General features: G+C 63.5%; 98 protein-coding genes, 2 tRNA genes and 10 pseudogenes (1 of these 110 cut by a window edge). 46 read left to right on the top strand and 64 right to left on the bottom strand.

Annotated elements, in window-relative coordinates:
- The 4 genes in view from PVE35_RS16560 to rbsD are tightly spaced (at most 11 nt apart) and all read left to right on the top strand, a layout consistent with a single transcriptional unit that may run on beyond the window.
- Window positions 1–904 carry the 3' portion of an ABC transporter permease gene (locus PVE35_RS16560; protein ID WP_277372418.1) on the top strand. 77 nt of this gene lie to the left of the window's left edge, so the window shows 904 of its 981 coding nt (coding positions 78–981); the start codon falls outside the window, past its left edge; the stop codon is at window positions 902–904.
- A gap of 6 nt (window positions 905–910) precedes the next feature.
- The gene (locus PVE35_RS16555) at window positions 911–1927 is read left to right on the top strand and encodes a LacI family DNA-binding transcriptional regulator (RefSeq protein WP_277372417.1); all 1017 of its coding nucleotides are present in this window, start codon (window positions 911–913) and stop codon (window positions 1925–1927) included.
- 11 nt (window positions 1928–1938) lie between these two features.
- A complete protein-coding gene (rbsK, locus tag PVE35_RS16550) occupies window positions 1939–2847 on the top strand; it encodes a ribokinase (protein WP_277372416.1) in 909 nt (302 codons plus the stop codon).
- A complete protein-coding gene (gene rbsD, locus PVE35_RS16545) occupies window positions 2844–3248 on the top strand; it encodes a D-ribose pyranase (protein WP_277372415.1) in 405 nt (134 codons plus the stop codon). The genes rbsK and rbsD overlap by 4 nt, the downstream gene beginning before the upstream one ends.
- Window positions 3249–3291: 43 nt before the next feature.
- Here the strand turns inward: rbsD and PVE35_RS16540 are convergent, their stop codons facing one another.
- Both PVE35_RS16540 and PVE35_RS16535 read right to left on the bottom strand, forming a co-directional pair.
- Window positions 3292–3846, bottom strand: coding sequence for an RNA 2'-phosphotransferase (locus tag PVE35_RS16540; protein WP_277372414.1), 555 nt, complete (start codon window positions 3844–3846; stop codon window positions 3292–3294).
- Between the two features lie 45 nt (window positions 3847–3891).
- Window positions 3892–4533 (bottom strand): TetR/AcrR family transcriptional regulator, encoded by a 642-nt coding sequence (locus PVE35_RS16535; protein WP_268178193.1) that lies wholly within the window; start codon window positions 4531–4533, stop codon window positions 3892–3894.
- 486 nt (window positions 4534–5019) lie between these two features.
- On the opposite strand from PVE35_RS16535, the gene moaA reads away from it, so the two are divergent.
- Window positions 5020–6015 (top strand): GTP 3',8-cyclase MoaA, encoded by a 996-nt coding sequence (moaA, locus tag PVE35_RS16530; RefSeq protein ID WP_277372413.1) that lies wholly within the window; start codon window positions 5020–5022, stop codon window positions 6013–6015.
- Between the two features lie 286 nt (window positions 6016–6301).
- On the opposite strand, the gene PVE35_RS16525 is transcribed toward moaA, so the two are convergent.
- From PVE35_RS16525 to PVE35_RS16485, 9 genes are all read right to left on the bottom strand, one after another.
- A complete protein-coding gene (locus PVE35_RS16525; protein ID WP_277372412.1) occupies window positions 6302–7666 on the bottom strand; it encodes an NCS1 family transporter in 1365 nt (454 codons plus the stop codon).
- A gap of 257 nt (window positions 7667–7923) precedes the next feature.
- Window positions 7924–8658 (bottom strand): aspartate/glutamate racemase family protein, encoded by a 735-nt coding sequence (locus PVE35_RS16520; protein ID WP_277372411.1) that lies wholly within the window; start codon window positions 8656–8658, stop codon window positions 7924–7926.
- Window positions 8659–8698: 40 nt separating this feature from the next.
- Complete coding sequence (locus PVE35_RS16515; protein WP_277372410.1) at window positions 8699–10165, bottom strand: NCS1 family nucleobase:cation symporter-1; 1467 nt, start codon at window positions 10163–10165, stop codon at window positions 8699–8701.
- A 484-nt stretch (window positions 10166–10649) separates the two neighbouring features.
- Window positions 10650–12290 (bottom strand): BatD family protein, encoded by a 1641-nt coding sequence (locus tag PVE35_RS16510; RefSeq protein ID WP_268178188.1) that lies wholly within the window; start codon window positions 12288–12290, stop codon window positions 10650–10652.
- Window positions 12287–14050: a VWA domain-containing protein gene (locus PVE35_RS16505; protein WP_277372409.1), complete on the bottom strand. Its 1764-nt coding sequence runs from the start codon at window positions 14048–14050 to the stop codon at window positions 12287–12289. The genes PVE35_RS16510 and PVE35_RS16505 overlap by 4 nt, the downstream gene beginning before the upstream one ends.
- Window positions 14047–15054 (bottom strand): VWA domain-containing protein, encoded by a 1008-nt coding sequence (locus PVE35_RS16500; protein ID WP_277372408.1) that lies wholly within the window; start codon window positions 15052–15054, stop codon window positions 14047–14049. The genes PVE35_RS16505 and PVE35_RS16500 overlap by 4 nt, the downstream gene beginning before the upstream one ends.
- The gene (locus tag PVE35_RS16495) at window positions 15047–15541 is read right to left on the bottom strand and encodes a DUF4381 domain-containing protein (RefSeq protein ID WP_277372407.1); all 495 of its coding nucleotides are present in this window, start codon (window positions 15539–15541) and stop codon (window positions 15047–15049) included. Before PVE35_RS16495 ends, PVE35_RS16500 begins: the two co-directional genes overlap by 8 nt.
- Entirely contained in the window at window positions 15538–16485 is a 948-nt protein-coding gene (locus PVE35_RS16490) for a DUF58 domain-containing protein (protein ID WP_277372406.1), read from the bottom strand. Before PVE35_RS16490 ends, PVE35_RS16495 begins: the two co-directional genes overlap by 4 nt.
- A 121-nt stretch (window positions 16486–16606) precedes the next feature.
- Window positions 16607–17566: a MoxR family ATPase gene (locus PVE35_RS16485; RefSeq protein WP_268178183.1), complete on the bottom strand. Its 960-nt coding sequence runs from the start codon at window positions 17564–17566 to the stop codon at window positions 16607–16609.
- 465 nt (window positions 17567–18031) lie between these two features.
- On the opposite strand from PVE35_RS16485, the gene PVE35_RS16480 reads away from it, so the two are divergent.
- The 3 genes from PVE35_RS16480 to PVE35_RS16470 all read left to right on the top strand — a co-directional run bounded on the left by PVE35_RS16480 (window position 18032) and on the right by PVE35_RS16470 (window position 24941).
- Window positions 18032–22873 (top strand): NAD-glutamate dehydrogenase, encoded by a 4842-nt coding sequence (locus tag PVE35_RS16480; protein WP_277372405.1) that lies wholly within the window; start codon window positions 18032–18034, stop codon window positions 22871–22873.
- 209 nt (window positions 22874–23082) lie between these two features.
- Window positions 23083–24201, top strand: coding sequence for a DNA (cytosine-5-)-methyltransferase (gene dcm, locus PVE35_RS16475; protein WP_268178180.1), 1119 nt, complete (start codon window positions 23083–23085; stop codon window positions 24199–24201).
- A complete protein-coding gene (locus PVE35_RS16470) occupies window positions 24198–24941 on the top strand; it encodes a hypothetical protein (protein WP_268178179.1) in 744 nt (247 codons plus the stop codon). The genes dcm and PVE35_RS16470 overlap by 4 nt, the downstream gene beginning before the upstream one ends.
- 55 nt (window positions 24942–24996) lie before the next feature.
- Here PVE35_RS16470 and PVE35_RS16465 read toward each other — a convergent pair whose 3' ends face one another.
- Genes PVE35_RS16465 through puuE form a run of 4 tightly spaced genes read right to left on the bottom strand, consistent with a single transcriptional unit; the run spans window position 24997 to window position 28305 of the window.
- The gene (locus tag PVE35_RS16465) at window positions 24997–26265 is read right to left on the bottom strand and encodes a urate hydroxylase PuuD (RefSeq protein ID WP_277372404.1); all 1269 of its coding nucleotides are present in this window, start codon (window positions 26263–26265) and stop codon (window positions 24997–24999) included.
- A 46-nt stretch (window positions 26266–26311) separates the two neighbouring features.
- The gene (locus PVE35_RS16460) at window positions 26312–26815 is read right to left on the bottom strand and encodes an ureidoglycolate lyase (protein WP_268178177.1); all 504 of its coding nucleotides are present in this window, start codon (window positions 26813–26815) and stop codon (window positions 26312–26314) included.
- A 36-nt stretch (window positions 26816–26851) separates the two neighbouring features.
- On the bottom strand, window positions 26852–27367 hold the full coding sequence (uraD, locus tag PVE35_RS16455) for a 2-oxo-4-hydroxy-4-carboxy-5-ureidoimidazoline decarboxylase (RefSeq protein WP_277372403.1): 516 nt from the start codon (window positions 27365–27367) through the stop codon (window positions 26852–26854).
- An 11-nt stretch (window positions 27368–27378) separates the two neighbouring features.
- The gene (gene puuE / locus PVE35_RS16450) at window positions 27379–28305 is read right to left on the bottom strand and encodes an allantoinase PuuE (RefSeq protein ID WP_277372402.1); all 927 of its coding nucleotides are present in this window, start codon (window positions 28303–28305) and stop codon (window positions 27379–27381) included.
- 484 nt (window positions 28306–28789) lie between these two features.
- On the opposite strand from puuE, the gene uraH reads away from it, so the two are divergent.
- Window positions 28790–29143: a hydroxyisourate hydrolase gene (gene uraH, locus PVE35_RS16445; RefSeq protein WP_277372401.1), complete on the top strand. Its 354-nt coding sequence runs from the start codon at window positions 28790–28792 to the stop codon at window positions 29141–29143.
- Between the two features lie 85 nt (window positions 29144–29228).
- Here the strand turns inward: uraH and PVE35_RS16440 are convergent, their stop codons facing one another.
- The gene (locus PVE35_RS16440) at window positions 29229–30578 is read right to left on the bottom strand and encodes an NCS2 family permease (protein WP_268178173.1); all 1350 of its coding nucleotides are present in this window, start codon (window positions 30576–30578) and stop codon (window positions 29229–29231) included.
- A gap of 401 nt (window positions 30579–30979) precedes the next feature.
- Here PVE35_RS16440 and PVE35_RS16435 point away from each other — a divergent pair, with 401 nt between their 5' ends.
- Window positions 30980–31729 (top strand): GntR family transcriptional regulator, encoded by a 750-nt coding sequence (locus tag PVE35_RS16435; protein WP_277372400.1) that lies wholly within the window; start codon window positions 30980–30982, stop codon window positions 31727–31729.
- A gap of 977 nt (window positions 31730–32706) precedes the next feature.
- Here the strand turns inward: PVE35_RS16435 and PVE35_RS16430 are convergent.
- From PVE35_RS16430 to PVE35_RS16420, 3 genes are read right to left on the bottom strand one after another with little or no spacing between them, the layout of a single operon-like run.
- Window positions 32707–33204 (bottom strand): methylated-DNA--[protein]-cysteine S-methyltransferase, encoded by a 498-nt coding sequence (locus PVE35_RS16430; protein ID WP_277372399.1) that lies wholly within the window; start codon window positions 33202–33204, stop codon window positions 32707–32709.
- Between the two features lie 4 nt (window positions 33205–33208).
- A complete protein-coding gene (locus tag PVE35_RS16425) occupies window positions 33209–34087 on the bottom strand; it encodes a DNA-3-methyladenine glycosylase (RefSeq protein ID WP_277372398.1) in 879 nt (292 codons plus the stop codon).
- A 56-nt stretch (window positions 34088–34143) separates the two neighbouring features.
- Window positions 34144–35160 carry an AraC family transcriptional regulator gene (locus PVE35_RS16420; protein ID WP_277372397.1) on the bottom strand — a complete coding sequence of 339 codons (1017 nt, stop codon included), beginning with the start codon at window positions 35158–35160 and terminating at the stop codon, window positions 34144–34146.
- A 103-nt stretch (window positions 35161–35263) separates the two neighbouring features.
- Between PVE35_RS16420 and PVE35_RS16415 the strand changes: the two genes are divergently transcribed.
- From PVE35_RS16415 to PVE35_RS16390, 6 genes are all read left to right on the top strand, one after another.
- Window positions 35264–36730 (top strand): NAD(P)/FAD-dependent oxidoreductase, encoded by a 1467-nt coding sequence (locus PVE35_RS16415; RefSeq protein WP_277372396.1) that lies wholly within the window; start codon window positions 35264–35266, stop codon window positions 36728–36730.
- The gene (locus tag PVE35_RS16410) at window positions 36714–37643 is read left to right on the top strand and encodes an alpha/beta hydrolase (protein ID WP_277372395.1); all 930 of its coding nucleotides are present in this window, start codon (window positions 36714–36716) and stop codon (window positions 37641–37643) included. Before PVE35_RS16415 ends, PVE35_RS16410 begins: the two co-directional genes overlap by 17 nt.
- On the top strand, window positions 37643–38404 hold the full coding sequence (locus tag PVE35_RS16405; protein WP_277372394.1) for an SDR family oxidoreductase: 762 nt from the start codon (window positions 37643–37645) through the stop codon (window positions 38402–38404). The genes PVE35_RS16410 and PVE35_RS16405 overlap by 1 nt, the downstream gene beginning before the upstream one ends.
- 224 nt (window positions 38405–38628) lie before the next feature.
- The gene (locus tag PVE35_RS16400) at window positions 38629–38991 is read left to right on the top strand and encodes a ribonuclease E inhibitor RraB (RefSeq protein ID WP_268178165.1); all 363 of its coding nucleotides are present in this window, start codon (window positions 38629–38631) and stop codon (window positions 38989–38991) included.
- Between the two features lie 74 nt (window positions 38992–39065).
- Window positions 39066–39773, top strand: a complete 708-nt coding sequence (locus PVE35_RS16395) for a type 1 glutamine amidotransferase (RefSeq protein WP_277372393.1) — start codon at window positions 39066–39068, stop codon at window positions 39771–39773.
- 118 nt (window positions 39774–39891) lie between these two features.
- Window positions 39892–41079, top strand: a complete 1188-nt coding sequence (locus PVE35_RS16390; RefSeq protein WP_268178163.1) for an N-acetylmuramoyl-L-alanine amidase — start codon at window positions 39892–39894, stop codon at window positions 41077–41079.
- Between the two features lie 4 nt (window positions 41080–41083).
- Here PVE35_RS16390 and PVE35_RS16385 read toward each other — a convergent pair whose 3' ends face one another.
- From PVE35_RS16385 to PVE35_RS16370, 4 genes are all read right to left on the bottom strand, one after another.
- Window positions 41084–41620 carry a DinB family protein gene (locus PVE35_RS16385; protein ID WP_277372392.1) on the bottom strand — a complete coding sequence of 179 codons (537 nt, stop codon included), beginning with the start codon at window positions 41618–41620 and terminating at the stop codon, window positions 41084–41086.
- Between the two features lie 73 nt (window positions 41621–41693).
- The gene (locus PVE35_RS16380) at window positions 41694–42056 is read right to left on the bottom strand and encodes a VOC family protein (protein WP_277372391.1); all 363 of its coding nucleotides are present in this window, start codon (window positions 42054–42056) and stop codon (window positions 41694–41696) included.
- 118 nt (window positions 42057–42174) lie between these two features.
- Window positions 42175–42251: transfer RNA gene (locus PVE35_RS16375), tRNA-Met, on the bottom strand.
- 115 nt (window positions 42252–42366) lie between these two features.
- Window positions 42367–42443 (bottom strand) — tRNA-Met (locus tag PVE35_RS16370).
- A gap of 144 nt (window positions 42444–42587) precedes the next feature.
- Here PVE35_RS16370 and dinB point away from each other — a divergent pair.
- A complete protein-coding gene (gene dinB, locus PVE35_RS16365) occupies window positions 42588–43640 on the top strand; it encodes a DNA polymerase IV (RefSeq protein WP_268178160.1) in 1053 nt (350 codons plus the stop codon).
- A gap of 1002 nt (window positions 43641–44642) precedes the next feature.
- Here the strand turns inward: dinB and PVE35_RS16360 are convergent.
- The gene (locus PVE35_RS16360) at window positions 44643–47090 is read right to left on the bottom strand and encodes an acyl-CoA dehydrogenase (protein ID WP_277372390.1); all 2448 of its coding nucleotides are present in this window, start codon (window positions 47088–47090) and stop codon (window positions 44643–44645) included.
- Window positions 47091–47395: 305 nt separating this feature from the next.
- Here PVE35_RS16360 and PVE35_RS16355 point away from each other — a divergent pair, with 305 nt between their 5' ends.
- The 5 genes from PVE35_RS16355 (at window position 47396) to queF (ending at window position 54444) form a co-directional block, all read left to right on the top strand.
- Window positions 47396–48328, top strand: coding sequence for an ABC transporter ATP-binding protein (locus PVE35_RS16355; protein WP_268178158.1), 933 nt, complete (start codon window positions 47396–47398; stop codon window positions 48326–48328).
- Entirely contained in the window at window positions 48325–49119 is a 795-nt protein-coding gene (locus PVE35_RS16350; protein ID WP_268178157.1) for an ABC transporter permease, read from the top strand. The genes PVE35_RS16355 and PVE35_RS16350 overlap by 4 nt, the downstream gene beginning before the upstream one ends.
- A 263-nt stretch (window positions 49120–49382) precedes the next feature.
- Window positions 49383–50405, top strand: a complete 1023-nt coding sequence (locus PVE35_RS16345; protein ID WP_330221390.1) for an efflux RND transporter periplasmic adaptor subunit — start codon at window positions 49383–49385, stop codon at window positions 50403–50405.
- Complete coding sequence (locus PVE35_RS16340; RefSeq protein ID WP_268178154.1) at window positions 50402–53455, top strand: efflux RND transporter permease subunit; 3054 nt, start codon at window positions 50402–50404, stop codon at window positions 53453–53455. The genes PVE35_RS16345 and PVE35_RS16340 overlap by 4 nt, the downstream gene beginning before the upstream one ends.
- Before the next feature lie 158 nt (window positions 53456–53613).
- Window positions 53614–54444, top strand: a complete 831-nt coding sequence (gene queF, locus PVE35_RS16335; protein WP_277372389.1) for an NADPH-dependent 7-cyano-7-deazaguanine reductase QueF — start codon at window positions 53614–53616, stop codon at window positions 54442–54444.
- 39 nt (window positions 54445–54483) lie between these two features.
- Here queF and PVE35_RS16330 read toward each other — a convergent pair whose 3' ends face one another.
- The 3 genes from PVE35_RS16330 to PVE35_RS16320 form a co-directional block, all read right to left on the bottom strand.
- A complete protein-coding gene (locus PVE35_RS16330) occupies window positions 54484–54750 on the bottom strand; it encodes a DUF4404 family protein (protein ID WP_106736019.1) in 267 nt (88 codons plus the stop codon).
- A 116-nt stretch (window positions 54751–54866) separates the two neighbouring features.
- The gene (locus tag PVE35_RS16325; RefSeq protein ID WP_277372388.1) at window positions 54867–55586 is read right to left on the bottom strand and encodes an HAD family phosphatase; all 720 of its coding nucleotides are present in this window, start codon (window positions 55584–55586) and stop codon (window positions 54867–54869) included.
- 62 nt (window positions 55587–55648) lie between these two features.
- Window positions 55649–56059, bottom strand: coding sequence for a thioesterase family protein (locus tag PVE35_RS16320; RefSeq protein WP_268178150.1), 411 nt, complete (start codon window positions 56057–56059; stop codon window positions 55649–55651).
- Window positions 56060–56203: 144 nt separating this feature from the next.
- On the opposite strand from PVE35_RS16320, the gene PVE35_RS16315 reads away from it, so the two are divergent.
- Window positions 56204–56860 carry a VacJ family lipoprotein gene (locus tag PVE35_RS16315; RefSeq protein WP_268184341.1) on the top strand — a complete coding sequence of 219 codons (657 nt, stop codon included), beginning with the start codon at window positions 56204–56206 and terminating at the stop codon, window positions 56858–56860.
- A gap of 55 nt (window positions 56861–56915) precedes the next feature.
- Here PVE35_RS16315 and PVE35_RS16310 read toward each other — a convergent pair whose 3' ends face one another.
- On the bottom strand, window positions 56916–57215 hold the full coding sequence (locus PVE35_RS16310) for a PilZ domain-containing protein (RefSeq protein ID WP_268178149.1): 300 nt from the start codon (window positions 57213–57215) through the stop codon (window positions 56916–56918).
- Between the two features lie 212 nt (window positions 57216–57427).
- Between PVE35_RS16310 and rssB the strand changes: the two genes are divergently transcribed.
- Both rssB and rssC read left to right on the top strand, forming a co-directional pair.
- Window positions 57428–58612 carry a two-component system response regulator RssB gene (rssB, locus tag PVE35_RS16305; RefSeq protein ID WP_268178148.1) on the top strand — a complete coding sequence of 395 codons (1185 nt, stop codon included), beginning with the start codon at window positions 57428–57430 and terminating at the stop codon, window positions 58610–58612.
- Window positions 58613–58620: 8 nt separating this feature from the next.
- The gene (rssC, locus tag PVE35_RS16300; protein WP_268184339.1) at window positions 58621–59103 is read left to right on the top strand and encodes an anti-sigma factor antagonist RssC; all 483 of its coding nucleotides are present in this window, start codon (window positions 58621–58623) and stop codon (window positions 59101–59103) included.
- 119 nt (window positions 59104–59222) lie between these two features.
- Here the strand turns inward: rssC and tal are convergent, their stop codons facing one another.
- On the bottom strand, window positions 59223–60149 hold the full coding sequence (gene tal, locus PVE35_RS16295; RefSeq protein ID WP_277372387.1) for a transaldolase: 927 nt from the start codon (window positions 60147–60149) through the stop codon (window positions 59223–59225).
- Window positions 60150–60342: 193 nt separating this feature from the next.
- Here tal and PVE35_RS16290 point away from each other — a divergent pair, with 193 nt between their 5' ends.
- On the top strand, window positions 60343–60666 hold the full coding sequence (locus tag PVE35_RS16290; RefSeq protein ID WP_268178146.1) for a transcriptional repressor: 324 nt from the start codon (window positions 60343–60345) through the stop codon (window positions 60664–60666).
- Here PVE35_RS16290 and dusA read toward each other — a convergent pair.
- Window positions 60636–61646, bottom strand: coding sequence for a tRNA dihydrouridine(20/20a) synthase DusA (gene dusA, locus PVE35_RS16285; RefSeq protein WP_277372386.1), 1011 nt, complete (start codon window positions 61644–61646; stop codon window positions 60636–60638). The two genes, PVE35_RS16290 and dusA, sit on opposite strands and share 31 nt — an antisense overlap.
- A 109-nt stretch (window positions 61647–61755) precedes the next feature.
- On the opposite strand from dusA, the gene PVE35_RS16280 reads away from it, so the two are divergent.
- Window positions 61756–62937 (top strand): tyrosine-type recombinase/integrase, encoded by a 1182-nt coding sequence (locus PVE35_RS16280; RefSeq protein ID WP_239077279.1) that lies wholly within the window; start codon window positions 61756–61758, stop codon window positions 62935–62937.
- On the opposite strand, the gene PVE35_RS16275 is transcribed toward PVE35_RS16280, so the two are convergent.
- The 17 genes from PVE35_RS16275 to PVE35_RS16195 form a co-directional block, all read right to left on the bottom strand.
- Complete coding sequence (locus PVE35_RS16275; protein ID WP_074915953.1) at window positions 62907–63182, bottom strand: pyocin activator PrtN family protein; 276 nt, start codon at window positions 63180–63182, stop codon at window positions 62907–62909. The genes PVE35_RS16280 and PVE35_RS16275 overlap by 31 nt on opposite strands.
- Before the next feature lie 156 nt (window positions 63183–63338).
- Window positions 63339–63698: a histone-like nucleoid-structuring protein, MvaT/MvaU family gene (locus PVE35_RS16270; protein ID WP_074915951.1), complete on the bottom strand. Its 360-nt coding sequence runs from the start codon at window positions 63696–63698 to the stop codon at window positions 63339–63341.
- A gap of 96 nt (window positions 63699–63794) precedes the next feature.
- Entirely contained in the window at window positions 63795–65096 is a 1302-nt protein-coding gene (locus PVE35_RS16265) for a HipA domain-containing protein (RefSeq protein ID WP_074915948.1), read from the bottom strand.
- Window positions 65097–65105: 9 nt separating this feature from the next.
- Window positions 65106–65399, bottom strand: a complete 294-nt coding sequence (locus PVE35_RS16260; protein WP_083431604.1) for a helix-turn-helix domain-containing protein — start codon at window positions 65397–65399, stop codon at window positions 65106–65108.
- Between the two features lie 171 nt (window positions 65400–65570).
- On the bottom strand, window positions 65571–65825 hold the full coding sequence (locus PVE35_RS16255; RefSeq protein WP_074915944.1) for a DUF2274 domain-containing protein: 255 nt from the start codon (window positions 65823–65825) through the stop codon (window positions 65571–65573).
- Window positions 65822–67084, bottom strand: a complete 1263-nt coding sequence (locus tag PVE35_RS16250; RefSeq protein ID WP_277372385.1) for a TrbI/VirB10 family protein — start codon at window positions 67082–67084, stop codon at window positions 65822–65824. Before PVE35_RS16250 ends, PVE35_RS16255 begins: the two co-directional genes overlap by 4 nt.
- A 2-nt stretch (window positions 67085–67086) precedes the next feature.
- The gene (gene trbG / locus PVE35_RS16245; RefSeq protein WP_277372384.1) at window positions 67087–68073 is read right to left on the bottom strand and encodes a P-type conjugative transfer protein TrbG; all 987 of its coding nucleotides are present in this window, start codon (window positions 68071–68073) and stop codon (window positions 67087–67089) included.
- Window positions 68070–68777 (bottom strand): conjugal transfer protein TrbF, encoded by a 708-nt coding sequence (trbF, locus tag PVE35_RS16240; RefSeq protein WP_277372383.1) that lies wholly within the window; start codon window positions 68775–68777, stop codon window positions 68070–68072. The genes trbG and trbF overlap by 4 nt, the downstream gene beginning before the upstream one ends.
- A gap of 12 nt (window positions 68778–68789) precedes the next feature.
- The gene (gene trbL / locus PVE35_RS16235; protein WP_277372382.1) at window positions 68790–69965 is read right to left on the bottom strand and encodes a P-type conjugative transfer protein TrbL; all 1176 of its coding nucleotides are present in this window, start codon (window positions 69963–69965) and stop codon (window positions 68790–68792) included.
- The gene (locus tag PVE35_RS16230; RefSeq protein WP_074915935.1) at window positions 69962–70147 is read right to left on the bottom strand and encodes a hypothetical protein; all 186 of its coding nucleotides are present in this window, start codon (window positions 70145–70147) and stop codon (window positions 69962–69964) included. Before PVE35_RS16230 ends, trbL begins: the two co-directional genes overlap by 4 nt.
- A gap of 12 nt (window positions 70148–70159) precedes the next feature.
- Complete coding sequence (trbJ, locus tag PVE35_RS16225; protein ID WP_074915933.1) at window positions 70160–70894, bottom strand: P-type conjugative transfer protein TrbJ; 735 nt, start codon at window positions 70892–70894, stop codon at window positions 70160–70162.
- Window positions 70891–73320 (bottom strand): conjugal transfer protein TrbE, encoded by a 2430-nt coding sequence (trbE, locus tag PVE35_RS16220; RefSeq protein WP_100549547.1) that lies wholly within the window; start codon window positions 73318–73320, stop codon window positions 70891–70893. Before trbE ends, trbJ begins: the two co-directional genes overlap by 4 nt.
- Window positions 73321–73330: 10 nt before the next feature.
- Entirely contained in the window at window positions 73331–73603 is a 273-nt protein-coding gene (locus PVE35_RS16215) for a VirB3 family type IV secretion system protein (RefSeq protein WP_013791229.1), read from the bottom strand.
- Window positions 73600–73887, bottom strand: a complete 288-nt coding sequence (locus PVE35_RS16210; protein ID WP_266208602.1) for a TrbC/VirB2 family protein — start codon at window positions 73885–73887, stop codon at window positions 73600–73602. The genes PVE35_RS16215 and PVE35_RS16210 overlap by 4 nt, the downstream gene beginning before the upstream one ends.
- A 25-nt stretch (window positions 73888–73912) precedes the next feature.
- A complete protein-coding gene (trbB, locus tag PVE35_RS16205) occupies window positions 73913–74881 on the bottom strand; it encodes a P-type conjugative transfer ATPase TrbB (RefSeq protein WP_277374900.1) in 969 nt (322 codons plus the stop codon).
- A gap of 59 nt (window positions 74882–74940) precedes the next feature.
- Window positions 74941–75375 (bottom strand): CopG family transcriptional regulator, encoded by a 435-nt coding sequence (locus tag PVE35_RS16200; RefSeq protein ID WP_277372381.1) that lies wholly within the window; start codon window positions 75373–75375, stop codon window positions 74941–74943.
- Window positions 75372–77363 (bottom strand): conjugal transfer protein TraG, encoded by a 1992-nt coding sequence (locus tag PVE35_RS16195; protein WP_277372380.1) that lies wholly within the window; start codon window positions 77361–77363, stop codon window positions 75372–75374. The genes PVE35_RS16200 and PVE35_RS16195 overlap by 4 nt, the downstream gene beginning before the upstream one ends.
- 356 nt (window positions 77364–77719) lie before the next feature.
- Here PVE35_RS16195 and znuA point away from each other — a divergent pair, with 356 nt between their 5' ends.
- On the top strand, window positions 77720–78691 hold the full coding sequence (gene znuA, locus PVE35_RS16190; RefSeq protein ID WP_277372379.1) for a zinc ABC transporter substrate-binding protein ZnuA: 972 nt from the start codon (window positions 77720–77722) through the stop codon (window positions 78689–78691).
- A gap of 52 nt (window positions 78692–78743) precedes the next feature.
- Here the strand turns inward: znuA and PVE35_RS16185 are convergent, their stop codons facing one another.
- The 3 genes from PVE35_RS16185 to PVE35_RS16175 are packed head-to-tail and all read right to left on the bottom strand — an operon-like array spanning window position 78744 to window position 80544.
- The gene (locus PVE35_RS16185) at window positions 78744–79409 is read right to left on the bottom strand and encodes a hypothetical protein (RefSeq protein ID WP_003116624.1); all 666 of its coding nucleotides are present in this window, start codon (window positions 79407–79409) and stop codon (window positions 78744–78746) included.
- A gap of 11 nt (window positions 79410–79420) precedes the next feature.
- Window positions 79421–80146 (bottom strand): HupE/UreJ family protein, encoded by a 726-nt coding sequence (locus PVE35_RS16180; protein WP_003119946.1) that lies wholly within the window; start codon window positions 80144–80146, stop codon window positions 79421–79423.
- 56 nt (window positions 80147–80202) lie between these two features.
- A complete protein-coding gene (locus PVE35_RS16175) occupies window positions 80203–80544 on the bottom strand; it encodes a hypothetical protein (protein WP_124209411.1) in 342 nt (113 codons plus the stop codon).
- 101 nt (window positions 80545–80645) lie between these two features.
- On the opposite strand from PVE35_RS16175, the gene PVE35_RS16170 reads away from it, so the two are divergent.
- The 4 genes from PVE35_RS16170 to PVE35_RS16155 are packed head-to-tail and all read left to right on the top strand — an operon-like array spanning window position 80646 to window position 83198.
- A complete protein-coding gene (locus PVE35_RS16170; protein ID WP_003116626.1) occupies window positions 80646–80933 on the top strand; it encodes a metal-sensing transcriptional repressor in 288 nt (95 codons plus the stop codon).
- A 9-nt stretch (window positions 80934–80942) separates the two neighbouring features.
- Entirely contained in the window at window positions 80943–82061 is a 1119-nt protein-coding gene (locus tag PVE35_RS16165; RefSeq protein WP_003116627.1) for a nickel/cobalt efflux protein RcnA, read from the top strand.
- Between the two features lies 1 nt (window position 82062).
- Window positions 82063–82503: a YqaA family protein gene (locus PVE35_RS16160; RefSeq protein WP_003116628.1), complete on the top strand. Its 441-nt coding sequence runs from the start codon at window positions 82063–82065 to the stop codon at window positions 82501–82503.
- Entirely contained in the window at window positions 82500–83198 is a 699-nt protein-coding gene (locus PVE35_RS16155; RefSeq protein WP_014596907.1) for a TraX family protein, read from the top strand. The genes PVE35_RS16160 and PVE35_RS16155 overlap by 4 nt, the downstream gene beginning before the upstream one ends.
- 129 nt (window positions 83199–83327) lie before the next feature.
- Here PVE35_RS16155 and PVE35_RS16150 read toward each other — a convergent pair whose 3' ends face one another.
- The 3 genes and pseudogenes from PVE35_RS16150 to PVE35_RS16140 form a co-directional block, all read right to left on the bottom strand.
- Window positions 83328–84686: a DUF4041 domain-containing protein gene (locus tag PVE35_RS16150; protein WP_003119948.1), complete on the bottom strand. Its 1359-nt coding sequence runs from the start codon at window positions 84684–84686 to the stop codon at window positions 83328–83330.
- A 157-nt stretch (window positions 84687–84843) separates the two neighbouring features.
- Window positions 84844–85008 (bottom strand): annotated as a pseudogene (locus PVE35_RS16145) (transposase domain-containing protein); the annotation flags it as partial.
- A complete protein-coding gene (locus PVE35_RS16140) occupies window positions 84965–85228 on the bottom strand; it encodes a transposase (protein ID WP_001446199.1) in 264 nt (87 codons plus the stop codon). The gene PVE35_RS16140 and the pseudogene PVE35_RS16145, both read right to left, overlap by 44 nt.
- A gap of 14 nt (window positions 85229–85242) precedes the next feature.
- Here PVE35_RS16140 and PVE35_RS16135 point away from each other — a divergent pair, with 14 nt between their 5' ends.
- From PVE35_RS16135 to PVE35_RS16070, 13 genes and pseudogenes are all read left to right on the top strand, one after another.
- The gene (locus PVE35_RS16135) at window positions 85243–85506 is read left to right on the top strand and encodes a hypothetical protein (protein WP_003116633.1); all 264 of its coding nucleotides are present in this window, start codon (window positions 85243–85245) and stop codon (window positions 85504–85506) included.
- 223 nt (window positions 85507–85729) lie between these two features.
- Window positions 85730–86010, top strand: a pseudogene (locus PVE35_RS16130) (helix-turn-helix domain-containing protein).
- Between the two features lie 34 nt (window positions 86011–86044).
- Window positions 86045–86614, top strand: coding sequence for a small heat shock protein sHSP20 (gene hsp20 / locus PVE35_RS16125; RefSeq protein ID WP_003116634.1), 570 nt, complete (start codon window positions 86045–86047; stop codon window positions 86612–86614).
- A gap of 105 nt (window positions 86615–86719) precedes the next feature.
- Window positions 86720–89569, top strand: coding sequence for a heat shock survival AAA family ATPase ClpK (gene clpK, locus PVE35_RS16120; RefSeq protein ID WP_128689436.1), 2850 nt, complete (start codon window positions 86720–86722; stop codon window positions 89567–89569).
- Between the two features lie 17 nt (window positions 89570–89586).
- On the top strand, window positions 89587–91017 hold the full coding sequence (gene cls, locus PVE35_RS16115) for a cardiolipin synthase (RefSeq protein ID WP_003116636.1): 1431 nt from the start codon (window positions 89587–89589) through the stop codon (window positions 91015–91017).
- A 27-nt stretch (window positions 91018–91044) separates the two neighbouring features.
- Window positions 91045–92925 carry an ATP-dependent zinc metalloprotease FtsH gene (gene ftsH / locus PVE35_RS16110; protein ID WP_277372378.1) on the top strand — a complete coding sequence of 627 codons (1881 nt, stop codon included), beginning with the start codon at window positions 91045–91047 and terminating at the stop codon, window positions 92923–92925.
- Window positions 92906–93361, top strand: coding sequence for a thioredoxin TrxC (gene trxC, locus PVE35_RS16105; RefSeq protein WP_128689432.1), 456 nt, complete (start codon window positions 92906–92908; stop codon window positions 93359–93361). The genes ftsH and trxC overlap by 20 nt, the downstream gene beginning before the upstream one ends.
- Window positions 93362–93367: 6 nt before the next feature.
- Window positions 93368–94986: pseudogene (locus PVE35_RS16100) on the top strand (cation:proton antiporter).
- Complete coding sequence (locus tag PVE35_RS16095) at window positions 94983–95786, top strand: GGDEF domain-containing protein (protein WP_014596895.1); 804 nt, start codon at window positions 94983–94985, stop codon at window positions 95784–95786. Before PVE35_RS16100 ends, PVE35_RS16095 begins: the two are co-directional and overlap by 4 nt.
- 235 nt (window positions 95787–96021) lie before the next feature.
- Window positions 96022–96510 carry a phosphate-starvation-inducible PsiE family protein gene (locus tag PVE35_RS16085; RefSeq protein WP_004152114.1) on the top strand — a complete coding sequence of 163 codons (489 nt, stop codon included), beginning with the start codon at window positions 96022–96024 and terminating at the stop codon, window positions 96508–96510.
- Window positions 96497–97459 carry a zinc metalloprotease HtpX gene (locus tag PVE35_RS16080; RefSeq protein WP_003116644.1) on the top strand — a complete coding sequence of 321 codons (963 nt, stop codon included), beginning with the start codon at window positions 96497–96499 and terminating at the stop codon, window positions 97457–97459. Before PVE35_RS16085 ends, PVE35_RS16080 begins: the two co-directional genes overlap by 14 nt.
- Window positions 97460–97478: 19 nt before the next feature.
- Complete coding sequence (locus tag PVE35_RS16075; RefSeq protein WP_003116645.1) at window positions 97479–98630, top strand: trypsin-like peptidase domain-containing protein; 1152 nt, start codon at window positions 97479–97481, stop codon at window positions 98628–98630.
- Window positions 98631–99263: 633 nt separating this feature from the next.
- Complete coding sequence (locus PVE35_RS16070) at window positions 99264–100133, top strand: LysR family transcriptional regulator (protein ID WP_003116646.1); 870 nt, start codon at window positions 99264–99266, stop codon at window positions 100131–100133.
- A gap of 386 nt (window positions 100134–100519) precedes the next feature.
- Here the strand turns inward: PVE35_RS16070 and PVE35_RS16065 are convergent, their stop codons facing one another.
- The 10 genes and pseudogenes from PVE35_RS16065 to hemA form a co-directional block, all read right to left on the bottom strand.
- Window positions 100520–100828, bottom strand: coding sequence for a transcriptional regulator (locus PVE35_RS16065; RefSeq protein ID WP_277372377.1), 309 nt, complete (start codon window positions 100826–100828; stop codon window positions 100520–100522).
- Between the two features lie 191 nt (window positions 100829–101019).
- On the bottom strand, window positions 101020–101775 hold the full coding sequence (gene istB / locus PVE35_RS16060; protein WP_230927319.1) for an IS21-like element ISPpu7 family helper ATPase IstB: 756 nt from the start codon (window positions 101773–101775) through the stop codon (window positions 101020–101022).
- Window positions 101776–101792: 17 nt separating this feature from the next.
- Window positions 101793–103306, bottom strand: a pseudogene (istA, locus tag PVE35_RS16055) (IS21-like element IS1491 family transposase).
- A 159-nt stretch (window positions 103307–103465) separates the two neighbouring features.
- A pseudogene (locus PVE35_RS16050) lies at window positions 103466–103794 on the bottom strand (toxin).
- A gap of 158 nt (window positions 103795–103952) precedes the next feature.
- On the bottom strand, window positions 103953–104879 hold the full coding sequence (locus PVE35_RS16045) for a LysR family transcriptional regulator (RefSeq protein ID WP_277372376.1): 927 nt from the start codon (window positions 104877–104879) through the stop codon (window positions 103953–103955).
- Window positions 104880–104892: 13 nt separating this feature from the next.
- Complete coding sequence (locus PVE35_RS16040; protein ID WP_277372375.1) at window positions 104893–106092, bottom strand: MFS transporter; 1200 nt, start codon at window positions 106090–106092, stop codon at window positions 104893–104895.
- Between the two features lie 85 nt (window positions 106093–106177).
- Window positions 106178–108032, bottom strand: a pseudogene (gene asnB / locus PVE35_RS16035) (asparagine synthase (glutamine-hydrolyzing)).
- Window positions 108033–108054: 22 nt separating this feature from the next.
- Window positions 108055–109124: pseudogene (locus tag PVE35_RS25470) on the bottom strand (Gfo/Idh/MocA family oxidoreductase).
- Window positions 109121–109625 (bottom strand): annotated as a pseudogene (locus PVE35_RS16020) (GNAT family N-acetyltransferase). Before PVE35_RS16020 ends, PVE35_RS25470 begins: the two co-directional pseudogenes overlap by 4 nt.
- A gap of 1 nt (window position 109626) precedes the next feature.
- Window positions 109627–110858: pseudogene (hemA, locus tag PVE35_RS16010) on the bottom strand (5-aminolevulinate synthase).
- Between the two features lie 156 nt (window positions 110859–111014).
- On the opposite strand from hemA, the pseudogene PVE35_RS16005 reads away from it, so the two are divergent.
- Window positions 111015–111868 (top strand): annotated as a pseudogene (locus PVE35_RS16005) (helix-turn-helix transcriptional regulator).
- Window positions 111869–111885: 17 nt separating this feature from the next.
- Here PVE35_RS16005 and PVE35_RS16000 read toward each other — a convergent pair.
- Entirely contained in the window at window positions 111886–113835 is a 1950-nt protein-coding gene (locus tag PVE35_RS16000; protein WP_277372371.1) for a relaxase/mobilization nuclease and DUF3363 domain-containing protein, read from the bottom strand.
- Window positions 113836–113868: the final 33 nt, after the last annotated feature.

The following is a 113868-nucleotide window of genomic DNA, read 5'->3' as shown; positions in this document are numbered from 1 at the left end:
CGCGTTGCTGGCGATGATCGTGCTGTTCTCGACCCTGAGCAGCCACTTTCTCTCTTACGCCACCTTCACCACCCTGGCCAACCAGATTCCCGACCTGATGGTGCTGGCGGTGGGTATGACCCTGGTGCTGATCATCGGCGGCATCGACCTGTCGGTGGGCTCGGTGCTGGCCCTGGCGGCAGCCGTGGTCAGCGTCGCCACCCTTGGCCTCGGCTGGGGCATCCTGCCCGCCGCGCTGCTGGGCATGACCTGCGCGGCATTGGCCGGCAGCGTGACCGGCATCATTACCGTGGCCTGGGGCATTCCCTCGTTCATCGTCTCCCTCGGCGTACTGGAGATGGCCCGTGGTGTGGCCTATCAGCTTACCGACTCGCGCACCGCCTATATCGGCGATGCCTATGCCTGGTTGTCGACGCCGTTCGCTGCCGGCATCTCGCCGTCGTTCGTCATCGCCTTGCTGGTGATCGCGGCCGCGCACCTGCTGCTGACGCGCACCGTGTTCGGCCGTTACCTGGTGGCCATCGGCACCAACGAAGAGGCCGTACGCCTGGCCGGCATCAACCCCAAACCCTACAAGATTTCCGTATTCGCCCTGATGGGCCTGCTCGCCGGCCTGGCTGCGCTATTTCAGATTTCCCGTCTGGAAGCGGCTGACCCGAACGCCGGTTCTGGCCTGGAATTGCAAGTGATCGCCGCCGTGGTGATCGGCGGCACCAGCCTGATGGGCGGCCGTGGCTCGGTGATCAGCACCTTCTTCGGCGTGCTGATCATTTCCGTGCTGGCCGCCGGCCTGGCGCAGATCGGCGCCAGCGAGCCGACCAAGCGCATCATCACCGGGGCAGTGATCGTGGTGGCGGTGATCCTCGACACCTATCGCAGCTACCGCGCCAAGCGTCGGGCCTGAGCGCGCATGGCCACCATCAAGGACGTCGCCGCACTGGCCGGTATTTCCTTCACCACGGTGTCCCACGTGGTCAACGGCACCCGCCCGGTGAGCGATCAGGTGCGGCGCAAGGTGGAGGCGGCCATCGCCGAACTGGGCTACGTGCCCAGCGGCGTGGCGCGCTCGCTGCGCGTGCGCGCCACCGGCACCATCGGTCTGCTGGTGCCCAACGCCAGCAACCCCTATTTCGCCGAGCTGGCGCGGGGCATCGAAGACCACGCCGAGCGCAACGGTTACAGCGTGATCCTGTGCAACTCCGACGATGACGGCGACAAGCAACTGCGTTACCTGCGGGTGCTGCTGGAGCGACGTATCGACGGGCTGATCGTCGCCACCGTGGCCAGCGACCCGGCCTTCGTCCAGGCGCTGGCGGCGGTAAAGGTGCCGCTGATGCTGGTCGACCGTTCCCTGGACGGGGTGCAGGCCGATCGCGTGCAGGTCGACCATGAACTCGGCGGTTACCTGGCGACCCGGCATCTGCTGGAACTGGGGCACCGGCGTATCGCCTGCATCGGCGGGCCCGCCAGTACCCAGGTGGTGCAGTTGCGCGCGGCCGGTTACCGACGCGCCCTGAACGAGGCGGACATCGAGGCGTTGCCGGTGGTGGACTGCGCCTTCACCAGCCCGGGTGGGCACGCCGCTGCGCAGGCGCTGCTGAACAGCGCCGATGCACCCACGGCGATCTTCGCCGGCAACGACATGATCGCCCTCGGCGTGCTGCGCGCCGCTGCCGAACGTGAGGTGAGGGTGCCGCAGCAGCTCTCGCTGGTGGGCTTCGACGATATCGAGGTCAGCCGTTACCTGCATCCGGCGCTGACCACCGTTGGCCAGCGCATCGGCCAACTTGGCGAGCAGGCCGCCGAGCGGTTGCTGGCGCGGGTGCGCGAGCCTGGGCTGCCGGCCGAACAGCATGTGGTCGAACCGACCCTGATCGTCCGCGAGTCCAGCGCTGAACATTATTCCAGTGGGCGCAAGGCGCCCTGAGGCAGAGGCAGATGCAAGGCAAAGTGCTGGTGGTCGGCAGCTTGAACATGGATCTGATCGTGCGGGCGCCACGCCTGCCGCGTGGCGGCGAGACCCTGGCCGGGCACGATTTCTCCACCGCCGCTGGCGGCAAGGGGGCCAACCAGGCCGTGGCCGCCGCGCGGCTTGGCGCGCAGGTGGCGATGATCGGTTGCGTCGGGGCTGACGCATACGGGCAGCAACTGCGCAGCGGGCTGATCGAAGAGGGTATCGATTGCGCGGGCGTCGAAACGGTTGATGGCGTACCCACGGGTATCGCCTCGATTCTGGTGGATGATGCCGGGCAGAACGCCATCGTCATCGTCGCCGGTGGCAATGGCGCGCTGACGCCTGCGCATCTGGAGGCCCAGCAGCACTTGCTGGCCGCAGCGCAGGTATTGATCGTGCAACTGGAGGTGCCGGATGCCTGCGTCGAGGCCGCCATGCGCATGGGCCGCGAGGCCGGCTGTACGGTCATCCTCAACCCGGCGCCCGTGGCCGGGCCGTTGCCGGCGCACTGGTACGCCATGGCCGATTACCTGATCCCCAATGAAAGCGAGGCCGCCGCCCTGACCGGCATGCCGGTGGATTCGCCGCAGTCGGCGCAGCTTGCCGCGCATAGCCTGTTGCAGGCCGGCGCTTGCCGCGTGCTGATCACCCTTGGCGCGCAGGGCGTGCTTTATGCCGATGCCGAGCAACAGAGGCATTTCACCGTGACGCCGGTGCAGGCCGTGGACACCACGGCAGCCGGCGACACCTTCGTCGGCGGTTTCGCCGCTGCCCTGGCGGCCGGCCAACCGCTGTCGGCGGCCATCGCTCTGGGCCAGCAAGCCGCAGCCCTGGCGGTGACCCGGCCAGGTGCCCAGCCTTCGATCCCTTATCGTCACGAGTTGCCCGCATGAAGAAGACCCCGCTGCTCAACGCCGAACTCTCCGCCGCCATCGCCCGTCTCGGCCATGGCGATGTCATCGTCATCGGCGACGCCGGTATGCCGGTGCCGCCCGGCACGCCCTGCATCGACCTGGCGCTGACCGCCGGCGTGCCGGATTTCGTCACCACCCTGAAGGTGCTGCTCAGCGAAATGCAGGTGCAGGGCCATCTGCTGGCCCGCGAAACTCTGGAGGTGGCGCCACCAGCGCTGGCGGAGATCGAGGCGTTGACGGCAGATGGCGAGCTGGGCGAGCGGCAACTGCTCAGCCACGACGAACTCAAGGCGGCCTGCCGCACGGCGCGCGTGCAGATCCGCACGGGTGAGTGCCAGCCCTACAGCAATATCGCCCTGATCGCTGGCGTGACTTTCTGAAGCCTTTGGGGGATTGAGCGGGGCAGCGGCCCGAAGCCTGTGTTTACAGGGTTTCTTCTGCGATGAAATCCGTGGGCACATGGCTGGTCAGCCACACCCCGTTCTCTGCCTGATAGAAGCAGAAGCCCTGCGCATGCATGCGTTGCGCCGCAACCTTCAGCACCACAGGTTTTCCATAACGCTGGCCGACCGCAACGGCGGTGGGGATGTCTTGCGACAGGTGGACATGGTGGCGCGAGCCTGGGATCAGGCCCTGTTGTCGAATCGATTGGAGAAAGCGGGTTGCCGTGCCGTGGTAGAGAAACTCCGGTGGCGTCCTTTCGACGTGTTGCAGGCTCACGCTGCTGGTTGAGTGGCCCTGGACTGCACGGATGCGCAGGCCATCGGCGGAAATGCTGAAGCGCTTCTTGTCGCTGCTGTCGACCACCGCCTGGATCAGGGCCTTGTCCAGGGCTCGCCCAGCGTTGGCTGCCCCGCTTATCAGCGACTCGAGATCGGCCCAACCTTCGCTGTCGAGTCGCAGGCCGATGGCTTGTGGCTCATGCCTGAGCACGTAGCTGAGAAACTTGCTGGTTTCGTTGAGTCGTTTGCTATCCATACGCTTTGTCATCTCCAGGGTGAGACGGGGCTGCTCGTCAGGCCATCAATCGCCGCTTACCCGCTCGCTGGACGCCGGCGCAGGTGCGACCTCGCAGCCCTTGAGCACCAGGCGGATGATGGTCTGCGCGGCGGCTTCGTAATCGGCATCGTCGAGCTTGGCCTTGCCGGTGACCACGGAAATCTGCCAGTCGAAATCGGCGTAGGTCTGGGTAGCCGCCCAGATGCTGAACAGCAGGTGGTGCGGATCCACACTGGCCATCAGGCCCTGGTCGATCCAGCGCTGGATGCAGGCGATGTTGTGGCTGGCCTGGGCGTTGAGCTGTTCGGTCTGCTGAGGCGACAGGTGCGGTGCGCCATGCATGATCTCGCTGGCGAATACCTTGGAGGCATGCGGCAGTTCGCGGGAAATGCGGATCTTCGAGCGGATGTAGGCGGTGAGCACTTCGCCAGGCTGGCCCGGCTGGTTGAACGGGGCCGAGGCGGCGAGCAGGGGCTCGACGATGCTTTCCAGCACCTCGCGGTAGAGGTTTTCCTTGGACTTGAAGTAGTAGTAGACGTTGGGCTTGGGCAGCCCGGCCTTGGCGGCGATGTCGCTGGTCTTGGCGGCGGCGAAGCCCTTGTCGGCGAATTCCTCGCTGGCGGCGCGCAGGATCAGCTCTTTGTTACGCTCGCGAATGCTGGTCATAAAACCCTTGATTTCCCTGGCCACCGAAGGGCACCTCTAAAAACTACCTGCTGCCATCGCGGCGTTAAAAACAGGCTCGTGCGCGAGTCCGAGCTAGGCGCCCCCATCAGAATGCTCATTTACAACACGTAAACCCGAATGCGGGCCCAGTGCTTTCTTCGCCTGTTTTTGCGGGGCCGCCCTCGGTATTGCGCTGACTGCCTCGGCTCGGGCTTCCTGCTTCGCTCTACCTCCTGCATGCAGTCGTCGTCTACGTTTTTAGAGGCGCCCCGAAGGGTGGTCGGGCATGGTAGCACTGGCCTTTGCGCGGCCTCAAGGCGAGGGGGCGTGCGGCTGCTTAGGCCGCATTCGGTCAACCGCCGCAGAGGCTTTGCGTTTTCCTCGAGATGCCGTTTCGGCTATGGCCGAGTGCCGTTGCCGGCTCGCCACGATGGGGCGATAGCCTCTAAACTCTGCTTTCTACCTCGCATTCTCTGGAGTCCGGCTTTGTCCAGCACCCAGCTCGTCGACCCCTTCGGTCGCCGCATCACCTATCTGCGTCTGTCGGTGACCGACCGTTGCGATTTTCGCTGCACCTACTGCATGAGCGAGGACATGGTCTTCGCGCCGCGCGCGCAGATCCTCACCCTGGAGGAGCTGTACACGGTGGCCGACGCCTTCATCGGCCTGGGGGTGAAGCGCATCCGCATCACCGGGGGCGAGCCGCTGGTGCGCAAGAACCTGCTCAGCCTGCTGCAACGCCTGGGGCAACGCGAGGAGCTGGAAGACCTGGCCATCACCAGCAATGGTTCGCAGCTCTGCGAGTTGGCGCCGCAGTTGCGTGCGGCCGGGGTCAAGCGCCTGAACATCAGCCTGGATTCGCTGCAACGCGAGCGCTTCGCCGCCTTCACTCGGCGTGACCGCCTGCCACAGGTGCTGGCGGGCATCGAGGCGGCGCGTGCGGCAGGCTTCGCGCGGATCAAGCTCAACTGCGTGGTGCAGCTTGGGCGCAACGACGACGAAGTGCAGGACATGGTCGAGTTCGCCATGGCCCGTGGCCTGGATATCAGCTTCATCGAGGAGATGCCGCTGGGCAGCGTGGTCAGCCATAGCCGCGAGCAGACCTTCTGCAGCAGCGACGAGGTGCGCCAGCGTATCGAACAGCGCCATGCCCTGGTGCGCAGCAGCGCCAGCACCGGCGGGCCGTCGCGCTATTGGCAGGTGGCGGGCAGCGATACGCGCATCGGTTTCATCTCGCCGCACAGCCACAACTTCTGTGGCGACTGCAATCGCGTGCGGGTCACCGCCGAAGGCAAGCTGGTGCTCTGCCTGGGGCATGACGATGCGCTGGACCTCAAGCGCCTGCTGCGCAGCCATCCGGGCGACAGCGAGCGCCTGCGCCAGGCCTTGGTCGATGCCTTGCGCCTCAAGCCGCAGCAGCACCACTTCGCCAGCGACGAGCAGGTGCAGGTGGTGCGCTTCATGAGCGTCACCGGCGGCTAAGGGGCACCTCTAAAAACTACCTACGTTGCCATCGCGGCGTTAAAAACAGGCTCGTGCGCGAGTCCGAGCTAGGCGCCCCCATCAGAATGCTCATTTACAACACGTAAACCCGAATGCGGGCCCAGTGCTTTCTTCGCCTGTTTTTGCGGGGCCGCCATCGGTATTGCGCTGCCTGCCTCGGCTCGGGCTTCCTGCTTCGCTCTACCTCCTGCATCCATGCAGTCGTCGCCTAAGTTTTTAGAGGTGCCCTGAGGCGCCGGGTCGCCAGACCCGGCGCAGGCCTGCTTCAGCTACGGAAGCGAGCGCAGGCGGGCAGGTACTGCATCATCAGGTAGTAGCTCAGCCCGGCGGGCAGCAGGCTGGCGTACCAGGACACCGCCGGCAGGCTCAGGGCGACGCCGGCGCCGAGCAGCGAGGCGGCGATGGCTGCGTAGTTCACCCCGCGATAGGGGCCGTTCTCGTCGTACAGCTTGGCGATGTCCAGTTGCCGGCGGCGCAGGATGAAGTAGTCCACCACCATCACCGCGAAGATCGGGCCGAGAAACGCCGAGTAGGTCTGCACGAAGATCTGCAGGCCCGCCGAGGACTCATCCTTGACCAGCTCCCAGGGGAAGGTGGCGAAGGCGAGCAGGCCGACGATGACGGTGGCGCTGCGAAACGGCAGCTTGAACACGTCCATCAGGATGTAGGTGGGTGGCACCACGTTGTTCAGCACGTTGGTGGTCACCTGGGCGAAGGCGATGAACAGCAGGGTGATGATCAGCAGGGGCGTGTTGTCCACCGCGTTGGCGAACACCTGGATCGGGTCGTTGACCCCGGTGGCGCCGGACACCATCAGGCCGATCAGGCCCATGAACAGGGTGCAGGGCAGGATCGACATGGCGTAGAGGGTGGTCAGTAGGCCCGGGCCGCTGCCTTTCTTCAGCTCGCGGGAATAGTCGCTGACGTTGAGCATCATGGTGCTGTAGATGCCCAGAAAGAGCATGGTGGCACCCCAGAAGGGCAGGCCCCAGGTGCCCTCGATGTTCACCAGATTGACCATGATTTCGTCGCCATAGCGGTTGATCACGCTGTAGAACATGTACACCAGGGAGAACAGGATGAACACGCTACCGACATTCTCCAGCCACTTGATGCCCTGGAAGCCGAAGATCGACAGGCCGATCTGCAGGAACTGGAAGACGATGAAGTAGAACACCAGACTGTCGAAGCCGAACATGGAGGCCGACACGGTGTTGATCGCTGCGGCGCCGATCCAGCTCTGGAAGCCGTACCAGACGATGGCCGGCACCGCCCGTACCAGGCCGGGAAAGCGCGTACCGGCAAAGCCGAAGGCGCTGCGCGCCTGCACCATGAAGGGAATGCCGTACTTGTAGCCGGCGGCGCCGTTGATGGCCAGGGCGATGCCGATGATGAAGCAGCCGATGGCGATGGCCAGGGTCGCCTGCAGCAGGTTGAGGGTGCCGACGATGCTTGAGCCCATGGCGAAGGTGCCGATGGACACACAGCCGCCGAACCAGGCCAGCAGGTAGGACATCCGGCCCATGATGCGGGTCTGCTGTGGTGCCAGGGACTCCGCGCCAGCAGCCTTGCTGGCGATTGGTTGCTCAGGGTAATCGAGTGCTTGCGAGACGACGTTTTCACTGTTCATTGCAGGAGCCTCTCAGGAGGGATCAGAACGGTTTTTCTTGTAATTGTCTTGTCGTGCCCTAGCAGGCTGTTGAAACTACCTACGTTGCCATTGCTGCGTTAAAAACAGGCTCAAAATGCTCATTTACAGCTCGTAAACTCCGCTTTTTCGCCTGTTTTTGCCTTGCACTGGCTGCCTCGCCTACGTTTTCCAACGGCCTGCTAACTCGGCAGGGGCCATGCGCCTGCGGCTCGATGAGCCGAGGCTTGTATCGGGTATCAACTGCCCGAGAGGTAATCGAACTGGCCGCTGAAGGCCTTCGGCCGTGGGAAGTCCAGGTCGCCATGCTTGCTGGTGCCCAGGCCCAGGCTGACCAGCGATTCGGCCAGCTTCACCGCCGCCGTCACGCCCTCGACCACCGGCAGGCCGACGGCGTCGCTGATCTGTGCGGTCAGGTCGGCCATGCCGCCGCAACCGAGGACGATGGCGCCGATGTTGTCTTCGGCCTTGGCCCGCAGGCATTCGTCGATGATCCGTTGCAGGGCGCTGTCACCGTCGTCTTCCAGATCCAGCACCGGAATCTCGGCGGCGCGCACGCGTCGGCAGTGATGGGCAAAGCCGTAGTTCTGCAGCAGGTGCTCGGCGATGATGCCGGTACGGCCCAGGGTGGTGACGATGGAGAAGCGCGTGCTGATCAGGGTGGCCATGTGGAAGGCCGCCTCGGCAATGCCGATCACCGGGGCACGGGTCAGCTCGCGCGCGGCGAGCAGGCCGGGGTCGCCGAAACAGGCGAGGATGTACGCGTCGGTACCCTCGCGCTCGCCGATGCGCACCTCCTCGAGCACACCGACGGCACTGATGGCCTCATCGAAATGGCTTTCTATCGAGACCGGCCCGCTGACCGGGTTGCTCGCCACGATCTGCGTGCCCGGTGCGGCGATACGGCTGGCCGCCTCGCCGATCTTCTCGGTCATGCTGGCGGTGGTGTTGGGGTTGATGACGCGAATCTTCATGAGGGCTCTCGTTTCGGTGAGTGGGCGTGCGGCGCCGGTTTCAGACCGGGGCGTCGGCGTTTTTCAGGGCGCGTGCCTGGCCGTGCATCAGGCCGTAGTGCAGCAGGGCTCCGAGCAGGGCGCCGAGCAGCCAGGCATAGCCCGAGAGCTGCGCCAGTGCCGGCATCCAGACGGTGGAGACGGAGAACAGCGAGGCGGCGGCGAAGGCGATCAGCGCCTTGCGGTTCCAGCCGCCGTCGAAGTAGTAGGCGCTGTCGGCTTCGGCGCTGAATAGCTGTTGCAGGTCGAGCTTGCGCCGACGCACCAGGTAGTAGTCGGCGACGATGATGCCGTACAGCGGCGCCAGCACCGCGCCCAGGGTGTCGACGAAGGCGGCGATGCCGACATTGCTGATGAAGGCTACCCACAGCGCGCCGATGAAGAAGGCGATGGCGGCGGTGATGAAGCCGCCGGTGCGCGCGCTGATGTGGGCCGGTGCCAGGTTGGCCAGGTCGTAGGCTGGCGGGATGAAGTTGGCCACCAGGTTGATGCCCACGGTGGCGGCGAAGAAGGTCAGCGCGGCGATGATGGTCAGGGTCAGGTTGTCCACCCGCGCGACGATGTCGGTGGGGTTGGTCAGCGTCTCGCCGAACACCACCACGGTGCCGGCGGTGATCACCAGGGCGATCAGCGAGAAGAACGCCAGGCTCACCGGCAGGCCGAGGAAGTTGCCCAGGGTCATCTGTTTCTCGCTTCTGACGAAGCGGGCGAAGTCACCGTAGTTGATCACCACTGCGGCGAAGTAGGCGACCATGGTGCCGACCACGGCGAAGAACGCCGCCACCGGACCCGCCTTGTACTCACCGGTACCGGCGAAGATGTTGCCCAGTTCACTGAGCAGGCTCGGCCCGGCCTTGTACCAGATCAGCAGCATCAGCGCGATCATGACCACGTACACCAGCGGCCCGGCCCAGTTGAGGAAGCGGGTGATCCAGCTCATGCCGCAGACGAACAAGCCAACCTGGAACAGGCAGACGATCACGTAGGACAGCCAGCCGATGGCGGTCAGGCCCAGGTACATGGCAGGTGCTTCGGGTTGCAGCAGCGAGTTGAGCAGCAGCGCCACGGCGGTGGAGGCGAAATAGGTCTGCACGCCATACCAGAAGATGGCGACGATGCCACGGATCAGCGCGGGGAAGTTGGCGCCGCGCACGCCCATGCTGGCGCGGGCGAACACCGGGAAGGGAATGCCGTACTTGACGCTGGGCTTGCCGGTGAGTTGCACCAGGCCCATGACGATGAAGCCGGCGAGCACGATGCCGGCCAGCACCGTCCAGCCATTGAGCCCGTAGGAGATGAACAGGGTGGCGGCCAGGGTGTAGCCGAACAGGCTCTGAATGTCGTTGGACCAGACGTTGAAGATCTCGAACCAGCCCCAGGTGCGTTTCTCCGGGGCGAGCGGGGCGAGATCCTCATTGTGCAGCGTCGGGTCGATGTGCTGGATGCGGAACTCTTCGGCGGTGGACATGGCAGCTCCCTGATTGTTGTTGTGCCCAAGGGCGTTTAGGCCACCTCAAAAAACTACCTGCGTTGCCATCGCTGCGTTAAAAACAGGCTCAGAATGCTCATTTACAACACGTAAACTGCGCTTCTTCGCCTGTTTTTGCCTTGCGCTGCCTGCCTCGCCTACGTTTTTAGAGGTGCCCTTAGGAGGTTTGTCTGCAGTTTCCGTTCCGTTTTGTCGCTTCCGGCTGAAAAGGTTGCTGTATACAGGCGGTCGACTAACTGAAAGGATTTTTATGAGTGAATTTGTACACATAAATGCTGCGTATGAACATGTTTTGTTTGTGTTTTGTGTACAAAATGAATCTTTATTGAGCACATGAATGCCGCCGGATTGACCGGGCGGCATGGGCTAGAGGAAGGAGAATAAGGCGCTGGCTGCGCCTTTTAAGGGCGCAGAGCAGGCTTGCGCCTTGTCTTGGTGCGGTGTTTGGCCGTGAGGCTTGCCGTCAGCGTGGGTAGAGGGGTGGCAGGGCGCTGTTCTCCGGTGTTGCGCTGCTCGGCTCTTGGGCGGCGGGCAGGCTGCGGATGGCTTTCCACAGTTCCTCGCCCTGCCATTGCTGGCTGGTTTCGCTGTACAGCGCAGCATTCAAGCCATCGAGGGCGTCGGACAGCGGCACGTCGCGCGCGGCCATGTCCGCCAGGGTTTCCGGCTGCTGACGCGCCCAGGCGTCGAGGGCGTGGCGGGTGGCCTGGGCATCGCCCATCAGGCAGGCGCGCTTGAGATCGTCGAGCAGGGTACGTGGGCTCGGGCCGCTCTGCGCCGCCCGCTGGATCGCCGGCTGGCGACGCGCGTGCCACCACAGGCCGAAACCGAGCAGGGTGGTCAGGGCGAGCAGGGCGCAGGCCAGTTGCCAGGGCCACAACGGGGCACCTTCCATGCGCTGTACTTCGCTGGGAATCGGCGTGACCGGCTCGTCCACCTGCAGCGCCGGGTTTTCTGCCACCTGCAGGGTGCGCGCCGGCAGGGTGGTGCGTTCCAGGCTGTCGGTCTTGGTGTTCCACCACACCACTTGCAGGGCCGGCAGCTCGAAGCTGCCGCTGCGGCTCGGCACCAGCGCTTCGCGATCCTCGCGGCTGCCGAGCATGCCATTTTCGCTGGGCTGGTCGCTGAGCTGGGGCTGATCCGGGTAGCGGCGCAGGCCGTCGACCTGGGTGGCGGGTAGTGGCGGCAACTGGGCGCTGGACAGGCCATCTACCTTCAGGGTCAGGCTACGGGTCAGGGATTCGCCCACCTTGGCCTGCTCCGGCTGCGGATTCCAGCTTTCCGCCAGGCCCAGGGCGCGTGCCGGTAGCCAGGGCACGTCGGCCGGGTAATCGGCGGGCTTGGGGCGCACCTGCAAGGGGATGTCGGGTGACTTCACCCGCGTCACGCGCCCAGGGCGCGGGCCGAAGGGGTTGAAGTCGCTACCGCTGCGCTCGACCAGGGTGGCGCTGAATACCTGGCCGGGGATGATGAGCTGGCCGCTGCGCTGCGGGTAGATGGCATAGCGCACTTCGATCACGCCATGACGCACGCCGCCGATGTCCTTCTCGTAAGTGCGCGGCTCGCCCAGGCGCTCGACGCGGGCATCGTCGATCTGCAGGGGCGTCAGGCTGCTGTCGTCATACAGCGAGACCGAGTGGTAGATGCGCAGGGTGAGCATGGCCTGGGCCTGCACGTAGACGCTTTCCTGATCGAGGCTGGCATCGATGAACACGGGCGCCAGCTTCTCGCTCTTGCCGCTTTGCCTGGCTGGCTCGACGTGCAGGGTGATGGGCAGGCTGGCGGCGTCTTCCAGGCGGATCGGTGGAATCTCGACCTGGCCGCTACGTTTGGGTTGCAGGGTGAGAATCCAGCGCGTCGTGGTGCGTGGGGTGTCGCCGAGGGTGGTCAGACGATTGACCTGACTGCTGCCGAGAATCTCGAAGTCGGCATCCAGCGGGCTGAAGTCGGGGCGACCGAAGCGGGTGGGGTCGGTGGACTCCAGGGTCAGCACTACGGTCTCGCCTTCGCTCAGGTGCGTGCGGTCGACGCTGGCGACGAAGGCGTCGGCGTGGGCCAGGCCGCCCAGGAGCAAGAGAAAAAGCAGGCTGACGAGACGCTTCATCGGGATCGTTCCTGACGCTGTTGCTGTTCGTACCAGAATTTACGCCGCAGCAGCTCGCCCGGGTCATCGGGAATCTGCCGCAGCCATTGTTCCAGCGCCTGCCGGCGCTCCTGGTTGGTGCCCAGGTCGGCATCGCTCATGGGTGTCTGCGGGGTGGCTTGGGCATCGGCCTGGGCCTCGTTCTCGGCGCTCTGGTCGTTGCCGGGGGCGCTTTCGTTCGATTCCGGCTGGGGCTGTTCGGCGCCGGCCTTGGCGTCATCGCTGGGCTTGGCGGCGTTGTTCTCAGGTTCGCTCGGCTGAGCGGCCTGGCCCTGGCTGGCCTGCTCAGCGGCTTGCGCCTGGTCGTTGCGCGAAGGCGGCGGGTTCTGCGTCTGCCCGCTGTCGTTCTGTTCAGCCTGACGCTGGCGCAGGGCCTCTTCCACCAGGGCCTTGTTGTGCTGCGCAGCGGCCAGCTCGGGTTGCCGCTCCAGGGCCTGTTCGTAGGCATCCAGCGCGGCTTCCAGCTCACCGGCCTTGGCCAGGGCATTGCCGCGGTTGTAGTGGTCGCGGGCCTCGTCGCCCTGGGCGAAGCGCTCGGCGGCGGTGCCATATTCACCGGCTTCGTAGAGCGCCTTGCCTTGCCACTGCGGATCCTCGAAGCGTTGCGCCGCCTCGGCCGGGCGCTGCGCCTCGAGCAGGTGCTGGCCTTGTTGATCCGGGCGCAGCCAGAGGTCGTCGAAGTCGAAGGCGTAGCTGTTCTGCGCCGGCAGCATCAGCAGCAGGGGCAGCACCAGCAACCAGCCACGGCGGCCGGCGCAGGCGGCCAGCAGCAACAGCGGCAGGAGCAACCAGTAGCCCTGGTCGATGCGCGCGTCGAGCTGCGTGGGTTCATCAGCATCGCGCATCGCGGCGGGGGCATCGAGCAGGCCTAGGCGTTTCAGGTCGCCGTCGTCCAGGCGAATCTGTGCGTAGCGCCCGCCCTGCGCCTCGGCGAACTGGCGCAGGCCCCGGGCATCCAGGCGTGGGATGACGATGCCGCCGTCGCGATCCTTGAGGAAGCTGCCGTCCTCCTGAGTGACCGGCGCACCTTCGCGGGTGCCGACGCCGAGGATCAGCAAGGGTGTGGCGCGGCGTGCCAGGGCCTGGGCGATGCCGCTGCGCTCCTGTTCGTCCAGGCTGCTGGTGATCAGCAGCAGGCGGCCCTGGCCCAGTTGCGCCTGCTCCAGCAGTTGCAGGGCTCGCTCCACGGCGAGGTCGGCACGCTGCCCCGGTTCGGGCATCAGCGAAGGTTTGAGCGATTCGAGCAGGTTGCGGCTGGTGGCCAGGTCGTCGGACAGCGGCACCAGGCTGTGGGCGCTGCCGGCGTAGACGACGATGGCGGTCTGCGCGTCGCGGCGTGCTTCGAGCAGGTCGAGCAGCTTGCGTCGGGCCTGTTCCAGGCGCGTCGGCGGTGTGTCGCCGGCGAGCATGCGCGGGGTGAGTTCGAGCATCACCACCAGCGGGTCGGCCGGTTTCTGGCTGCTCTGCTGCACCTGCTGCCAACTGGGGCCGAGTAGCGCGAGTACGGCCAGCAGCCAGGCCATCGCCAGCGCCAGCAGGGGCAGGCGGTTGCTACGCTGGCCGCTGCCGCTGAGCAACACCGCATGGAAGGCCGGCGGCAGCAGTTGCTGCCAACGCCCGCTCTGCCGTTCGCGATGCCACAGGCGCCACAGCAGCCAGGCCAGCAGGGGCAGCGCCAGCAGCCACCAGGGCCGCAACCAGTCGGGCCAGAGCAGGCTCATCCTCGCCTCCGCAGGCGTTGCGGCCACTGCGGCCAGAGCGTTTGGCCGGCCAGCAGCAGGCTGCCGAGTAGAGCCAGGCTCAGTGGCCAGGCATACAGGGCCTGGGCCGGGCGGGCGAGAATGGGCTGCTGGCTGACCGGCTCGAGGCGATCGAGGGTCGCCTCGATCTGTTGCAGCTCGGCCAGGTTGCGTGCGCGGAAGTATTCGCCGCCGGTGGTGTCGGCGATGCCGCGCAGGGTCGGTTCGTCCAGATCCAGCCCGCTGCTGAAGCCGAACACGCCAAGCACGCCGCTCTGCTGCGGGTCGGCGCCGATGCCGATGGTGTAGATGTGCACGCCTTCCTCGGCGGCCAGGCGTGCCGCGGTCATCGGCTCCAGTGTGCCGCCGTTGCTGGCGCCGTCGGTGACCAGCACCAGCACGCGGCTGTCGGCTGGGCGCTGGCGCAGGCGCTTGACGGCCAGGCCAATGGCATCGCCGATGGCGGTGTTCTTGCCGGCAATGCCGATCAGCGCTTCGTCCAGCCAGGTGCGCACGGTGTGGCGGTCGAAGGTCAGCGGCGCCTGCAGGTAGGCCTGGCTGCCGAACAGGATCAGGCCGACGCGGTCACCCCGGCGGCCTTCGATGAAGTCGCCGAGCAGGCGCTTGACCAGCTCCAGGCGGCTGATGGGCTCGTCATCCCACTGCATGTCGGCGTAATCCATGGAGCCGGAGACATCCACCGCCAGCAGCAGGTCACGGCCGGTGGCCGGCAACGGCAGGGGCTCGCCGACCCATTGCGGGCGTGCCGCCGCGCACAGCAGCAACAGCCAGATGCACGCCAGCGGCACCTGCTGGCGCCAACCGGGCAGGGCAGCACGGGCGCGGCGACCGCTGAGCGCCTGCAACTCGTCGAGAAAGCCGACGCGCAGCGCCGCATCGCCGCTGTCGGCGGGCGGCAGCAGCAGGCGCAGCAGCCAGGGCAGCGGCGCGAAGGCGAAGACCCACCACCAGGCGAACTCAAACATGCTTGCGAATCCAGGTGGCGATGGCCTGCTCGAGTTCCTCGATGGCCTTGTCGCTGAGGCTGCACTGCGGCTTGTAGGCGCCTTCGACCAGGATCATCCAGCGCGTCAGCCCGGCAGCCGGGCAGCGGTTGTCGAGGAAGGCCAGCCAGGCACGGCTGCTCAGGGTGTGGCTGGCGCTGTCCGGGTAGTGCTCGCGGCACAGGCGCTTGAGCAGGGCGTTGAGCTGTTGCAGCCAGGGGCCGGCCGGCGCGCCGTCATAGGGTTTGCGCAAGGTGGCCAGCTCATCCAGGGCAGCCTGGCGCAGGGCATCGAGCGGCTGCTCGGCGGCCACCTGGCGGGGCCGGCGGCGCCAGCGGCGCAGCAGCCGCCAGAGGCCCCAGAGCAGCAGCGGCAGCAGAGCGGCCAGCAGCCACCAGCCAGGCGCCGGCGGCCACCAGGGCACCGGTGGCGGGTCGATCAGCGGCTGCAACTGATCGAGGGGATTCATGGCGCCTTCCTCGGGTGCAGGGCGCTGAGTTGCTCCTGCAACTGCGTCACCAGCTCGAACTGGGTGCTCAGTGGCAGCAGGGGCACACCGAGTTTCTGTGCCAGGCGCTGCCAGCGCGCTTCACGGGCTTGTCCCTGGCTGCGGTAAGCCTGGCGCAAGGCGTCGTTGTGGCTGTCGAGTTCGAGCCGGGCGCCGCCCTGGGTGAAGCGCAGCAGGCCGGCTGCCGGCAGGGCATGGTCGAGCGGATCGGACAGCGGCAACAGCAGAAGGTCGGTATGCCGGGCGAGCAGGGTCAGTTGCTGTTCGGCGTTGTCGTTCAGCGCGCGCTCGTCGCACAGCACGATCACCAGGCTGCCGGGGCGCAGCACCTCGCGGGCGCGGCGCAGGGCCAGGCCGAGGGTATCGCGGGTGCTGGCGGCGGCGACCTCGGCAGTCAGCGCCTGGTTGGCGCGGGCCAGCAGGTTGAGCAGTTGCAACAGGCTCTGCTTGCTGCGCCTGGGTTTGACCTCATGGTGCTCCTGATCGGCGAACACCAGGCCGCCGATGCGGTCGTTGTGATCCAGGGCGGCCCAGCCGACCAAGGCGGCGGCCTGGGCGGCGAGCACCGACTTGAAGCACTGTTCGCTGCCGAAGAACAGGCGCTGGCTCTGCTCGACGATGATGAAGATGGGCCGCTCGCGTTCTTCGTGGAACAGCTTGGTGTGCGGCTCCTGGGTGCGCGCGGTGACGCGCCAGTCGATGGTGCGCACGTCGTCGCCGGGCTGGTACACGCGCACCTGGTCGAAGTCCACACCACGCCCGCGCAGACGCGAGTGGTGCAGGCCGATCAGTGGGCTGCGCCGTGCTGGAGTGGAGAACAGCGGCACTTCATGCACCTTGTGGCGCATGTCGATCAGCTCGCCGAGGGCGATATGGATGCCGGGATGGCTGGCCTGGCTTTGCATGGCTTCAGTCCATGGCCCGGATGCAAGCCTGCGACAGCGCGCGAACCCTCCCGGATTGCATCCGGGCTACGCGGGGCTGAATGCCAGCTTGCAGCTTGTGGCTTGCAGCTTGCGGCTGCATCTAGGCCACCGCGACCACATCGAGGATGCGCTGGATCACGCGATCCTGGTCGACCCCCGAGGCTTCGGCCTCGAAGGAGAGAATGATGCGGTGGCGCAGCACGTCGAACAGCACCGCCTGGATGTCCTCGGGGCTGACGAAGTCGCGCCCGGCCAGCCAGGCGTGGGCACGCGCGCAGCGGTCGAGGGAGATGGAGCCACGGGGGCTGGCGCCGTAGGCGATCCACTCGGCCAGTTCGGCGTCGAACTTGGCCGGGGTGCGGCTGGCCATCACCAGTTGCACCAGGTACTCCTCCACGGCATCGGCCATGTACAGGCCGAGGATTTCCTTGCGTGCGGCGAAGATCGCGTGCTGGCTGACCCGGTGCTCGGGCTTGGCTTCGCCGTTGAGCGCATCGCCACGGGCCTGGGCGAGAATCTTGCGCTCCACGGCAGCATCGGGAAAGCCGATCTTCACGTGCATCAGGAAACGGTCGAGCTGGGCCTCGGGCAGCGGGTAAGTGCCTTCCTGCTCGATGGGGTTCTGCGTGGCCATCACCAGGAACAGTGGTGACAGGTCATAGGTGGAGCGGCCTACCGACACCTGGCGCTCGGCCATGGCTTCAAGCAGTGCCGATTGCACCTTGGCCGGTGCGCGGTTGATCTCGTCGGCCAGCACCAGGTTGTGGAAGATCGGCCCCTGCTGGAACACGAAACTGCCGGTTTCCGGGCGGTAGATCTCGGTACCGGTGATGTCCGCCGGGAGCAGGTCGGGGGTGAACTGGATGCGGTGGAACTCGCCCTCGATGCCTTCGGCCAGTTCCTTGATCGCCTTGGTCTTGGCCAGGCCGGGCGCACCCTCCACCAGCAGATGTCCGTCGGCGAGCAGGGCCACCAGCAGACGGTCGATCAGGCGATCCTGGCCGAGTATCTGAGTGGAGAGAAATTGGCGTAACGCGACCAGCGCTTCACGGTGTTCCATCGGCGGACTCTTAATGGCGGTAGGCGAGTGCGGTTGCCCGGCGCGGGCAGGTCGTCGACTTTAATCCATTTGCCGTGTCAGCTGCTATGTCGGGCATCACGGCGATGGCCGCAAGCCGTCGAGGTTCGACTGCAATGACGAGCGAGGGTCGGCGCTGGATGGGCAACGTCAGAACAGAACTTGCACCGTAACGGTGCGCCCTTGAAAGAAAATGTCGCAGCTCCGCAAGCCGCAGAGGGGCAAGCCTCGTTAAGCTGGCCCGCCAAGCGTGACCCATCGGTCGCCAGTTTCCGCCATGATCGTCCGGCTTCAGCCCGTGTCATCGTCGTTTCATGGGCTAACGTTGAACTAACGGGTGGATGGCACGATCAAGTCTCGCGACTGCCTCTACCAGAGACGCCACTGAAGAACCACTGGTTTTTCCGGGCGCCATCTGTCGAACCACCAGCCCAATGGAGCAAAACCATGGCGTTCTTTACGGCGGCCAGCAAAGCCGACTTCCAGCAGCAACTGCAAGCGGCCCTGGCGCAGCACGTGAGTGAGCAGGCGTTAGCACAAGTTTCCCTCTTCGCCGAACAGTTCTTCGGTATCGTCGCCCTTGATGAACTGACCCAGCGGCGCCTGTCCGATCTGGTCGGCTGCACCTTGTCGGCCTGGCGCATGCTCGAGCGCTTCGACCAGGCCAGGCCGCAGGTGCGGGCGTTCAACCCCGACTACGAGAAGCACGGCTGGCAATCGACCCATACGGCCGTGGAGATCCTCCATGGCGACATTCCGTTTCTGGTCGACTCGGTGCGCATGGAGCTCAACCGTCGCGGCTACAGCATCCATACCCTGCAGAACAGCGTGTTCAGTGTGCGCCGTGACAAGAACGGCGACCTCAAGGAAATCCTTCCCAAGGGCACCCAGGGCGACGGCGTGCTGCAGGAAGCGCTGATGTTCCTGGAGATCGACCGCTGCTCCAGCGCCAGCGAACTCAAGACGCTGGAGAGGGCCATCGACGAGGTATTCAGCGACGTGCGCCTGGCGGTCACCGACTTCCAGCCGATGAAGGCCAAGGCCCGCGAGCTGCTGGCCTGGCTCGATCGCGCCAAGCTCAAGGTGGACAAGAGCGAGCTGGAAGAGATCAAGGTGTTCCTCGGCTGGCTGCTGGACAACCATTTCACCTTCCTCGGCTACGAGGAGTTCACCGTGGCCGACAACGCCGAGGGCGGCCAACTGCAGTATGACGAGAAGTCCCTGCTGGGGCTGTCCAAGCGCCTGCGCCCGGGGCTGAGCGCCGAAGAACTGCAGATCGAGCCGGACGCGGTGGCCTACCTGCGCGAGCCGCAACTGCTGTCCTTCGCCAAGGCCGCCGTGCCCAGTCGCGTGCATCGCCCGGCCTACCCGGACTTCGTTTCCATCCGCGAGCTCGACGCCAAGGGCCGCGTGGTCAAGGAGTGCCGCTTCATGGGCCTGTACACCTCGGCGGTGTACGCCGAGAGCGTGTGGAACATCCCCTACATCCGCCGCAAGGTGGCGGTGATCAAGCAGCATTCCGGCTTCGAGAGCAGCGCGCACCTGGGCAAGGAACTGGCCCAGGTATTGGAAGTGCTGCCGCGCGATGACCTGTTCCAGACCCCGGTGGACGACCTGCTCAGCACCGCCATCGCCATCGTGCAGATCCAGGAGCGCAACAAGATCCGCGTGTTCCTGCGGCGCGACCCTTATGGCCGCTTCTGCTACTGCCTGGCCTACGTGCCGCGTGACGTGTATTCCACGGAAACCCGCGTGAAGATCCAGCAGGTGCTGATGGAGCGCCTGCAGGCGACCGACTGCGAGTTCTGGACCTTCTTCTCCGAATCGGTGCTGGCGCGGGTGCAGTTCATCCTGCGCGTCGACCCGAAGAACAAGTCGCACATCGATCCCGTGCGCCTGGAGAAGGAAGTCATCCAGGCCTGCCGTTCGTGGAAGGACGACTACGTCAGCCTGATGGTGGAAAGCCTCGGCGAAGCCCAGGGCACCAACGTGCTGGCCGAGTTCCCGGAAGGCTTCCCGGCCGGCTACCGCGAGCGCTTCGCCGCCCATTCAGCGGTGGTGGACATGCAGCACCTGCTCAGCCTGAGCGCGGAAAAGCCGCTGGTGATGAGCTTCTACCAGCCGCTGGCGCAGAACGAGCAGCAACTGCACTGCAAGCTGTATCACGCCGACACGCCGCTGCCGCTGTCTGACGTCTTGCCGATCCTGGAGAACCTGGGCCTGCGCGTGCTCGGCGAGTTCCCCTACAAGCTGCGCCGTGCCGACGGCCGCGAGTTCTGGATTCACGATTTCGCCTTCACCTATGCCGAAGGCCTGGACGTCGATATCCAGCAGCTCAACGACACCTTGCAGGATGCCTTTATCCATATCGTTGGCGGCGATGCCGAGAACGACGCCTTCAACCGCCTGGTGCTGACCGCTGCCATGCCCTGGCGCGACGTGGCGCTGCTGCGGGCCTATGCGCGCTATCTCAAACAGATTCGTCTGGGCTTCTCGCTCAGCTACATCGCCGCCACCCTGGTCAACCATGCGGATATTGCCAAGGAGCTGGTGCGCCTGTTCCGCACCCGTTTCTACCTGGCGCGCAAGCTCAGCGCCGAAGACCTGGAAGACAAGCAGCAGAAGCTCGAACAGGCCATCCTCGCCGCCCTCGACGACGTTGCCGTGCTCAACGAGGATCGCATCCTGCGGCGCTACCTGGATCTGATCAAGGCGACCCTGCGCACCAACTTCTACCAGCCGGGCGAGAACGGTCAGGGCAAGAGCTATTTCAGCTTCAAGCTCAGCCCACGGCTGATCCCGGACATCCCGCGCCCGGTGCCGAAGTTCGAGATCTTCGTCTACAGCCCGCGCGTCGAGGGCGTGCACCTGCGCTTCGGCGACGTCGCCCGTGGCGGCCTGCGCTGGTCGGATCGCGAAGAGGACTTCCGTACCGAAGTGCTCGGCCTGGTCAAGGCGCAGCAGGTGAAGAACGCGGTGATCGTGCCGATGGGCGCCAAGGGCGGCTTCGTGCCGCGCAAGGTGCCGCTCGGCGGTTCGCGTGACGAGGTGATGGCCGAGGGCATCGCCTGCTACCGCATCTTCATCAGCGGCCTGCTCGACATCACCGACAACCTCAAGGAAGGCGAGGTGGTGCCGCCGGCGGGTGTGGTGCGCCACGACGCCGACGACCCCTATCTGGTGGTGGCGGCAGACAAGGGCACCGCGACCTTCTCCGACATCGCCAACGGCATCGCCGCCGAATACGGCTTCTGGCTCGGCGACGCCTTCGCCTCCGGCGGCTCGGCCGGCTACGACCACAAGGGCATGGGCATCACCGCCAAGGGCGGCTGGGTTTCCGTGCAGCGGCACTTCCGCGAACGCGGCATCGACGTGCAGAAGGACAACGTCACCGTCATCGGCGTCGGCGACATGGCCGGCGACGTGTTCGGCAACGGCATGCTGCTGTCGGACAAGCTGCAACTGGTGGCCGCCTTCAACCACCTGCACATCTTTATCGACCCGAATCCGGATGCGGCCAAGAGCTTCGCCGAGCGCAAGCGCCTGTTCGAGCTGCCGCGCTCGAGCTGGGCCGACTACGACAGCAAGCTGATCTCCGAGGGTGGCGGCATCTTCCTGCGCAGCGCCAAGAGCATCGCCATCAGTCCGCAGATGAAGGCGCGCTTCGACATCGCCGCCGACAGGCTGGCGCCCACCGAGCTGCTCAATGCGCTGCTCAAGGCACCGGTCGACCTGCTGTGGAACGGCGGCATCGGCACCTACGTCAAGTCCAGCCAGGAGAGCCATGGCGACGTCGGCGACAAGGCCAACGACGCCCTGCGCGTGGATGGCCGCGAGCTGCGTGCCAAGGTGGTGGGCGAGGGCGGCAACCTGGGCATGACCCAGCTCGGCCGCGTCGAGTTCGGCCTGCATGGCGGTGCCAGCAACACCGACTTCATCGACAACGCCGGTGGTGTGGACTGCTCCGACCATGAAGTGAACATCAAGATCCTGCTCGGCGAGATCGTCGCCGCTGGCGACATGACCGAGAAGCAGCGCAACAAGCTGCTGGCCGAGATGACCGATGACGTCTCCGAACTGGTGCTGGCCAACAACTACAAGCAGACCCAGGCGTTGTCGCTGGCCGAGCGCCGCGCGCGCGAGCGCATCGGCGAGTACAAGCGCCTGATGAATGCTCTGGAAAGCGCCGGCAAGCTGGATCGGGCCCTGGAGTTCCTGCCTTCGGACGAGGCGCTCAACGAGCGTGTCACCAGCGGCCAGGGCCTGACCCGGCCGGAACTGTCGGTGCTGATCTCCTATAGCAAGATCGACCTCAAGGAGTCGCTGCTCAAGTCCCAGGTGCCGGACGACGACTACCTGGCGCGCGAGATGGAAACCGCCTTCCCGGCCATCCTCACCGAGAAGTTCGGCGACGCCATGCGCCGTCACCGCCTCAAGCGCGAGATCGTCAGCACGCAGATCGCCAACGATCTGGTCAACCACATGGGCATCACCTTCGTGCAGCGCCTGAAGGAGTCCACCGGCATGAGTGCGGCCAACGTCGCCGGTGCCTACGTCATCGTTCGTGACCTGTTCCGCCTGCCGCACTGGTGGGCGCAGATCGAGGCGCTGGATTACCAGGTGCCGGCCGAGCTGCAACTGCAACTGATGGACGAACTGATGCGCCTGGGCCGTCGTGCCACCCGCTGGTTCCTGCGCAGCCGGCGCAACGACCTGGACGCCGCGCGTGACGTGGCGCACTTCGCACCGCGTATCGAGGCGTTGGTAGGGCGTTTGGACGAATTGCTCGAAGGGCCGGCCCGCGAGCAATGGCTGGCGCGTTATCAGAGCTATGTCGAAGCTGGCGCGCCGGAAGAGCTGGCCCGTGTGGTCGCCGGTACCAGTCATCTGTACACGCTGTTGCCGATCATCGAGGCGGCGGACGTCACCGGAAAGGACGCCAGCGAAGTGGCTGCGGTCTACTTCGCCGTCGGCAGTGCGCTGGATCTGTCCTGGTATCTGCAGCAGATCACCAACCTGGCGGTGGAGAGCAACTGGCAGGCGCTGGCCCGTGAGGCTTTCCGCGACGATCTGGACTGGCAGCAGCGTGCCGTCACCGTGTCGGTGCTGCAGATGGCCGACGGCCCGCAGGAACTGGAAGCACGTCTGGCCCTATGGCTGGAGCAGCACCAGCGCCTGGTGGATCGCTGGAAGGCCATGCTCACCGAGCTGCGTGCCGCCACTGGCAGCGACTATGCCATGTACGCCGTGGCCAACCGTGAGCTGATGGATCTGGCGCAGAGCGCCTGATGCGAGGATCGCGAAGCTGAAACGACCAGGCCCCGCGATTGCGGGGCCTGGTCGTTTTTAATGGGGAGCGTTGCTGCGACTCAGCTTGGATGCATGCTCCGCGCTAGGCATGAGAGGGGAGAGTCCCCATAATCGCCCCCTGAAAATAGATTTCGCTGTACTGATACTGTATTTTTGAACAGTATTTGCTGGCTGTTGGTGAGGAACAGATGGGATACGAGCTTACGCAGGAACAACGAGAGCGCTACCGGGCGACCTCGATTCGCTCCCAGAAGCGCAAGCTGGCGCTGCTCGCAGACCCTAGCCAATCGCTGCCGTCGCCTATTGAGGACTGGAGACTCAATACTCTGGATTTGATGCCAGAGTGCCCGAGCCATGGTTTGACTTGCCTCTCCCTGTTCTCGGGTGGTGGCGGCTTGGATGTTGGTTTCGAGAGAGCAGGTTTCCAACATGTCGCATCCTTTGAAATTCTCGAGGTATGCGGTGAAACACTGCGCAGCAATCGTCCGGCGTGGGACATCCGCTCAGGCGTTCTCGCGGGAGACGTCTGTAACGCCTCCTTCTCTGCCTTTCGGGGGGTGGACATCGTCCACGGTGGGCCGCCTTGTCAGCCGTTTTCCGTTGCCGGTAAGCAAGCGGGCGCTGATGACCCCAGGAACATGTGGGGTGAGTTCGTTCGTTGTGTGAGGCAGACGCGACCACGTGCTTTCATCGCTGAGAACGTCGTGGGGCTGCTGGACAAGAAGTTCGAGTCATTCGTGCGCGAGACGATCCTCGATCCATTGAGCGATCAGTACGTAATCTTCAAGTTCAAGTTGGCAGCTCATGATTTCGGTGTGCCGCAGGCGCGCCGCCGGGTTTTCTTCGTCGGGTTCAGAGCAGCACGCGATGCTGTACGGTTTCACGAGCCGCAGCCGACTCACGGCGATACGGGCGAGCTGCTACCGCACAACACGGCACGGCGGAGTCTGGGTTTGCCCGATATCGGGTTCGATGTTGTCGCACCGACGCTGCGTTCTGGCTTCACCGGACCGAGAAATACCACAGGGGTGGTCAATAGCAAGGCGTCGTTGAAGGTCTGGAACGAGTTGCAGCTCTGGCCCAATGGGGTTCAGCTAACGCATGAGTTGGCCATGGCCTATCCACCTGAAAACAACCATTTTCGGCTGTGCGTGGCCGACTGCGCGTTACTGCAGGGCTTCCCCGCTGATTGGCGTTTTTCCGGTGCGGTCTATCAGGCGCTTGGGCAGATTGGCAATAGCGTGTGCCCGCCGGTCGCCTATGCCGTGGCACGGCAAGTCGCATTGGCATTGGGAGTGCTGCGGTGACGGTTCAGGATGATGAGCGCGAACGTGAGCTGTCCGCTTTGTTCGGTTTGGAGTGGGACGCTGCGCACGAACGCCATGGGGTAGATGCGCTGCTGACCGATATCCAGGTAAATGGCGTGACCTATCAGCTTGAGGTGGAGGTTAAATCCTCCACGAGTCTCGATGTCGGTACGGCGCGTGACTTCGGCATGGCGCACATTGAGCGCTGGCGGAAAATGTTTTTCGTGTTCGGTTTCTACTCCAGGGAGCGCGGCAGGCCTGAGTTGCAACGCAGCTTGTGCCTGACTCCGGTGGATATGGAGCCCTGGTTGCAGGCGAAGGAAGAGCAGATGCAGATCGACTTCCGTTTGGCTGCAAGAGTATCGAGTCATCTGCAGTTAGCGGATTTGTTTGCCGTTTGTGGAGAGCAGGCCCACTATTCCATCGAAGACGCCAAGCGTTTGCACAAGTTGCAGTACAGCGCCCAGCAATACAGTGAGGCCGCTGATCTGCTGGTGGATGGTTTGCCACGCATCTCTCAGGGCCGCATGTTGGAGATTCTCAAGCGGCGCGCGCAATACATTGCCGAGCGAGGCTCTACGATCAACAACCCGCATATCACCAAGACCTTCCTCAGGGACTTTCTTGGCACGAGTAGAGAAATTACCAGCCGAACCCAGTGCGCATCGCGCATTCGAGCGATCGCTACCGAGTTCTTGCAGACCTACCCTAATCATCCTGCGGCATTGGTGGCCGAGTGATCGACCTGTGCATTGGCTGAGTTCCGCTGACTCAGCCATACCCTGACTATGCCTTCTAGCGCGCTATATGCGCACCCTCTGCTATCCAGCGGCCGATCAGGTCACGTTCGTCCTGGGTCATCTGGGTGATGTTGCCCAGCGGCATGATCTGCGAGGCCACGGCCTGGGCCTGGATCTTCGCCGCCTGTGCCTGCATCTGCGCGGGCGTATCGAGCATGAAGCCGGCCGGTGCGGCGCTGAACATCGGGCTGCTCGGGTTGGCCGAGTGGCACACGGTGCAGCGCTCGTGGATGACCTTTTCGACCTGGGCGAAGCGGGTGCCGTCGGCCTGCGTGGCAGCGGGCCGTTCGGTGGCTGCGGTGCTTGGTGCTTGCTCGCTTGCCGTGGCGGCTTGCTCGGCCTGAGCCAGTGGCGTGGCGACGACAGCAGGTGGCTTCGGCGCAGTGACATAGGCCAGGCAGATCATGCCCAGGGCGGCGACCGGCAGCGTCCAGGCGAAGCGCTGGCTGGCATGGCGGGTGTTGAAGTAGTGACGCACCAGCACCGCCAGAACCGCGATGCCGGCGAGGATCAGCCAGTTGTAGTGGCTGCCGTAGGTGCTGGGGAAGTGGTTGCTGATCATGATGAACAGCACCGGCAGGGTGAAATAATTGTTGTGTCGCGAGCGCAGCAGGCCCTTGGCCGGCAGCAGTGGGTCGGGCGTGGTGTTGGTTTCGATGGCCTTAACCAGAGCACGCTGCGCCGGCATGATGGTGAAGAATACGTTGCCGACCATGATGGTGCCGATGATGGCGCCGACATGGATATAGGCCGCGCGGCCGCTGAACACCTGGGAGAAGCCCCAGGCTGCGGCAATGATCAGCACGAACAATACGGCACCGAGCAGGGCCGGGCGCTTGCCCAGTGGCGAGTCGCAGAGGAGGTGATAGATCAGGTAGCTGACAGCCATGGAGCCGAGGCCGATGGCGATGGCGGCGGCCGGTGCCAGATCGACACCCGGTTTGACCAGATACAGGCTGGGGTTGAGGTAGTACACCACCAGCAGCAGGGCCACACCCGAGAGCCAGGTGAAGTAGGCCTCCCATTTGAACCAGTGCAGGTTCTCCGGCATTTTCGGCGGTGCCAGCTTGTACTTTTCCAGGTGGTAGATGCCGCCGCCGTGAATGGCCCAGAGATCGCCCGCCAGCCCCTCGCGCGGGTTGCGCCGGTCGAGGTTGTTCTCCAGCCAGACGAAATAGAAGGATGCGCCGATCCAGGCGATGCCGGTGATCATGTGGATCCAGCGGATGCCCAGGTTTAGCCATTCGGTGAAATGTGCTTCCACGTTCCGTACCTCTCCCTGCAACCAGCAGAGCGGCTGCAGGCTTCTCTTATTGGTGGGGATCGAGGAGAAGAAGCTCGTCCTCGGCGAAGAAATGTTCGTCGCAGTTGTTACCCGAACCACTGCGATCAACCACCAGGAAGTCATCCCGCTTTTCGATCGTCAGCACCGGATGGTGCCAGACGCCGCGATGGTAATTGACGCCCTGCCTGCCATTGCTGAGGAAGGCACGGACGGAGCCTGATACAGGTACATCGCCAAGTGGCGCGACCACGATCAGAAAGGGGTTGCCGAGCAGCGGCATGAAGGCCTGGCTGCCCAGCGGATGGCGTTCCAGCATGCGGATGGTCAGCGGCATCTGCAGCGCCTCGGCGCGAAAGATGCTGATGATGGCCCGATCCTCCGGCTGTGCGGTCTCCACGCTGGCCAGCTTGTGATAGCGGCGGGTGGAGCCGTTGTTGATCATGAAGAAGTCGCTACCTTCGGTTTCGATCACGTCACCGAAAGGCGCGAAGGCTTCCTTGCTCAAGGGCTCGATGGTCAGGCTACGCATGGCTGTTCTACTTGTTCTCGAATGGGTGGTGCGGCATCAGAGCTGCTGCAGGCGGAACAGGGCGATCTGGTTGATCTCCGCCAGGGCGGTGGCGAACTCCTGCTCCGGGGTATTGTGAATGCGCTGCTCGAAGGCGGCGAGGATCTGGTGGCGGTTGCTGCCCTTGACCGCCTTGATGAAGGGGAAGCCGAACCGGGCCTTGTAGGCGTCGTTGAGTTCGGTGAAGCGGGCGAACTCCTCGGCGCTGCATTCGTGGATGCCGGCACCGGCCTGCTCCGAGGTGCTGGAGGCGGTCAGCTCGCCACGGATGGCGGCCTTGCCGGCCAGATCCGGGTGGGCCTTGATCAGCGCGAGCTGGGCATCGCGGCTCGCATCCAGGAGGATCGCGGCCATGCGCTGGTGCAGCGTCTCGACCTCGTCGAGCGAAGCATCCAGGCCCTGGTCATAGGCCTGCTCGGCGACCCAGGGCGAGTGTTCGTAGATATCGGCGAAGGCCTCGACGAAGGCGTCGCGGCTCAGCGAGGAGGGCGTCAGGGTCTGGAAGCGGCTCATGAACGGTTCTCTCACTCGCTCGCGCGGAAGGGATGGGTGGCATGCCAGTGGCGGGCGATATCGACGCGGCGGGCGCACCAGACCTTGTCGTGGCGCTTCACGTATTCGATGAAACGTGCCAGCGAGGCCAGGCGTGCCGGGCGCCCCAGCAGGCGGCAGTGCATGCCGATCGAGAGCATCTTCGGTGCGCCGGCCTCGCCCTCGGCATAGAGCACGTCGAAGGCGTCCTTGAGGTACTCGAAGAAGTCGTCGCCCTTGTTGAAGCCCTGCACCTGGGTGAAGCGCATGTCGTTGGTGTCCAGGGTGTAGGGGATCACCAGATGGGGCTTCTCCGCCGTGCTGGCCGGATCCCAGTAGGGCAGATCGTCGTCGTAGGTGTCGCTGTCGTAGAGGAAACCGCCTTCCTCGCGCACGATGCGCCGGGTGTTCGGGCCGAGGCGGCCGGTGTACCAGCCCAATGGGCGTTCGCCAGTGATCTCGCTGAGGATGCGGATGGCTTCGAGCATGTGCTCGCGCTCGGTGGCCTCGTCGACGTTCTGGTAGTCGATCCAGCGCAGCCCGTGGCTGCAGATCTCGTGACCGGCAGCAGCCATCTGGCGGATCACCTCGGGGTGACGCTGGGCGGCCATGGCCACGGCGAAGATGGTCAGTGGAATGTCGTGCTTGTCGAACAGGCCCAGCAGGCGCCAGACGCCAGCGCGGCTGCCGTACTCGTAGAGCGACTCCATGCACAGGTTGCGCTGGCCCTGCAGCGGCTGCGCGGCGACCATCTCGGAGAGGAAGGCCTCCGATTCCTTGTCGCCATGCAGGATGTTGCGTTCACCGCCTTCTTCGTAATTGAGCACGAAGGACAGCGCGATGCGGGCGTCGCCCGGCCAGTGCGGATGGGGAGGGGTGGCGCCGTAGCCGATCAAGTCGCGTGGGTAATCAGCGTTCACTGCAGTCTTCCTGTCTGGATTGTGGTGGTCATGGCATGAAGCTACGCAAGCGAGACCAGGTAAGGAATTGTATACAAAGTTTTTATCGCTTTGTCAGTCGGCACTGCATCATGTTCTGGCCTTTTTGAACAAGCAAGAAACTTGCCCATTTGGTCAGTTTATTTCTTCTTGAAGCGCTTGATCAGGGCCTTTCTGCCACGCCAATCTTTCTATGTGAACGAAGGGGCGCCCAGCCTTTCTTCGCGATGGGGTTTCTCAGTGGCCAAGCATGATCGCGAATACATTCTCTTCTACAGCGGAAAACCTTATCTGGTCGGCATTACTGCGGCGCTGGTGAAAAATTCATTTCAGTATTCTTGTGTACAGTTTTTCGCATGATTGTTTCGTGGTTTGCGGGGCATGCTATTCTGCGCCCGGGTTCGCTGCGTTGCTGCCAACCCCTGACAGGCCCCAGGGGCCGGTGAACTCAATCAACGAGGTGATCATGGGACGTTTGACTACCCACGTACTGGATGCCGCTCATGGCTGCCCCGGAAGTGACATCGAGGTCGAGCTGTATCGTGTCGAAGGCACTCAACTGACGCTGATCAACCGGTTCAGAACCAATCACGATGGCCGTTGCGATGCGCCGGTGCTACAGGGCGACGGCTATCGCAACGGCGTCTATCAGCTACATTTCCATGCCGGGGACTATTACCGGGCGCGCGGTGTCGCATTACCCGAGCCGGCCTTCCTCGACGTGGTGGTGTTGCGCTTCGGTATCGACGCCGGGCAGGAGCACTACCACGTACCGCTGTTGCTTTCCCCTTACAGCTACTCCACCTATCGTGGTAGCTGAGCATCTCCTTTCTGCTCCTTGCCCGCACTGGTTGCGGGCTTTTTCATGTCTCTTTGCACTGTTTCTGGCCCAAGCGCCTCGCGATTCAGAGGAAGGCGAACTTGGCGATGAAGATGGCGCAGAGCACATACAAGCTCAATGACACCTTGTCGCGCTGGCCGGTCAGCAGCTTCAGCGTAGCGTAGGTGAGAAAGCCCAGAGCGATGCCATTGGCGATGGAGAAGGTCAGCGGCATCATCACCACGGTGACGATGGCGGGAATGGTGTCGGTGTGATCCTGCCAGTCGATGTGCGCCAGGCCGCTCATCATCAGCATGGCCACGTAGATCAGCGCGCCAGCCGTGGCATAGGCCGGAATCATGCCGGCCAGTGGGGCGAAGAACATCGCGGCGAGAAACAGCAGGCCCACGGTGACGGCGGTCAGGCCGGTGCGCCCGCCTGCGGCGACACCGGAGGCGCTCTCCACGTAACTGGTCACCGGCGGGCAACCGACCACGGCACCGACCACGCTGGAGGTGCTGTCGGCTTTCAGTGCCCGTGACAGGTTCTGAATCCTGCCGTCATCGTCCACCAGGTTGGCGCGATGGGCCACGCCCATCAGCGTGCCGGCCGTGTCGAACATGTTGACGAAGAGAAAGGCGAGGATGACGCTGACCATGGCCAGGTTGCAGGCCCCGGCGATATCCATGGCCATGAAGGTCGGTGCCAGGCTCGGCGGCATCGACACCAGTCCTTGGTAGTGCACCAGGCCGAGCGCCCAGCCGAGCGCGGTGACGCCGAGCATGCTCAGCAGGATGGCGCCGAACACCTGGCGATGGCTGAGCACAGCGATCAGCAGGAAGCACACTGCGGCCAGCAGCGTCGAAGGGTCGCTGAACGAGCCCATGGTCAGCAGGGTGGCTGGGCTGTCGACCACGATACCGGCGGTCTTCAGGCCGATCAGGCCGAGGAACAGGCCGACCCCCGCACCCATGGCGAAGCGCAGGCTCATGGGGATGCTGTTGAGTAACCATTCGCGGATTCTCGACAGGCTCATGATCATGAACAGCACGCCGGAGATGAATACCGCGCCCAGCGCCACCTGCCAGCTATAGCCCATCTCGCCGACCACCGTGTAGGTGAAGAAAGCATTGAGTCCCATGCCCGGCGCCAGGCCCACCGGCCAGTTGGCGTACAACCCCATGAGAAAGCAGCCCAGCGCGGCGCCGAGGCAGGTGGCGACGAAGGCCGCCCCGTGGTCGATGCCGGCGCCGGCCATGATGTTGGGGTTGACGAAGATGATGTAGGCCATGGTGACGAAGGTGGTCAGGCCGGCGAGCAATTCGGTCTTGATGCTGGTGCGATGCTCGCTGAGCTTGAAGAAACGATCGAGCAGGCCGCTCGGTGCCTGGCCCGTCACGTGCGCAGCCTGTCGTTCTTGTTCGATGCTTTCCACAGGAGGCTCCCATTGTTTTTCTTGTATGTGGCCGAGAGGCGGCGCTGGCCGATCTGCAAGGTTGGCTGCATGCGAAGCTGAGGCAGATTCTTGATCTTTCGGTCAGGAATTGCCTGGCTGCGATTATGGGGGGGTATACAAAAAATGCAATTCATGTTTTGCCGTGGCGCTTATCGCCCTCTGCTATGGGCGGACTCGTGGTGCTGCGATCTGCGCATGGCAGTGCTGGCGATGGCATCGGTGGTGCTTTCGTCCATGGAGGAGATGGACAGATGTTGGGGTTGTATGGCTTGTGTACAATCAGAACGACATTTTCCGGGAAAAGGCCTGTCACCCCTGCCTCTTTCCCGACAGAACGCAGTAGAGTCGCGCCATCGCGCCTCTCATTCATACGAGCCAGCATGAACGATCAATTGCAGCCCCTAAAGAAGCAGCCGCGTGCGAGCAAGGGCTCCCGCAGCGGGACTCAGGACGATATCGTCTATGTGCACATCTTCGATGCCATTCTTGAGCAGCGCCTGGCGCCCGGCACCAAGCTGAGCGAAGAGGCGTTGGGGGAGATCTTCGGCGTCAGCCGCACCATCATCCGCCGCGCGCTGTCGCGCCTGGCGCATGAAGGCGTGGTGCTGTTGCGGCCCAACCGTGGTGCGGTGGTGGCCAGCCCCAGCGTCGAGGAGGCGCGACAGACCTTTTATGCGCGGCGTCTGGTGGAGCGTGCCATTACCGAGCTGGCGGTCAAACATGCCAGCGCCGAGCAACTCAACGAGCTGCGGCAGATGGTCAAGGAGGAGCGCGACAGTTTCGCCCGTGGCGACCGTGGCGCGGGCATTCGCCTGTCCGGCGAGTTCCACCTCAAGCTGGCCGAGGCGGCGGGTAATGCACCGCTGGTGAGCTTCCAGCGCAGCCTGGTGTCACAGACCTCGCTGATCATCGCCCAGTACGAGAATGGCAACCGCTCGCACTGTTCCTACGACGAGCACAACGAGCTGATCGATGCCGTCGAGGCACGCGATGTCGACAAGGCCGTGGAGCTGATGATGCACCACATGGATCATATCGACAGCAAGCTCAATCTCGACGAGGACGGTGCTTCGGACGATCTGCACGCGGTGTTCTCGCACCTGCTGCAAGCCAAGAAGAAACCTGCCTGACGCCGAACGTTCCTGGTAGGCGAATTCATTCGCGATCATGGGCAGGCGCGGAGCCCAAACGCTATCGCGCCGCACGGGGAAATCAGCCTTAACACAGGACTGGCAAGTTTGTGTGCTGATGGGTGTTCTGGACGCCGCTTCGGTGTATTCAGAAACTCCTTGTTTCGCCCCCTCGGGCGACTCACTTTTCTTTGAACTGCGCAAAGAAAAGTAAGCAAAAGAAACGCACCCCCGCCATCCGGAACTAGGCGTCCCCGTCATGCTTCGCTCGACTTCCCTCACTCCGGTATCGCTCCGGGGGCGGCGTACATGGGCCATCCCTGGCCCATTTCGCGGGGCCGCCATCGGTATCTCGTGGCATCCATGCCACTCGCCCCCTGCGCAGTGCCTACGTTCGGCCTCCTGAAGGGGGCATTTGCGCGCCTGAACGAACTGGCATTTCAGGGGCTGCGCGGCGTGTTCTGGTAGCTGTGAAGTCGCGATGTGGCCGTCGGGTTAAACCAAAACTTTCATTCGCGAAGTTTCAGCTTGCCGGCTTTCAGCCGGCATTCCGGTCAGCCCTAAGGCTGACTTCATGTGCAACCACTCCGCACTACTTCTGGGTTACCTCGGGTTCAGGCGCGTGCAGAGCCCGCCCAGGAGGGCGAACGGAATCGTCGTGGAAGAGGTTGAGCGGCATGGATGCCGCGAAAGCCACGATGGGCCAGGGATGGCCCACCGTGGCGGGCCTCTGGAGCGGCGATGGAGTGAGCGAACCCTCGCGCAGCGAGGGCCGGATGACCGGGCGGAGGGTTTTGGTTACTTTTGCCCGTCAAAAGTGACTCGCCCGGGAGGGCGAAACCAGAAACATCAGCAAAAACGCGGCAATTCGGAACAAACACCAGAAAAACACAAACTTGCCACTCCGGTGCCAATACTGATTTCCCCGAGATTCCGCGAAGAACCAATAAATAGGGGGGGGCAGGGCGATCCGCCCGTCACCACGCCAGTGATGTCTGGCTCGTCTGCAACGCGCCTTCGAGTTCCAGCAGAAGCTGCTTGCGTGGCAGGCCGCCGGCATAGCCGGTAAGGCTGCCGTCACGGCCAATCACCCGATGGCAGGGCACGATGATCGAGATGGGGTTGGCCCCGTTGGCCGTACCCACCGCGCGCACCGCCTGGGGACGACCGATGCGCTTGGCCAGCTCTGAATAACTGCAGGTGCGCCCGTAGGGCACGGCCAGCAGCGCCTGCCAGACCTGCTGCTGGAACGCCGTGCCGCGCGGCGCCAGGCGCAGCTCGAAGTGGCGCCGCTGGCCGGCGAAGTACTGGTCGAGTTGCCGGCAGGCCTCATCCAGTTGCTGCCCGGCCGGCTGCCAGTGCGGTTCGATGCGCCAGGGGCGGCTATCCAGTTCCATCAGCAGCAGTTGCAGACCGTTGTCGTCGGCGGCTAGCAGCAAGGGGCCGAGCGGGCTGTCGTGAAAGCGGTAGTGCATGCCTCTAATCTCCTGCGTAGTTGTGCCACAGATGCGCCGCCGCATAGGCCCGCCAGGGGCGCCAGGCTTCGGCACGGGCGGTCAGGCGCCGCGCATCGATGCCCGCCGTGCCCCATACGGGGGCCTTGAGCAAACCCAGGTCGCTGGCGGGAAAGGCATCGGCCTCGCCAAAGGCGCGCAGGGCGATGTACTCGGCCGTCCACGGGCCGATGCCGGGCAGTCTGCACAGGCGCTCGATCAGACTCGCGCTGCCGTCGGTGAGGTCGAGCTGCAGGCTGCCGTCGGCGACCCGCGCGGCGAAGTGCTGCAGGCACTGCACGCGCTTGCCGGGCATGCCAATGCCGGTCAGATCGGCCTCGGCTAGCGCTTGTGGGCTCGGGAACAGATGGCTGATGGCCGGTGCTCCGGGCATCTGCAAAGGCGTACCGACGCGCTGCACCAGGCGCCCGACCAGGGTCACCGCCGCCTTGACCGTCACCTGCTGGCCGACGATGGCGCGCACCGCCTGCTCGAACGGGTCGAAGGCCACCGGCAAGCGCAGGCCCGGATTGCGTTGCACCAGGGGCGCGAGCAACGCGTCGCCGCTCAGGTGTTGGGCGATGGCCTGCGGCTCGGCATCCAGGTCGAACATGCGCCGCACCCGTTGTTCCAGATGATCCAGGTGGCGAGGCGAACCGAGGCTGCAGCGCAGCTCCAGAGCATTCTGACCTGGAAGTGGAGTGACCCTCAGCCAGCCGCTGCTGCCGTCGATGGCGAAGCCGCGGGCGTAGCTGTCCGGCGTCAGCGCTTCCAGGCCAGGAACCGCACGCAAGGCGAAATGCCGCTGAAATTGCTGCCATTGCCAGGGCGGCTGGTAGGGCAGCAGGAGAGTGAAATTAGCCATGCCTGCAAAATAGCCCCGGAGCCTGTCGTTGTCAGCGCGAAGATGACTTTCAAAGTTCAGCCGTCACCACGCTGGTAGCGCCCCGGTGTGGTGCCCTTCCAGCGCTTGAAGGCGTGGATGAAGTTCGACAGCTCGCCATAGCCCAGGCGTTCGGCGATCTCCTCCAGGCTCAGGCCGCCGGCCTCGAGCATGTCTTCGGCCAGGGCTTGGCGCACCTGATCCTGCAGGGCGCGAAAGCCGATGCCTTCTTCGTTCAGACGACGACGCAGGGTACGGCTGCTCATGTGCAGGTTGGCCGCGACCCGCTCCATGTCGTCGAGCTGCCCTGGCGTGCGTAGCAGCAACTGGCGCACCTGCCCGGTCAGGCCTTCGTCCCACTTGTGGCGGGCCAGTATCGCCTGGCACTGCTGTTCACAGGCTTGTACCAGAGCCGGGTTGGCAAAGGGCAGGGGCCTGTCGAGCAGGGTGGCAGGGAACATGAGCGAGTTGTCGTCGGCTGCGAATTGCACGGCGTGGCCGAACGCCTTGGCGAAGGTCTGGGGCATTCGTGCGGCTGGCTGGCGCATGCGCACCTGTAGCAATGGCAGCTTGTCGCCCAGTAATTCACGGATCACCACCAGGGCGCCGAGCATGTCCCGTTGCACAATGAACGGCAGCAGCGCCGTCGGCGTCTGGCTATCATCGAACAGCAGGCAGGCGTCCTGGCCCTGTTCGGCCAGGCTGATATGGGTGAAGGCAAAGGTCAGGCCCAGGTAGCGCAGGCCGAGCGCGGCAGCTTCGCGCACCGTGGCGCTGCTGAGCAGGGCGTAGCCCCAGGCGCCGTAGCTGATCAGGCGGTAGCGCTCGCCGGCCAGCAGGCCGAGGTGCTCGATGTCGGGCAGGCCCTGAACGAGATTGGCGATCAGCCTCAGCTCGCAGTCGGCGTCGATCTCACCCAGCAGCGTCGGCAAGCGCGCCGGGCTGATGCCCGTACCGGCCAGGCAGGTGGGCAGATCCAGGCCGAGGTCGAGGCCTAGCTGAATCAGCAGTTGCAAGCTGGTGACGCTGCGGCGTTTGGGCCAGGAGGCAGGCATGAGGTTGTCCGAAAAGCACAATCTGCTGGCCGACTATGCCATAACCCGGCGCTGTTTGGCTCAGTAGCATGGCAAGCGTCATCAATGGGTCGGGGAGACCACAATGCATAACAACCCCCGTACATGGCGAGTGCTGATCATTGGTAGCGGTTTTGCCGGATTGGGCCTGGCCATGCAGTTGCGCAAGCAGGGCGAGGAGGATTTCCTGCTCCTGGAAAAAGCTGCCGAGGTCGGTGGCACCTGGCGGGACAACAGCTACCCGGGCGCAGCCTGCGACGTGCCGTCCTACCTGTATTCCTTTTCTTTCGAGCCCAAGCCGGACTGGTCGCGCAAGTTCGCCCCGCAGGCGGAAATCCAGGCCTATATCCTGAGCTGCGTGGAGAAGTACGACCTGCGCCGGCACATCCGCCTGAACACCGAGGTGCGCGGTGCCGAGTTCGATGAGGTACGCGGCATCTGGCGAGTGGAACTGAGCGACGGTCAATGCCTGGAGACACAGGCGCTGGTCAGTGCCTGCGGCCAGCTCAATCGCCCGGCCTACCCGCAACTGCCGGGGCTGGAGAGTTTTTGCGGTGAGGCCTTTCACTCCGCACGCTGGCGGCACGACATCGACCTGAGCGGCAAGCGTGTGGCGGTGATCGGCACCGGCGCCTCGGCTATCCAGTTCGTCCCGCAGATCCAGCCCAGGGTGGCCAGGCTGAGCCTGTTTCAGCGCTCGGCGGCTTATGTTCTGCCCAAGCCCGACCGTGCCTACCGCGCCTGGGAGATCGCCCTGATGCGCCGCTTGCCACTTCTGCAGCGCGGTGTGCGCCTGTTGCAGTATCTGCATCACGAGGCGCGGGCCCTGGCTTTCGTGCACTGGCCCTGGCTGATGAGATTGCTGCGCGGCATCTTCACCCAGCATCTAGAGCGGCAGATGCCCGATGCCGACAAGCGCGCCCGCTTGCAGCCGGATTATCCCATGGGCTGCAAGCGCATCCTGATCAGCAACGATTACTTCCCGGCACTGGCGCAGGCCAATGTGGAGATCGTCGACTCACCGATTCTCGAAGTGCGTGAACATTCGTTGGTAACGGCCGATGGCCGTGAGCATCCCTGCGATGTGCTGATCTATGGCACGGGCTTCACCGCTAGCGATTTCCTCGCACCGATGCAGATTCGCGGGCTCGGCGGGCTGGAGCTGAACCAGGCCTGGAAGGACGGCGCCGAAGCCTTCAAGGGCATCAGCGTCAGTGGCTTCCCCAACCTGTTTTTGCTTTATGGTCCGAATACCAACCTGGGGCACAACTCCATTCTCTACATGCTGGAGAGCCAGTTCGCCTACGTTCTGGGTTGCCTGCAGGCGCTACGCGAGCAAGGGCTGCGCTACCTCGACCTGAAGGCCGCGCCCCAGCGCCGCTACAACGAGGCGTTGCAGACACAGACCCAGCGCACCATCTGGGCCCAGGGGTGCCAAAGCTGGTATCAGACGGCCGCTGGCAAGCACACCAACAACTGGCCGGGCTTCACCTTCACCTATCGCCAGCAGACCCGTGCCCCGGAGCTTGCCGACTATGACTGCATCCGCTGATTTCGTCGCGCCCGTGCCTGGGCAAAAAGCCCTGCGCCTCTTGCTGCGTGGGCTGTTGCGAGTGCTGTTTCGCGGGCTGATCCGACCGCCCATGCCGGTGGCCGCCCAGCGCCTGATCCTGCGCGCGCTGACAGCCGTCACCCTGGTGCCGCGCGGGGTGCTGCGCAGCCGCGAGACATTGGCCGGAGTGCCCTGCGAATGGCACCGACCACCCGGCCAGAATGAGCGGGTGCTGCTCTATCTGCATGGCGGCGCCTTCATGATCGGCGCGCCGAATACCCATCGCGGTATCTGCGCCAGCCTGGCCAAGCGCGGTGGCTTTGCGGTGTGTGCGCTGGATTATCGCCTGGCACCGGAGCATCCCTTTCCGGCCGCTCGGGATGATGTGCTGGCGGCCTATCGCGCCTTGCTGGAGCGCGGATATCACGCCGCGCAGATTGCCTTCGCCGGCGACTCAGCCGGTGGCAATCTGTGCCTGGTCGCTTGCCTGCAGGCCCAGCAACAGGGGCTGCCCGCACCTGCGGCGCTGCTGTGTCTGTCGCCCGTTGCTGACTTGTCCGGGGCAAGCCGACACGATCCTCCTGCCGGCGACCCGCTGCTGCATCCGCGCTGGCTGGAGCAGGCGGTCGAACTCTATCGGCCGGCCCATCTGTCTGAGCGTGACCCCTCGTTATCACCGTTGTATGCCGACCTGGCCGGGCTGCCGCCATTGTTGCTGCAGGTGGGCGAAGATGAGCTGTTGCGCAATGACAGCTTGCGCCTGGCCGAGCGGGTGCGAGCGACGGGCGGTGATGTGCGTCTGGAGCGTTATCCGCAGCTCTGGCATGTATTCCAGGCCCATGTCGGGCTGTTGCAGGCGGCGGATCAGGCCATAGGCCGAGTCGTCGACTTTCTACGCGTGCGGGGGTGGTGATGAACAATATTCTGATTACCGGAGCGGCGTCCGGCATCGGGGCGGCCACGGCGCGCCTGTTTCATGCGCGCGGCTGGCAGGTCGGGCTGCTCGATGTGGATGGCGTGGCCCTGGCGAGCCTGGCCGCTGAGCTCGGTGGTGCCTGGCATCGTGCCCTGGACGTTACCGATGTGGCAGCCGCCAGCGAGGCCATTGATGCGTTCTGTGCCCTGCAGCAAGGGCGCTTGCGCCTGCTGTTCAATTGCGCGGGCATCCTGCGTACCGGGGCTTTCGAGCAGATCGCGCTGCAAGAGCACCTGCGCCTGGTGCAGATCAACGTGCAGGGGCTGCTGACCTTCACCCATCTGGCCTTTCCCTATCTCAAGGCCACGGCCGATGCCCAGGTGCTCAACATGGGCTCGGCTTCCGGCCTGTACGGCGTGCCGCTGATGGCCAGCTACTCGGCCAGCAAGTTCGCCGTGCGCGGCCTGAGCGAAGCCCTGGAACTGGAGTGGCGGGCCCATGGCATCCGCGTGGGCGACCTCATGCCGCCATTCGTCGACACGCCGATGGTGGCTAGCCAAACCCAGCGTCCGCCGATCATTCGGCGCATGGGAGTGCGCCTGCTGGCCGAGCACATTGCCGAGGCCGCCTGGCAACAGGCGCAGGTCAACCGTGTGCATCGCCCGGTCGGCTTGCAGTTTCGCCTGCTGTATGGCCTCGGGCAGATCACCCCGGCCTTCATCACCCGAGCGTTGATGGCCTGGTTGAGCCGGCCTTGAGCCGCCTGTCGTGCCCTGTGCAAGTAAACGAGCGAAGTGTCACAAAAGCGTCTAGCCTGTAGGTGTTCGCCCCGTTCTTGGGCGGTCGTCGTTGCGCTTCGGAACACGTATCAAGCTAGCTTGATTCTCGGCGCGGCACCTTGGGTTGCCGTGCCACCGTTCGATAGAAACGGTTGCAATGGGAAAGCGGTTAATCCATCCATCGCAGGAGAGGAGGTCGTTTCATGAGCACAGCCTTGCATGACGATGCCAGCACCTCGGTGCTGCGCCGGATGAAGGAGGGCGGTTTCGACTTCGCCCAATTCCACCCCATCGAGTTCTACGCCATATTCCCCGATGAGGAGCGGGCCAGAATGGCGGCGAGCAACTTTCGTGGCGAATCGCTCAATGCCCAGATCACCCCCCGCGAGGACGGTATCTGGCATTTGCAGGTAAGCAAGGTGATGTACGCCACGCAGGCCGGTATCGGTGCCTTCGAGCAGAGCCTGGAGTCCATCGTCGTACCGCTTGGCGGCATGCTCGATGGCTGGGGCGTCACCCAGGAAGTCCGCCCGACCAAGGCCGACCTACAGGCAGTAGCCAGCTAGCGATATGGCGTGGATCGGCTCTGCCGGTTCACGCCGCCTCGACTTGCCGTCTGGCATCGCGCACACTGCGCGCCATGTCAGACGTGCTCATCCTTACCCATATCGATTACTGCTCGCCCGCGCACCTGGCCGACGTGCTGCGCGCGCGGGGCATCGCCCATGACGTGCTGCGCGTCGACCTGGGCGAGCTGCAAGGCTACGACCTGCAGCGCCCCAAGGCCGTGGCAGTGATGGGCGGGCCGATGAGCGTCAACGATGCGTTGCCCTGGATTGCCGAGGAAGTGGCGGCGCTGCAGTGCCTGATCGCCCGTGACGTCCCCATCATCGGGCACTGCCTGGGTGGTCAGTTGCTTGCCCGGGCGCTGGGCGCGGCGGTTACGCGCATGCCCTACACCGAGTCGGGTTGGCAGGCCATGCAGCGCTTGCCTGGCGCCGGGCGAAGCCCCTGGCTGATGCATCTGCCGGAGCGCTTCGAGATCTTCCAATGGCATGGCGACACCTTCGCGCTTCCGCCAGGGGCCCAGCCGCTGCTGGCCAGCCACTGGTGCGCCAATCAGGCCTTCGCCTGGGGCGACAAGGTGCTGGCGCTGCAGGGCCACCCGGAGATGACCGAGGCGCTGATCGAGCAGTGGCTCGATGACTGGTCGCATCTGCTCGACCCGAGCCAGCCCAGCCAGCAGGCACCTGCCGTGATGCGCGAGCAAATCACGCAGAAAGTGAAGGCGCTGAACCAGGTGGCCGACGGCTTCTATACCCATTGGTTAAGGCTGGCCGGGCTTTAGTTAGCAGGCTGGACTTGTCGCGATCCGGTAACAAGATGTTATAAAGTAGCGCTTGCGCGGTGCGGGTGGTTCTCATCCGGTCGCCTTACTGCCTCCGCAATTCCGGCTTTGAACTCGCATGGACAGACGAAAATTTCTCCAATTGCTGGTCGCTGGCGTTGCCCTGCCAGCTTCCTTCAGCGCTCAGGCTGCCCAGTCGGTGCGCCGCGTTCGCCTCTCCCAGCAAGGCGGCAAGAGCATTCTCACGCTGGAGCTCAGTGGACCGGTCAAGGCCAACAGCTTCAGCCTGGACGCGCCGCCACGCCTGGTGATCGATTTGCACAATGCCAGGCTGGCTGCCTCGCTCGACGGCCTGTCGCTCGCCGGTACGCCGATCAATGCCATCCGTAGCGGGCTGACGCCGTCGGGTGATCTGCGCATCGTGCTGGATCTGGTCTCGGCCGAACTGCTGGCCAGCATGCCCCCCATGCAGCAGGTCGGACACGACCTGCGCCTGCAGTTGCCCGTGTCGTCAGCACTGGCCTCGGTCGCCGCCGCTGTGCCGCCTGTGCCGGGGCGGCCGAGCAATCGTGACCTGCTGATCGTGATCGACGCCGGCCATGGCGGCAAGGATCCTGGCGCCGTGGGCGCCAAGGGTGAGAAGGAAAAGATCGTCGCCCTGCAGATCGCCACCTTGCTGGCGCGACATATCGATAGGCAGAAGGGCTACAAGGCGCGCCTGACGCGCAGCAGCGACGTGTTCATCCCGCTGCGCAAGCGGGCTGAGCTGGCCCAGCGCCTGAATGCCGACCTGTTCGTCTCGGTGCATGCCGATGCCGCGCCGCGGCGCTCGGCATCCGGCGCTTCGGTGTTCGCCCTGTCCGAGCGTGGCGCCACCTCATCGATGGCGCGCTGGATCGCGCAGCGCGAGAACGAGGCCGATTTCATCGGTGGCGGTTTGCCGGCAGCGATGCAGCAGAGCGACCCAATGCTTGCCGGCGTACTGCTGGACATGTCGATGACGGCCACCATTTCCACCAGCCTGGATCTTGGCCATCAGGTGCTGCAGCACCTGGGCGCGGTGGCAGGCGTGCATCAGTCGCGGGTCGAGCAGGCCGGTTTCGCCGTGCTCAAGTCCGCTGCCGTGCCCTCGATCCTGGTGGAGACCGGTTTCATCTCCAATGCCGGTGACTGCAAGCGTCTGCACGAGGGCCGTCATCAGCGCAAGGTGGCCGAAGCCATCTTCGCCGGTGTCGAGGGCTACTTCCGCGAGCGTCCGCCAGCCGGCAGCCTGATCGCGGCCATGGTAGCCCGGCAGCAGGCCTGACGCTTCAGGGGTGGTTCGGGATCAGCGCCAGCAGATCGGTTACGCCCATGTCCACGCCTGCCTGCATGAGCAGCGTGGTGGCCTGGCCGCGATGGTGGGTCTGGTGGTTGAACAGGTGCATCAGCAGGGCGAAGAAGTTCTTGCGCGCCTCCGCGCCCTGAGTGTTGCGATAGCTCAGCGGCTGATCCAGATGCTCCTCGCGAATCTCCTGGGCCAGGGCTTCCAGGCAGGCATCCAGGCGCGTGCGTAAGTCGGCCAGTTCACGGATATCCGCAGCCAGCGGCTGGTTCAGCCGGCTGGGCCGGGGCAGGCTGTCGAGCGCTTGCAGGGCGGCGAATCCCGCCGGGTGTCCGGTGTAGCGGCCGAGCCAGATCAGGTCGGCCACTGCCAGGTGGTTGAGCGTACCCAGGATCGAACCGAAGAAGGCCCCCCGCTCGACGCTGATCTCGCTATCGGGCAGCGTCTGCGCCGCCTCGTACAGCCGAGCGTTCATCCAGGTGTTATAGGCGACCATCTGGCGCAGGTGTTCGAGGCGTTGCATGACGGCTTGCTCTCTGTGGAGGGATCATCAGCATGCCGCGCTTGCCTGGGGGCCGACAGATACAGTTAGGCGCTTATTCTGCGCACGGCTGCGACCAAACCGCGAACTCGTTGCCGCCCGGTTCGATGAAGTGGAAGCGCCGGCCGCCAGGGAAGGAAAAGATCGGCTTGACGATCTGCCCGCCGGCGGCCTCGACCTTGGCCAGGGTTGCCTGCAGATCGTCGCTGTAGAAAACGATCAGTGCGCTGCCGTTTTCCGTACGCGCGGCAACGTCGGCGCTGAAGAAGCCGCCATCCAGGCCTTCGCCATTGAAGGCAGTGTAGTCCGGGCCATAGTCGCTGAAGCGCCAGCCGAAGGCTGCTGCAAAGAAAGCCTTGGTGGCGGGCAGGTCGCGGCTGGGGTATTCGACGTAGTCGATCTTTTCGTGAGTGGGCATGCCGGGCTCCCTGGCGGATAGGGGGAGGGTCAGGCTACTGCCGGGATGCGGCCGGTGCAATGAGCGCCGACAGCGGAAACGAAAAAGGCCACTCGATCGAGTGGCCTTTTTCTGAAGGTGGTTGCGGGAGCAGGATTTGAACCTACGACCTTCGGGTTATGAGCCCGACGAGCTACCAGACTGCTCCATCCCGCGCCGGCAATTCTACGCTTGCTTAAAGCCTTGTCAATCGATTTCTTGCTTTTGATCGAAAAAACTAATTTTCGCCCAAACAAAAAGACCACTCGATCGAGTGGTCTTTTCATGAAGCTGGTTGCGGGAGCAGGATTTGAACCTACGACCTTCGGGTTATGAGCCCGACGAGCTACCAGACTGCTCCATCCCGCGTCTGTGGGGCGGCATTCTACAGTCAGCGGCGCATCTGTCAACCGTCGATTGCGATAAAAGTGTTTTCAAGTCAGATGCTTAGCCTCAAACACCTGTTAGACTTCAGTGCTCCAGGCCAGGCCGGGCAAGGCTTTCGAGGGTGTCGTGCGCAAGATTATTCACATTGACTGCGACTGCTTTTACGCCGCAATCGAGATGCGCGATGACCCGAGCCTGGCCAACCGACCGCTGGCGGTGGGAGGCTCGGCCGAGCGGCGCGGGGTGATCGCCACCTGCAACTACGAGGCGCGTGCCTATGGCGTGCGCTCGGCGATGTCGTCGCGGCATGCGCTGAAGCTGTGCCCGGACCTGCTGATCGTCAAACCGCGTTTCGAGGTGTACCGCGCGGTTTCGCGGGAGATTCACGGCATCTTTCGTCAGTTCACCGACCTGATCGAGCCGCTGTCACTGGACGAGGCCTATCTCGACGTCAGCGAATCGCCGCATTTCGCCGGTAGCGCCACGCGTATCGCTCAGGAGATTCGCCGACGTGTGGCCCAGGAGCTGCGCATCACGGTGTCCGCTGGGGTGGCGCCGAACAAGTTCCTGGCCAAGATCGCCAGTGACTGGCGCAAGCCCGATGGCCTGTTCGTGATCACTCCGGATCAGGTGGAGGATTTCGTCGCGGCCTTGCCGGTTAGCAAGCTGCATGGGGTGGGCAAGGTCACCGCGCAGAAGCTGGCGCGCCTGGGCATACGCACCTGCCTGGATCTGCGTGACTGGAACAAGCTGACCCTGGTGCGTGAGTTCGGCAGTTTCGGCGAGCGCCTGTGGAGCCTGGCACGGGGGCTGGATGAGCGCTCGGTGAAGGTGGACAGCCGCCGTCAGTCGCTGAGTGTCGAGCACACCTACGAGCAGGATCTGCCGGATCTGCAAAGCTGTCTGGACAAGTTGCCAGCGTTGCTGGAGGAGATGAACGAGCGTCTGCAGCGGCTGGATGCCAGCTACCGGCCGGACAAACCCTTTGTCAAGGTCAAGTTCCACGATTTCACCCAGACCACCCTGGAGCAGGCCGGCGCCAGCCGTGACCTGGACAGCTATCGGCAGTTGCTCAGCCTGGCCCATGCCCGCGGCGACAAGCCGGTGCGCCTGCTCGGCGTCGGCGTGCGTCTGCATGATCTGCGTGGGCGGCAGGAGCAACTGGAGTTGTTCGGTTAGCAGAGGCAGTGGGGCATCAAAGGCGTAGGCGCGAATTTATGGCTTATCGCATTTTTAGGGCAGTGCTGGTTTGATATCGGACTGGCAAGCTTGTGTGTTGGCTTGTCGGTTGTTCTTGGTCTGTTCCGAATTGCCGCGTTTTTGTTGATGTTTTTGGTTTCGCCCTCCCGGGCGAGTCACTTTTGACGGGCAAAAGTAACCAAAACCCTCCGCCCGGTCATCCGGCCCTCGCTGCGCGAGGGTCCGCTCACTCCATCGCCGCTCCAGAGGCCCGCCGCGGTGGGCCATCCCTGGCCCATCGCGGCTTTCGCGACATCCATGTCGCTCAACCTCTTCCACGGCGATTCTGTTCGCCCTCCTGGGCGGGCTCTGCACGCGCCTGAACCCTAGGTAACCCAGAATTAGCGTGGAGTGCTTGAACATGGGTCAGCCTTAGGGCTGACCGGGATGCCGGCTGCAAGCCGGCAAGCTGAAACTACACGAATGAAAGTATTGGTTTAACTCGACGACCCAATCGCGACTTCATCGCTACTAGAACACGCCGAGCAACCTATGGATTGCCCGTTCGTTCAGGCGCGTAAATGCCCCCTTCAGGAGGCCGAACGTAGGCATTGCGCAGGGGGCGAGTGGCATGGATGCCACGAGAGGCGTAATGGGCCAGGGATGGCCCATGTACGCCGACCCCGGAGCGGTGCCGGAGTGAGGGGAGTCGAGCGAAGCGAGACCCGGATGGCGGGGGTGCGTTTCTTTTGCTTACTTTTCTTTGCGCAGCTCAAAGAAAAGTGAGTCGCCCGAGGGGGCGAAACAAGAAGCTTCCGAAAACACCGAAGCGGCGTCCAGAACACCAAACCATGACAAACAAGACCATACACAAACTTGCCAGTCCGGTGTTAAGGCTGATTTCCCCGTGCGGCGCGCTAGCGTTTGGCTCCGCGCCTGCCCATGAGAATGCCTGCAGGGGATCAGCAGGGGGCAATCCATTGCGGATTGCCCCCCCAGGTTTCAACGTACCTTGCCGCGACCGAGCTTGAGCTCTTCCTTGGCGAAGTTGTCGACGTCGATCACCCGTCGACGTGCCGCTTCGGCAGCTTGCAGGCGTTGGCCCTGTTCGCCGTCGAGGAGGCCGGCGGCTACCGCCGCTTCGATGGCATCCTGGCCCGGTGCCGGTTGCAGGCTGCTGTCCTTGAGCGCCTGGTGCAGGCGTTTGCGTGCATCCTGGCTGGCCTGTACCAGGTTGATGGCATGCTGCAGCGCGCCCACGGGATCCTGCTCATCCTGCGGGCGGTAGCAGCCTTCGAGCACCGATTCCAGCGCCGGGTCGCCGGCCGGGCGGCCGATGATCTCGGCCACTTCGGCGTCCAGGGCGTCGCTGGGGCCGCGATGGCGACGGCCCAGCGGGAATACCAGCACCTTGAGCAGGCAACCGAACAGGCGGTTGGGGAAGTTGCTGAGCAACTCGGCCAGAGCGTTTTCGGCTTGGTGGAGGTTTTCCTCCATGGCCCAGCGCAGCAGCGGACGAACGGCTTCCGGATAGTCCAGGTCGTGGTAGCGCTTGAGCGCGGCCGAGCCCAGGTAGAGGTGGCTGAGCACGTCGCCAAGGCGCGCGGAGAGGCGCTCGCGGCGCTTCAGGTCGCCGCCGAGCAGCATCATGCTGCTGTCGGCGCACAGGGCGAAGGCCGCCGCCAGGCGGTTGAGGGCACGGTAGTAGGGCTGGCTGAGGTCGTCGCCAGGCACGGCACCCAGGCGACCCAGGGTCAACCCGAGGAGGAAGCTGCTGGCGGCATTGCCGACGGCGAAGCCGATATGGCCCATCAGCAACTCGTCGAACTCGGCCAGGGCCTGATCCTTGTCGTCACGGTCGGCCAGGGCCATTTCCTTGAGCACGTACGGATGGCAGCGGATCGCGCCCTGGCCGAAGATCATCAGGTTGCGCGAGAGGATGTTGGCGCCTTCGACGGTGATGAAGATGGGCGCGCCCTGCCAGGAGCGGGCCAGGTAGTTGTTCGGGCCCATGATGATGCCCTTGCCGGCGTGCACGTCCATGGCGTGGCTGATGCATTCGCGACCACGCTCGGTGAGGTGGTACTTGAGAATCGCCGACAGCACCGAGGGTTTCTCGCCCAGGTCGACGGCGTTGGCGGTGAGGATGCGCGCGCTATCCATCAGCCAGGCGTTGCCGCCGATGCGCGCCATGGCTTCCTGAATGCCCTCGAAGGCGGCCAGCGGCACGTTGAACTGTTCGCGCAACTGGGCGTACTGGCCGGTGGTGAGGCTGGTGAACTTGGCGGCGCCGGTACCGACGGCGGGCAGCGAGATGGAGCGGCCCACCGACAGGCAGTTCATCAGCATCATCCAGCCCTTGCCCAGGTACTCCTGGCCACCGATCAGGTAGTCGAGGGGGATGAACACGTCCTTGCCCCAGTTCGGCCCGTTCATGAAGGCGGCGCCCAGTGGCAGATGGCGGCGGCCGATTTCCACCCCGGGGGTATCGGTGGGAATCAGCGCCAGGCTGATGCCCAGCTCTTCCTTGTCGCCCAGCAGATGGTCGGGGTCATAGGCCTTGAAGGCCAGGCCGAGCAGGGTGGCCACCGGGCCCAGGGTGATGTAGCGCTTTTCCCAGTTCAGGCGCAGGCCGATGACTTCCTCGCCGTTCCACTGGCCCTTGCAGATGATGCCGTTGTCCGGCATGGCACCGGCGTCGGAGCCGGCCAGCGGGCCGGTGAGGCCGAAGCAGGGAATGTCTTCACCGCTGGCCAGGCGCGGCAGGTAATGCTGGCGCTGTTCATCGGTGCCGTAGTGCAGCAGCAGCTCGGCCGGGCCGAGGGAGTTGGGCACCATCACGGTGGAGGCCAGGTCACCGCAGCGGGTGGCCAGTTTCATCGCCACCTGCGAGTGGGCATAGGCGGAGAAGCCCTTGCCGCCGTATTCCTTGGGGATGATCAAGGCGAAGAAGCCGTGCTGCTTGATGTGCTCCCAGGCCTTTTCCGGCAGGTCCATCTGCTGGCCTACCTGCCAGTCGCTGACCATGGCGCAGAGCTCTTCGGTGGGGCCGTCGAGGAAGGCCTGTTCTTCTTCGGTGAGTCTGGCCTTGGGGTAGGCCAGCAGCTTGTCCCAGTCCGGCTTGCCGCTGAACAGCTCGCCATCCCACCACACCGTGCCGGCTTCGATGGCATCGCGCTCGGTGGCCGACATGGGCGGCAGCACGCGCTGAAACCATTTGAACAGGGGGCCGGTGAACCACTGCCGACGCAGATCGCCGAGCAGGATGAAGGCGGCAACGACACCGGTGACGATCCATAGCAGCAGTTGCAACCAGCCAGGCACCGGGCTGAACAGGGCCATGGCCAGCAGGTAGGCTGCCGTGATGCCGAGGGCGGGGCGGGCCGCGGTACGGCTATGGGCCAGGTAGGCGACTCCGATCAGTAGAACCAGCAACCAGATGACGGGCATGTGCATTTCTCCATGATGCGTGCGGGTGACGTCTTCGAGCATAGTCGTGAATGACGTCGGTAAGTCCAGGATGCAAGCGTTTGGGCTCAATGCAGTGACCGCCGTGTCTGGGGCGAGTTCGCCCCAACCTTTTGCCGGGTGTATCGACGCAGTCGATAATCAAGATCGGTGCACCGGTCTTTTCTCCTGCTGCTTGGATGGTTAGGGTGCATGCCAACACACGCGGGATGACATAAGCGGTTGCAAACGGACGCGCCTGCCCTCATCTATCACCATCACACCTTCGTGCGGGAAACCCTTTCTTCATGAGCTCCGCCCTGACCATTCGCCAGTTGACCAAGACCTACGGCAACGGCTTCCAGGCTTTGCATGGCATCGATCTGGACGTCGCCGAAGGTGACTTCTTTGCCTTGCTCGGCCCCAACGGCGCCGGCAAGTCCACCACCATCGGCATTCTCTCCACGCTGGTGAACAAGAGCAGCGGTACGGTGGAGGTATTCGGCCATGACCTCGACCGCGAGCCCTACGCACTCAAGCGTTGCCTGGGTGTGGTGCCGCAGGAGTTCAACTTCAACCAGTTCGAGAAGGTGTTCGACATCGTCGTCACTCAGGCTGGCTACTATGGCATTCCGCGTTCGATCGCCAAGGAACGTGCCGAGCAGTACCTGACCCAGCTCGGCCTGTGGGACAAGCGCGACGTGGCCTCGCGCGAGCTGTCCGGCGGCATGAAGCGGCGTCTGATGATCGCCCGCGCCCTGGTGCATCAGCCGCGCCTGCTGATCCTTGACGAACCCACCGCCGGGGTGGACATCGAGCTGCGCCGTTCGATGTGGGGCTTTCTCACCGAGCTGAACCGGCAGGGCATCACCATCATCCTCACCACGCACTACCTGGAGGAGGCCGAGCAGCTCTGCCGCAATATCGGCATCATCGACCACGGTCGCATCGTCGAGCTGAGCAGCATGAAGGATCTGCTGAAGAAGCTGCACGTCGAGACTTTCCTGCTCGATCTCAAGGATTCCTACAGCGAGGCGCCGAACCTGGTCGGTTATCCGGTGCGCCTGGTGGATCATCACACCCTGGAGGTGCAGGTGGAGAAGAGCCAGGGCCTTAATGCGCTGTTCCAGCAACTGGCGCAGCAGCAGGTGCAGGTGCTCAGCCTGCGCAACAAGACCAATCGCCTGGAGGAGCTGTTCGTCTCTCTGGTGGAAAAGAACCTGGCCAAGGTGGCGCAATGAATACCCAGTACCTCAATAGCGAATTCGCCGCCAACCTGGTGGCCCTGCGTACCATCGTCCATCGCGAGGTGCGGCGCTTCGTGCGCATCTGGCCACAGACCCTGCTGCCGCCGGCGATCACCATGGTGCTGTACTTCGTCATCTTCGGTAACCTGATCGGCCGGCAGATCGGCGACATGGGAGGCTTCAGCTACATGGAGTACATCGTGCCGGGGCTGATCATGATGTCGGTGATCACCAACAGCTACGGCAACGTGGTGTCGAGCTTCTTCGGCAGCAAATTCCAGCGCAACGTCGAGGAACTGCTGGTGTCACCGGTGTCGCCGCACACCATCCTCATCGGCTTCGTCATCGGCGGCGTGCTGCGCGGCCTGGCGGTAGGGGTGATCGTCACCTGCCTGTCGCTGTTCTTCACCCATCTGCAGGTGCATCACCTGGGCGTGACGGTGCTGGTGGTGCTGCTGACCGCGACCATCTTTTCCCTTGGCGGTTTCGTCAACGCGGTGTTCGCGCGCAACTTCGATGACATTTCGATCATCCCCACCTTCGTCCTGACGCCGCTGACCTACCTGGGCGGGGTGTTCTATTCCATCACCCTGTTGCCGCCGTTCTGGCAGGCGGTGTCGCTGGGCAACCCCATCCTGCACATGGTCAACGCCTTCCGCTACGGCATTCTCGGCGTGTCCGACATTCGCATCGGCGTGGCCATCGGCTTTATGCTGCTGGCCACCGTGGTGCTCTATACCCTGTGCATCCGCCTGCTGGTCAGCGGCCGGGGCATGCGCCAGTGACGTTTGCCGCTCATGTTGCTGCGGATGTATCCGCGATTTCGCGGCGCAACCGGGCTTGAACGTTCATGCGTAGCCGGATGAAATCCGGGGGATGGCTGCTGTGCTCCCCGGATTTCATCCGGGCTACGGTTGAATGCTCGCGGCTAAAGCCGCTCCTGCAATATGCGGCGGTAAGCGAAAAAACATAGCGAAATAACTTGCACGGCTGGCAGTGGCGCGGCAGCCGGTTAGACTCCGCCTCTACCGAGAAAAAGGGGCTGATCATGACCGTGCTGTTACGTGCTCTTCCATGGTTGTTGCTGGGGTTTTTCGTTTTACCAGCGAGTGCAGCCGAAGGGCCGATGGTCGAGGTCGTCCCCGTGCGGCAAATGGAGGTGCGCGACGAGCTGGTGACCTTCGGTTCGTTGCGCTCCGACGAGTCGGTGATGATCCGGCCGGAAGTGGAGGGGCGCCTGGCCACCCTGCATTTTCGCGAGGGTCAGGCGGTCAGTGCGGGTGATCTGCTGGTCAGTCTCGATGATGCCATCACCCGCGCCGAGTTCGCCCAGGCCCGCGCCAACCTCGATCTCGCCGAGAAGAATCACCAGCGCACACAGATGCTGTTCCAGCGCGGTGCCAGCAACGCCCAGGCGCTGGATGAGGCGCAGAGTCAGCTACAGGCCGCCCGTGCCAGCCTGGCCCTGGCCCAGGCGCGCCTGGACAAGACCCAGATCAAGGCCCCGCACGACGGTGTGCTCGGCCTGCGCCAGGCCAGCGTCGGCGACTACCTCAGTGCTGGGCAGAACATCGTCAATCTGGAAGTGCTCGACCCGCTCAAGGTGGACTTTCGCATCCCGCAGAAGGCCGTGGCTCAGGTGCGCCTTGGCCAGGCCGTGGAAATCACCCTCGACACCTACCCGGATGAGCGTTTTCGCGGCGAGATCTATGCCCTCAATCCGCGCCTGGACGAAGCCGGACGCAGCCAGGCGATCCGTGCCCATATCGACAATGCCGATCGGCGCCTGCGCCCCGGTCAGTTCGTGCGGGTGTCGGTCATCCTCGAGGAGCGCCCGAACGCTCTGGTGATCCCCGAGGAGGCGGTGATGCCGCAGGGCGACAAGCTGCTGGTCAATCTGCTGGTCGATGGCAAGGTCGAGCGGCGCCAGGTGCTGCTGGGCAAGCGCTTCGACGGCCTGGCGGAAGTGCGCGAAGGCCTGCAGGGCAACGAAACCGTGATCAGCGCTGGTTGGCAGCGCGTGCGTGAGGGGCTGGCCGTGCGCAGCAAGAGCGGAGAGCGCCAGCCGTGACCCTGTCGGACATCTGCATCCGCCGCCCGGTGTTCGCCACCGTTCTGTCGTTGATCGTGGTGCTGCTGGGGCTGATGGCCTACGACCGCCTCAACGTGCGTGAGTACCCCAATATCGACGTGCCCATCGTCACCGTGCAGGTCACCTATCCCGGCGCCAGCCCGGAGATCATGGAGTCGCAGGTAGCGCAGCCGGTGGAGGATGTACTCTCCGGCATCGAGGGGTTGGACTTCGTCACCTCCATCAGCCGCGCGGAGAACACTCAGATTACCGCGCAATTTCGTCTCGGCCGCAGCGCCGACGAGGCGGCCAACGACGTGCGCGATCGCCTGGGGCGGGTGCGCAGCCTGCTGCCGGACGAGGTGGACGAACCCATCGTGCAGAAGGTCGAGGCCGACGCCCAGCCGGTTATCTGGATCGCCTTCCACAGCCAGCAGCACAGTGCCATGGAGATCACCGATGTTCTGGAGCGGGTGATCAAGGATCGTCTGCAGACCATTCCCGGCGTATCCGAGGTGCAGGTGCGCGGCGCGCGCACCTTTTCCATGCGCATCTGGCTGGATCCGGAAAAGCTCGCTGCGCACAACCTCACCGTGCAGGACGTGGAGGATGCCCTGCGTCGGCAGAACGTGGAGATCCCGGCCGGGCGCATCGAGTCGCGCGAGCGTGAGTTCAGCGTGCTCTCGGAAACCGATCTGCGCACCCCGGAGCAGTTCAACGAGTTGATCCTGGATGACTCGCAAGGTTATCTGCTGCGCCTGTCCGATGTCGGCCGCGCCGAGATCGGCCCGCGTGACGAGCGTAGCGTAGTACGCTTCAACGGCCTGCCGGCGGTGACCCTGGGTCTGGTCAAGCAGGCCACGGCCAACCCGCTGGATATTTCCGACGGTCTGGCTGCCGCCTGGGATGACGTGCAGAAGCTGTTGCCCGACGGCATGCAGATGACCGTGGCCAACGACAACTCGCAGTTTATCCGCGAATCCATCGACAACGTTTTCACCACCATCTGGGAAGCGGTGGCGCTGGTCATCCTGATCATCTTCATCTTCCTGCGTTCGTTGCGCGCCACGCTGATTCCGCTGGTGACCATCCCGGTGTCGCTGATCGGCGCCTTCGCCCTGATGTCGCTGATGGGCTTTTCCATCAACACCCTGACCTTGCTGGCCATGGTGCTGGCCATCGGCCTGGTGGTGGACGATGCCATCGTCATGCTGGAGAACATCCACCGCCATATCGAGGCGGGGATGAAGCCCATGCAGGCAGCCTTCACCGGCAGCCGTGAGATCGCCTTCGCGGTGATCGCCATGACCCTGACCCTGGCTGCGGTGTTCGCCCCCATCGGCTTCATGCAGGGCACCACCGGCAAGCTGTTCACCGAATTCGCCTGGACCCTGGCCGGTTCGGTATTGGTGTCCGGCTTCGTTGCCCTGACCCTGACGCCGATGATGTGCGCGTTGCTGCTCAAATCGCACCAGCACGAGCCGCGTCATGGCCGCGTGTACAACCTGATCGAAGGTTTTCTCGATGGCCTGACCTATGGCTACAAGGGCAGCCTGCAGCGCGCCCTGCAGGCCTGGCCATTGGTGTTCGGTATATTGCTTGGCGCCTTCGTGCTCTGCGCCTGGCTGTTCGGCGGCCTGCGTTCGGAGCTGGCGCCGACCGAGGACACCGGCACTATCGTGGGTGTGTTCAACGGCCCGGACGGCGCCACCATCGACTACACCGCGCGCTATGCCCGCGAGGTGGAGGCGGCCTACGCCAGCATCCCGGAGACCAACCGCTATCTGGTGGTGGCGGGCTTCCCCACCGTGGCCCAGGGCATTTCCTTCATGAAGCTGGAGGACTGGGGGGAGCGTGCGCGCAATCAGTTCGAGATTCGCAACGAACTGCTACCCAAGCTGCAGGACATCGCCGGCATGCGTGTCACGCCGGTCAACCGTCCGCCGCTGGGGCAGAGCGCGCGCAACCAGCCGATCAACTTCGTCGTCCGTTCCTCCATGGAGTACGCCGAATTGCAGGGGTACGTCGACCAGCTCATGGAGCGCATGCGCGGCTACCCCGGGGTGGAGGGGCTGGACAGCGACCTCAAGCTCAATGCGCCGCAGTTGCAGATCGTGGTCAATCGCGAGCAGGCCGCAGCCGTGGGCACCGACGTTTCGGTGATCGGTCGCAGCCTGGAGAGCCTGTTCGGCAGCCGCCAGGTCACCCGTTTCAAGCAGAATGGTGAGCAGTACGACGTGCTGGTGCAGTTGCAGGAGCTCGACCGCAGCAACCCGCAAGACCTGAACCGCGTCTACGTACGTGATCGGGAAGGGGGCATGGTGCAGCTCTCCAACCTGATCGAAGTGCGCGAGACGGTGGCGCCACGCGAGCTCAACCACTTCAACCAGTTGCGTGCCGTGACCATCAGCGCCAACGTCGGTGCCGGCTACACCCTGGGCGAGGCGTTGACTCATCTGGAGTCGGTGGCGCGCGAGGTATTCCCGCCCGAGACGCAATATGACTACACCGGCACCTCGCGTGACTTCAAGGAATCCAGCTCGGGCATCCTGCTGATCTTCGCCCTGGCGCTGGCCTTCATCTTCCTGGTACTGGCGGCGCAGTTCGAGAGCTTCAGCGACCCGCTGATCATCCTCTTCAGCGTGCCTCTGTCGATGGCTGGCGCCTTGCTGGCGCTGAAGCTGTTCGGCGGCACCTGGAACATCTACTCGCAGATCGGCCTGGTGACCCTGATCGGCCTGATCACCAAGCACGGCATCCTGATCGTCGAGTTCGCCAATCAGCTACTGCGCGAAGGCAAGGCGCTGCGCGAGGCGCTGGTCGAAGCGTCGGTGCAGCGCCTGCGACCGATCCTGATGACCACCGGCGCCATGGTGCTGGGTTCGCTGCCGCTGGCCATCGCCACGGGAGCAGGCGCGGAAAGCCGCCAGCAGATCGGCCTGGTGATCGTCGGCGGCTTGCTGGTCGGCACCTTCTTTACCCTCTACGTGATTCCGACGCTGTACCTGCTGCTGCGCCGCTGGGCGCCGCTGCGTACGGTGGAGGTGTAAAGCCGTAGCCCGGATGCAATCCGGGATGCCGGGTGCAGCCTGCGGCCCGTCGGGTTGCTGATCGCTCCTACGAGTGGTCTGCAGGGTGCTTCGCGGGTGCGACGTAGCGGCCAACCGGCTAAACTCGGCCGGTTTTTCGCCACCCTGGATTGCGCACCATGCAGCACCCCGCCGAACACTCCCCGCTGGGCAAGTCCAGCCAGTACATCGCCGAGTACAGCCCCGAGCTGCTGTTTCCCATCGCTCGTACCACCAAGTGGGCGGAGCTGGGCCTCGATGGCGCCAACCTGCCATACCGGGGCGTGGATTACTGGAACTGCTACGAGCTGTCCTGGCTGCTGCCTTCTGGCAAGCCGGTGGTGGCCATCGGCGAGTTCGCCATCCCGGCCGACTCGCCGAACATCATCGAGTCGAAATCCTTCAAGCTCTATCTCAATTCGCTGAATCAGACGGCTTTCGCCTCCTGGGACGAGGTACGGGCCACGCTGGCGCGGGATCTCTCGGCCGTGGCCGGCAAGCCGGTGGCGGTGCGTCTGCGTTCGTTGGCGGAGGTAGCGGATGAGGGCGTGGCGAGGCTGCCGGGCCAGTGCATCGACGAGCTGGATATCAGCGTCAGCCAGTACGATCATCCGCAGCCGGAACTCTTGCGTTGCGAGGTCGGGCGCGTGGTGGAGGAGAGCCTGCACAGCCATCTGCTCAAGTCCAATTGCCCGGTCACCGGCCAGCCGGACTGGGGCAGCCTGGTGGTGCAGTATCGTGGTGCGGCGTTGGATCACGCCAGCCTGTTGGCCTACCTGGTGAGCTTCCGCCAGCATGCCGACTTTCACGAACAATGCGTGGAGCGCATCTTCCTCGATCTGCAGCGTCTGCTGCAGCCGCAGTCATTGACCGTCTACGCCCGTTACGTGCGCCGCGGCGGGCTGGACATCAACCCGTACCGCAGCACCGAGGCGATCACGCCGGAAAACGCCCGCCTGCCCCGCCAGTAGAGGCATGGCCCTTGAGGCTTGCAGCTTGAAGCTTGCCGCTCAAATTCCCATATTGGCCAGACTTTGCATGATGTTGCGCAGGGTGCCGGCGAGGGTAGGGTGGCTGGCCTCGAAACGTTCCACCGCCAGGTTGACACCGTCGACCAGGGTGGCGTCGGGGGCTGCTGCGGCTTCGCGAGCCAGTTGCACCTCGATCTCCTGGGTCAACAGATACAGCGATGCCCGCTCTTCTTCACTGAGCGGCGTGTCCTGGGCCAGGTGTTGGTGAAGGGCTTCCAATTGCTGCTGCAGATCGTTTGCTGGCATAGAGTGCTCCTTGTCCAATGGGCTTAGGCATTGACCCCAGGCGATGCTGGAAGTTTTCAACCTGCCTTTCAAGGGTAATCCAAGCGCGGTAGCTTTGCCTGATTCGGGTCAAGCCTTCAGGGCTTTTCGCCCTTGCTCCGGCGCATGCCGATATCTTCCAGGCTGGCGCCGATTTCGCCCAGGTGATCCACCACCGAATGCACGCCCAGGCGATAGAGCTGCAGGGTGGCTTCGGCGCGCAGGCGCTCCCGCTCGCTGGCCGTCAGCGCCTGCCAGTCGGCCGGGGCCTGGCCGCACAACGGGCCGCAGACGGCCAGGCCGATGGTCCAACAGCCAGCGTTGAGGCCGGCCTGCAGCAGCAACGGGTGGCTAGCGATGAGGATGCAGCCATCCAGGCGTTCGACACCCAGTTGGCTCAGGGCTTGCCAGCAACTGTCCGGCGCCGGCCAGGGTCTTGAGTGGCGCGTCAGCACGGCTCTGATGGAGGTTGGCAGGTGTTCGGCCAGCAACAGGCTGGCATCACCTGGCAGGGCATCTAGCCAGGCGCAGGGGATGCCGCTTCTATCCAGGCCTTGCAGCAGCTCTTGGCTGCCGGGGGTGAGTTGGGCATAGGTGGCAGCCACTTCGCTAAGGGCCTGCTGCAAGGCCTGCAGTTGCGCACTCGTTGGCGCCTGACCGAGCAGCTCGGCCAGAGCCAGCTCTGGCGTGCTGGTAGGGCTGGGTAGTGTGTGCTCCGGGTAGAGGCGCTGCAGCGCGGTTGGCAGGGTGCGTGCGCCGAAGTCGACCAGGCAGCCGGAAAGCTCGAACAGCAGAGCGGTAGGGGGGGAATGTGGCATGAGAGCATCCGTGACAGGGGCCAGGATCACTCTAGCCCTGCCGGATGACTGAAAGGTGACGGTCAGATGACAGCGAGCAGGGCGCGCAGATGTTCCGGCAGTGCGATGGGGCGGGCGCTTTCATGATCGACCCACACCAACTTGCAGTAGCCTTCGCCATAGAGCGTATGTGGGTCTTCCAGCGTGCTCAGGCGATGCTCGATGACCAGGCTACTGCGCCCCACCGTGCCGGCGCGCAGTTCCACCAGCACGGTAGCCGGGTGCACCACGGGTTTCAGGTAGGTGTGCTGGGTTTGCAGCACCACCGGGCCTTGCGCCGCGCCACTCATGGGGATGCAGACACGCTCGAACCAGGCGACCCGGGCTTCTTCCAGGTACTGCATGTAGAGGATGTTGTTGACGTGCCCATAGCTGTCCATGTCGCCCCAGCGCACGGGAATCGTGGCGGTGTGTAGCAGTGGCTTATCGGTCATCGCCAATCTCCGCTATGCTGCCCAATCTGGGCTTCAGGTTTTATACTGCGCGGCTTTCAGGCCGCTGGTGCGGCTACCTTTTCCTCAAGGAGAGAATCAATGCATGTGAACGGTGCTCGCTGGATGGCGCGCCTGGGCAGCCTGATGCTGCTGGTCGGTGCGCTGCTGCCTGGCATGGGTCAGGCCGCCACGGAAGAAGACCCCTGGGAGGGCTTCAATCGCGCCATGTTCCGCTTCAACGATACCCTCGACACTTACGCGCTCAAGCCCGTGGCGCAGGGGTATCAGGCCGTCACGCCGCAATTCCTCGAGGATGGGGTGCACAATGTCTTCGGCAATATCGGCGATGTCGGCAATCTGGCCAACAACCTTTTGCAGGGTAAATTGCATGACGCCGGCGTCGATACCAGCCGTCTGATCTTCAACACCACTTTCGGCCTGCTGGGTTTCTTCGATGTGGCCAGGCACATGGGCTTGGCCAAGAGCGACGAGGATTTCGGCCAGACCCTCGGCGTCTGGGGCGTCGACAGCGGCCCGTATCTGGTCATTCCCTTCCTCGGCCCGAGCACCGTGCGCGATGCGGGTGGTCGTGTACCGGATAGCTTCCTCACGCCCTATCCCTACATGGATCACGTCCCCACCCGCAACGTGACGCGTGGCGTGGAGGTGATCGATACCCGCGCCAGCCTGCTGAAGGCCGAGCGTCTGATCAGTGGCGACAAGTACACCTTCATCCGCAACGCCTACTTGCAGACGCGCGAGTTCAAGATCAAGGATGGGCAGGTCGAAGACGATTTCTGATTGCTGTGAACATGAAAAAGGCGGCTTCGAGCCGCCTTTTTCGTTGCCAGGCGTTTCAGCTCATCGAGATGATGGCCAGGCCCAGGGATTGCCGGCCGTCACCCAGGTCGCTGACGCGCACCACTTCGGCCTCGGCATCCAGGCCTGCCAGTTCGTTGTGGTCGGATGGGATGTGCACACGCACCTTGCTGCCCATGGTGAGCTGCACTTCGGCCTCGATTTGCATGCCGGTACTCGACAGATCCAGGCACATTGCCGGTGTTTCACCGCCAGCATGGTGCAGCGTAACCGGTGTTTCCAGCCGCATGCGGATGAAGTCGCGCTTCTCGCTGTACGCTCGATCGTTCTGACTCATGGACGCTGCCCTCTGCTTGTGTTTTGTCCTACCGGCCCTTATAACCCCCGCCGATTTACCCTGTAAAGCCACCGAACGACGACCGGCACCGGCTTGAATCGCCCGGCGGATGGGAGTACCGTCTGCCCCTTGAAATTGCCCTGGCACCCCTTTCGCGGCGCTGCGCCTTGGCTGCAATCCTATTGCTCCGGCGCAGTTTGCCTGGATGACCCATGCACAAAACCAGTGCCACTTTGCTGATCATCGACGACGACGATGTCGTGCGTGCAAGCCTCGCGGCCTATCTCGAAGACAGTGGTTTCGAGGTATTGCAGGCCAACAACGGCCTGCAAGGGCTGGAGGTGTTTCAGCAGGCCAAGCCCGATCTGATGATCTGCGACCTGCGCATGCCGCAGGTCGACGGCCTTGAACTCATTCGCCGAATCAACGCCATGGGCGTCGAGGTACCGGTCATCGTGGTGTCCGGTGCTGGCGTGATGAGCGATGCGGTGGAGGCGCTACGCCTCGGTGCCGCCGATTACCTGATCAAGCCCCTGGAAGACCTGGCCGTGCTTGAGCACTCGGTGCGCCGTGCGCTCGACCGCTATCGCTTGCGCCAGGAGAACCAGCGTTACCGCGAAGAGCTGGAAGCGGCCAACCGTGAGCTGCAGGCCAGCCTGCACCTGCTGCAGGAAGACCAGAACGCCGGTCGTCAGGTGCAGATGAACATGCTGCCGGTAACGCCCTGGCAGGTCGACGACCTGAACTTCGCCCACCAGATTATCCCGTCGCTGTACCTGTCCGGTGATTTCGTCGACTACTTCCGCATCGACGAACGGCGTATCGCCTTCTACCTGGCCGATGTGTCCGGGCATGGCGCTTCCTCGGCCTTCGTCACCGTGCTGCTCAAGTTCATGACCACGCGTCTGCTCTACGAGTGGCGCCGCGGCGGCACCTTGCCCGAGTTCAAGCCCTCCGATGTGCTCGGGCACATCAACCGTGGCCTGATCAACTGCAAGCTGGGCAAGCATGTGACCATGCTTGGCGGGGTGATCGACCAGGAGAAGGGCACCCTGACCTACAGCATCGGTGGACATCTGCCGCTGCCGGTGTTGTTCGAGAAGGGCCAGGCGCGCTACCTGGAGGGTCGTGGCTTGCCGGTGGGCCTGTTCGAGGAGGCCGAGTACGGCGATCTGGTGATGGAGCTGCCGGAGGCGTTCAGCCTGACCTTGCTCTCCGACGGCATCCTCGATCTGTTACCGGGTGCTACGCTGAAAGAGAAGGAACTGGCGCTGCCTCAACTGGTTAGCCAGGCTGGCGGTACCTTGAACGGGCTGCGTCAAGTTCTCGGTCTGGCCAATCTGGGCGAGATGCCGGATGATATTGCCTTGCTGGTGTTGAGCAGGAACCTTGCATGAACCCTGGGATGAGCCCCGGTCGTATCCAATTCGCTGAGCAGGATGGCACGTTCGTCCTCAAGTTCGTCGGGGAAGTTCGTCTGACGCTGTGCTCGGCACTGGATGCCACGATTGAAAAGATTTTTACCGCGTTGAATTTTTCGGCCATCGTCATCGACCTGACCGAAACCCGCAGTATCGATAGCACCACCCTTGGCCTGCTGGCCAAGCTGTCCATCCTGTCGCGGCAGAAAGTTGGCCTGCTGCCCACCGTGGTGACCACTCACGACGACATCACCCGGCTGTTGCAGTCCATGGGCTTCGATCAGGTATTCAATATCGTCGAAGGCCCCGCGCCCTGTCCTGAGTGCCTGGACGATCTGCCCTCGCAAGATCAGTCCGAGGAAGTGGTGAAGGCCAAGGTACTGGAGGCGCACCGTATCCTCATGGGCCTGAACGATTCCAACCGCGCCGCCTTCCACGATCTGGTCAACGCGCTGGAGCGGCACTGAGTTTTTCCCGCGTAGGGTGCGCTGTGCGCACCGATTCTCGTACAGCGAGCGATTGGTGCGCACGGCACACCCTACGGAGTTGAAAAGGGGCGTCAGCTTGGCTGACGCCCCCTTTTCGTTCAAGCCTTGGCGGCCAGCAGCGCTTCGAGCTTTTCCTGATCGCGGGCGAACTGGCGGATGCCTTCGGCCAGCTTCTCGGTGGCCATGGCGTCTTCGTTCAACGCCCAGCGGAAGGCACTTTCATCCAGGCTCTGGCGCGGCTCGCCAGTGGCGCCCGGAGCGAGCTGGCGCTCGAGCGCGCCTTCGTCTTCGGCCAGTTGCTGCAACAGCTCGGGGCTGATGGTCAGGCGATCGCAACCGGCCAGCGCCTCGATCTGGCCGATATTGCGGAAGCTCGCACCCATCACCACGGTGTCGTAGCCATTGGCCTTGTAGTAGTCGTAGATGCGCGTGACCGATTTCACGCCCGGATCCTCGCTGCCTGCGAAGTCACGGCCTTCGGCCTTCTTGTACCAGTCGTAGATGCGGCCGACGAACGGCGAGATGAGGAACACCCCGGCATCGGCGCAGGCCTGGGCCTGGGCGAAGGCGAACAGCAGGGTGAGGTTGGTCTGGATGCCGGCTTTCTCCAGTTGCTCGGCAGCGCGGATGCCTTCCCAGGTCGAGGCGATCTTGATCAGCACGCGCTCGCGGCCGATGCCGGCCTTCTCGTACAGGCCGATCAGGCGTTCCGCGCGGTTCAGGGTGGCGGCGGTGTCGAACGACAGGCGCGCATCCACTTCGGTGGAGATACGCCCCGGAATGACCTTGAGGATTTCCTGACCCACGGCCACGGCGAAATGGTCGCAGGCCAGGCCGAGGTCACCTTGGCCGGCGCTCACGGCCTGGCTCAGCAGGTCGGCGTAACGAGGCAGGGCAGCGGCCTTGAGCAGCAGCGAGGGGTTGGTGGTGGCGTCCACCGGTTGCAGGCGGGCGATGGCGTCGAGATCGCCGGTATCGGCGACCACGGTGGTGAATTGCTTGAGTCGTTCCAGCTTGGAGGTCATGACGGAGCCTTGTCGTTGCGGATGCACTGACCATACCCGAGGCGCTGCGCGCGCTCAACGGTCAGCCTGCCGAGGAAGTTCATCGGTGCCGATGGTGCTTTTGGCCTGCTCGTTCGTCTTTGTATAAGACGGCGCATGAAATGCGCCTGGGTCGGTGGAGCCGACCTTCAACGAGCAACCCAGGAGCCCGAACATGTCGACCCAGACCCCGCCTTCTCGTTCAATCGCCAGCGTGCCGGACAACCAGCGCTGTCGGCAATGGCTGCAGGCTGCCGGGCTGCGCTTCAGCATGCCGCGCCTGAAGGTGGTGGAGATGCTGCATGGGGCTGGCGAGCAGGGGCTGCCCAGCCGTGAGCTGCACCGCCGCCTGAGCGAGGCGGGCGAGCCGCTGTCGCTGGTCAGCGTGCGCCAGGTGCTGCGGCGCATGCAGACGCACGGCCTGGTCGAGGCTACCGGGCGTAGCCGCTATCGCCTGAGCGTCGAGGGTCAGTGCCCGCGCAGCAGCTCGGCGGCCTGATCGAACAGGCCCAGTGGATCCTGCACCTTGTTCAGGTCGGTCGACAGCAACTGACGAAAGCGCCGCGCGCCGGGAAAGCCCTGGGCAAGGCCCAGCACATGACGGCTGATATGGTGCAGGTTGCCACCCTCGCGCAGGTGCTGCTCCACGTATGGGCGCATGGCGAGCAGGGCGTCCAGGCGGGTGATGCCGTTGCCTGCCGCGCCGAACAGGCGCTGATCCACCTGCGCCAGCAGGTAGGGGTTGTGGTAGGCCTCGCGGCCGAGCATCACGCCATCGAAGGTCTGCAGGTGCTGCTCGCATTCCTCCAGGGTCTTGATGCCGCCGTTGAGGATGATCTCCAGGTCGGGGAAGTCCTGCTTGAGCTGTGCCGCCACGTCGTAGCGCAGCGGCGGAATCTCGCGGTTTTCCTTGGGCGACAGCCCTTCGAGGATGGCGATGCGCGCATGCACGGTGAAGCTGCGGCAGCCGGCCTCGCGCACCTGGCCGACGAAGTCGCACAGCTCGGTATAGCTGTCGCGGCCATTGATACCGATGCGGTGCTTGACCGTCACCGGGATGCTCACGGCGTCCTGCATGGCCTTCACGCAGTCGGCCACCAGCGCCGGATGGCCCATCAGGCAGGCACCGATCATGTTGTTCTGCACCCGGTCACTGGGGCAGCCGACGTTCAGATTGACCTCGTCGTAACCCTGTTCCTCGGCCATCTTCGCGCAGGTTGACAGGCCCTGCGGGTTGCTGCCGCCCAGTTGCAGCGCCAGCGGGTGTTCGCACTCGTTGTAACGCAGGAAGCGCTCACGGTCGCCATGGATCAGCGCGCCGGTGGTGACCATCTCGGTGTAGAGCAGGGCATGGCGTGACAACTGGCGCAGGAAGTAGCGGCAGTGGCGATCCGTCCAGTCCATCATCGGCGCCACGGAGAAGCGGCGGGACAGGATAGGGCCTGTAGTTGCTGGGTTTGAAGCTGATTCTTGAGGCATTTGTTTAGGTCGGTTAGAGGCCAAAAAGGCTTGTTTTTGCCCGTTTTTGCGCATGTGGTGCTAAAATTTAGCACTGTTAAATGCATTTTTAGCACTGATGGTGAACGATGTGGGAACGATCACTCGGCGCGTGAACAAAAGCGGGCAGACCAAGTACACGGTTCAGATTCGGCTGCGCCGTAAGGGTGTCATAGTCTACCAAGAAAGCCAGTCCTTCGACCGTAAGCCGGTTGCTCGCGCCTGGATGATGAGGAGGGAGGCTGAGCTGGCGTTGCCCGGAGCTCTTGAGAAGGCTTCGCGGGAGGATGTGCCGCTCAAGAAAATCATTGAGCGCTATCTTGATGAATACGAGCTGATGCGTCCGCTCGGAAAAACCAAGCGAGCTACGTTGAAAGCGATCAGCGAAACCTGGCTAGGTGAAATTGCTGATGTCGATCTGACGAGCCAGAAATTGGTCGAGTACGCGCAATGGCGGATGAGCCAGGAGGGAGGTGGTGTTCAGGCTCAGACGGTTGGAAACGATCTCGCACATCTTGGCGCTGTCCTGTCAGTCGCTAAGCCTGCCTGGGGATATGAGGTCGACGCGAGCGCCATGGCTGATGCGCGCAAGGTGCTGCGTAAACTGGGCATGGTGTCTCGAAGTCGAGAGCGTGATCGGCGACCTAGCAAGGATGAATTGGACAAATTGCTCACCTACTTTTTTGATCTCCAGGCGCGTAGGCCAAGCGCTATTCACATGCCTAAGGTCATAGCTTTCGCGATTTTCTCTACACGCAGGCAGGAAGAGATCACTCGGATTCGCTGGGAGGATCTGGATGAGCGGCGGCAGGCGGTGCTTGTTCGAGATATGAAAAATCCCGGACAAAAGATTGGTAATGATGTCTGGTGCCATCTGCCGGATGAGGCCTGGCGGATTGTGCAGAGCATGCCTAAGTCTTGCCGAGAGATATTCCCTTACTATTCTGACTCAATTTCTGCGGCGTTCACTCGTGCTGGTAAGTTTTTGGCTATCACGGATTTGCATTTCCACGATCTGCGCCATGACGGCATTAGCCGGCTATTCGAGATGGAGTGGGATATACCGAGGGTTGCGAGCGTATCAGGTCATCGCGACTGGAACTCTTTGCGTCGTTATACGCATCTGAATGGGCGAGGAGATCCTTACAAGGATTGGTCTTGGTTGGAGAAGATAATCAGGGCCCCTGTGGCGCTCGGGGCACGTGTAGAGCCTGAGTCCGCAGAAAATAGAAGGGGTGTGCTTCAGGCCAGGCGCCGTCGATCCATCAACTGATCCTGCTCTCTGATTGCGGCCTCGCGCTGTCTATCGATGTAGGCAGCGAGATCTTCCAAATGCACGCCGAGGTTGGCTTTCTGCGAGTTAGCTCCCAGTCGCATCACGGGAAGGTCTATTTCTCCCATCAAGCGCTTGCGTTTGAACTTGTCCACTGAAAGGCCGAGGAAATCTCGGCACACCCATTCGATAGGAATTACGGCTTGTCCGTCATACTGAGCCATCAGCAAAAACAGTGTCTTCATTGCTCCATGCCATAGCGCCATTTCAATTGAAGTCAGCCTATTGGCGTTTGGTCTGATGGCAAACAAGCTAAGTCGTAGATGGGCGGGGGGGAGCGGGTGACGCCTTGGACGGCGTCGGCGCCGTTAGTGAAACGGCGCCGACGGTTCTGTAAATCGTTATTGCAGCCAGCTTTCGACGACGTCAGCGCCGAACTCTTCTTTCCAAGCTTTCAAGACTTTGTGGTTGCCGCCTTTGGTTTCAACAACTTCGCCGGTCTTGGGATTCTTGTAGCGCTTTACTTGGCGAGGGCGGCGTGCTCCAGAGTCCTGTTTGCTGAGCTTGCCGGCTTTGGTTTGAGGATCGAGGATAGCGATGATTTCGCGCAGGTCTTTGTCATACTTCGACATCAGGGCGCGGAGCTTTTCCTCGAACTCCATCTCTTTTTTCAGTCCATCATCTTTCTTGAGAGCGTCCAGTTCTGCCAGTTGAGCGGCCAGTTGCTGTTCAAGGGCACGGAATTCGGCAAGTTTCGACATGCTGTAATTTTTCCTTTATGAGTGGTAGGTTGGATTCCCGACTATAGCTTCAATAACTATGCGGGGGAATGCTACTCGGCAGTTGCCGTCTGGATATTAGGAAAGCTGTTTACACATTTCGCCAATCACGATGCTGACGATAGTTCTCAGGCAACGCGTTTCACCTGCAAGAGTTGCTTGAAGATTTGGCTTTTTCTGCGCCAGTTCCTGATTGTCGCGGACGACTTGTTCAAGCAACTGATTTGCAGTGGCCTGGATCCCCGATGTCATTTTGTCGATTGATGCCAGTGCTGCGCTGGCTTTTATACCCATGGCCTCGGCAGCGGCAACGAGATTTTTGCGATTGAGGTGCGTAATCCGATCCTCTTCTCCTACTGGCCAGGCCATTCTGACCTGTTCTGGCCAGCCATTCTGGTCAAACGCACGAGTGGTATACACCGCGGTACTCAGCAAGTCGTAAAAGGGGGAAAGGTTTACTCCCTTGGCCGTGACCAAGAAACTGAGGTTTTTCAGGTGGGCGTCGCCGTTGCCCACCAAGATGTTGAACACTAGCCAGCGGAATAGCTCGAGGCGAGCTTTTGCCGGGATGTTGCACATCTTGCTGATATCCAGCAGGCGTTGCACGCTGCCTTGATCGTACTTGTAGGCTCGGTCGAGTCCAAGCAATTGGCAGGCATCAATGCAATGCAGCCGCTCCCAGCCTTTTGGTGTTTGCCGCCTATCGAAACGGGAGATGAGGTAGACCGGTTGTGGAACATACCTGCGAGTGACTTCTGGAACTTGAAGGCCCATTCTTTTTGCCAGAGTCATGACAAACCACTCGTTAATTACCGAATGTGCGTAGGTCAAGTCTGGGTGGTCAGGCTTGAGGATATGGGTCGATGGCATGTTGCCGGTGGGCTCTAGCAGTTGCTCTCCATCTAAGATGATGGCCATCTTGTGCTGAGCGCCTGCCAGCGACATACGCTTGGCAGCTTGCTCAGCTAGAGGTACGCGGGGCATATCGCTAATGCGCTGCGACAGTACTTCATCAGGTAATGCCCGAAGTTCACCAGGTGTAGGTTGCTGATCTGGTGGAAGGAGGGTGATAGAGCCGGCCGACTCAGCTCCGAATTGGGTAAGCAAGCCAAAGGCATCGGCTACTGATGTATGCGCGGCTCGAGCGATCAACTGTCGCTGGCCTTCCTCGGGCAGCAGGTTGTCGAAGTACCACTGTACTGGACGCACCGAGGCGCCATCCATGTGCGGTTCATTCTGCAGGGGCAGGTTAGGGCAAAGAGGGTAGGCACCCGGTTGGCGTAGCCATTGCTGGGTGTAGGCGAAGCTCCAAAGCCCGTTCTGTTCGGATAAGGTGCCGATCAGTGTGTGGTTGATCCAGACGTTTAATTGGCGATCCATTGCAGTTTTCTATCTCTGGGCAGATTGCTGTTGTTCAGCTTTTTCGAGAAGCCTTTCCAGATTCTGTTGAGTTTGTTCCGCGACTTCATCCGGGACATCAACGTAGACTTGAAGTCCCAGCTCCCGCAGGACCTGGAAAAGCTTTCCCCAATGAACAGACTCGCCGCCACGCTCCACTTTGCCGAGGAAGTTCTCGGACACGCCTATGCTGCCCGCGGCATCGTCCTGGCGCATGTCCATGGCCTTGCGGCTTGAGCGAATCACCATGCCAATTTTCTCGGGTGTGTCGATCTGAAACTGCATGCCTAAATCCTCATGATCGAGCGGATTATGCTGTCGTAATTCTATTCTAGCCATAAATCCGCATGGTCGTGAGGATTAATGGTGGTGGACCATAGATAGCATCGGAAACATCACGATCTTGAGGATTTTTATCAATTCAGTCTGGCGCATGAAGAAATCCACTTTCCGCGTTTAGCGTGGATCGGTGGTTTGTGGCGCAGCGGGTAGTGCAGGCTTGTTAGTTCTTTTGAATACCCGATCCCTCGCCATGAAAGCTTCCAGCATCTGCGGGATGAGCCTCAGGGCATCGATCTCTTCACCATAGGTTTGCGAGTGAAGCGCCGCATAGCGCTCGAGGTCGGCCTTCAGGCTGGCGGGGCAGGTGAAGGTCAGCTTTATGTTTTCGGTTTTCGGCAGTGGGCCGAGACGCAGCTTGGTCGTGCTCATTGCAGGTTCCTCTGTTGAGTGTAGAAAGGCTGATAGGGACGCAGCACCAGGTCGCGGTTGACGATTACGCGCAGGGGCAGGCCAGGGCGCTGGGTCAACGTGGGCTGGATATCGAGGTTGCGGCGGGTGACCTCCTGGCCGACCTGGTTCACCGTGTCCTGCAGGCTGTCGCGGCCGGCGATGATGACGCGGTCGCCGTCGGTGCGGCTGGCCGGTGCCGCCAGCTCGGCACCGATGCCCAGCAGGCTAGTCATGGCCGCGCCGGCGACAATGCGATCCCAATGCCAGTCGACGCTATCCTTGAGGCCGGCATAGCCGGCGGCGTCGGTACCCACCAGGTTGTCGAGCTGGAAGGACGAGGTGTCCGGCAAGATCACCCGCTGCCACACCACCTGCACGCGGCTCTGCCCGTAGCTCACTTGGCTGTTGTAGCGACCCAGCAGGCGCGCACCTTGCGGAATCAGCACATGCTGGCCGGTGGAGCTGTCGTAGACCGGTTCGGTCACCGTGGCGATCACGTCGCCGGGTAGATCCGACTTGATACCGGTGACAAGCGCCGCCGCGATGATGGTGCCGGCCATCACCTGGTAGGGCGACTCAGGCATCTGCAGCAATCCGGAATTACGGATTTGTGCATTTACGGATTTACTGAGAAACGCCTCGTTCCGTTCCTGCTGGGTTGGTGTTCCTGCGGCGGCTACTGCGCCTGACGAAGCCATACCCAGAGCCGGGGAATCGAGTTGAGCGCGACCACCAGATGCGATATTCGAATTCCGCGCGCTGCTGGTCTGGAAAAACACCGAGGACAGCGCCGCCTCCTCGGCTTCCTTGAGCAGAGCCAGGCGCTCAGCTTCGGCGGCATCTGGCCCATATCCATAACCTTGCGCCTGCTGCTCCGCCCTGAGGATTGGCCCGCCCAGATCGCCGGGCAGCGGCGGCCCCAGTTGCGGTATCTCGGGAGCCGGTGGAGGCGGTAACTGCGAGTAATCTGCCGGCAACTGCTCCAGTCCCTCGGAGCGCGCCACGCGGTCGACGTTGTATAGCTCGTTCGGCTCGGCGCCCTGTCGGCGCTGCTGCGGCTGCAGCGACCACAGCATGGCTCCGAGTACCGCAGCCGATAGGCCGCCGACTACTACCGCCAGCATGCGCGGATTGAGTCGGGTGACCGGACGCGGCTTGGCGCGCAGCTCCAGCGACTCCGGCGCCTCCTTGGGCGATAGCGAGGTTGCTGCGGCTTGGTTGTCGTTCTTGGCCGTCATGCTCATGGCCTCCGTGCCACGCCGTCGGTGCGCTCGATCCGCACCACGTCACCCTTGTCGGCGCCAAGGCGCAGCTCGGCCGCGCCGAACAGGCGGTCGACGATGTAGTAGGGCGAGCGGAAGCGATAGTTGACCAGCTGTCCGTCACCTTCGGGGCCAATTACGAACAGCGGTGGCAGCTCGCCTTGGGCGATACCGGCGGGGAACTGGATATACACCTTTTGGCCGTCGTCGAAGGCACGCAGCGGCTTCCAGGGTGGATTGCTGCCGCTGATCGCATAGCGAAAGCGCAACTGCTCCAAGACCAAGCCTGCGTCCACTGGCGCCGCGGCCTGAGCGGCACTGGCACGGCGTTGCAGGGCGAGCATGCGATCCTTCGGATAGTTCCAGGACACCGACGCCATCCAGGCGTGCTCGGTGGAACTCAGCTCGATCAGGTAGGTGCGGCGCGTGGTGGTGATCACCAGGTTGGTCTTGAGATCGACCCGCGTCGGTTTGATCAGCACGCTGGTGCGCAACTCATTGCCGCTACCACTGGTGGTGTCGCCGACGATCCAGCGCACGGTGTCGCCAGCGGCAACAGTGATCAACTCTTCGCCGGGCTGCAGGTTGATCGCTGTTACCCGACCCGGACTGGCATACACCTGGTACAGCGCGCCATCAGAGTAGGGCCAGACCTGGATGGCATTGATATAGCCCTCGCGGCTCGGTGCCACCCGAGCCTCGCGATTGGCGCGCGAGACCCGCACGCGCTCGTCGGCCGGCTCCTTGGCCGGCTTGCTGCGCTGAGCTTCCGGCAGTGGCTTGAGCTGGGCGGGTAGGGCCAGTGGCTTGGGTACTTCCACTACCTCGATGGGCTTGGGCGGCTCCGGCAGACGCTGCGCCTCGACCGGTTCATCCAGCGCGATCACTGGCGGCTGCTGGCTGGCACAGCCGGCCAGCACGCTCAGCAGCAGAGGGCAGATGTAAATGCTCTGGGTAGTTCTCATGGCTTCTTGGCTCCTTCCGTAGTGTCCAGCTCACGGCTCCAGGACAGGCCGTTGACGTAAATACCTAGCGGGTTGCGGCGCAGTTTTTCCTCGGTGCGCGGAGGCTGCAGTACCAGCGAGATGACCGCTGTCCAGCGCTCCAGGCCGGCTGCCGTACCATTCACGAAACGGCGTTCGATCCAGCGCACCTGGAACGAGCTGTCGCTGGCACGCACCACGCTGGTGACCTCGACCGATACCGACTCCTTGCCGACCCGGGTGAAGGGATCGTTGGCACGGGCATAGTCGTTGAGGGTGGCTGCGCCTCGGTCGGTGGTGGAGTGATAGGCCTCCAGCCAGTTCTGCCGCACCACCACCGGATCGATCGACAGCGAGCGCACCTGCTCGATAAAGCGCGCCAGGTGATGGGCGATTTGCGCATCCTGGGGCTGGTAGGGACTGGCGGCTTCGCCGACGGCGCGCACCTGGCCGAGGTTGTCGACCTCCACCACGTAGGGCGTCACCGTCGACTGCGCCGAACGCCAGACCAGTCCGCCAGCCATCAGCAGCGCCAGGCCCAGGCAACCGAAGGCCATCAGCCGCCAGTTGCGTGCCTGCGCCAGGCTGCTGCCTATGCGCAGGTCCCAGGCCTGTGCCGCTGCCTGGTAAGGGGTGACAGGTTGAGGGGTGTCGCTGTAGCGCCCCCGTGGACGTCTGAATCGCATCTTCGTCCTCCTTTACGAATTCGATGGGTCGCGAATCTGCGGCCCAGGTGATGAACCACCGCCATCGCCACCACGAAGGGTGTGGGCGACCGTGCTGGTGGCCTGTGAGAGTTGTTGCCTGCGCTGCAGGCGCCTGGCCCAGTCGGGCTGTTTGGCTGGGGCCGCCGATGAGCCAGCGGCGGCGGACGTTCCACCAGCCGCAGTACCGCCGGCTGCAGCTCCAGAGGGCACACCAGCCAAAGAACGGGCTCCACCCATGGCCAGGCGCGCCGCACTGGGCGCCATGCGTGCACCGGCCAGCACCGCGCCGCCGATACCTGTTGCTACTGCAGCAGCACCTGCTGCCATGCCTGCTGCGCCGAGTGCAGTACCGGCTGCTGCACCAGCACCCAGTTGCGGTGCGCCAGAGACCAACCCGGTGGCAATGCCCGGCCCGAAGATTCCCAGGCCGAGCAAGGCCAGCGAGGCGAGCATGACCACCAACGCATGGTCGATGGAGGGCTCGTCCGGTACGGCCTGGAACTCGGCGAACAGCCCGCTGCCAATGCCGACGATCACCGCCAGCACCAGCACCTTGATGCCGGCCGCGACCACGTTGCCGAGCACCTTCTCGGCGAGAAAGGCGGTCTTGTTCCACAGCGCAAAGGGCACCAGCACGAAGCCGGCGAGGGTGGTCAGCTTGAATTCGACCAAGGTCACGAACAGCTGAATGGCCAGGAAGAAAAAACTGACGATCACCACCAGCCAGGCCAGAAACAACACCAGGATGCTGTGCAGGTTGCTGAAGACTTCGGGAAAACCGCTGAGGCTGCTGATCTGCTCAAGCAGCGGCCCTCCGGCATCAACCCCAATCGCGGCCAACCGCCCTGGCTGCAGAAACTCCGCATGACTCAACCCGGAACCTGAGGCCAGCAGACCCAATCCGGCGAAGGAGTTGAAGACGATCTTCGCCAGGGCATTGAAGTTGCCGATGATGAAGGCGAAGGCACCGACATAGAGGGTCTTGCGGATCAGTTTGGCGCTGACATCCTCACCGCCCATGGCCCAGAACAGCCCGGCCAGGGTCATGTCGATCACCACCAGGGTCATGGTGAGAAAGGCCACCTCGCCGCCGAGCAAGCCGAAGCCGGTGTCGATATAGAGCCCGAACACCTCGAGGAAACGGTCGATCACGCTGACGTCGTTCATCGCACGTCCTCATCGAAGCTCGGCGGGATCGCGGGCAAGTCGGTAGGCCGGAGAAACTCGCCGGGCCGGGCGCATCCGGAGTAGAAGCGCTCGGCCGAATCGTCTTGCCGTGCCACGACGCCATCGTCGCCATGTCCGCAGGCGGCCAGCGCGAGCAGCGGCAGCAGTACCAGGATTTTCATGGGGCGACCTCCCTATCGATAGAACTGCACGGGGTAGGGGGTATAGGGCGTGCCGTTACCCATAAAGCGACGCCGCCGTTCCCGTGCCTCCTCGGCCGCGGCAGCCTGACGGGCAAGCTCCAGGGCGACGGCGCGGTTCTGGGTGATCTGCAGTTGCTGCGACTGGATCGACTGCTTGGCTTGCAAGGCCAGCAACTGGTTGGTGGCCTGGGCAGCCTGCAAGGCGCCACCCGCGGACTGGCTCTGCTGCACCAGCGCGGCCAAGGCGCTTTCATCCACGGCCAGGCTCTGTTTCATCTGAGCCTGTACACGCAGCGCCGTATGCAGCCCGTCGAGGCCCTGTTGCCAGCGTTCGCGTGCTTCTTCTGCCAGGCGTTGGCTGCTGACGTCGCCGGTGTACTCGCTCGGGTAGAGTCGGCTGAACTCCTGATCCAGGCGCTGCACTTCGTAGGCCAGCCCTCGCGCCTCGGCGAGTAGCCGCTCAGTATTGGCCAAGCTCGCGCGCAACTGGCTGACGACGTTGTAGTCCAGGCGCTGCAGGTGACGTGCCTGGTTCAGCAGCATCTGGGTCTCGTTCTGCAACTGGCGAACCTGGTTGTTCGCCATCTCCAGGGTGCGTACTGCAGTCAGGGTGTTCTGCACCAAGTTGGTCGGATCGATTACGGTGAAGGCGTTTACCGGCTTCACGGCCAGCAGGCCCAGTACCAGCAGCGTTGCGCCGGGAAAGCGGTGGGAAGGGGATCTCATGGCAGGCACTCCTTGCGTGACGAGGGATAAGCGGTGAGCAGGTCGGCAGCCCAGTCCAGGCCGCGGTGACGCAGCCAGGCAGGGGCGAAACCGGCGGTGCCGTACGCCAGCAGGATGCGGTCGATCTCACGCTGCTCGACCTGGCTGGCCGAGGCGGCGAAGGCCAGCGCCACCGGCCCCAGATCGAGGTCGAACAGGCGGTTGCCCAGGCGCGACTGATAGTAGTAATCACGCTTGGGCGTGGCCTGGGCGATGATCTCGATCTGCCGGTCGTTGAGGCCGAAGCCATGGTAGATGCCGCGGATCTGCGGCTCGCCCGCCTGTGGGTTGGGCAGGAAGATGCGGCTGGCGCAGCTCTCGATGATTGCCGCAGCGATGCTGGAATCCTTGATGTCGGCCAGTGACTGGGTGGCGAAGATGACGCTGACGTTCTTCTTGCGCAGGGTCTTGAGCCACTGGCGGATGCGCGCGGCGAACAACGGGTCGTCGAGAAACAGCCAGGCCTCGTCGAGGATGAGCAGGGTCGGCGCGCCGTCAAAGCGTTCCTCGAAGCGGGCGAACAGGTAGCTCAGCACGGCGGCTACCGCCGCCTTGCTGTGCATCAGCTCCTCCATCTCGAAACACTGCACGTCGGCGCTGCCCAGACGATCCTGGTCGGCATCCAGCAATGCGCCATGCGCGCCGCCCAGCACATAGGGTTGCAGCGCCTGGCGCAGGGCGTTGTCCTGCAGCAGCACCGAAAAGCCGGTCAGTGTGCGCTGCGTCTCCGGTGCGCCGGCCAGGCTGTCCAGCGCCGTCCACAGCGCGGCCTTCTGCTCGGGGCCGACGGCCACACCTTCCTGCAGCAGGCGAGCCTCCAGCCACTCGGCGGCCCAGGCTCGGTATCCCGGCTGATCGATGCGCGCCAGAGGCTGGAAGGCCAGGTCGCCGTCGCCTCCGAGGTCGTAGTGCTCGCCACCCAGGCCCAGCACCGTTGCGCGCAGCGAACGACCCATATCGAAGAGAAACAGGCGCGAGCCCGGGTAGCGGCGAAATTGCAGGGCCAGGGTCGCCAGCAACACCGACTTGCCCATGCCGGTGGGGCCGGCCACCAGGGTGTGGCCGACATCGCCGACGTGGGTGACCAGGCGAAACGGCGTGGCACCATCGGTGCGGGTGATCACCAATGGCGGGCCATCCAGATGTTCGTTCCGCGCGGGGCCGGCCCAGACTGCCGAGACTGGCATTAGGTGCGCCAGGTTGAGAGTGGAGATCAGCGGCTGACGGACGTTGGCGTAGGCGTTGCCGGGGATCGACGAGAGCCAGGCCTCCACCGCGTTGAGACTCTCGGCGATGGTGACGAAGCCGCGGCTCTGGATCACCCGCTCGACCCGGCGCAGCTTCTCGTCGGCGACCTGGGCATCGGCATCGCTCACTGTCACGGTGGCCGTCACATAGCCGAAGGTGACCTGGTCGGCGCCAAGCTCCTGCAGCGCCGCGTCGGCGTCGCTGGCCTTGTTCGCCGCGTCGCTGTCGAGCAGTGGGCTTTCCTGCTGAAAGATCGCTTCGCGCAGCAGCGCCAGGACGCCCTTGCGCTTGGCGAACCACTGCCGGCGCAGGCGCACCAGTTCCTTCTCGGCCTCGTCCTTGTCCAGGCAGATGAAACGGGTTGACCAGCGATAGGCGAAGCCCAGGCGGTTGAGGTCGTCCAGCACACCTGGCCAGGTCGAGGTCGGGAAGCCACGTACCGACAGCACGCGCAGGTGCTGCTCACCGAGACGCGGCGCCAGGCCGGTGGTCAGCGGGTTGTCAGCCAGCAGGGCATCGAGGTGGAAGGGCACCTCGGGCACAGCCAGCCGCTGGCGGTGGGTGGAAACCGTGGCATGCAGGTAGGTCAGCGTCTGGTCGTCGTCGAGCCAGGCGAGTTCCGGCATCACCCCGCCCAGCAGATCGAAGAAGCGATCCGTCTCGGCGACAAAGGCGGCCAGCCGCTCGCGCCAGTCGACGCCGCGTTGTGCACGGTGCTCGTAGAGCAGGCCGGCGGCACGCGAGCGCGACTCCTCCGGCGGCAGGTAGAGCAGCGTCAGGTGATAACTGCTCTCGAAGTGGCTGCCCTGGGCCTCGAAGGCGGCGCGGCGCTCCTCGTCCACCAGCCAGGACAAGGGTTCAGGAAAGTCGCTGTCCGGGTAGTTGGCTGCCGCTAGGCGCTCGGCCTCGATAAACAGCGCCCAGCCCGAGCCAAGGCGACGCAGGGCATTGTTCAGGCGCGCCGAGGTGGCCACCAGCTCGCCCTGGGTGGCGCTGTCCAGGTCTGGCCCGCGAAAGCGTAGGCTGCGTTGGAACGAACCGTCCTTGTTCAATACGACGCCGGGTGCGACCAGGCCGGCCCAGGGTAGCCAGTCGGCGAGTTGGGCGGAGCGGCGCTGGTATTCGGTGAGGTTCAACATGGCGGCCTCCTCACACATCCAGCAGCGACGGCTGCTTGATGTGCCGGGCAAAAACCTGCAGAAACTGCGGGTCCAGGCGGGCACCCCACACCGCCAGCGAGTGGCCGACCAACCAGAGCGCCAAGCCCGGCAGCCACAGCTGCAGGCCCAGGCCTACCACTGCCGCCAGAGTGCCGTTGAGGATCGCCACGTTGCGTGGAGCGCCACCAAGAAGAATCGGCTCGGCCAGCGAACGGTGCAGCGGCACCTCGAAACCGGGGATGAGGTCGCGCTCGCCGTTCATACGATCACCGCCCCGCCAGCAAAGCTGAAGAAGCTGAGGAAGAACGACGACGCGGCGAAGGCAATCGACAGGCCGAAGACAATCTGGATCAGCTTGCGAAAGCCGCCGCTGGTGTCGCCGAAGGCCAGCGTCAGGCCGGTAGTAATGATGATGATCACTGCGATAATGCGCGCCACCGGACCCTGTACCGAGTCAAGGATCGATTGCAGCGGTCCTTCCCATGGCATGCCGGAGCCGGCTGCGAGCACAGGCAGGGAGGCGCCCAGGCATAGGACACCGAGCATCAAGGCGCCGATGAGGCGACGACGATTAGCAACGCGGGGATGGCAGGCAGTCATGACTGTTTTCCTGGGTTGGCGAAGGAATGAATGCGGGGGCGATGGACGTGAGTTGATAGCCGCGCTCGTCATAGCCGGTGACGCGGGCGATCTGCTGGACATGGCGCGTGCGGCCACGCCCGGCGAGAAACACCACCAGGTTGACCGCCTCGGCGATCAGCGCCCGCGGCGCGGTCAAGGCGACTTCCAGAATCAGTTGCTCCAGGCGCAGCAGTGCGCCCTGTGCAGATCCAGCGTGAATGGTGGCGATACCGCCGGGATGGCCGGTGCCCCAGGCCTTGATCAGATCCAGTGCCTCACCGCCGCGCACCTCGCCGACCACCACGCGGTCGGGGCGCAAACGCTGCGTGCTGCGCACCAGATCAGCCATGGAGACCACGCCAGGCTTGGTGCGCAGAGCAACGTGATCGAGGGCCGGACACTGCAGTTCGACCGTGTCCTCCAGCACCAGCACGCGGTCACCACTGCCGGCCACCTCGGCCAGCAGCGTGTTGGCCAGGGTGGTCTTGCCGCTGCTGGTGCCGCCGGCCACCAGGATGTTCTGCCGCTCGTGCACTGCCACGCGCAGGTATTCGGCTTGCGCGGCGCTGAGAATGCCGTCGGCCACGTACTGCTGTAGCGGGATGACGCCGGCGGCGCGTTTGCGCAGAGCGAAGGTCGGCCCAGCCACTACGGGCGGTAGTACACCTTCGAAGCGCTCACCAGTCTCTGGCAACTCTGCACTCAGCAGAGGCTTGTTGCGATGTACCTCCTGGCCGACATGCGCAGCCACCAGGCGGATGATCCGTTCACCATCGGCAGCCGCTAGCGTGCCTAGATGGGCGCGGCCAGCGGACAGTCGATCCAGCCAGAGCGCGCCGTCGGGGTTGAGCATCACCTCGACCACGTCCGGGTCGTCCAGGGCGGCAGCGATCAGTGGGCCCATTGCCGTGCGCAACATGCGCGTGCGCCGATCCAGAGAAGTTGCCGCCGCACTCAGCACAGGGGAAGAGGCGACAGTCATGGGCGCTCTCCCGAGACCTGAGCCTCTGCCTGAACCTCTTCGTGCACGTCTCTGACCAGGCTGCGTCCGCGCTGCAGGTGGCGCCCCAATTGCTCGACGAACTGGCTGAAGCGCAGCTTGCCCTGCGCGCGTGCTGCTTCTTGGTGAGCCTCGGGTACAGGTGTGCTGACCGTGAGGTAGTAGCGCACATACAGCGCCACAGTCTCGATCAGGATGTGCTGGTCGCGCTCCAGGCGCTCGAACTGACTTGACAGGCGATCCAGGCGTTTGGCCATGGCCACCTCGCGCTGCTCGCCGGACTCGGGCGACAGCCAGGAGGCCAGCGCCGCGGCGATGATTGAGGACTTCGACACGCCCTTGGTGATCGCCAATTCGTTCAGGCGCTTGGCATGCTCAGATTGGATAAATAGGTTGAGGCGGGCTCGGCTCATAGGGCTATTCCATCGTCAGGGTCGAGGGCTGCCAGCCGCGCCACGCGTTGCAGGCGTGGGTCCGGCTGGGTGGGGAAGGGGGCGGGAATGTCGTCCTCGTCGAGCAACAGCAGGTCGCTGGTCAGCTCGTCGTGATTTGGCAACTGGGCGAGTTCCGCCAGTTCGGGCTGACGGCGTGGGCCGCCGTCCTCGACGGTCTCGTCGTCGTCCAGATCGGTCGTCGACACAGCAACGGACGCAGGCACGGCCAGGCCGCTCCAGTCGTCTGGGCGTGTCGCTGGTACGTCTGCGTAGCGGCCCGGCTGCAAGCGCGGCGCCGGCAGTACCCGGCTCTGGAAGTTGGTGTCGGTGAAGTAGCGCAGCTTCTTCGCGCGGATCGGTGCGAGACCTGAGAGCATCACCACGGCCTCGTCGCTGGGCAGTTGCATCACCTCACCTGGAGTCAGTAGTGGACGAGCGGTTTCCTGGCGCGACACCATCAGATGGCCCAGCCAGGGCGCCAGACGGTGGCCGGCGTAGTTGCGCTGCGCGCGCAGTTCGGTGGCAGTGCCGAGGGTCTCGGAGATGCGTTTGGCGGTGCGTTCGTCGTTGGTGGCGAAGGTCACCCTCACATGGCAGTTGTCGAGGATCGAATGGTTTTGGCCGTAGGCCTTGTCGATCTGGTTCAGCGACTGCGAGATCAGGAAGGCGCGCAACCCGTAGCCGGCCATGAAGGCCAGGGCCGTCTCGAAGAAATCCAGACGTCCCAGCGCCGGAAACTCATCAAGCATCAGCAGCAGTTTGTGCCGGCGCTCGATGCCGTCGGAGCCGTCGAGCGACTCGGTCAGGCGTCGGCCGACCTGATTGAGGATCAGACGGATCAGTGGCTTGGTGCGGCTGATATCCGAGGGCGGCACGACTAGGTACAGCGACACCGGATGCTCGGCCGAGATCAGGTCGGCGATGCGCCAGTCGCAGCGCGAGGTGACCTCGGCCACTGTCGGGTCGCGGTACAGACCGAGGAACGACATTGCAGTGGACAGCACGCCCGAGCGCTCGTTGTCGCTCTTGTTCAGCACCTCCCGCGCGGCCGAGGCCACCACCGGATGCGGTGCATCGCCCAGGTGCGGCGTGGTCATCATCCGGTGCAGGGTCAGCTCGAAGGTGCAGGCCGGATCGGAAAGGAAGTTGGCAACGCCGCGCAGAGTCTTGTCCTGGCCGGCGTAGAGTACGTGCAGGATGGCGCCGACCAGCAGCGCATGGCTGGTCTTCTCCCAGTGATTACGCCGCTCCAGCGCACCCTCAGGGTCGACCAGGATGTCGGCGATGTTCTGTACGTCGCGTACCTCATGGGCGCCGCGACGCACTTCCAATAGTGGGTTGTAGGCTGCCGAGGCCAGGTCGGTGGGGTTGAACAGCAGGCAGTGAGAGAAGCGTGAACGCCAGCCGGCGGTCAGACTCCAGTTCTCGCCCTTGATGTCGTGGATGACCGCCGAAGCGGGCCAGGAGAGCAGGGTGGGTACCACCAGGCCGACGCCCTTACCCGAGCGCGTCGGCGCGAAGGTCAGCACATGCTCGGGGCCTTCGTGACGTAGGTACTGATCGTCGAACTGGCCGAGGAACACACCCGCTGGTTGGGTCAAGCCAGCCTTGCGCACCTCATCGGCATCGGCCCAGCGCGCCGAGCCGTAGGTGGTGACCTGTCGTGCCTGGCGCGCCCGCCAGATCGCCATGCCGATGGCCACCACCAGTGCCAGCAGGCTGCTGCAAGCGGCGATGCCGCCGCCGACGTTGAAGACCTCCGGCGCATAGGCATCGAAGACGAACCACCACTCGAACAGACGCCAGGGGGGATAGACCGGCGTGCCCAGCAACTCGAACCAGGGCGCGCCAAGGCGAGCCTGGTAACCGAGCGCAGCAGCCGTCCACTGCGTGGCACCCCACACCCCGGACAGGGTAATGGCCAACACCACCAGCACCTGGCCGTACAGCACCGTCGTCGCTTGCATCCCTGAATCCAACCTCCCTGACATAACGCACGGCACGCCGATGTGCCGCGGGCGAGAGGTTCGGTACTGGGGGAGGAGGGGTCAAAGACCGTTTCGGCGAGGACTAAGAAGGTAGGGGCAACACAGCAGGCTGGGGCGGTCGGTGGAAAAGCTCAGCAGGGTGTGTACACGAGGTAGATGTCTATCCGAAGCTGCGCCTGGCGACAGGCAGAAACCGGCCACAAGCGGTCCTTGGAGCTAGCCCGATTGAAAGGTTTTGGGGTTCTGTGAGATCGCCATGTCATTCAGGGATGGCTGAAGACTGCAAGTAATTTTGATATGTTATTCCGTAACGATATCCTTGCGAGATAGCCTCAATGCACCGCTTACTGACCCACTTCTCCAGCGTGATGCTGGGATTGCTGTTCGCTGCGCCTGCCTTTGCAGAAGTCCGCGTACTGACCAGTATCAAGCCTCTCCAGTTGATTGCCGCTGCCGTACAGGACGGAGTCGGCAAACCCGGTGTACTCCTGCCGCCAGGGGCATCTCCCCATCACTTCACACTGCGTCCTTCTGACATTCGCAACGTGCGAGAGGCAGACTTGCTCTACTGGATCGGGCCGGATCTTGAAACGTTCCTGCCAAGAGTTCTGGAAGTCCGTAGGGCAATGACTCTGGCTGTCCAGGACATCAGTGGGCTGCACCTGCGTCGCTTTGGTGAAGAACATCGGCACGACGAAGAACCCGCTGACGAGCACGAAGAGGAGCACACTGATGTGCATGACGAAGGGACAGAGGCTGGCGAGCACGACGAACTACATCGCCCAGGGGCACTTGATGCTCACCTCTGGCTTGATCCCGACAATGCACGCAAGATCGCTTCGCGTATGGCGAGCGATCTGTCCAGCATCGACCCTGCGAACGCTGCTCGCTACCAGGCAAATCTGGCAGCATTCGATCAACGTCTGGCGGCCATGGACGAAAAGATCGAGGATCGCCTCAAACCGTTGGCCGGCAAACCCTTCTTCGTCTTCCATGAAGCTTTCGACTACTTCGAGGAGGCATTCGGCCTGAGGCATGCAGGGGTATTCGCTGTAAGCGCCGATGTTCAGCCAGGTGCGAGAAAAGTTGCCGATATGCGCAAGCGCTTGGAACTGGCAGGAGCCAGCTGCGTGTTCAGCGAGCCGCCCATTCCGCCTCGTCTGGCGCAGACGCTCAGCGAAGGGTTGCCAGTAAGGCTGGCCGAGCTTGATCCGCTTGGCTATGACGTGAAGGTCGACGCGTTGGGCTATGAGCGTCTACTGGAGGCGCTGGGGAGCAATCTGGCCGGTTGCCTGGAGCGGCTTTAAGATCATCGCACGACGCTGGCAGAACCGGCCCCATGAGGGGCCGGTTTTGTTTTCAGATCACGCGTTTGATGGCGATGTAATCTCCTTGGGTGCGCAGAGTGACGGTGACCGACTTGTCTGTTCGGTTACGCCAGAACCAGCCGTGCTTGCCGTCGAAAGCCGCCTCCAGAACGCCACTGTCTTCCGGGGTGAAGCGCCCTTTGCCGTACCCGTGGTAGAAGTCGCGCGGTGCGTTGTAGGGGTCGCCGTGGGTGTCGTAGTTGACCTGGCCGCCATTGGCCGTCCAGAAGTAGTTGACCTTGGCGCCCTTGATCATCTCCAGCTTGATTTCGGCGCCCTGGCCGGGAGCCAAGTCAATGCTCATCTCGTGCTTCAGACCTGCCACTTCCGGCGCTGCCGGCGCTACGGGCGCGGACGATTGAGCAACTTCGGTTGTCACCTCGGGGGCTGGCTGCGTGCTGGGCTGAACCACCGCAGGCGCCTGCACGACCAGCGCGGCGACCTCGGCAGCGGCCTCTTCGGCCAGCTGCTGCTTGATCTCGCCCATCTGAGTGAGGCCCAGCATGCGTCCCGCACCAGTCGGGTCGATGGCATATTCCGAAGGCATCACCACGGTGACCAACAGGACGATGGCGACAATCAGGGCAATGACGGTGGAGCGCAGCAACTGCTGACTGCTCGGCAGTTCGTTGAGGCTTGGGGCTTTGCTATTGAACATATGGAAATTCCTTACTGAGAGACGATCAGGCCGGTGAGCTGGTAACCCATCAGCAGGAAACCGGCGCTCATCATGGCAACGTTGGCGGTATAGGCATGGCGCCAGAAGCTGGCGGTACGCCGCCAGTAGCCCATCAGAATGAGGATGGTGCCGAGGGCCAGCAGTTGACCGATCTCGACGCCGACATTGAAGGCGATCAGGTTGGCGATCAGGCCATCCGGCGAGATTTCGAACTCCTGAATCTTGGTCGCCAGGCCGAAGCCATGCAGCAGGCCGAATATCAGCGTGGCCGCACGGGTATCGGGCTGATAGCCAAACCAGCGCTGAAAGGCACCCAGGTTATCCAGTGCCTTGTACACCACCGAAAAGCCGATGATGGCGTCGATCACGTAGGGGCTGATGCTGATGCTGCTTAGCACTCCGAACAGCAAAGTGATCGAGTGGCCGACCGCGAACAGCGTGACATACAGCCCCACGTCCTTCAGGCGGTAGAGGAAGAAGATCACCCCGAACAGGAACAGCAGGTGATCGTAGCCGGTGATCATGTGCTTGGCGCCCATGTACACGAACGGCACCAGCAACACCCCTGTGCTTTCCTGGATGAAGCCTTTGTCGCCTTCGGGAACACCATGGGCAAGAGCCTCTGGCATGCCTATCAGCAACAGAACGAATGCCAATAGGGGGAGCAGGAACGGTCGGCGCAAGGCGCCATTACCGCGAAGAGATAGCGAATGCATAGGTAGATCCTGAGTTGATGAAGTCTGGGCCACGAGGGCCAGAGTCGAAGAGATACTCAGAATCGAGGGGGACGTTCTATCCGCGTGCTGTGGCCACTGGGCAAGCGCAGTGGGCCGGCAGTCAATGGCTGCTCCGCCGCTAGGTATTGAGGCGTCGGCAGCCAGGCCGAGAGGTGCGGGGTTTCATGGACATGGTCGGCCATCAACGACGAGTGCTGATGGTCTCCCCAGAGCTGAAAATCTTGTTCGCTCAGGTCCTCATCATGGCTGTGCTGATGAGAGATGGTGCCCACTTGCGCAATTTTTCCGTAGCCGGAAAACGCATGCCCCGCCCACAGCAACATCGACAGTAGTGCCAGAGCGGAAAGAAATCGGCATGTAGCAATTTGGCTCAGCATCGACGGACTGATTGCGACTCGACAGGAGGATTGCCTGGTTTGACGCATCCCCCCCAGGGGGATAGGATGCGATGGCGATTATCCTTGCACGAGGCTCCGCGATGAGCAAGCACGAACACGAACATCAGCACCAAAGTCATAAGGAAATCATCAAAAGGTTGAAGCGTGCCGAAGGCCATCTGCGCAGCATTGTTGGCATGATCGAAGATGGACGCGCGTGCGTTGACATTGCCCAGCAACTGCATGCGGTTGAGAAAGCGGTGTGTCAGGCCAAACGCACGCTGATTCAGGATCACATCGACCACTGCCTGGAGCACACGGTCGGCGCTCTCACCAACGGTGAGCGGGCGCCACTTGAAGAATTCAAGCAGATCACCAAGTACCTCTGAGCCCCCGCCATGTCGTCCTTTGCCGAACTCTTGCAACAGGGGGCCAGCCAGGCTTGGCTGTATGTTCCCACCGCCATCCTGCTAGGTGCCCTGCACGGCCTGGAACCTGGGCACTCGAAAACCATGATGGCGGCGTTCATCGTGGCGATCCGTGGCTCTGTCCGTCAGGCCATCCTATTGGGTCTGGCTGCGACGGCCTCGCATACAGCGGTGGTCTGGCTGGTTGCCATCGGCGGTATGTATCTGGGTCAAAACCTCGACGCCCAGACGACCGAGCCATACTTCCAGCTAGCCTCGGCGGTTCTGATCATCGGCATCGCCCTGTGGATGCTCTGGCGCACCTGGCGTGGAGAGCAGATGTGGCGCTTCGAACAGGAAGGTGATCATCCTCACTCGCATGACCATGCGCACGACGAAACGCGACGTATCGACACCGGTCACGGGCGCATCGAGCTGTCAATTTTCGAGGAAGGTGTCGCTCCGCGTTGGCGATTACGTACGATCAGCGGTCAGCCCTGGAAGGCCACAGATGCCTGGCTACAGACGACCCGCGCCAACGGCCGCATGCGGCGCTTCGCTTTTACCGAGCGCGATGGCTATTTGGAGTCCGTGGATGAGATCCCAGAACCGCACGAATTCGACGTGCGATTGAGCCTCGGTCATGGTGGCCACTCCCACGACTATGACCTGGCGTTTCATGAACATGCCCATGCAGACCTGGACGGCTTGGAGCTGTCACTGGATGGCTATCAGGACGCCCATGAGCGAGCCCATGCCAACGATATTCGTCGGCGATTCTCCAGCCGCAACGTGAGTACTGGGCAGGTCATTCTCTTCGGCCTGACGGGAGGACTGATTCCCTGTCCTGCGGCTATCACCGTGCTACTGCTCTGCCTACAGGTCAAGGAAGTCACGCTTGGTGCGGTGTTGGTGCTCAGCTTCAGTGTCGGTTTGGCCTTGACCCTGGTGGCTGTGGGTGTAGCGGCAGCCATTGGCACGCGTCATGCCTCCAACCGCTGGCCCTGGTTGGGTGCGGTAGCGCGCCGCGCTCCGTACCTGTCCAGCCTGCTGATCATCGGAGTGGGCATCTATGTCGGCCTGCACGGGTGGGCAGGGTTGAATACCTGAAATGTGGGACTTCTCAGCCTACCTGGGGTTGTTCGTCGCAGCCTTTGGGGCCGCCACTCTGCTGCCAATGCAGTCCGAAGCGGTGTTGACCAGCTTGCTGCTGGCAGGCAAGCAATCTCCGGCCTTGTTGCTGGTAGTGGCTACGGTTGGCAACGTACTTGGCTCGATCATCAACTGGCTACTGGGGCGCTACATCGAGCACTTCCGCCATAAACGCTGGTTCCCGGTAGCGGATGACAAGTTGCTACGTGCTCAGCGGGCCTACCACCGCTATGGGCGCTGGTCACTGCTGCTAAGCTGGGCGCCGATCATTGGCGACCCGTTGACCGTTATTGCCGGCATGCTGCGTGAGCCGTTCTGGAGCTTTCTGCTGATCGTACTGGTGGCCAAGGCGGGGCGTTACCTGGCGCTGGCGGCGTTGGCGTTCGGGGTGTTGGGATGAGGCGCGATGCGGGGCTCGATCTGGTCAAGTGGTTGGCCATGTTCAGCATGCTGATCGACCACCTGCGCTATTTGTGGCCTGACGCTTACGGCCTGTTCATCATAGGTCGTCTCGCTTTTCCGTTGTTCTGTCTGAGCATCGCAGCCAACGTCACCAGAACCCGCCCCGGCGAACTATTCAGCGAAGGAAATGCGCGCTACCTCGGCTGGTTGCTGGTGTTCTCCCTGATTTCGGAATTGCCGTACCGTGAACTCTCACCGGAAAGTGCGACGCTCAACGTGATGCCGACTTTGTTACTTGGTCTGCTGGTCGCTTGGGGCGTCCATCACGCGGACCGGAACAGCCTGCTACTGGCTACTGGAGCGCTGGTCCTTGCGATACTTTTCCATCATCAACTGATGTACGGCTTAGTCGGTGTGATTTTGCCTGCTGCCTTTATGCTTGGGCTGCGAGGCATGCGTTGGTGGTGGCTGCCTGCCGTACTAGCCATTCTGGCCAACAGTCGTAATCGCTGGTTGGAAGGCTGGGGGGTCACACCGGAGACGGTGGCGATGTTCGTTATGGCTGGTGCCGCTGCGCCATTTGGCCTTGCCCTGTTGCGGCAATCCAGCTCTCTCCGTCCTTGGCCTGTTGGACGATGGGGATACTGGTTCTATCCAGGTCACCTGGCAGCCATATACCTGGTGAGCCCCTGAAAGGGCGTTTGTCCGCTTCTGGCCGATTGCAACCTGCCGTATCCTCTGCTTTCGGCCAGAAGCGGCCGATCATGCAGAGACTTAGAGGACTTCCATTTAAGGCTTGAAGGTACCTACGAAACCGGGGATTCAGCTCTGTGCTGCAGCTGGTTCTAATTGCTGAACTGTAGCCTTGGGTGATTCCATCCGTAGGCTCTCTCGATACTGCTCTGCTGGAGCTTCGTGAGTGACCTCGACAGCAGCATCGTAGTTTTCTCGAATGACCGCCTCTATTTCAGCAATGTCGGCGCGGAAGAACTCCTTGCGCCCGTTAACCTTATTTAACCGACCGGCCGCAAAACGTTCATGAAGCTTTGCTTCCAATGCTGGGGCGTTATCCGAGAAAACCATCGCATGTACGTCAAACCAGAATGGCACCGACGCATCACCTAACTCATCGACGCGATCCATTGGCTCCAGGCGGCGGGTCATACCGATCTTGTAAATTCCTTCCCCGAATGCTCCGACGTTGGAGATCACATAAACGTAGCCAGCTTTGGCGTTCTGTTCGCGATAGTCGATAAGTTTCTCTTCGCTTTCCAGCGCAGCGCGACCTGCTTCAATCTCTGCCAACTTGGCCACAAGCGGCGCGCGTTCCTCCTCCGATTGTGCCTTTTCCAAGCGAGCCTGTAGCTCGCGCATTGCGGTCGCGAAGTGTTTGCGCTCCTTAGCGATCTTCTCCCGAGCGGCGCGAATCTCCTGCTCTAGCTTCTGCTGTTCCCGCAGCTCTTCTCGGGCGCGCTTGGCATCTTCCTTTTCCTCTTGCTTCTTAACCTGAAACTCATGGGCAAGGTGCAGTTCGTCAATCTTGAGGCTCAGGTACTTCCGAGATAGCTCAACGGACATCACTCTGCCGAGACGGTTGCAGGTTTCGAAGGACTTCAGAATGCGCTTTTCGCCCAGCTCTACGTTGTCGAATTTTACATTGTCGACGCAGTAGTCAGCTTCATTGTTGAATGATCGGAGCACCAACTTGATCATGTCGTTGACCAGCTTCCGACCTTCTACCTTGCTCCCATTCACCTCCCAGTTAGTGTTTCCACTCGCTGCCGTTCCACTTTTGATTAAGGCTTTCTGCTGCTCGCGAACCCCGACCAGTCGGGCTTTGTACTCATGGCTGGAGTTCAACTTGAACTTGGGCTCGTAGAGCGCAAAGCTTTCAAGAAGCAGTGTCTCTTCCCAGACGAGGATCTCCCTCTGCAAGTCAGAGGAGCGTTGCGCGAGCGCAGCTGCATCTTGCTCAGCTCGCTGAACCTCCTGGTGCACGGCCGCCAGCTTTCTTTTCTCCTGAGCGATCAGATTTTTGACCTCTACGACTTCCATGGCGCCGATCTGCCTGGTGAGTGCCTGAAGTTGCTGATAGCGCGCCTGAAGGTCAGTCAGTTGCAGGTCAAGATCATCGGCCCGCCTCCGGTGCTCAGGTCCCTTCCAATAGTCACTAAGGGCCATGTGGTTCCTTCCTCGTGTAGATCAAATTGTTGCTTGGCTCTGGACGCCAACCTGGGAGTCTTTATAGCCCAGCCGAACTGTATTGGCCGCTGAAGAAGTGCGGATTCCACGCCATTCGGACACTCAGCCCACGCTGATCCGGACACCTGTTCCACGATCATTCGGACAGGCAGTCGGAGCGCAGCGACGCAGGGGTGGCATTGTTAGTCTGAGGCGCCCGCTGCGTCGGCAACCGTGTCAGCACATCCTTGAGATAGGCATACGGATCGTGCCCATTATTACGGGCCGACTGGATCAAACTCATGATCGCAGCAGCGCACTTGAGCATGCGATCCCGCGCCGAGCATTTGAGAAGGCAACGGGATGAACGCTGGCTGGATAGCCGTGGTTTTCTGGGTATGCAGCCGAATCCATTTGTGGACGAGGTTGGCATTGAGGCTGTAGCCCAAGGCGATGTTTGCGATGGAGGCACCGGGTTCAGAACACTCCTGAATGACCTGGGCCTTGAAAGATTTGCTGTAGGTACGGCGCTGAGGGGGCATGGAAAATCCGCTTGATGGGCCATGGCCTTCGGCGGCGGTGTCGGGAAGGTGTGTTGGCCGGACGGATACTGTTGAACTACGTTGTCTGGGGCAACGGAAGTGTTTCGGCCCGACTCTGGAACGCGATCCGCAGCGACGACTGGGCAATTCCGCACGTTGGCCTGAGCAGCCTCGGGGAAATCGTCGGCTGGGCGCGCCCAGACGAGTTTCCGCCAAGGAACATGCAGACGAGCAAGGGGCTGCGGGCACTCGGCTACAACGTGAGGATCGGTGTTTGATCGAGGCGCCTGTGGCACACGCAGGCTGACGAGCCAGGCGCTGTCCATGGCCTGATCAGGCCGCCCCGCTGCGCCTTGCCTGAGCAGTTGACCTGCATCAATGGGGCGGGAGATCGCTGTACATTGACTCTTGATGTTTGTCCTGGTAGGCGCAATATCTTGCAAAGTCTTGTAAGGATTTCCTTGGCCGGAACCGCAAAGCGACGCGATTGGAGAGGGTGAGATGAAAGCGCACCTACAGGTGATTTTCACGCTCGATGAATTGGCTGCGTACTTGAAAGTCGGCAAGCGGACGCTTTATCGGCTCGCGCGCACGGGGAAATTCCGGCTTTCAAGGTGGGCGGGACGTGGCGGTTTCGTCAAAGTGAAATCGATCAGTGGATCAATGATCAGACCCGAGCCGGAGCAAAGAAGGAGGTGATGCGCAAGCGTGAACAGCAGCAGTCATCCGAGCAGCCCGTGTCGCCTGGGCGCACTGCCCGTCGCAGCAGGCAAAGGGCTTGAGTAACTCGTTTTTCAATTTTTCTGGAGGTATGACATGGACATTGATTTCAAGAAGTTGGCTCCCTGGAACTGGTTCAAGAACGAGCAGCAAGAGCAGCAGACCGCCTCTTCCCTGCCGGTGCAGCGCAATGACCTGCCAGCGGCGAGCGGGCCAGTCAGCCCGATCCTGCAACTGCATCGCGAGATCGACCGGCTGTTCGATGACGCGTTCCGGGGCTTCGGTTTTCCGGCGCTGGCCATGCCGCGGCTGCCATCCGATTGGTCGGGCATGCTGAAGCCGGCCCTGGATATCCAGGAAACCGACAAGCAGTACAAGATTGCCCTGGAAGTGCCCGGTGTCGAGGAGAAGGACATCCAGATCACCCTCAACGACGATGTGCTGGTGGTGCATGGCGAGAAGCGCCAGGAACAAGAGAAGAAGGAAGGTGGCTTCCACCGTGTGGAGCGCTCCTACGGCAGCTTTCAGCGCGCCTTGAACCTGCCTGACGACGCCAACCAGGATTCGATCAAGGCATCGTTCAAGAACGGGGTGCTCACGGTCACGATCGACAAGCGCGAGGTCAGCGCGCCGAAGCAGGGACGTTCGATCGCGATCAACAGCTGACGTCGCCGGCTCGTTCGTCACAAGAAAAACCCGGCACGAGACGAGGTGTCGCGACTCGCGATGCCTCGTCGCCTCAACCTTGTCAACCTTCTCAGGAGCATCAGCATGGCCAGAAAACAATGCCAGGTCTGCGGCCAACCCGCCACCGTGCGGGTGGAAGCCAATCTCAACGGGCGTCACAGCACCATGCTGTTGTGTGACGACCATTACCGCCAACTGGTGCGCCAGCAAAAGCGCACCGTCTCGCCGCTGGAAGCCTTGTTCGGCTCGCGCAGCGGCCTGTTCGAGGACTTCCTCGGCAGTGATTTCTTCCGCATCGGCGACGACGCGACGCCCGTTGCCGCCGATACCGATGACGTGGTCGATGCCTCGTTCGGCGAGCCCGCCGCCGCAGGTTCGGGTGCGCCGCGCCGTCGCGGCAGTGGTTTGGCCAGCCGCATCAGCGAACAGTCGGAAGCCCTGCTGCAGGAGGCCGCCAAACACGCTGCCGAATTTGGCCGCTCCGAGGTGGATACCGAACATCTGCTGCTGGCGCTGGCCGACAGCGACGTGGTCAAGACCATCCTGGGTCAGTTCAAGATCAAGGTCGATGACCTCAAGCGGCAGATCGAGTCCGAGGCCAAGCGCGGAGACAAGCCATTCGAGGGCGAGATCGGCGTGTCGCCCCGCGTGAAGGATGCGCTCAGCCGCGCCTTCGTGGCCTCCAATGAACTCGGCCATTCCTATGTCGGTCCGGAGCACTTCCTGGTCGGTCTGGCCGAGGAAGGCGAAGGTCTGGCCGCCAACCTGCTGCGCCGCTACGGCCTGACGCCGCAGGCGCTGCGCCAACAGGTCAGCAAGGTGGTCGGCAAGGGCGCCGAGGATGGTCGCGCCGAGACGCCGACCAACACGCCGGAACTCGACAAGTACTCGCGTGACCTGACCAAGATGGCGCGCGACGGCAAGCTCGACCCGGTGATCGGCCGCGCGCAGGAGATCGAGACCACCATCGAGGTGCTGGCCCGGCGCAAGAAGAACAACCCGGTGCTGATCGGCGAGCCGGGCGTGGGCAAGACCGCCATCGTCGAGGGGCTGGCGCAGCGCATGGTGGCGGGCGAAGTGCCCGAGACGTTGCGCGACAAGCGCCTGGTGGAACTCAACATCAACGCAATGGTGGCTGGCGCCAAGTACCGGGGCGAGTTCGAGGAGCGCGTGCAGAAGGTGCTGAAGGAAATCTCCGAGCACCAGGGCGAGCTGATCCTGTTCATCGACGAGGTACACACCATCGTTGGCGCCGGCCAGGGCGGTGGCGAAGGCGGGCTGGACGTGGCCAACGTGTTCAAACCGATGATGGCGCGCGGCGAACTGAACCTGATCGGCGCCACCACGCTCAACGAGTACCAGAAATACATCGAGAAGGATGCCGCGCTGGAGCGTCGCTTCCAGCCGGTGACGGTGCCCGAGCCGACAGTGGCACAGGCCATCATGATTCTGCGCGGCCTGCGCGACACCTTCGAGGCGCACCACAAGGTCAGCATCTCTGAGGACGCGATCATCGCGGCGGCTGAGTTGTCCGACCGCTACATCACCGCCCGCTTCCTGCCCGACAAGGCCATCGACCTGCTCGACCAGGCGGCCGCGCGCGTGAAGCTGTCGGCCACGGCCCGGCCGGTGGCCGTGCAGGAGCTGGAGTCCGAACTGCACCAGCTGCGGCGTGAACAGGATTACGTGGCCGCGCGCAAGCAGTACGACAAGGCCGCAGAGCTCGGCAAGCGCATCGAAGCCAAGGAGGCCGAGCTCAAGAAACTGATCGAGGACTGGGAGCGGGAGCGGGCCTCCGGCAGTGCCGAAGTCAAGGCGGAACATGTGGCCCAGATCGTTTCGCGCCTGACCGGTATCCCGGTCAACGAGTTGACGGTGGAAGAGCGCGAAAAGCTGCTGCACTTGGAGCAACGGCTGCACGAGCGTCTGGTGGGACAAGACGAGGCGGTCCGTGCCGTGGCCGATGCCGTGCGGCTGTCTCGCGCCGGTCTGCGCGAAGGCAGCAAACCGGTGGCTACCTTCCTGTTCCTGGGCCCGACCGGGGTGGGCAAGACCGAGCTCGCCAAGGCATTGGCCGAATCGATCTACGGCGATGAGCACGCCCTGTTGCGCATCGACATGTCGGAATATGGTGAACGCCACACCGTGGCGCGGCTGGTGGGCGCGCCTCCGGGCTATGTCGGTTACGACGAAGGCGGTCAGCTCACCGAGAAGGTGCGGCGCAAGCCCTACAGCGTGCTGCTGCTCGACGAGATCGAGAAGGCACACCCCGACGTCTACAACATCCTGCTGCAGGTGTTCGATGACGGCCGCCTCACCGACGGCAAGGGCCGGGTGGTAGATTTCACCAACACCATCATCATCGCCACGTCCAACCTGGGTTCGGACATCATCCAGCGGCGGCTGAAGGCGCGCGGGGCGGCCGGCGAGGAGTACGAAAAGACCAAGGCCGAGGTGATGGACGTGCTGCGCAGCCACTTCCGTCCCGAGTTCATCAACCGCATCGACGAGATCATCGTCTTCCATGCGCTGGGCAAGGAGGAGATTCGCCACATCGTCGGCCTGCAGCTCGATCGCGTGGCACGCAGCGCCGCCAGCCAGGGCGTGACGCTCACCTTCGATCAGACGCTGATCGATCATTTCGCGGAAGAAGGCTACAAGCCCGAGTTCGGTGCGCGTGAACTCAAGCGCCTGATCCGCAGCGAGCTGGAAACCGCGCTGGCACGCGAGATGCTCGGCGGCGGAATCGGCAAGGGCGATCACGCCAGCGCACGCTGGGACGACAAGGCCGAACGCGTGGTGTTCGAACGTCATGAGTCACCGCAGACTCCGGCCGAGCCAGAGCAGCCGGATGCCGCGAAGGCGGCCGAGGCGCCGCATGGCGACGCGGGTAAGGGCTCGCGCAAGAAGAAGTCGGCGAGCGACGCGTCTTAATGTTGGGAGAGGCTGCCGTGTCCGATCCCATCGGCCTGGCATGGGCAGCCTCCCTGGCCTCGATCGCGGTGGCGGTCGTGGCCGCGGGTCACGCGGTCGTCTACAAGCGTGATCCGCGGTCGGCCACGCTCTGGGTGCTGCTGATCGGGATGCTGCCGCTGCTCGGATCGCTGTTGTACCTGCTGTTCGGCATCAACCGCTACCAGCGACGGGCACGACGGCTTTACCCGAGCGCCAGCCATCCAACCCGGGCGACCGGCCCGGCGCAGGGAGACGACGCGCAGCCGGCGGCGCTTGCCGGTCTGGCTGCATTGGTCGGCCGCACCACTGGCCAGCCGCTGACGCGTGGCAACCGTATCGATCCGTTGGTGGGTGGCGAACAGGCCTACCCGACCATGCTCGCCGCCATCGAGTCGGCCCGACACAGCATCGTGCTGGCCTCCTACATCTTTGACGGCGTGGGTATCGGCGAGCAGTTCGTCGATGCCCTGAACCGGGCGCGTGCGCGTGGCGTACAGGTACGGGTGTTGATCGACGATGTCTACGCCCGATGGGCGCGTCACAGCGCCTACAAGCGATTGCAGCGTTGCGGCGTGACGGTTGCCGCTTTCAACCCGACGCTGATCCCTGCCCGTCTGCATGCAGTGCACCTGCGCAACCACCGCAAGCTGCTGGTGATCGACGGCGCGTTGGGCTTCACCGGCGGCATGAACATCGCCTGTCCCTATTGGCAGCCCGATGCACCCGCGCAGGCTTTTCGTGATCTGCATTTTCGGCTGCGAGGGCCGGTAGTGGTGCAGCTCATGCACTGTTTCACCAAGGATTGGTGCGACACCACGGGCGAGCAGCTCGATGAGCGTTTCTGGGCCAATGAGCCCATGTCAGTCGAGGAGGCTGGAGGCAGTCTGGCGCGAGGCATCGAGGCCGGTCCCGATGAAACCCTGGACCGCATGCGGTGGATCTTCACGGGCGCGCTGAGCGCGGCGCGACATTCGGTGCGCATCTGGACGCCTTACTTCGTGCCCGATCAGCCAATCATCGCCGCCTTGAACACAGCCGCTTTGCGGGGGGTACGCATCGAGGTGCTGACGCCTGCCAATGGTGATCACCCGGGCGTGCAGTGGGCCGCGCGCGCCCATTACTGGCAGGTGATGGAACATGGTGCCCGCATTTTTGAGCGACCCGGGCCTTTCGATCACACCAAATTGATGCTGGTCGATGGTCTCTGGTGCTGCCTGGGGTCAGCCAACTGGGACGCGCGCAGCCTACGGCTCAACTTCGAGTTCAACGTTGAAGTCTATGACACTGCACTGTGCACGCAGCTGGAGGCGCTGTTCGACGGGGTCCGCAATGCATCGGTACCGGTGTTGCCCAGGATGCTGCGGGAGCGCCCGCTGGCGGTGCGATTGCGCGATGGCTTGGCACGCCTGTTCACACCCATTCTCTAACGACAGTTTGTCGAGGAGCAACGCGTCATGGAAAAGAAGAATCAATGGAACACCGGCTACTGGATCGTCGCCGTATTGCTGCTGCTGACGCTGCAGAACTACTGGCAAACGGCAAAGACCGTCGAGCCCGTGCCCTACAGCGAGTTCGAGAAGGCGCTGGCCGAGGGTCGAGTGGCGGAAGTGCTGGTGTCGGATCGCAGCGTGACCGGGCGTCTGAAGTCGCCGGACAGCCGGGGCAAGACGACGATCGTGGCGACCCGGGTCGAACCCGATCTTGCCGATCGCCTGTCGAGGTACGACGTGCCCTATGCCCGCGTGGTGGAGAGCACCTGGCTGCGCGATGTGTTGTCGTGGATCCTGCCGGCGGTGGCTTTCTTCGGCGTCTGGTTCTTCCTGTTCCGCCGCTTCGCCGAGAAGCAGGGCATGGGCGGGTTCCTCAGCATCGGCAAGAGCCGCGCCAAGGTGTTCATGGAGAAAAACACCGGTGTGACCTTTGCCGATGTGGCCGGCGTCGATGAGGCCAAGGCGGAGCTGGTCGAAATCGTCGATTTCCTGAAGAACCCGCAGGACTATGGTCGTCTTGGGGCGCGCATTCCGAAGGGCGTGCTGCTGGTCGGTCCGCCCGGCACCGGCAAGACCTTGTTGGCCAAGGCTGTGGCGGGTGAAGCGGGCGTACCGTTTTTCTCCATTTCGGGTTCGGAATTTGTCGAGATGTTCGTCGGGGTGGGCGCGGCGCGCGTGCGCGACCTGTTCGAGCAGGCACGCGGCCAGGCGCCGGCGATCATCTTCATCGACGAACTGGATGCGCTGGGCCGGGCGCGGGGTGTCGGAGGCCCCATCGGCAGCCATGACGAGCGCGAGCAGACGCTCAACCAGTTGCTGACCGAGTTGGACGGCTTCGATGCCTCCGTGGGGCTCATCATTCTGGCCGCGACCAACCGCCCTGAAATCCTCGATCAGGCGCTCTTGCGCGCCGGCCGCTTCGATCGCCAGGTGCTGGTGGACCGACCCGACAAGAAGGGCCGGCTCGACATCCTGAAGGTGCATGTCAAGAAAGTCACGCTGGCACCCGAGGTCGACCTCGAACAGGTGGCCGCGCTGACCACCGGCTTCTCGGGCGCGGATCTGGCCAATCTGGTCAACGAGGCGGCGCTGGCCGCAACCCGCCGCCGCGCGCAGGCCGTGGAGCTGCAGGACTTCACTGCCGCCATCGAGCGCATCGTGGCCGGCCTGGAAAAGAAAAACCGCGTGCTCAACCCCAAAGAGCGCGAGACCGTGGCCTATCACGAGATGGGCCATGCGCTGGTGGCGCTGGCGCTGCCGGGCACTGACCCGGTGCACAAGATTTCCATCATCCCGCGTGGCATCGGCGCCTTGGGTTACACCCTGCAGCGTCCGACCGAAGATCGTTTCCTGATGACGCGCAGGGATCTGGAACACAAGATCGCCGTGCTTCTGGGCGGACGCGCGGCCGAGAAGCTGGTGTTTGGCGAACTCTCCACGGGGGCGGCCGACGACCTGTCGCGGGCCACCGACATCGCCCGCGACATGATCACTCGCTTCGGCATGGACGAAGGCTTGGGTTACATCGCCTTCGAAGCGCAGCGACCGCGCTTCCTCGACACGCCCGAGTTGGCCAGCGGTGGCTGCCGGGTGGCCGAATCGACCCAGGCGCGCATCGATCAGGCCATCCGCGACATCGTGATGGGCGTGTTCGAGTGCGCCTACGGGATTCTCGATGCCAATCGTGCGGTGCTGGAGCGCTGTGCTCGCGAGCTCCTGGCGCGGGAAACGCTGGATGAAGCCGATATCCGTCGCCTGACCGAGGGGCTCCAGCGCGCCACCTCGGCTACGGCGGCCGAGCCGGCCCCACCCGCATCTACAACCCATCCCGGAGTCTCGACATGAGCGACAGCCTGCACATGTTTGCCCGCATTGCCAACCCGTCAACCGCGTACCGGCGGCCAAACTCGCCGACCACCCGAACTGCGGCCGTTGCCAGCAACCTTTGTTCACGGGCGCGCCCATCGAGCTGACCACGGCGACATTCACGCGCCACGTGGAGCGCAGCGACATTCCTCTGCTGGTCGATTTCTGGGCCCCCTGGTGCGGCCCCTGCAAGATGATGGCGCCGCAGTTCCAGCAGGACGCGCGCCTGCTGGAACCCAAGGTACGGCTGGCCAAGGTCGACACCGAGGCAGAGCCTCAATTGGCCACCCGCTTCGGCATCCGCAGCATTCCGACCCTGGCGCTGTTCCGGGGCGGGCGGGAGATCGCGCGTCAGGCCGGCGCCATGGGGGCAAAGGACATCGTGCGCTGGGCATCCTCGGCTGTGGTGAGTTGAGGGCCGATGCAGGACTTGCTCGGTACGACGCTGATTCTGCTGGTCGCCTGCAGTCTGGCGGCTGCGTTGACGGCCAGGCTGAATATCCCGACCTTGCTGGGTTATCTGCTGGTCGGTGTCTTGCTGGGCCCTCCGGTCACGGCCTGGATCATGCCGGGACCGGCGCTGAATTTCCTGTCCGAGCTGGGGGTGGCGCTGCTGCTGTTCATGGTCGGGCTGGAGTTCTCGCTCGGCCATTTCTGGCTCACCCGCAAGACCGTGCTGGTGGCCGGGACACTGCAGCTGGCGATGGTCGCCGCACCGGTGGCGTTGGCTTTGCTGTGGCTGGGGCTGCCGCTCGACAGCGCCGCACTGCTGGGCGCGGCGGCGGCCATGTCGTCGACAGCGCTGGTCAGCCGGCAGCTGGCCGATCAGGGCGAGTTGACCACACGCCACGGCCGCGGCGCCATTGCCGTGCTGGTGTTCCAGGATCTGGCCAGTGTGCCCTTGCTGGCGCTGCTGGCGATCTGGGCGCGCGGCGATGCTCCCGGGCTTGGCCGTGTGCTTGGGGAGGTGGCGGGCGTGCTGTTGCTGTTTGCCGTCTCGGCGGTTGCGTCGCGCCGCCTGTTGCATGGTTTGCTGGGCTGGGTGGCGCGGCAGGGGCACGAAGAGTCCTTCGTGCTGGTCTCGCTGAGTCTGGTGGTGGCGGCTGCGGCAGCGGCCCATGCACTGGGTGTGTCGGCTGCGCTCGGTGCCTTTCTTGCCGGCATGGTGCTGGGGGAGAGCGATTTCCGGTACCACATGGAAAACCACCTCAAGCCCTTTCGTGATGTGCTGTCGGGCCTGTTCTTCGTGACCATTGGCCTGCAGCTGGACACCGCGCAGATCGTGGCCGCACCGCTGGCGGTACTGGGTTGGCTGTTGGCCTTGGTGCCTCTCAAGATGGGGCTGAACTTTCTGGCGCTGCGCGCAACCCGCCTGTCGGCGCTCGACGCCTGGCGCGCAGGCATCGTGCTGGGTCATGGCGGCGAGTTTGCGCTTCTGCTCCTGGGCATGGTCATGCAGCAGCACCTGATCGCCGCCACCATGGTGCAACCGATGCTGGTGGCGCTGGTGTTGAGCATGGGGTTGGCACCGCTCCTGATCCGACACCATGACCGATGGGCGCGGGCTTTCAGCTGCTCGGGCGCACTCGGTCAGCCACCGCAGGCCGAAGAAGGCGAAGTCGCCGAGCGGGCGCGGTCGTTGCGCGACCATGTGATCATCTGTGAGGCGGATGACGTCGGGCTGCTGCTGAGCCGAACGCTGCGCCTGGCAGGCATACCGCATTTGCTGCTGGAATCGGACCGCCAACGGGTCGAAGCGGGGCGTGCGATGGGGGCGCCGGTGTCGTATGGCGATGCCAGTCGGCTCGACACCCTGGCCGCCGCCTGAGCTTGTCCGTGGTGGTGGCCACTGAGCGCGTAACGGATGCCCAGCTTTTGCGTAATCTGCCCAATGTCAGACTGTACCCGTTGTACCTGGCTGCGGGACTGGGACTGGCCGAGCAGGTACTGTTGATGTTGGGCATCAACGCCGACCAAGTCGACCACCGGATCGAGGAATTACGGCAGACACTCAGTGAGTCAGGTGGGGATAGACCATGAACGGGCCGACCATTTGGCTGATGGTGTCGCTACTTGCCAATATTGGCATGGCGGTTGCAATATGGCGTTTTGTTCGTACCAATCGCCAGAGGCGTGACGAGCTGAAGCATCGCCAACAAGCGCAAATCGATGACAAGGAACGGATCGCCATCGCCCTGGAGGGCGCAGGGCTGGGATTCTGGGAGTGGGATATCGCTACCGACAGCTTCAGGCTTTCTGCCCGCAGTCTGGCGATGTTCGGCTTGACCTCCGACGAGGAGGTTGGCGCCACCCATGCCGCATGGCAAGCGCGTATTCACCCGGAGGATTTACCGGTCGTTCTGGCAAAGGTACGCGCTTACCAAGAAAACCCGTCGGAGCGATTGGAGTGCGAGTACCGCGTTCGTCATCGATCTGGCGTTTGGATTTGGGTGCTGGATCGCGGCCGTTGGCTGGGTGACGCGGGCAGGCAACTGATAGTCGGCACTCTGCTCGACATCTCTTCTCGCAAGGAAATGGAGCAGCAGTTGCTGCGTATGGCGATCACCGACCCCTTGACCGGCTTGTCGAACCGGCGGGCTTTTAACGAACGATTACAGCTGGAATGGGAGCGCCTCAAACGCAGCCCCGAGATACAAGCAGCACTTGTGCTCTGCGACATCGATCACTTCAAGCGTATCAATGACACCTATGGACACGGATGCAGCGATGAGGTGCTCAAGCACTTTGCTTCACGGTTGAGGGAACATGTTCGCGCAACCGACATGGCTGCCCGGATTGGGGGGAGGAATTCGCTGTGTTGTTGGAAGCGGCATCGATAGAAGACGCCCAAGTATGGGCGGAGCGATTTCGTCAGGACACTGCGGCGACAGCGGTGGTGTGTGGAGATGTGTCGATCAGCTATAGCGCCAGCATGGGGGTGGCTCTCCTTGACCCCCGTTTGCGCTCTGTCGAGCAGGTGATGCAGCAGGCGGACAGCGCGCTCTACCAGGCAAAAAGACAAGGGCGCAACTAAGTTGTGGGTGCACAAGTATTTCAGAATTGAGAGGAGTGGCGATGAAGGAAAAGCAAGCAGACCCGATCAAAACATTTCGCGCCCAATGGGCAGTGATGACGTTCTACGAGCGCTTCGAACAGGTGATCGCGCTCGCGCTGTCCGCAATCATTGCCGTGATCATCGTGGTCTCGCTGCTGCAGCTGATCTCGATCGTCTTCAGCCTGCTGATCATTGATGCGTTCAATCCGCTCGATCACAAGGTCTTCCAGACCGTGTTCGGCATGATCATGACGCTGCTCATCGCCATGGAGTTCAAGCATTCCATCGTGCGGGTGGCCTTGCGGCGCGACAGCATCATCCAGGTCAAGACGGTGATCCTGATCGGGCTGATCGCCCTGGCGCGTAAATTCGTGATCCTCGACCCGGAGACCGGCCCCGCCAAGGTCGCGGCGCTCGCAGGCGCGACACTGGCCCTCGGGGCGACTTACTGGCTGCTGCGCGAGCGCGATGACCGGACAGCCGGGGAAAGCTCAGATGATCAGTCGTGATCTGCGCCACGCGCAGAATGTCGGCGCGCGGCATCGCTGGCTCAATCGCCTGCAAACCGCGCTGTTGGTGCTGACCCTGCTCGGGATTGCCGCCGTCGCTGGCAGCCTGCTGTTGGGTGACGGCGGGCTTTGGCTGGCGCTTGCGGCCGCGGGGTTCACCCTGCTGCTCGAACCGGCGGCCGCCTCCGGGCTGACCTTGCGGCTGTATGGCGCACGCCCCCTGCACCCGGATGAAGCGCCCGATCTTTGGGCTGTGTTGCGCGAACTGGCGGCGCGGGCCGGGCTGCCTGCCGTGCCGGTACCGCACTACGTGCCCAGCGGGGTCGTCAACGCCTTCGCCACCGGTTCGAAGCATCACGCGGCCATCGCGCTGACCGACGGCCTGCTGCGTAGCCTCACGCCCCGCGAGTTGACCGGCGTGCTCGGCCACGAAATCGCGCATATTGCGAACGAGGATATGCGTGTCATGGGCTTGGCCGATTCCATCAGTCGGCTCACCCATCTTCTGGCCTTGTTGGGGCAGCTTGCGATCGTGCTCAGCTTGCCAGCGCTATTGCTTGGAGTCACGGAAGTCAATTGGCCCGCGTTGCTTCTACTGGCGGTCGCGCCACAGCTGGCCTTGCTGGCTCAGTTGGGCTTGTCCAGGGTGCGCGAATTCGACGCCGACCGGCTCGCTGCCGAATTGACCGGCGACCCGCACGGGCTGGCCTCGGCGCTCGCCAAGATCGAGCGGGTGAGCCGCTCCTGGCGCGCCTGGCTGCTGCCCGGATGGGGCAATCCGGAACCCTCCTGGTTGCGCACGCATCCGGCGACAGCTGAACGCATTGAGCGCTTGCTGGAACTTGCTCCGCCGCCCGCGATGCCGCCGTTTCCATCGGCCCGTTTCGTCCCCGAGGTGACCGTATCACCACGTCCGCCACGCTGGCGCACCGGCGGCCTTTGGCGCTGATTTCAACATGGAGAATGACGTGACCTACCCCGACCCCTACAGCCGCCCGGCGCCGGATCGATTCATCCGGCGCTGGCTCGTCATCACTGGCTGCATCGCCGCACTCATGCTGCTGTGGCAGTTCCTGCCCGCCATCGAAGCCTGGTTCAGTCCCCACGAAACGCAGGAGCGCACGGTGACGCCGCGCGGCGACCTGGCCGCCGACGAAAAAACCACCATCGAGCTGTTCGAGAAATCGCGCGGGTCGGTGGTTTACATCACCACGGCACAACTAGTGCGTGACGTCTGGTCGCGCAATGTCTTTTCCGTGCCGCGCGGCACCGGCTCCGGCTTCATCTGGGACGATGCCGGCCACGTGGTGACCAACTTCCACGTGATCCAGGGGGCATCGTCTGCCACGGTCAAACTGGCCGACGGTCGCGATTATCAGGCTGCGCTCGTTGGCGCCAGTCCTGCGCACGACATCGCGGTACTCAAGATTGGCGTCGGCTTCAAGCGCCCGCCGGCGGTGCCGGTGGGCACCAGTGCCGATCTCAAGGTGGGGCAAAAGGTCTTTGCCATTGGCAATCCCTTCGGGCTCGACTGGACGCTCACCACCGGCATCGTCTCGGCGCTTGACCGCACCCTTTCCGGCGACGCCAGTGGCCCGGCCATTGACCACCTGATCCAGACCGACGCCGCTATCAACCCCGGCAATTCCGGTGGCCCGCTGCTCGATTCGGCTGGGCGGCTGATCGGCATCAATACCGCCATCTACAGTCCGTCTGGCGCCTCGGCCGGCATCGGCTTTGCGGTGCCGGTCGATACCGTCATGCGCGTGGTGCCGCAACTCATAAAGACCGGCAAGTACATCCGTCCGGCGCTGGGCATCGAGGTGGATGAGCAGCTCAACGCGCGTCTGCAGGCGCTGACCGGCAGTAAGGGCGTATTCGTATTGCGCGTAACGCCGGGCTCGGCGGCGCACAGGGCCGGGCTCGTCGGCGTCGAGGTCACCGCAGGCGGCATCGTGCCCGGCGATCGCGTTATCAGCATCGACGGTATCGCCGTCGACGACGTCACCACATTACAGGCCCGGCTAGACGACAAGAACGTTGGAGATGTTGTGGTCTTGTTAGTGGAGCGGGCCGGCAAGACTCGCGAGATGCTTGTGGAACTACAACCGGGAGTTTGATGGAAAGTGGGTCATGGATCTGCACAGCGAAGCAGCCAAGCGACTTCAGCCTTGCGCCGAACTACGAGCCCTAGCTAGTGCAGTGGGGAGAAGGCTGTTTAGGTTAAATGGATATAAGGGAGTCATTTTTGATTGTGTTTTTAAAAGAAGGTGTTGATTTTTTTGGGTAAGCATTTAGGGCGTCCAAGGGTTGGAGCAGTTGGCACGGATGAGAGAGCTCAATGCTCGCTAGGGATTGGATCTATGTGTTTTTTCTGACTGACTGCTTACGTGTTGGAACGGGCAACATCGGAAAAGGATGAATCTTTATTCTCACCATTTACCGTATTTTTCGAGCCTGGGCGAAAATTAGGATGATACTTTAGCGCCCTTAATCATTCTCCCATGAAAGGCAAAACGATCCAGTCTCGGGTGTAAGTGCTCACAACATACTGATATAAAATGGATTTTTTATGAATAGGAGAGCGCGCCGCCGCCCTGTTTTTAGGGTTAGGATGAAACTTTATTTGCATCCCACACTTGCTCCAAGCTCGCAGGTTTTATCTCGGCGGCAATATGCGGCGCGCATCAGCTAAAGAAAAACGAATAATTCGGTTATAAGCTATCAACTAATCGAATCCATACGCCGAGACCATGAACTATCAGGATCTTCAGATCGACTGGCTGAAATGCTTTGTCGCCGTGGTGGATGCCGGTTCGCTGTCAGGCGCAGCGCCCGAGGTTCATCGCTCTCAATCTGCCGTCAGCATGCAGTTGAAAAAACTGGAGGCAGCGCTGAACTGTCAGCTCCTGAGGCGCGGCCCCAGGCAGCATCAGTTGACGCCACAAGGACAACTACTCCTGGGCTATGCGCGACGCATGCTCGACCTGCATGCAGAAACTCAGGCTGCCTTTCATGGCCAGGAGCTGACCGGGCAGATTCGTCTGGGTGTTCCTGATGATTACGCCGCCCGCTATCTCACGCCGGTGCTCAAACGTTTCGCACAGCACCATGGCAGTGTGGAAATCGAGTTGAATTGCGAACAGTCGACCGCCTTGATTCCTCGTGTCGAGAAAGGGGAACTCGACCTCGCGCTGGTATCACGCGACCATCCCCGGCACGGAACCCTGCTGTTTCATGAACCACTGGTGTGGGTTGGCTCGGCGCAGTTCCAGACATGGCGGCGCGACCCGCTGCCGATTGCCGTCTACGAAAGCACCAGCCTGGCGAAGCGCAGCGCCATCAACTCGCTCGCTTTGCAGGGGCGCCGCTACAAGGTGGTCTACAACAGCTCCAGCCTGGCTGGGCAACTCGCAGCGGTTGAGAGCGGTTTGGCCATTGCGGTGCTGACCCAATGCAGTGCGCCTGCCCACCTGGAAACCTTGGGTGCTGAGCACGGGCTGGGGCCGCTTGAACCGATGGAAGTGGCGGTCTATCGAAGCAGGGCCTCACAAGCATCGGCGGCTGTCGACAGACTTCACAGCCTGTTGATCCAGACACTCAGGCAGTCGTCTGCAACATAGACGCGCTGCCTAGGCCGACGGCTATTAACGTCCGCTTCTGGCCGATTTCTGCCGGTTGTGATCGGCAGTCCGTGGCCGGAGGTCGCTCCCTACCTGATTGTAGGGTTCACTCTCAGCGCTGGGAACTATTCGGCTAGCAACGTTGTAAGCCGGTTGACTCTGATTGCTTTCCGCTCCAGATCATCATCGAGATGGGTAGGCTGGATGATCAAGGTGACAGCGCGCAGAGCCATCAGTGTCCTGTAGACGCTGACGGAGGGCGAACGAGTTGTGGTGAAGGGCTGTGCATGCGGCTCGCCTCACATCGCTTCCCAATCTATTTGAGTACCCGGCGAGTGATTCTGCCCGTTTGCTGTTGTTACAGGGACCATCTGCGCTCTGGTGATCTACGCCAGTTCGCGAATGAGCTCTGGATGCTTGCTCAGGATACGGATCAGGACGGTGGCCTGATCGTTGGGCTTTGAGCGGTTCTGTTCCCAGTTCTTGAGTGTCGCTGGCTTGGCATGAATGGCCTGCGCAAATACACCCTGGGACATCTGCAGCTTTTCGCGCAGTGCGACGATTTCCGCGCCTGTTGCGGGTTCAATTGGCTTGTATTCAACCTTGTGAGTACGCAGCGTACGCTTGCCTTCGCGTGCCGAGGCCAGGTCGTCGAAGCCTTCGATCAGCTCGGAAAAAATATCGCGTTTGGTCATGGTGCTTGCCTCGCCTTCACTTCGCGCTCAAGGAGCGCTTTCAGCTGCCTACGCTGGTCACTGTGCGGATTCCACGCCATCCGGCCACCCAGTCCGCTCTCATCTGGCCAGGCATTCCAGGGCCATCTGGCCACCTGTTCCACGGCCATCCGGCCGGGCAGTCGGAGCGCAGCGACGCAGGGGTGGCATTGTTAGTCTGGGTTGGCTGGCGTCGTCAATTTCTGCGTCCGTTTGCGCATTGATTCACCCTTCAGATTGATCCGATAAGCGTTGTGCACCAGGCGGTCGAGGATGGCATCGGCCAGGGTTGGATCGCCGATCAGTTCGTGCCAGTTGTCCACGGGCATTTGGCTGGTCACGAGGGTCGAGCGCTGGCCGTAGCGGTCGTCCAGTAGCTCCAGCATGTCGCGGCGCTGTTCGGCGGTGAACGGCGCCAGGCCCCAGTCGTCGAGGATCAGCAGGTCGGTCTTGGCGTAGCTGCTCATCAGCTTGGCGAAGCGCCCGTCGCCATGGGCCAAGCCCAACTCTTCCAGTAGGCGCGGCAGACGCAGGTAGCGCACGCTGTAGCCGTCCCGGCAGGCCTGGTGGGCCAGGGCGCAGGCCAGCCAGGTTTTGCCCACGCCGGTGGGGCCGCCGATGATCAGGTTGAGGCCGTCGCGTAGCCACTGGCCGCCGCTCAGTTGCAGGATCAGCGCCTTATCCAGCCCGCGCGGGCTGCGGTAGTCGATGTCTTCGAGGCAGGCGTTGTGCTTGAGCCGGGCCTGGCGCAGGCGGCTGCTCAGGCGCTTATCGTCGCGTTCAGTCAGCTCGCGGTCGACCAGCAGGCCGAGGCGTTCCTCGAAGCTCAGGCTGTCGATGTCCGGGGTTTTCAGTTGTTCGTTCAGCGCCTTGAGCATGCCGTGCAGGCGCAGGGTTTGCAGCTTGTCCAGGGTCGGATGGGGCAGCATGGTGAGTTTCCTTGGGTTCAGTGGTAGTAGCCGGGGCCGCGCAGGTTGGCGTGGTCGTCCGGCAGCAGCGGCAGGTTGGCTTGAGCCAGCGGCAGGCTTTCCAGGCCCTGGCACAGGATCGATTCGAGGCTCTTGTAGCTGCACGCGCCGAGGCTGAGGGCGCGTCGGCAGGCCAGCTCCAAGCGCACTTCGCCATGAGTCTTGCCCAGGCGCAGGATGCCCAGGCAGGCCCGGTAGCCCTGCTGCGGATGGATGCGCCGTTCGAGGATGTGCCGGATCACGCCGGCGGTGTTCGGCCCGGTCTGCTCGGCCCAGCGGATCAGCCGCTGCGGCGTCCACTCGGCATGCTCGCGATGGCTCTTGGGCATGTGCTCGGCCTGCGTGCTGTGCCTGCCCTTGTGCATTGAGCGCAGGTGGCTGGCCACTCGCTGGTTGGCGTGGAAACACTCGACGGTGCGCGCCGTCAGGCGCACCTCCAGCTGCTTCTTCACCAGTTGATACGGCACCGAGTAGTAATGCCCATCGACCTCGACGTGGTAGTCGATGTGCACCCGCGCCTTCTTCCACTCGGCGTAGACGTAGGGTTGCACCGGCAGGGGCGCAGCGCCGGACGATCCAGGCTGTCGAAGGCCGTCTGGCGCGAGCCCGGCAGCTTCTTGAACGGGCGTTGGTTGAGCCGCTCCAGCAACACGGAGATGGCGCTGTTGAGTTCGTCCAAGGAGAAGAACTGACGGTTGCGCAGGGCCGCGAGGATCCAACGCTCGACCACCTGCACGCCGACTTCGGCCTTGGCCTTGTCGCGCGGTTTGCGTGCCCGCGCCGGCACCACCGCCACTCCGTAGTGCTCGGCCAGGTCGCGGTAGCTGGGGTTGATGTCCGGCTCGTAACGATGGGCCTTGCTTACCGCGCTGCGCAGGTTGTCCGGCACCACGATCTCCGGCACGCCGCCGAGGAAGGCAAAGCAGCGGGCATGGGAGCCTAGCCAGTCCGGCAGCTGCTGCGACCAGGTGGCTTCGGCGAAGGTGTAGCTGGACGCGCCGAGCACTGCGATGAACACCTGCGCCTGGCGGATCTCGCCGCTGTGGCGATCGATAACCGGCACCGTCTGGCCGGCATAGTCGACGAACAGCTTCTCGCCGACGCGGTGCTCCTGACGCATCACCACGTCCAACTTGCCCTGCCAGGCTCGGTAATGCTCACAGAACCAGCTGTACTGAAAGCCCTGCGGCTGGCTCAGGCGGTACTCCTGCCAGAGCAGCGCCAGGGTCACCCCGGGGCGGCGCAGTTCGGCATGCACCCATGCCCAATCGGGTAAAGGCCGCTTCTCGCTGGCAACCGCCGGGGCCGGCGGGAACAGTTGCTGCTCCAACTCGGCATCGGACAACGAACAGGGCCAACTGAGACCACTGGCGGCAAAACGATTGAGGTAGTCGCCGACGGTGACACGACCGACCTGCACGCTGACCGCAATCTGGCGAGCTGATAGTCCGACCTCGAACTTGAGACGTAGTACTTCGCGAATCTTACGCATGGATAAACGCTCCACGACGACCTCTCTGCTTCGAAAAAGAGGTCGATGGTAGTGAAGAAATCCTGCGTAGCTGCCTGCCCGGTTGAGTGGCCGGATGGCCGTGGAATCAGTGGCCGGATGCGCGTGGAATGGGTGGCCGGATCAGCGTGGAATCGGTGGTCAGATGTTCATGGAATGGGTGGCCAGATGACCGTGGAATCCGCAGTCACTGCTCAGGTCATCGAGTTCGTCTTTGTCATACAGGGTGAAGAGCCAGAACTGCAGACCGCGGAGCCAGTAGTAGTAAATCACCCGAACGCCACCTCGCTTCCCCTTGTTGCGCCTGACCGATCCGAAACGGACCTTCCGTAGACCACCGCTGTTGGCGATGACTGCGCCTGCCTCCGGGTTGGCCAAGAGCATCTGCTGGAATAGCGAGTACTCGTCGTCATCCAGGTGGACTTTTCGGTTGCGCTCAAGGGTGACAGCTCAACGAACAATGCTTTCATATGTGTACGCTATTTGCGTATGTTTAATGGTGGCTATCTTCTTGTCAAGAAATGAGCAGGTGGCCAGATATAAGAAATGCGGCAGCCTGGCTGGGCTGCCGCTAAGACGCTCTTCTGAGAGGGCTCGCCGCGAGGGGGAGATCTAGTGCCTGGGGCGATCAGGCGATTTCCTTCTGTGATGTGTGATCCGGCAGCAACGCCTGGCTTTCCGCCGGGCTCACCCGCCCGATAAACCGCGCCAATTGTTCGGTCGGTTCGCCTTCGCGCCTTACCAAGTAGGTGGTTAGCATCGATGCGCAGCCGTCTAGCGGCCTGGCCACGACGTCCGGATTGTTGAGTTCGTTGATGCGCGCCAGGCTGGAGAAACCCAGGCCGTAACCCGCGGCCACCAACGCCATCATCAGATCCAGGGTTGGAACGCGGTCGGCAATAGTCAGTCGCGTATCTACGGCGCCAAGCACCCGCTGCAACTGTTGCCAGAAACCTTCGCAAACTTGCGGATCGCAAAGGACTAACGGGTAGCGCACCACCTCGTTGAGCGGCACGCGCCGGTAGCTCAGCAGTGGGTGGCGCGCAGGTACCGCCACAACCAGTGGGTCGAACCAGACCGGCTCGGCCACCAGCCCATCGCCAACCTCTTCGGACTGTGCAAGCCCGATGTCGTACAGGTCGTCGCTCAGGCCTCTGACCTGTTCGCTAAAGGTGACTTCCGACAGACAGATTTCGACTTCCGGTTCTTCCTCGCGACACTGGGCGAGCAGGGCCGCCAGGCGCGCCTGGGGAATACCGTCGGACAGTGCTACGCGAATACGCCCACGGTAGCCGGCCGCTGCGCTCTTGACGCTGGCCTTGGCCTGGTCGACCACGGCCAGCACCCGGCGCGCTTCTTCCAAGAGCACCTTGCCGGCCCAGGTCAGGCGCGTGCGCCGAGTGGTGCGCTCGAACAGCTGGACGCCCAGGCGGTACTCCAGCTCCTTGATGATCCGCGATAGGGGCGACTGTTCGATATGCAGGCGCGCGGCGGCACGCGCAAAGTGCAGTTCTTCTGCGACGGCGATGAAACAGCGAAGGTGGCGCAGTTCCACGGCCTTTCCTCCGTCAGTTGTAGGGTTCGGCTTGCACGTCGCCGTTCCAGGTTGGCTGGCGACGCAGGTTGACGATCTGCAGCAGGGCGCCCAGCGCGGCGACACCACCGGCGCTGGCGGCCAGGGTCCAGGTGGGCATCTGCAACAGCAGCACGAAGCCGCCGGCCGCGGCGCCGATGGCGCTGCCCAAGTAGAGCGCCGACTCGTTCAGGGCGATGGCCAGGTTGCCGTCGCCTTGGGCCTGGCGCGCCAGGATCAGCTCGTTGTTCTGCGGCACCTGCAGCGCCCAGCCGACCGCGCCCCACAGGGCGATGGGCAGCATCACCAGCCAGGTGCTGAGGGCAGCAGCTAGCGGCAGTACAAACAGTGACACGGCGAGGATCAGCATGATGGCGAAGGTCAGCACCGGGCCCTTGATGCGATCCACCAGCGGGCCAATCAGGAAGCTGCCCAGCACGCCGCCGATGCCCCAGACCCACAGATAGGGCGTGACCGAACGCACCGCGCCGTAGGCTGGGTCAGCCAGCAGCGGGGCGATGAAGGTGTACATGCCCAGGCTGGCGATGGCGGCCAGCAGCGAGACCAGCAGGATGACCAGCACATGGCCATCGCCGAGGATCGCCAGCTTCTGGCCAAGCGTGGTGGCGGTGGCTGCCGGTAGGGACGGGAGCTTCAGCAGCAGGCCAAAGAAGGCCACCAGGCCGAGCACAGTGACCAGCCACAGGGCGGCTTGCCAGCCGAGCTGTTCGGCGATCAACAGGCTGAGCGGCACGCCCAGCACCACGCCGCTGGCCATACCGCCCATGATGATGGCGATGGCCTTGCCGCGGCGCTCCGGGGTGGACACGGCGGCCGAGGCGCCGATGCCCATGGCCAGGTAGACACCGGCGCCGATACCGGCGATGGCGCGCCAGACCATCAGCGCGGTAAAGCTCTCGGCCAGCGCGCTGGCGGCGTTGGCGATGACGAACAGGCCCAGGGCCAGCAGCAGGCCGGCGCGCTGGCGATGCGCCGGCGTCAGGGCGACGAAGATCGGCGAACCCAGTCCGTAGGCCAGGGTGAAGGCGGTGACCAGTTGTGCGGCCACCGCGACGGAGACTGCGAACGAGGCCTCGATCATCGGGATCAACCCGGCGGTGACGTAGGAGGCCATACCGAGGGCAAAGGCCCCCAGCGCTATGAGGTAGATGGGTGATTGGTTGGGTGTGTGCATGCTCGGACTCGCTTGCGTTGCAGGAACGCGTGGGTGGTACAGCGAATGGATGCGGCCCCGCACCGGGGCCGCATCCGGTTGGGGACTAGAGTTCGAGGCTGACGTCGTACTCGTTCAGCCAGGTGTTGAGGCCGACCGCCAGCTCCATGCCCATGCGTTCGTACATGGGCGAGACACCGCCGAGCGGCTTGGCCAAGGTTTGCTGGATACGGCCGCTGTCGAGCAGGGGCGTCACCGGCGCATTGCGATCCGCCTGGATGGCGGCCAGGGCGTCACGCAGCGCCTGCTCGTAGGCCGGATCCTGCGTCGAGGGGTAGGGGCTCTTGACCCGCTCGCTGATCGATTCGGGCAGCAGGTCGCGGGTCGCCGCGCGCAGGATGCTTTTCTCCCGCCCGTCGAAGGCCTTCATCGCCCAGGGGATGTTGAAGGCGTACTCGACCAGGCGGTGGTCGCAGAACGGCACCCGCACCTCGAGGCCGACGGCCATGCTCATGCGATCCTTGCGGTCGAGCAGGGTCTGCACGAAGCGGGTCAGGTTGACGTAGCTCATCTGCCGCATGCGCTGGTGCCACCGCGCTTTCGCCGGGCAGTACAGGCGCCTCGGCGTTGGCTTGGACGTAGCTGTCGCGCAGGAAGCTCTGCATGTCCAACTGGGCCAGCAGGCCCGGGTCTAAGAGGGTCTTGCCGTCGAAGTACTTGCCGGTGACCGAGGTCAGCCAGGGGAAGGTGTCGGCCTGGATCGCCTCCGGATCGTGGAACCAGCGGTAGCCGCCGAACACCTCGTCCGCGCTCTCGCCGGACAGCGCCACCGTCGAGTGCTTGCGCACCTCCTGGAACAGCCGGTAGAGCGATGGCCACATGTCGCCCCAGAACGCCGGTGGCAGGTCGAGGGCGCGAACGATCTGTGCCCGCAGCGCCGGATCGGCTAGCTCGCGACTGTCGAGGACGATCTCCTGGTGGCTGGAGCGGATCTTCTCCACCAGGTCGCGCACGAAGGGCGCATCCGGGGTGCCGCGCACGGCGTCGCCGGTGAAGCCGCTGCCGTGATCGACGAAGTCGACGGAGAAGGAGCGGATGTTCTCCTTGCCGGCGGCCAGCAGCTTCTTCGATGCCAGCGCGGTGATGATCGAGGAGTCGAGGCCGCCGGAGAGAAGGCTGCACAGCGGCACGTCGGCGACGATCTGGTGATCGACGATGTCCTCCAGCAGGTCGCGGGTGTGGCGGATGGTCTCGTCCAGCGTGTGTTCGTGCTCGCGTGCCTCCAGCTTCCAGTAGTGTCGGCGACCCAGGCCCTGGCGGTGGATGCGCACGATCTCGCCTGGCATCACCTCGCGCATGCCGTCGAACACGGCATGGCCCGGCGTCTTCACCATCTCCAGGATCTCGCGCAGGCCGTCTGCACGCACCTTGCGCGGTACCAGCGGGTTGGCCAGCAGCGCCTTGGGCTCGGAGCCGAACACCACACCGTCCGTGGTGGGGAAGTAATACAGCGGCTTGACGCCCATGCGGTCGCGGATCAGCAGCAGTTCCTGCGAGCGCAGGTCCCAGATGGCGAAGGCATACATGCCGTTGAGCCGCTCGACGAAGGCCTCGCCCCATTCGACATAGGCACGCAGCACCACCTCGGTGTCGCTGCGGGTCTCGAAACGGTGGCCAAGTCGTTGCAGTTCGGTGCGCAGCTCGCGGAAGTTGTAGACCTCGCCGCTGTAGGTGATCGCGGCAACCTCGCGCGGGCCTCCGTGCATCGCCGTCATCGGCTGGCGACCGCCCTCCAGGTCGATGATCGACAGGCGCCGATGACCCAGGCCGACCGGGCCATCGATCCACAGCCCGCCGGCATCCGGCCCGCGTAGGGCCATGGTGTCGGTCATGCGCTGCAGGGTGTCGCGTTGCGTTTCCAGATTCTGGCTGTAGGACAGCCATCCAGTGATTCCACACATAATCGTTCTCCTTGTGATTGGGTTACCCGAGGCTTTCCAGGTCGCTGTCCTCGGCCAGCAGCACGCGCGTCTCGCCATGGGCGTAGCGCGCCGGTGCTGGGGTTTGGGCATGGGTTTCCAGGTCATTGAGCAGTCGCTGCAGCGCCACGGCGGTATCAAGGCCGGCGAAGGGCTGGCGGGGCGGTTCCTTTAGCGCCACGGCGCGCACCACCTGCCGGCACAGCCGCGAGAGCTTGTGCAGGGTGTTCAGGCCAGGCTCGTCGGGGGCGGTGGCGAACGCGTGCAGCAGCTCCTCGACGCCGTTGGCGCCGCGCGTCCAGATGCGCAACTGGTCGTGATCCCAGCGTGGGGTGTCGAAGATCAGGCGTGCATGGATCAGTCGGGCGTCGCGGTCGACGAAGCTGAAATCCACAGTGCGCTGGCGCGCGATGTTGACGAAGCTGGCGTAGCCGGTGACCCGCGCCTCGCCCAGACTGGCGGTGAGCTGCACGGTGTCGAGCACCTCTGCGCCGGAGATCGAGAAATCCGAGCGCACGCCGAGCACGCCATCGAGCCGGAGCTGGCCGGCGCGCGGGCAGACCCAGCCGAGCAGATCCAGGGCATGGATCACCTCGCTGGTCACGCCGCAGGTCGGGCGGTAGTCGTTGATGCGGCCCTTGCCCCAATGGAAGCTGGCCCGCACCAGTGCCAGTCGTGGCGCTCGACCCACTCGCGCAACTGCCGGGTCGCGTCCGAGTAGCGCTCCACCAGATCCAGGGCAAAGCCGCCGACCTGCTCCAGCGCACCGAGCAGCTCGGCCAGATCGTCACTGGGCGTGACCAGCGGCTTCTCGCAGAGCACGAAGCCCCGGTAGCCGGCCAGTTGCTTGAGCACGGGCGCATGGCTGTGGTCGTTGACGCTGACCACCACGATGTCCGGCTCGAACACCTGCAGAGCCCGGTCGACGCTGTCGAAGTAGGGCAACTCGGTCGTCTTCTGGCTGCGCCCGACATAGGCCAGCGACAGCGGCAGGCCGGTGCTTGTGGCGATATGCTCGAAGGCGCGGCGGTAGCGGTTGCCGGCGTAGCCCAGGCCGATGATCAGGATCTTCATGCCGAGGCCTCCTGGCGGATCAGCAGGCGCTCATCGCTGGCGGCGAAGCCCAGGGCCTGGTAAAGCGTGCTGGCCGCCGCGGTGCTCTGCAGCACCACGCAGCCGACGCCGCGGTTGGCAAACCAGCGCAGCAGGTGCTGCATCAGGCTGCCGGGCGATACCGCGACCGCGCCACTGCGGCTCCACCACCACCGACTGCACCCAGCCGGACAGGCCGTTGAGGCAGCCCGGCGCCGGCGCGCGTTGGTCGATGATGGCCGTCGCGCAGCCCAGAACCTGGCCGGATTCCTTGTGCTCGGCGGCGAGGATCTGCACGCAGTCGCTGTCGTTCAGGCGGCTATTCAGCCAGGTGCGGTAGGCCACCCGCCAGCGCGCCGCGTCCTCCGGCGTATTGCTCGAATAGCTGGCGTTGGTGCCGTCCAGCAGATACGCGCGCAGCTCCACCAAACGGGCCAGGTCGGCCTGGTTCGCCGGACGTACTGTGAAGAAGGACTGTTCCATCTCAGGCCACCTCCGCAGCAAACACCTCGGACGCCAGTGGGATGCTGAAGTAGTCGAAGGTCTCGCGCAGCGACACCGCCAGATGTTCGATCTGCGCATCGCTGTGGTTCGGCGTAGCGTTGACCCGGAAGCGCTCCGTCCCTACCGGCACGGACGGATAGTTGATCGGCTGCAGGTACACACCATGGTTATGCAGCAGGCGTTCGGCCGCTGCCTTGCAGCGCTTGGCTTCACCTACCCGCACCGGTAGCACGTGGGTCTGCGAGCAGGGCATCACCGGCACGTCATGGTGCTTGAGCCGCTCGCGCAGCTTGGCGGTCTGGGCATGCAGGCGATCACGCTCGGTACTGCTGGCCTTGAGGTGCTCGACGCTGGCCGGCAGCCTGCGGTGATGGCCGGCGGCAGTGAGGTCGTGAAGATGAAACCTGTGGCGAAGGAGCGCACCGCATCGACGATCACCTGGGTCGAGGCGATATAGCCGCCGATTACACCGATGGCCTTGGCCATGGTGCCCTGGATGATGTCGACCTGATCGGCTACGCCCAGCTCGGCGGCGATACCGGCGCCGCGCGGGCCGTACATGCCCACTGCATGCACCTCGTCGAGGTAGGTGAGGGCGTTGTAGCGCTTGGCGATCGCAACGATCTCGGCGATTGGGGCAATGTCCCCATCCATCGAGTAGATCGACTCGAACACCACAATCTTCGGCTGACCCAGCGGGTAGCTGGCGAGAATCTGCTCCAGATGCTCGACATCGTTATGGCGGAAGATCTTGCGCTCGTTGGGCGTGGAGCGAATGCCGTTGACGATGGAGGCGTGGTTTAGCTCATCGCTGATCACCACGCAGTCGGGGATGCGCCGCAGCAGGCACTGGAGGGTGGCATCGTTGGAGCCAAAGCCGGTGGGGAAGACCAGCGCCGCTTCTTTGCAATGCCAGTCGGCCAGGCTCGCCTCCAGGCTGGCATACAGCTCGTGCGAGCCACCGATATTGCGCGATCCGCCGGAGCCGGCGCCGTAGGTCTCCAGCGCGTCGTGCATTTGCTCGCGTACGGCGGGGTGTTGTGACATGCCGAGGTAGTCGTTGCTGCACCAGACCACCACCGGTTCTTGCTCACGGCCATCCAGTTTGGCCAGCGGGTACTGGCCGCAGATGCGGCTGAGGGTGGTGAAGGTGCGGTACTGGTTGGAGGACTTCAATGTCTCCAGTTGTTCCCGAAGAAGGGCTTGGTACATCCGTTTATCTCCTTAGCAAATGGGTGACACGTCTCTGCTGACTTCCTCATCTAGCGAGAGCCCTGGCTCGGGCATTCGCGGCCAGGTCGGGGTATTCTTCTCGGGATTTATAGGGGTTACAATTTGACTGTTTATCCTAGTACTGGAGATAACCGGATGAGCGCGCCTCGCACAGCTGAACGCACCCGGGTAGAGCTGGCCGAATTCCTGCGTAGTCGCCGCGAACGAATTTCGCCGGCGGAGGTGGGGCTGCCTTCAGGTGGCCGGAGACGCACGCCTGGGCTGCGCCGCGAGGAAGTCGCGGCCCTGGCCGGGGTGGGTTTGTCCTGGTACACCTGGCTGGAGCAGGGGCGGGATATCAGCGTGTCCGCGACCTTCCTCGACAACCTTTCGCGCACGCTCAAGCTGGATGCCACCGAGCGTCGCCACCTGTTCCTGCTGGCTCACCAGCGTCTGCCGCCAGAGCCGGGCAAGACCTGGTGCACGGTACCAGCGCTGATTCATCGCCTGATGGGGGATCTGCCGTCTCGTCCGGCCTACGTGCTCAACCTGCGCTGGGATGTGCTGGCCTGGAACGCTGCGGCAGATCGGGTGTTCGGTTTCTCTGCGCTGCCGGCGACCGCCGCAACCTGTTGTGGATGCTGTTCACCAGCCCGACCATGCGCGAGTTGTTCAACCCTTGGGATGAGCAGGCGCTACAGATACTCTCCAGCTTCCGCCGCGACTTCGTGCGGGCGACCCAGGATCCGGATATCGCCGCGCTGGTGAAGGATCTGGAAAAGGCCTCGCCGGACTTCAGGGACTGGTGGCGGCAGCAGGACATCCACGGCCCGTGCCAGGGGATACGCCACCTGTACATCGAAGCAGTTGGCCAGGTGGTGTTCGAACACACCACGCTGACCATCGACGAGGACCGCCACCTGCGCCTGGTCTACTACGCGGCGAAGGAAGGCATGCCGCAAAGCCGAGACTTCGAGCAGTGGCTTCAGCAGGAGCCGGCGCTGGTATAAGCCCAAGCGCCGATTGCTCAACCAATCGACGGCCCGCGCTGGCGGCCGAGTTGCCAGGAGACGCTGTTGCCCTGAATCACTGCCGATACGCTCTGCCCGAGCCTCTGCTCGATCACCGGCTTCCACGGCACCAGGCTGAAGCCGATGCCATCATCGAGCAGGGCATAACGGCCGCTGGCCAACTGCACGCTACGTCGGTAGATCCCATTGACGCGCTGGCCATCGACTGCCGGGCGGTACTGCAGGCCCGTCTGCGCCGAGATCTCGCGCGCTACCGCGGTCAGCTCCCTTCCGCGCAAGGTGGCCAGCAGGTTGCGTGCGAGCACCACGCGTTGGCCCAGGCGTTCGGCCAGCCCCTGTTCCACCAGAAAGTCGGCACGCTGTCGCAACGCTTCACGCACCTCCTTGCCGAAGCCCTTGTCGATCAGCTCGCGGTTGCCGCCGATCAGTTGTTGGTCCAGCCAGGTCGCACCGAGGGCGCGCACTTGCTGCTCAAGGGGCTGCGGCGTGCGCAGCTCGACGGCGACGTCGCCCAGGCGGCGGGCGTCATGCTGCCGGCCTTGCTCGGGCAGATCGGCCGGCACCCGCCAGACGCCCTCGTCCAGCCGCTCGACGATACCGGCTCGGCGCAGGGCTTCCAGGCGCCGCACATGGCGCTCGACGAGTGCCTCGGGATCCTGTCCCTCGAATGCCTGTGATCGTGCCAGGGCCAGGTGGTGATCGCTGCGATACAGGCCGTCCGCAGCCAGCGAAGCAATCGAGCGATCCACCGCGCGCGGCTCGCTCAGGCTGCGTGTTTCCACCACGCCGCCGATGGGGTAGTCAGCCAGCTCCGCGCGGGCGGGCAGGGCCAGGTAATGCGCCTTGCCGTCGAGCCCGTCGACCACCAAATAGCCACGGTCGTTTAGCTCATCGGCCAGCCCCTTGGCCACGATCCGGCCGACCACCCCGGGAGTGCCCTTGCCCGGCTCGAAGACCGCCAGCTCGCGCTGCAGGCTACCCATGGCCCGCTGCATCGTACGCACGATATCGCCGCGCTCACCCATGGCGCGCAAGGTGGACTCAGCGTCCTCCCGCAGAAGCCATTGCCCGGGCCGAACTTCATGAGCCAGTTCAAACTTCTGCAACTGCTGCAAGCGGCCGATCAGCAGTTGCCGACGTGGGTGGTTGGCAAGTGTCTTCAGGCTCAGACCGCCGGCCAGGCGTTCGCGTAACAGGGTGCGATCCAGGCTGGTGAAACGCTCCTGCTGCACCTCGCGCTGCAGGCTCTGCTGGATCTCCAGCTCGGTACGCGGTCCCAGCCATTCGGTGGCCAGCTCCGAGGCGCGGTTGCGCATGCCCTCGGCGATGTAGTCGCGGGCGATCACCAGGTCCTTGCCGGTGTCGTCCTTGCCGCGCAGGACGATGTGGGTGTGCGGGTTATCGGTGTTCCAGTGATCGACCGCCACCCAGTCGAGGCGGGTGCCGAGGTCGGCCTCCATCCGGTCCATCAGGTGGCGGGTATAGGTGCGTAGGTTGTCGAGCTGCTCGGCATCCTCGGGCGAGACGATAAAGCGAAACTGGTGGCGGTCGTCCCGGCCACGTTCCTCGAACGCATTGAGGTCGGCCTGGTCGGTCAGTGGCCCATAGGCCTGGCCCGGATCGCCTTCGCGACTGACGCCGTCGCGCTCGATGTAACGCAGGTGGCTGAGCGTCGAGCGCTTGCCGGCCCGGCGCAGGTTTACCAGGCGCGCCTTGATGGTGACGCGACGGGCGTTGGACGGCAGTTGCTGCGCGCTGAAACGCGCGGCGACATGCCCGCGGCCGAGTCGTGCACCGGGCTGGTGGCTCGCCTTGCGCAGCTTGCCGGTGCCGGCCTTGTTGGCCTGGCGCAGCACCTGGTTGACGAAGGGTTGGCCGCGTTGCTGCGGCTTGCCCGGCTGCGGGCGAAAGCGCAATTCGTCGTCCTGACGACTTCCCTTGCTCATGTTTAGACTCCTCCAAGTTGATCGCAGTACGGC

This window comes from Pseudomonas sp. AA-38, assembly GCF_029457475.1.
In the GTDB taxonomy this organism is placed as follows: domain Bacteria; phylum Pseudomonadota; class Gammaproteobacteria; order Pseudomonadales; family Pseudomonadaceae; genus Aquipseudomonas.
The sequence above is the reverse complement of the archived record's forward strand: the minus strand, read 5'-3'. Positions and strand labels throughout refer to the sequence as shown.

Coding starts and splice junctions, on each gene's coding strand:
- PVE35_RS16555 (WP_277372417.1), top strand. CDS start 911: ATGGCCACCATCAAGGACGTCGCCGCACTGGCCGGTATTTCCTTCACC.
- rbsK (WP_277372416.1), top strand. CDS start 1,939: ATGCAAGGCAAAGTGCTGGTGGTCGGCAGCTTGAACATGGATCTGATC.
- rbsD (WP_277372415.1), top strand. CDS start 2,844: ATGAAGAAGACCCCGCTGCTCAACGCCGAACTCTCCGCCGCCATCGCC.
- PVE35_RS16540 (WP_277372414.1), bottom strand. CDS start 3,846: ATGGATAGCAAACGACTCAACGAAACCAGCAAGTTTCTCAGCTACGTG.
- PVE35_RS16535 (WP_268178193.1), bottom strand. CDS start 4,533: ATGACCAGCATTCGCGAGCGTAACAAAGAGCTGATCCTGCGCGCCGCC.
- PVE35_RS16525 (WP_277372412.1), bottom strand. CDS start 7,666: ATGAACAGTGAAAACGTCGTCTCGCAAGCACTCGATTACCCTGAGCAA.
- PVE35_RS16520 (WP_277372411.1), bottom strand. CDS start 8,658: ATGAAGATTCGCGTCATCAACCCCAACACCACCGCCAGCATGACCGAG.
- PVE35_RS16515 (WP_277372410.1), bottom strand. CDS start 10,165: ATGTCCACCGCCGAAGAGTTCCGCATCCAGCACATCGACCCGACGCTG.
- PVE35_RS16510 (WP_268178188.1), bottom strand. CDS start 12,290: ATGAAGCGTCTCGTCAGCCTGCTTTTTCTCTTGCTCCTGGGCGGCCTG.
- PVE35_RS16505 (WP_277372409.1), bottom strand. CDS start 14,050: ATGAGCCTGCTCTGGCCCGACTGGTTGCGGCCCTGGTGGCTGCTGGCG.
- PVE35_RS16500 (WP_277372408.1), bottom strand. CDS start 15,054: ATGTTTGAGTTCGCCTGGTGGTGGGTCTTCGCCTTCGCGCCGCTGCCC.
- PVE35_RS16495 (WP_277372407.1), bottom strand. CDS start 15,541: ATGAATCCCCTCGATCAGTTGCAGCCGCTGATCGACCCGCCACCGGTG.
- PVE35_RS16490 (WP_277372406.1), bottom strand. CDS start 16,485: ATGCAAAGCCAGGCCAGCCATCCCGGCATCCATATCGCCCTCGGCGAG.
- PVE35_RS16485 (WP_268178183.1), bottom strand. CDS start 17,566: ATGGAACACCGTGAAGCGCTGGTCGCGTTACGCCAATTTCTCTCCACT.
- PVE35_RS16480 (WP_277372405.1), top strand. CDS start 18,032: ATGGCGTTCTTTACGGCGGCCAGCAAAGCCGACTTCCAGCAGCAACTG.
- dcm (WP_268178180.1), top strand. CDS start 23,083: ATGGGATACGAGCTTACGCAGGAACAACGAGAGCGCTACCGGGCGACC.
- PVE35_RS16460 (WP_268178177.1), bottom strand. CDS start 26,815: ATGCGTAGCCTGACCATCGAGCCCTTGAGCAAGGAAGCCTTCGCGCCT.
- uraD (WP_277372403.1), bottom strand. CDS start 27,367: ATGAGCCGCTTCCAGACCCTGACGCCCTCCTCGCTGAGCCGCGACGCC.
- uraH (WP_277372401.1), top strand. CDS start 28,790: ATGGGACGTTTGACTACCCACGTACTGGATGCCGCTCATGGCTGCCCC.
- PVE35_RS16435 (WP_277372400.1), top strand. CDS start 30,980: ATGAACGATCAATTGCAGCCCCTAAAGAAGCAGCCGCGTGCGAGCAAG.
- PVE35_RS16430 (WP_277372399.1), bottom strand. CDS start 33,204: ATGCACTACCGCTTTCACGACAGCCCGCTCGGCCCCTTGCTGCTAGCC.
- PVE35_RS16425 (WP_277372398.1), bottom strand. CDS start 34,087: ATGGCTAATTTCACTCTCCTGCTGCCCTACCAGCCGCCCTGGCAATGG.
- PVE35_RS16420 (WP_277372397.1), bottom strand. CDS start 35,160: ATGCCTGCCTCCTGGCCCAAACGCCGCAGCGTCACCAGCTTGCAACTG.
- PVE35_RS16415 (WP_277372396.1), top strand. CDS start 35,264: ATGCATAACAACCCCCGTACATGGCGAGTGCTGATCATTGGTAGCGGT.
- PVE35_RS16410 (WP_277372395.1), top strand. CDS start 36,714: ATGACTGCATCCGCTGATTTCGTCGCGCCCGTGCCTGGGCAAAAAGCC.
- PVE35_RS16405 (WP_277372394.1), top strand. CDS start 37,643: ATGAACAATATTCTGATTACCGGAGCGGCGTCCGGCATCGGGGCGGCC.
- PVE35_RS16400 (WP_268178165.1), top strand. CDS start 38,629: ATGAGCACAGCCTTGCATGACGATGCCAGCACCTCGGTGCTGCGCCGG.
- PVE35_RS16395 (WP_277372393.1), top strand. CDS start 39,066: ATGTCAGACGTGCTCATCCTTACCCATATCGATTACTGCTCGCCCGCG.
- PVE35_RS16390 (WP_268178163.1), top strand. CDS start 39,892: ATGGACAGACGAAAATTTCTCCAATTGCTGGTCGCTGGCGTTGCCCTG.
- PVE35_RS16385 (WP_277372392.1), bottom strand. CDS start 41,620: ATGCAACGCCTCGAACACCTGCGCCAGATGGTCGCCTATAACACCTGG.
- PVE35_RS16380 (WP_277372391.1), bottom strand. CDS start 42,056: ATGCCCACTCACGAAAAGATCGACTACGTCGAATACCCCAGCCGCGAC.
- PVE35_RS16360 (WP_277372390.1), bottom strand. CDS start 47,090: ATGCCCGTCATCTGGTTGCTGGTTCTACTGATCGGAGTCGCCTACCTG.
- PVE35_RS16355 (WP_268178158.1), top strand. CDS start 47,396: ATGAGCTCCGCCCTGACCATTCGCCAGTTGACCAAGACCTACGGCAAC.
- PVE35_RS16350 (WP_268178157.1), top strand. CDS start 48,325: ATGAATACCCAGTACCTCAATAGCGAATTCGCCGCCAACCTGGTGGCC.
- PVE35_RS16345 (WP_330221390.1), top strand. CDS start 49,383: ATGACCGTGCTGTTACGTGCTCTTCCATGGTTGTTGCTGGGGTTTTTC.
- queF (WP_277372389.1), top strand. CDS start 53,614: ATGCAGCACCCCGCCGAACACTCCCCGCTGGGCAAGTCCAGCCAGTAC.
- PVE35_RS16330 (WP_106736019.1), bottom strand. CDS start 54,750: ATGCCAGCAAACGATCTGCAGCAGCAATTGGAAGCCCTTCACCAACAC.
- PVE35_RS16325 (WP_277372388.1), bottom strand. CDS start 55,586: ATGCCACATTCCCCCCCTACCGCTCTGCTGTTCGAGCTTTCCGGCTGC.
- PVE35_RS16320 (WP_268178150.1), bottom strand. CDS start 56,059: ATGACCGATAAGCCACTGCTACACACCGCCACGATTCCCGTGCGCTGG.
- PVE35_RS16315 (WP_268184341.1), top strand. CDS start 56,204: ATGCTGCTGGTCGGTGCGCTGCTGCCTGGCATGGGTCAGGCCGCCACG.
- PVE35_RS16310 (WP_268178149.1), bottom strand. CDS start 57,215: ATGAGTCAGAACGATCGAGCGTACAGCGAGAAGCGCGACTTCATCCGC.
- rssB (WP_268178148.1), top strand. CDS start 57,428: ATGCACAAAACCAGTGCCACTTTGCTGATCATCGACGACGACGATGTC.
- rssC (WP_268184339.1), top strand. CDS start 58,621: ATGAGCCCCGGTCGTATCCAATTCGCTGAGCAGGATGGCACGTTCGTC.
- tal (WP_277372387.1), bottom strand. CDS start 60,149: ATGACCTCCAAGCTGGAACGACTCAAGCAATTCACCACCGTGGTCGCC.
- PVE35_RS16290 (WP_268178146.1), top strand. CDS start 60,343: ATGTCGACCCAGACCCCGCCTTCTCGTTCAATCGCCAGCGTGCCGGAC.
- dusA (WP_277372386.1), bottom strand. CDS start 61,646: ATGCCTCAAGAATCAGCTTCAAACCCAGCAACTACAGGCCCTATCCTG.
- PVE35_RS16275 (WP_074915953.1), bottom strand. CDS start 63,182: ATGAAGACACTGTTTTTGCTGATGGCTCAGTATGACGGACAAGCCGTA.
- PVE35_RS16270 (WP_074915951.1), bottom strand. CDS start 63,698: ATGTCGAAACTTGCCGAATTCCGTGCCCTTGAACAGCAACTGGCCGCT.
- PVE35_RS16265 (WP_074915948.1), bottom strand. CDS start 65,096: ATGGATCGCCAATTAAACGTCTGGATCAACCACACACTGATCGGCACC.
- PVE35_RS16260 (WP_083431604.1), bottom strand. CDS start 65,399: ATGCAGTTTCAGATCGACACACCCGAGAAAATTGGCATGGTGATTCGC.
- PVE35_RS16255 (WP_074915944.1), bottom strand. CDS start 65,825: ATGAGCACGACCAAGCTGCGTCTCGGCCCACTGCCGAAAACCGAAAAC.
- PVE35_RS16250 (WP_277372385.1), bottom strand. CDS start 67,084: ATGACGGCCAAGAACGACAACCAAGCCGCAGCAACCTCGCTATCGCCC.
- trbG (WP_277372384.1), bottom strand. CDS start 68,073: ATGAGAACTACCCAGAGCATTTACATCTGCCCTCTGCTGCTGAGCGTG.
- trbF (WP_277372383.1), bottom strand. CDS start 68,777: ATGCGATTCAGACGTCCACGGGGGCGCTACAGCGACACCCCTCAACCT.
- trbL (WP_277372382.1), bottom strand. CDS start 69,965: ATGAACGACGTCAGCGTGATCGACCGTTTCCTCGAGGTGTTCGGGCTC.
- PVE35_RS16230 (WP_074915935.1), bottom strand. CDS start 70,147: ATGAAAATCCTGGTACTGCTGCCGCTGCTCGCGCTGGCCGCCTGCGGA.
- trbJ (WP_074915933.1), bottom strand. CDS start 70,894: ATGAGATCCCCTTCCCACCGCTTTCCCGGCGCAACGCTGCTGGTACTG.
- trbE (WP_100549547.1), bottom strand. CDS start 73,320: ATGTTGAACCTCACCGAATACCAGCGCCGCTCCGCCCAACTCGCCGAC.
- PVE35_RS16215 (WP_013791229.1), bottom strand. CDS start 73,603: ATGAACGGCGAGCGCGACCTCATCCCCGGTTTCGAGGTGCCGCTGCAC.
- PVE35_RS16210 (WP_266208602.1), bottom strand. CDS start 73,887: ATGCTCGGTGTCCTATGCCTGGGCGCCTCCCTGCCTGTGCTCGCAGCC.
- trbB (WP_277374900.1), bottom strand. CDS start 74,881: ATGTTGCGCACGGCAATGGGCCCACTGATCGCTGCCGCCCTGGACGAC.
- PVE35_RS16200 (WP_277372381.1), bottom strand. CDS start 75,375: ATGAGCCGAGCCCGCCTCAACCTATTTATCCAATCTGAGCATGCCAAG.
- PVE35_RS16195 (WP_277372380.1), bottom strand. CDS start 77,363: ATGCAAGCGACGACGGTGCTGTACGGCCAGGTGCTGGTGGTGTTGGCC.
- znuA (WP_277372379.1), top strand. CDS start 77,720: ATGCACCGCTTACTGACCCACTTCTCCAGCGTGATGCTGGGATTGCTG.
- PVE35_RS16185 (WP_003116624.1), bottom strand. CDS start 79,409: ATGTTCAATAGCAAAGCCCCAAGCCTCAACGAACTGCCGAGCAGTCAG.
- PVE35_RS16180 (WP_003119946.1), bottom strand. CDS start 80,146: ATGCATTCGCTATCTCTTCGCGGTAATGGCGCCTTGCGCCGACCGTTC.
- PVE35_RS16175 (WP_124209411.1), bottom strand. CDS start 80,544: ATGCTGAGCCAAATTGCTACATGCCGATTTCTTTCCGCTCTGGCACTA.
- PVE35_RS16170 (WP_003116626.1), top strand. CDS start 80,646: ATGAGCAAGCACGAACACGAACATCAGCACCAAAGTCATAAGGAAATC.
- PVE35_RS16165 (WP_003116627.1), top strand. CDS start 80,943: ATGTCGTCCTTTGCCGAACTCTTGCAACAGGGGGCCAGCCAGGCTTGG.
- PVE35_RS16160 (WP_003116628.1), top strand. CDS start 82,063: ATGTGGGACTTCTCAGCCTACCTGGGGTTGTTCGTCGCAGCCTTTGGG.
- PVE35_RS16155 (WP_014596907.1), top strand. CDS start 82,500: ATGAGGCGCGATGCGGGGCTCGATCTGGTCAAGTGGTTGGCCATGTTC.
- PVE35_RS16150 (WP_003119948.1), bottom strand. CDS start 84,686: ATGGCCCTTAGTGACTATTGGAAGGGACCTGAGCACCGGAGGCGGGCC.
- PVE35_RS16140 (WP_001446199.1), bottom strand. CDS start 85,228: ATGCCCCCTCAGCGCCGTACCTACAGCAAATCTTTCAAGGCCCAGGTC.
- PVE35_RS16135 (WP_003116633.1), top strand. CDS start 85,243: ATGGGCCATGGCCTTCGGCGGCGGTGTCGGGAAGGTGTGTTGGCCGGA.
- hsp20 (WP_003116634.1), top strand. CDS start 86,045: ATGGACATTGATTTCAAGAAGTTGGCTCCCTGGAACTGGTTCAAGAAC.
- clpK (WP_128689436.1), top strand. CDS start 86,720: ATGGCCAGAAAACAATGCCAGGTCTGCGGCCAACCCGCCACCGTGCGG.
- ftsH (WP_277372378.1), top strand. CDS start 91,045: ATGGAAAAGAAGAATCAATGGAACACCGGCTACTGGATCGTCGCCGTA.
- PVE35_RS16095 (WP_014596895.1), top strand. CDS start 94,983: ATGAACGGGCCGACCATTTGGCTGATGGTGTCGCTACTTGCCAATATT.
- PVE35_RS16085 (WP_004152114.1), top strand. CDS start 96,022: ATGAAGGAAAAGCAAGCAGACCCGATCAAAACATTTCGCGCCCAATGG.
- PVE35_RS16080 (WP_003116644.1), top strand. CDS start 96,497: ATGATCAGTCGTGATCTGCGCCACGCGCAGAATGTCGGCGCGCGGCAT.
- PVE35_RS16070 (WP_003116646.1), top strand. CDS start 99,264: ATGAACTATCAGGATCTTCAGATCGACTGGCTGAAATGCTTTGTCGCC.
- PVE35_RS16065 (WP_277372377.1), bottom strand. CDS start 100,828: ATGACCAAACGCGATATTTTTTCCGAGCTGATCGAAGGCTTCGACGAC.
- istB (WP_230927319.1), bottom strand. CDS start 101,775: ATGCTGCCCCATCCGACCCTGGACAAGCTGCAAACCCTGCGCCTGCAC.
- PVE35_RS16040 (WP_277372375.1), bottom strand. CDS start 106,092: ATGCACACACCCAACCAATCACCCATCTACCTCATAGCGCTGGGGGCC.
- PVE35_RS16000 (WP_277372371.1), bottom strand. CDS start 113,835: ATGAGCAAGGGAAGTCGTCAGGACGACGAATTGCGCTTTCGCCCGCAG.